The 115,343-nt window shown below is 39.0% G+C and carries 97 protein-coding genes, 2 tRNA genes and 1 riboswitch (1 of these 100 running past the window's edge); of the genes, 63 read left to right on the top strand and 36 right to left on the bottom strand.

Going from position 1 to position 115,343, the window contains the following annotated elements:
- A partial coding sequence (locus AACQ49_RS16390) for an RNA-guided endonuclease InsQ/TnpB family protein (RefSeq protein ID WP_161779176.1) occupies nt 1-356 on the top strand: 356 nt, incomplete at its 5' end.
- Nucleotides 357-451: 95 nt separating this feature from the next.
- A complete protein-coding gene (locus tag AACQ49_RS16395; protein ID WP_004247540.1) occupies nt 452-1,195 on the top strand; it encodes a type 2 GTP cyclohydrolase I in 744 nt (247 codons plus the stop codon).
- An 80-nt stretch (nt 1,196-1,275) separates the two neighbouring features.
- Here AACQ49_RS16395 and AACQ49_RS16400 read toward each other — a convergent pair whose 3' ends face one another.
- The 6 genes from AACQ49_RS16400 to AACQ49_RS16425 all read right to left on the bottom strand — a co-directional run bounded on the left by AACQ49_RS16400 (nt 1,276) and on the right by AACQ49_RS16425 (nt 13,553).
- Nucleotides 1,276-3,351, bottom strand: a complete 2,076-nt coding sequence (locus AACQ49_RS16400; protein ID WP_161779177.1) for an SWIM zinc finger family protein — start codon at nt 3,349-3,351, stop codon at nt 1,276-1,278.
- Entirely contained in the window at nt 3,348-4,502 is a 1,155-nt protein-coding gene (locus AACQ49_RS16405; RefSeq protein ID WP_017628479.1) for a VWA domain-containing protein, read from the bottom strand. The genes AACQ49_RS16400 and AACQ49_RS16405 overlap by 4 nt, the downstream gene beginning before the upstream one ends.
- Nucleotides 4,489-7,071 carry a DUF5682 family protein gene (locus AACQ49_RS16410; protein WP_161779178.1) on the bottom strand — a complete coding sequence of 861 codons (2,583 nt, stop codon included), beginning with the start codon at nt 7,069-7,071 and terminating at the stop codon, nt 4,489-4,491. The genes AACQ49_RS16405 and AACQ49_RS16410 overlap by 14 nt, the downstream gene beginning before the upstream one ends.
- Nucleotides 7,072-7,171: 100 nt before the next feature.
- Entirely contained in the window at nt 7,172-8,281 is a 1,110-nt protein-coding gene (locus AACQ49_RS16415) for an ATP-binding protein (RefSeq protein ID WP_017827815.1), read from the bottom strand.
- Between the two features lie 25 nt (nt 8,282-8,306).
- On the bottom strand, nt 8,307-12,035 hold the full coding sequence (locus AACQ49_RS16420; protein WP_017827814.1) for a DUF4132 domain-containing protein: 3,729 nt from the start codon (nt 12,033-12,035) through the stop codon (nt 8,307-8,309).
- Between the two features lie 387 nt (nt 12,036-12,422).
- Nucleotides 12,423-13,553: a multidrug effflux MFS transporter gene (locus AACQ49_RS16425; protein WP_004244407.1), complete on the bottom strand. Its 1,131-nt coding sequence runs from the start codon at nt 13,551-13,553 to the stop codon at nt 12,423-12,425.
- A gap of 102 nt (nt 13,554-13,655) precedes the next feature.
- Between AACQ49_RS16425 and AACQ49_RS16430 the strand changes: the two genes are divergently transcribed.
- On the top strand, nt 13,656-14,417 hold the full coding sequence (locus tag AACQ49_RS16430) for an AraC family transcriptional regulator (protein WP_004244408.1): 762 nt from the start codon (nt 13,656-13,658) through the stop codon (nt 14,415-14,417).
- Between the two features lie 69 nt (nt 14,418-14,486).
- Here the strand turns inward: AACQ49_RS16430 and AACQ49_RS16435 are convergent, their stop codons facing one another.
- Nucleotides 14,487-15,770: a citrate synthase gene (locus tag AACQ49_RS16435; RefSeq protein WP_004244410.1), complete on the bottom strand. Its 1,284-nt coding sequence runs from the start codon at nt 15,768-15,770 to the stop codon at nt 14,487-14,489.
- A gap of 631 nt (nt 15,771-16,401) precedes the next feature.
- On the opposite strand from AACQ49_RS16435, the gene sdhC reads away from it, so the two are divergent.
- The 12 genes from sdhC to ybgE all read left to right on the top strand — a co-directional run bounded on the left by sdhC (nt 16,402) and on the right by ybgE (nt 30,783).
- Nucleotides 16,402-16,782, top strand: a complete 381-nt coding sequence (gene sdhC / locus AACQ49_RS16440) for a succinate dehydrogenase cytochrome b556 subunit (RefSeq protein WP_123059542.1) — start codon at nt 16,402-16,404, stop codon at nt 16,780-16,782.
- Nucleotides 16,776-17,120, top strand: coding sequence for a succinate dehydrogenase membrane anchor subunit (sdhD, locus tag AACQ49_RS16445; protein ID WP_004244415.1), 345 nt, complete (start codon nt 16,776-16,778; stop codon nt 17,118-17,120). Before sdhC ends, sdhD begins: the two co-directional genes overlap by 7 nt.
- Nucleotides 17,120-18,886: a succinate dehydrogenase flavoprotein subunit gene (sdhA, locus tag AACQ49_RS16450; RefSeq protein ID WP_004244416.1), complete on the top strand. Its 1,767-nt coding sequence runs from the start codon at nt 17,120-17,122 to the stop codon at nt 18,884-18,886. The genes sdhD and sdhA overlap by 1 nt, the downstream gene beginning before the upstream one ends.
- 34 nt (nt 18,887-18,920) lie before the next feature.
- Complete coding sequence (locus AACQ49_RS16455) at nt 18,921-19,637, top strand: succinate dehydrogenase iron-sulfur subunit (protein ID WP_004244417.1); 717 nt, start codon at nt 18,921-18,923, stop codon at nt 19,635-19,637.
- 284 nt (nt 19,638-19,921) lie between these two features.
- Complete coding sequence (gene sucA, locus AACQ49_RS16460; protein WP_004244418.1) at nt 19,922-22,726, top strand: 2-oxoglutarate dehydrogenase E1 component; 2,805 nt, start codon at nt 19,922-19,924, stop codon at nt 22,724-22,726.
- Nucleotides 22,727-22,739: 13 nt separating this feature from the next.
- Nucleotides 22,740-23,948, top strand: a complete 1,209-nt coding sequence (gene odhB, locus AACQ49_RS16465) for a 2-oxoglutarate dehydrogenase complex dihydrolipoyllysine-residue succinyltransferase (protein ID WP_036908252.1) — start codon at nt 22,740-22,742, stop codon at nt 23,946-23,948.
- 161 nt (nt 23,949-24,109) lie between these two features.
- Nucleotides 24,110-25,276, top strand: coding sequence for an ADP-forming succinate--CoA ligase subunit beta (sucC, locus tag AACQ49_RS16470; protein ID WP_004244420.1), 1,167 nt, complete (start codon nt 24,110-24,112; stop codon nt 25,274-25,276).
- The gene (gene sucD, locus AACQ49_RS16475; protein WP_004244421.1) at nt 25,276-26,148 is read left to right on the top strand and encodes a succinate--CoA ligase subunit alpha; all 873 of its coding nucleotides are present in this window, start codon (nt 25,276-25,278) and stop codon (nt 26,146-26,148) included. Before sucC ends, sucD begins: the two co-directional genes overlap by 1 nt.
- A 1,484-nt stretch (nt 26,149-27,632) precedes the next feature.
- A complete protein-coding gene (gene cydA / locus AACQ49_RS16480; RefSeq protein ID WP_004252190.1) occupies nt 27,633-29,201 on the top strand; it encodes a cytochrome ubiquinol oxidase subunit I in 1,569 nt (522 codons plus the stop codon).
- Between the two features lie 14 nt (nt 29,202-29,215).
- Nucleotides 29,216-30,373: a cytochrome d ubiquinol oxidase subunit II gene (gene cydB / locus AACQ49_RS16485; RefSeq protein WP_004244423.1), complete on the top strand. Its 1,158-nt coding sequence runs from the start codon at nt 29,216-29,218 to the stop codon at nt 30,371-30,373.
- A 12-nt stretch (nt 30,374-30,385) separates the two neighbouring features.
- On the top strand, nt 30,386-30,499 hold the full coding sequence (gene cydX / locus AACQ49_RS16490) for a cytochrome bd-I oxidase subunit CydX (RefSeq protein ID WP_004244425.1): 114 nt from the start codon (nt 30,386-30,388) through the stop codon (nt 30,497-30,499).
- Entirely contained in the window at nt 30,499-30,783 is a 285-nt protein-coding gene (gene ybgE, locus AACQ49_RS16495) for a cyd operon protein YbgE (RefSeq protein WP_004244426.1), read from the top strand. Before cydX ends, ybgE begins: the two co-directional genes overlap by 1 nt.
- A 90-nt stretch (nt 30,784-30,873) precedes the next feature.
- On the opposite strand, the gene AACQ49_RS16500 is transcribed toward ybgE, so the two are convergent.
- Nucleotides 30,874-31,767 carry a LysR family transcriptional regulator gene (locus AACQ49_RS16500; RefSeq protein ID WP_012367668.1) on the bottom strand — a complete coding sequence of 298 codons (894 nt, stop codon included), beginning with the start codon at nt 31,765-31,767 and terminating at the stop codon, nt 30,874-30,876.
- 90 nt (nt 31,768-31,857) lie between these two features.
- Between AACQ49_RS16500 and AACQ49_RS16505 the strand changes: the two genes are divergently transcribed.
- The 11 genes from AACQ49_RS16505 to AACQ49_RS16555 all read left to right on the top strand — a co-directional run bounded on the left by AACQ49_RS16505 (nt 31,858) and on the right by AACQ49_RS16555 (nt 39,658).
- A complete protein-coding gene (locus tag AACQ49_RS16505; RefSeq protein ID WP_161779179.1) occupies nt 31,858-33,228 on the top strand; it encodes an MFS transporter in 1,371 nt (456 codons plus the stop codon).
- On the top strand, nt 33,218-33,625 hold the full coding sequence (locus AACQ49_RS16510) for a hypothetical protein (RefSeq protein ID WP_020945357.1): 408 nt from the start codon (nt 33,218-33,220) through the stop codon (nt 33,623-33,625). The genes AACQ49_RS16505 and AACQ49_RS16510 overlap by 11 nt, the downstream gene beginning before the upstream one ends.
- Nucleotides 33,626-33,935: 310 nt before the next feature.
- Nucleotides 33,936-34,331: a tol-pal system-associated acyl-CoA thioesterase gene (gene ybgC, locus AACQ49_RS16515; protein ID WP_004247549.1), complete on the top strand. Its 396-nt coding sequence runs from the start codon at nt 33,936-33,938 to the stop codon at nt 34,329-34,331.
- Nucleotides 34,331-35,017, top strand: coding sequence for a Tol-Pal system protein TolQ (tolQ, locus tag AACQ49_RS16520; protein WP_004244434.1), 687 nt, complete (start codon nt 34,331-34,333; stop codon nt 35,015-35,017). The genes ybgC and tolQ overlap by 1 nt, the downstream gene beginning before the upstream one ends.
- 22 nt (nt 35,018-35,039) lie before the next feature.
- Nucleotides 35,040-35,465: a colicin uptake protein TolR gene (tolR, locus tag AACQ49_RS16525; protein WP_004244435.1), complete on the top strand. Its 426-nt coding sequence runs from the start codon at nt 35,040-35,042 to the stop codon at nt 35,463-35,465.
- 27 nt (nt 35,466-35,492) lie between these two features.
- Nucleotides 35,493-36,560: a cell envelope integrity protein TolA gene (gene tolA, locus AACQ49_RS16530; RefSeq protein ID WP_004244436.1), complete on the top strand. Its 1,068-nt coding sequence runs from the start codon at nt 35,493-35,495 to the stop codon at nt 36,558-36,560.
- Nucleotides 36,561-36,702: 142 nt separating this feature from the next.
- The gene (gene tolB / locus AACQ49_RS16535) at nt 36,703-37,998 is read left to right on the top strand and encodes a Tol-Pal system beta propeller repeat protein TolB (protein WP_004244437.1); all 1,296 of its coding nucleotides are present in this window, start codon (nt 36,703-36,705) and stop codon (nt 37,996-37,998) included.
- A gap of 45 nt (nt 37,999-38,043) precedes the next feature.
- Nucleotides 38,044-38,541 carry a peptidoglycan-associated lipoprotein Pal gene (pal, locus tag AACQ49_RS16540; RefSeq protein WP_004247551.1) on the top strand — a complete coding sequence of 166 codons (498 nt, stop codon included), beginning with the start codon at nt 38,044-38,046 and terminating at the stop codon, nt 38,539-38,541.
- A gap of 9 nt (nt 38,542-38,550) precedes the next feature.
- On the top strand, nt 38,551-39,324 hold the full coding sequence (gene cpoB, locus AACQ49_RS16545; RefSeq protein ID WP_004247552.1) for a cell division protein CpoB: 774 nt from the start codon (nt 38,551-38,553) through the stop codon (nt 39,322-39,324).
- A gap of 152 nt (nt 39,325-39,476) precedes the next feature.
- Nucleotides 39,477-39,552, top strand: a tRNA-Lys gene (locus tag AACQ49_RS16550).
- 30 nt (nt 39,553-39,582) lie between these two features.
- Nucleotides 39,583-39,658 (top strand) — tRNA-Lys (locus AACQ49_RS16555).
- 155 nt (nt 39,659-39,813) lie between these two features.
- On the opposite strand, the gene AACQ49_RS16560 is transcribed toward AACQ49_RS16555, so the two are convergent.
- On the bottom strand, nt 39,814-40,704 hold the full coding sequence (locus AACQ49_RS16560; RefSeq protein ID WP_004244440.1) for an aminoglycoside 6-adenylyltransferase: 891 nt from the start codon (nt 40,702-40,704) through the stop codon (nt 39,814-39,816).
- Between the two features lie 239 nt (nt 40,705-40,943).
- Here AACQ49_RS16560 and pnuC point away from each other — a divergent pair, with 239 nt between their 5' ends.
- Together pnuC and aroG are read left to right on the top strand one after the other, a co-directional pair.
- Nucleotides 40,944-41,672 carry a nicotinamide riboside transporter PnuC gene (gene pnuC, locus AACQ49_RS16565; protein WP_161779180.1) on the top strand — a complete coding sequence of 243 codons (729 nt, stop codon included), beginning with the start codon at nt 40,944-40,946 and terminating at the stop codon, nt 41,670-41,672.
- A gap of 243 nt (nt 41,673-41,915) precedes the next feature.
- Nucleotides 41,916-42,974 carry a 3-deoxy-7-phosphoheptulonate synthase AroG gene (gene aroG, locus AACQ49_RS16570; RefSeq protein WP_004244442.1) on the top strand — a complete coding sequence of 353 codons (1,059 nt, stop codon included), beginning with the start codon at nt 41,916-41,918 and terminating at the stop codon, nt 42,972-42,974.
- 67 nt (nt 42,975-43,041) lie between these two features.
- Here the strand turns inward: aroG and gpmA are convergent, their stop codons facing one another.
- Both gpmA and modF read right to left on the bottom strand, forming a co-directional pair.
- The gene (gpmA, locus tag AACQ49_RS16575) at nt 43,042-43,794 is read right to left on the bottom strand and encodes a 2,3-diphosphoglycerate-dependent phosphoglycerate mutase (protein ID WP_004244443.1); all 753 of its coding nucleotides are present in this window, start codon (nt 43,792-43,794) and stop codon (nt 43,042-43,044) included.
- Nucleotides 43,795-44,144: 350 nt separating this feature from the next.
- A complete protein-coding gene (modF, locus tag AACQ49_RS16580; RefSeq protein WP_004247554.1) occupies nt 44,145-45,611 on the bottom strand; it encodes a molybdate ABC transporter ATP-binding protein ModF in 1,467 nt (488 codons plus the stop codon).
- Nucleotides 45,612-45,786: 175 nt separating this feature from the next.
- On the opposite strand from modF, the gene AACQ49_RS16585 reads away from it, so the two are divergent.
- From AACQ49_RS16585 to AACQ49_RS16595, 3 genes are read left to right on the top strand one after another with little or no spacing between them, the layout of a single operon-like run.
- Nucleotides 45,787-47,313, top strand: coding sequence for a ShlB/FhaC/HecB family hemolysin secretion/activation protein (locus tag AACQ49_RS16585; protein WP_161779181.1), 1,527 nt, complete (start codon nt 45,787-45,789; stop codon nt 47,311-47,313).
- A gap of 47 nt (nt 47,314-47,360) precedes the next feature.
- On the top strand, nt 47,361-52,769 hold the full coding sequence (locus AACQ49_RS16590; protein WP_161779182.1) for a two-partner secretion domain-containing protein: 5,409 nt from the start codon (nt 47,361-47,363) through the stop codon (nt 52,767-52,769).
- A complete protein-coding gene (locus AACQ49_RS16595) occupies nt 52,769-53,080 on the top strand; it encodes a hypothetical protein (RefSeq protein WP_004244448.1) in 312 nt (103 codons plus the stop codon). The genes AACQ49_RS16590 and AACQ49_RS16595 overlap by 1 nt, the downstream gene beginning before the upstream one ends.
- 209 nt (nt 53,081-53,289) lie before the next feature.
- Here AACQ49_RS16595 and modE read toward each other — a convergent pair whose 3' ends face one another.
- The gene (modE, locus tag AACQ49_RS16600) at nt 53,290-54,081 is read right to left on the bottom strand and encodes a molybdenum-dependent transcriptional regulator (protein ID WP_004244449.1); all 792 of its coding nucleotides are present in this window, start codon (nt 54,079-54,081) and stop codon (nt 53,290-53,292) included.
- A 158-nt stretch (nt 54,082-54,239) separates the two neighbouring features.
- Between modE and AACQ49_RS16605 the strand changes: the two genes are divergently transcribed.
- The 4 genes from AACQ49_RS16605 (at nt 54,240) to modC (ending at nt 57,446) form a co-directional block, all read left to right on the top strand.
- Nucleotides 54,240-54,383 (top strand): AcrZ family multidrug efflux pump-associated protein, encoded by a 144-nt coding sequence (locus tag AACQ49_RS16605; RefSeq protein ID WP_004247559.1) that lies wholly within the window; start codon nt 54,240-54,242, stop codon nt 54,381-54,383.
- A gap of 524 nt (nt 54,384-54,907) precedes the next feature.
- Complete coding sequence (modA, locus tag AACQ49_RS16610) at nt 54,908-55,678, top strand: molybdate ABC transporter substrate-binding protein (RefSeq protein ID WP_004244452.1); 771 nt, start codon at nt 54,908-54,910, stop codon at nt 55,676-55,678.
- Between the two features lie 17 nt (nt 55,679-55,695).
- Nucleotides 55,696-56,388, top strand: coding sequence for a molybdate ABC transporter permease subunit (modB, locus tag AACQ49_RS16615; RefSeq protein WP_004244453.1), 693 nt, complete (start codon nt 55,696-55,698; stop codon nt 56,386-56,388).
- Nucleotides 56,382-57,446: a molybdenum ABC transporter ATP-binding protein ModC gene (modC, locus tag AACQ49_RS16620; protein WP_004244454.1), complete on the top strand. Its 1,065-nt coding sequence runs from the start codon at nt 56,382-56,384 to the stop codon at nt 57,444-57,446. Before modB ends, modC begins: the two co-directional genes overlap by 7 nt.
- Nucleotides 57,447-57,510: 64 nt before the next feature.
- Here modC and AACQ49_RS16625 read toward each other — a convergent pair whose 3' ends face one another.
- The gene (locus tag AACQ49_RS16625) at nt 57,511-58,332 is read right to left on the bottom strand and encodes a pyridoxal phosphatase (RefSeq protein WP_012367674.1); all 822 of its coding nucleotides are present in this window, start codon (nt 58,330-58,332) and stop codon (nt 57,511-57,513) included.
- Between the two features lie 148 nt (nt 58,333-58,480).
- Here AACQ49_RS16625 and pgl point away from each other — a divergent pair, with 148 nt between their 5' ends.
- Nucleotides 58,481-59,470, top strand: a complete 990-nt coding sequence (pgl, locus tag AACQ49_RS16630; protein WP_036919993.1) for a 6-phosphogluconolactonase — start codon at nt 58,481-58,483, stop codon at nt 59,468-59,470.
- Between the two features lie 56 nt (nt 59,471-59,526).
- On the opposite strand, the gene bioA is transcribed toward pgl, so the two are convergent.
- Complete coding sequence (gene bioA / locus AACQ49_RS16635) at nt 59,527-60,804, bottom strand: adenosylmethionine--8-amino-7-oxononanoate transaminase (protein ID WP_049198756.1); 1,278 nt, start codon at nt 60,802-60,804, stop codon at nt 59,527-59,529.
- 103 nt (nt 60,805-60,907) lie between these two features.
- Between bioA and bioB the strand changes: the two genes are divergently transcribed.
- The 6 genes from bioB to AACQ49_RS16665 all read left to right on the top strand — a co-directional run bounded on the left by bioB (nt 60,908) and on the right by AACQ49_RS16665 (nt 68,156).
- On the top strand, nt 60,908-61,945 hold the full coding sequence (bioB, locus tag AACQ49_RS16640) for a biotin synthase BioB (RefSeq protein WP_004244460.1): 1,038 nt from the start codon (nt 60,908-60,910) through the stop codon (nt 61,943-61,945).
- Entirely contained in the window at nt 61,945-63,108 is a 1,164-nt protein-coding gene (gene bioF, locus AACQ49_RS16645; protein WP_036971806.1) for an 8-amino-7-oxononanoate synthase, read from the top strand. The genes bioB and bioF overlap by 1 nt, the downstream gene beginning before the upstream one ends.
- Entirely contained in the window at nt 63,083-63,850 is a 768-nt protein-coding gene (gene bioC, locus AACQ49_RS16650) for a malonyl-ACP O-methyltransferase BioC (RefSeq protein WP_017628466.1), read from the top strand. Before bioF ends, bioC begins: the two co-directional genes overlap by 26 nt.
- On the top strand, nt 63,843-64,529 hold the full coding sequence (gene bioD / locus AACQ49_RS16655) for a dethiobiotin synthase (protein ID WP_004247565.1): 687 nt from the start codon (nt 63,843-63,845) through the stop codon (nt 64,527-64,529). The genes bioC and bioD overlap by 8 nt, the downstream gene beginning before the upstream one ends.
- Nucleotides 64,530-64,999: 470 nt before the next feature.
- Complete coding sequence (uvrB, locus tag AACQ49_RS16660) at nt 65,000-67,009, top strand: excinuclease ABC subunit UvrB (protein WP_004247566.1); 2,010 nt, start codon at nt 65,000-65,002, stop codon at nt 67,007-67,009.
- Nucleotides 67,010-67,193: 184 nt separating this feature from the next.
- Nucleotides 67,194-68,156: a DUF1266 domain-containing protein gene (locus tag AACQ49_RS16665; protein WP_004244470.1), complete on the top strand. Its 963-nt coding sequence runs from the start codon at nt 67,194-67,196 to the stop codon at nt 68,154-68,156.
- Between the two features lie 117 nt (nt 68,157-68,273).
- Here the strand turns inward: AACQ49_RS16665 and AACQ49_RS16670 are convergent, their stop codons facing one another.
- Entirely contained in the window at nt 68,274-69,209 is a 936-nt protein-coding gene (locus tag AACQ49_RS16670) for a gluconeogenesis factor YvcK family protein (RefSeq protein WP_004244471.1), read from the bottom strand.
- Between the two features lie 290 nt (nt 69,210-69,499).
- Nucleotides 69,500-69,649: riboswitch (molybdenum cofactor riboswitch) on the top strand.
- Here AACQ49_RS16670 and moaA point away from each other — a divergent pair.
- The 5 genes from moaA to AACQ49_RS16695 all read left to right on the top strand — a co-directional run bounded on the left by moaA (nt 69,639) and on the right by AACQ49_RS16695 (nt 72,750).
- Nucleotides 69,639-70,619, top strand: a complete 981-nt coding sequence (gene moaA, locus AACQ49_RS16675) for a GTP 3',8-cyclase MoaA (protein ID WP_004244473.1) — start codon at nt 69,639-69,641, stop codon at nt 70,617-70,619. Its footprint overlaps the riboswitch before it by 11 nt.
- A 41-nt stretch (nt 70,620-70,660) precedes the next feature.
- Entirely contained in the window at nt 70,661-71,140 is a 480-nt protein-coding gene (moaC, locus tag AACQ49_RS16680) for a cyclic pyranopterin monophosphate synthase MoaC (RefSeq protein ID WP_004247569.1), read from the top strand.
- Nucleotides 71,137-71,382, top strand: a complete 246-nt coding sequence (moaD, locus tag AACQ49_RS16685; protein WP_004252141.1) for a molybdopterin synthase sulfur carrier subunit — start codon at nt 71,137-71,139, stop codon at nt 71,380-71,382. The genes moaC and moaD overlap by 4 nt, the downstream gene beginning before the upstream one ends.
- A gap of 1 nt (nt 71,383) precedes the next feature.
- Nucleotides 71,384-71,845 (top strand): molybdopterin synthase catalytic subunit MoaE, encoded by a 462-nt coding sequence (moaE, locus tag AACQ49_RS16690; RefSeq protein ID WP_004244476.1) that lies wholly within the window; start codon nt 71,384-71,386, stop codon nt 71,843-71,845.
- A 194-nt stretch (nt 71,846-72,039) separates the two neighbouring features.
- A complete protein-coding gene (locus tag AACQ49_RS16695; protein ID WP_004244477.1) occupies nt 72,040-72,750 on the top strand; it encodes a Bax inhibitor-1/YccA family protein in 711 nt (236 codons plus the stop codon).
- Between the two features lie 142 nt (nt 72,751-72,892).
- Here the strand turns inward: AACQ49_RS16695 and AACQ49_RS16700 are convergent, their stop codons facing one another.
- From AACQ49_RS16700 to cecR, 5 genes are read right to left on the bottom strand one after another with little or no spacing between them, the layout of a single operon-like run.
- Complete coding sequence (locus AACQ49_RS16700) at nt 72,893-74,002, bottom strand: ABC transporter permease (RefSeq protein WP_004244478.1); 1,110 nt, start codon at nt 74,000-74,002, stop codon at nt 72,893-72,895.
- 15 nt (nt 74,003-74,017) lie between these two features.
- Nucleotides 74,018-75,169, bottom strand: coding sequence for an ABC transporter permease (locus AACQ49_RS16705; RefSeq protein ID WP_004244479.1), 1,152 nt, complete (start codon nt 75,167-75,169; stop codon nt 74,018-74,020).
- The gene (locus AACQ49_RS16710) at nt 75,162-76,931 is read right to left on the bottom strand and encodes an ATP-binding cassette domain-containing protein (protein ID WP_004247572.1); all 1,770 of its coding nucleotides are present in this window, start codon (nt 76,929-76,931) and stop codon (nt 75,162-75,164) included. The genes AACQ49_RS16705 and AACQ49_RS16710 overlap by 8 nt, the downstream gene beginning before the upstream one ends.
- 20 nt (nt 76,932-76,951) lie before the next feature.
- Entirely contained in the window at nt 76,952-77,938 is a 987-nt protein-coding gene (gene hlyD / locus AACQ49_RS16715) for a secretion protein HlyD (protein WP_004247573.1), read from the bottom strand.
- A 17-nt stretch (nt 77,939-77,955) separates the two neighbouring features.
- Nucleotides 77,956-78,654, bottom strand: a complete 699-nt coding sequence (cecR, locus tag AACQ49_RS16720; RefSeq protein WP_004247574.1) for a transcriptional regulator CecR — start codon at nt 78,652-78,654, stop codon at nt 77,956-77,958.
- Nucleotides 78,655-78,964: 310 nt separating this feature from the next.
- On the opposite strand from cecR, the gene rhlE reads away from it, so the two are divergent.
- The 3 genes from rhlE to AACQ49_RS16735 all read left to right on the top strand — a co-directional run bounded on the left by rhlE (nt 78,965) and on the right by AACQ49_RS16735 (nt 81,758).
- Nucleotides 78,965-80,362: an ATP-dependent RNA helicase RhlE gene (gene rhlE / locus AACQ49_RS16725; RefSeq protein ID WP_004244484.1), complete on the top strand. Its 1,398-nt coding sequence runs from the start codon at nt 78,965-78,967 to the stop codon at nt 80,360-80,362.
- Between the two features lie 9 nt (nt 80,363-80,371).
- A complete protein-coding gene (gene dusC / locus AACQ49_RS16730) occupies nt 80,372-81,304 on the top strand; it encodes a tRNA dihydrouridine(16) synthase DusC (RefSeq protein WP_017628460.1) in 933 nt (310 codons plus the stop codon).
- Nucleotides 81,305-81,509: 205 nt separating this feature from the next.
- Entirely contained in the window at nt 81,510-81,758 is a 249-nt protein-coding gene (locus AACQ49_RS16735; protein WP_004244486.1) for a GlsB/YeaQ/YmgE family stress response membrane protein, read from the top strand.
- 83 nt (nt 81,759-81,841) lie between these two features.
- On the opposite strand, the gene sseA is transcribed toward AACQ49_RS16735, so the two are convergent.
- The 4 genes from sseA to metC form a co-directional block, all read right to left on the bottom strand.
- The gene (sseA, locus tag AACQ49_RS16740) at nt 81,842-82,687 is read right to left on the bottom strand and encodes a 3-mercaptopyruvate sulfurtransferase (protein WP_088206723.1); all 846 of its coding nucleotides are present in this window, start codon (nt 82,685-82,687) and stop codon (nt 81,842-81,844) included.
- A 12-nt stretch (nt 82,688-82,699) separates the two neighbouring features.
- Entirely contained in the window at nt 82,700-82,885 is a 186-nt protein-coding gene (locus AACQ49_RS16745) for a hypothetical protein (protein WP_012367682.1), read from the bottom strand.
- 285 nt (nt 82,886-83,170) lie between these two features.
- Nucleotides 83,171-84,538, bottom strand: a complete 1,368-nt coding sequence (gene dcuC / locus AACQ49_RS16750) for a C4-dicarboxylate transporter DcuC (protein WP_004244490.1) — start codon at nt 84,536-84,538, stop codon at nt 83,171-83,173.
- A gap of 35 nt (nt 84,539-84,573) precedes the next feature.
- Nucleotides 84,574-85,749 (bottom strand): cystathionine beta-lyase, encoded by a 1,176-nt coding sequence (gene metC / locus AACQ49_RS16755; protein WP_017628459.1) that lies wholly within the window; start codon nt 85,747-85,749, stop codon nt 84,574-84,576.
- Nucleotides 85,750-86,157: 408 nt separating this feature from the next.
- On the opposite strand from metC, the gene purB reads away from it, so the two are divergent.
- Complete coding sequence (gene purB / locus AACQ49_RS16760) at nt 86,158-87,525, top strand: adenylosuccinate lyase (protein WP_049203659.1); 1,368 nt, start codon at nt 86,158-86,160, stop codon at nt 87,523-87,525.
- 70 nt (nt 87,526-87,595) lie between these two features.
- Complete coding sequence (locus AACQ49_RS16765; protein WP_004252118.1) at nt 87,596-88,975, top strand: MmgE/PrpD family protein; 1,380 nt, start codon at nt 87,596-87,598, stop codon at nt 88,973-88,975.
- Between the two features lie 120 nt (nt 88,976-89,095).
- Here the strand turns inward: AACQ49_RS16765 and AACQ49_RS16770 are convergent, their stop codons facing one another.
- Nucleotides 89,096-90,004 carry a LysR family transcriptional regulator gene (locus AACQ49_RS16770; protein WP_004244494.1) on the bottom strand — a complete coding sequence of 303 codons (909 nt, stop codon included), beginning with the start codon at nt 90,002-90,004 and terminating at the stop codon, nt 89,096-89,098.
- Nucleotides 90,005-90,267: 263 nt separating this feature from the next.
- Between AACQ49_RS16770 and dinG the strand changes: the two genes are divergently transcribed.
- Entirely contained in the window at nt 90,268-92,376 is a 2,109-nt protein-coding gene (gene dinG, locus AACQ49_RS16775; RefSeq protein ID WP_049218436.1) for an ATP-dependent DNA helicase DinG, read from the top strand.
- A 60-nt stretch (nt 92,377-92,436) separates the two neighbouring features.
- Here the strand turns inward: dinG and dps are convergent, their stop codons facing one another.
- Both dps and rhtA read right to left on the bottom strand, forming a co-directional pair.
- A complete protein-coding gene (dps, locus tag AACQ49_RS16780; protein WP_004244496.1) occupies nt 92,437-92,943 on the bottom strand; it encodes a DNA starvation/stationary phase protection protein Dps in 507 nt (168 codons plus the stop codon).
- 277 nt (nt 92,944-93,220) lie between these two features.
- Complete coding sequence (rhtA, locus tag AACQ49_RS16785) at nt 93,221-94,111, bottom strand: threonine/homoserine exporter RhtA (protein WP_004244497.1); 891 nt, start codon at nt 94,109-94,111, stop codon at nt 93,221-93,223.
- A 348-nt stretch (nt 94,112-94,459) separates the two neighbouring features.
- Here rhtA and AACQ49_RS16790 point away from each other — a divergent pair, with 348 nt between their 5' ends.
- Together AACQ49_RS16790 and AACQ49_RS16795 are read left to right on the top strand one after the other, a co-directional pair.
- Nucleotides 94,460-95,038, top strand: a complete 579-nt coding sequence (locus AACQ49_RS16790; protein ID WP_004244498.1) for an LOG family protein — start codon at nt 94,460-94,462, stop codon at nt 95,036-95,038.
- 9 nt (nt 95,039-95,047) lie between these two features.
- Nucleotides 95,048-95,512, top strand: a complete 465-nt coding sequence (locus tag AACQ49_RS16795; protein WP_004244499.1) for a GNAT family N-acetyltransferase — start codon at nt 95,048-95,050, stop codon at nt 95,510-95,512.
- Between the two features lie 63 nt (nt 95,513-95,575).
- Here the strand turns inward: AACQ49_RS16795 and AACQ49_RS16800 are convergent, their stop codons facing one another.
- The 3 genes from AACQ49_RS16800 to moeA form a co-directional block, all read right to left on the bottom strand.
- A complete protein-coding gene (locus AACQ49_RS16800) occupies nt 95,576-97,276 on the bottom strand; it encodes an amidohydrolase (RefSeq protein ID WP_004247580.1) in 1,701 nt (566 codons plus the stop codon).
- Nucleotides 97,277-97,532: 256 nt separating this feature from the next.
- Nucleotides 97,533-98,300: a molybdopterin-synthase adenylyltransferase MoeB gene (gene moeB / locus AACQ49_RS16805; protein WP_004247582.1), complete on the bottom strand. Its 768-nt coding sequence runs from the start codon at nt 98,298-98,300 to the stop codon at nt 97,533-97,535.
- 5 nt (nt 98,301-98,305) lie between these two features.
- Nucleotides 98,306-99,547, bottom strand: coding sequence for a molybdopterin molybdotransferase MoeA (moeA, locus tag AACQ49_RS16810; RefSeq protein ID WP_020945386.1), 1,242 nt, complete (start codon nt 99,545-99,547; stop codon nt 98,306-98,308).
- 215 nt (nt 99,548-99,762) lie between these two features.
- Here moeA and AACQ49_RS16815 point away from each other — a divergent pair, with 215 nt between their 5' ends.
- From AACQ49_RS16815 to yeiB, 3 genes are all read left to right on the top strand, one after another.
- Nucleotides 99,763-100,932: a YbfB/YjiJ family MFS transporter gene (locus tag AACQ49_RS16815; protein WP_004244503.1), complete on the top strand. Its 1,170-nt coding sequence runs from the start codon at nt 99,763-99,765 to the stop codon at nt 100,930-100,932.
- Between the two features lie 145 nt (nt 100,933-101,077).
- Nucleotides 101,078-101,740, top strand: coding sequence for a GTP cyclohydrolase I FolE (folE, locus tag AACQ49_RS16820; RefSeq protein ID WP_004244504.1), 663 nt, complete (start codon nt 101,078-101,080; stop codon nt 101,738-101,740).
- Between the two features lie 9 nt (nt 101,741-101,749).
- Nucleotides 101,750-102,901, top strand: coding sequence for a DUF418 domain-containing protein YeiB (gene yeiB, locus AACQ49_RS16825; protein WP_088206720.1), 1,152 nt, complete (start codon nt 101,750-101,752; stop codon nt 102,899-102,901).
- Here the strand turns inward: yeiB and sanA are convergent.
- The 6 genes from sanA to metG all read right to left on the bottom strand — a co-directional run bounded on the left by sanA (nt 102,898) and on the right by metG (nt 110,095).
- Entirely contained in the window at nt 102,898-103,623 is a 726-nt protein-coding gene (gene sanA, locus AACQ49_RS16830; protein ID WP_004252099.1) for an outer membrane permeability protein SanA, read from the bottom strand. The genes yeiB and sanA overlap by 4 nt on opposite strands.
- Before the next feature lie 134 nt (nt 103,624-103,757).
- Nucleotides 103,758-105,455 (bottom strand): NAD-dependent malic enzyme, encoded by a 1,698-nt coding sequence (locus AACQ49_RS16835; protein WP_004244507.1) that lies wholly within the window; start codon nt 105,453-105,455, stop codon nt 103,758-103,760.
- Between the two features lie 214 nt (nt 105,456-105,669).
- Nucleotides 105,670-106,554, bottom strand: coding sequence for a cytidine deaminase (gene cdd, locus AACQ49_RS16840; protein ID WP_004247586.1), 885 nt, complete (start codon nt 106,552-106,554; stop codon nt 105,670-105,672).
- A gap of 215 nt (nt 106,555-106,769) precedes the next feature.
- On the bottom strand, nt 106,770-107,471 hold the full coding sequence (locus AACQ49_RS16845; RefSeq protein WP_004247587.1) for a CidB/LrgB family autolysis modulator: 702 nt from the start codon (nt 107,469-107,471) through the stop codon (nt 106,770-106,772).
- Entirely contained in the window at nt 107,465-107,932 is a 468-nt protein-coding gene (locus AACQ49_RS16850) for a CidA/LrgA family protein (RefSeq protein WP_004247588.1), read from the bottom strand. Before AACQ49_RS16850 ends, AACQ49_RS16845 begins: the two co-directional genes overlap by 7 nt.
- 135 nt (nt 107,933-108,067) lie before the next feature.
- The gene (gene metG / locus AACQ49_RS16855) at nt 108,068-110,095 is read right to left on the bottom strand and encodes a methionine--tRNA ligase (RefSeq protein ID WP_161779183.1); all 2,028 of its coding nucleotides are present in this window, start codon (nt 110,093-110,095) and stop codon (nt 108,068-108,070) included.
- 204 nt (nt 110,096-110,299) lie between these two features.
- On the opposite strand from metG, the gene apbC reads away from it, so the two are divergent.
- The 5 genes from apbC to dcuC (AACQ49_RS16880) form a co-directional block, all read left to right on the top strand.
- The gene (gene apbC / locus AACQ49_RS16860; RefSeq protein WP_004247590.1) at nt 110,300-111,412 is read left to right on the top strand and encodes an iron-sulfur cluster carrier protein ApbC; all 1,113 of its coding nucleotides are present in this window, start codon (nt 110,300-110,302) and stop codon (nt 111,410-111,412) included.
- A gap of 212 nt (nt 111,413-111,624) precedes the next feature.
- Complete coding sequence (gene udk / locus AACQ49_RS16865; protein ID WP_004247591.1) at nt 111,625-112,266, top strand: uridine kinase; 642 nt, start codon at nt 111,625-111,627, stop codon at nt 112,264-112,266.
- A 76-nt stretch (nt 112,267-112,342) separates the two neighbouring features.
- Nucleotides 112,343-112,924: a dCTP deaminase gene (dcd, locus tag AACQ49_RS16870; RefSeq protein ID WP_049218428.1), complete on the top strand. Its 582-nt coding sequence runs from the start codon at nt 112,343-112,345 to the stop codon at nt 112,922-112,924.
- A 44-nt stretch (nt 112,925-112,968) separates the two neighbouring features.
- Nucleotides 112,969-114,900: an outer membrane assembly protein AsmA gene (gene asmA / locus AACQ49_RS16875; protein WP_049218427.1), complete on the top strand. Its 1,932-nt coding sequence runs from the start codon at nt 112,969-112,971 to the stop codon at nt 114,898-114,900.
- A 427-nt stretch (nt 114,901-115,327) separates the two neighbouring features.
- Nucleotides 115,328-115,343, top strand: partial view of an anaerobic C4-dicarboxylate transporter DcuC gene (gene dcuC, locus AACQ49_RS16880; RefSeq protein ID WP_004247593.1) — the 5' end (the start) only. The gene runs 1,346 nt beyond the window's last position; only the first 16 of its 1,362 coding nucleotides appear in the window; the start codon lies at nt 115,328-115,330; its stop codon lies beyond the right edge, outside the window.

The raw sequence follows: 115,343 nt of genomic DNA on the forward strand, positions 1-115,343 counted from the left end.
ATGGACGGAACGTAAAAGCTAAATCTGGTTTAAACCGCTCAATACTGGAGCAGGGCTGGTATGAAATGCGCCGTCAGCTTGAGTACAAGCAGCTCTGGCGAGGAGGTCAGGTACTGGCAATACCCCCTGCCTACACCAGTCAGAAGTGCGCTTGCTGTGGTCATACAGCAAAGGAAAACCGCCAGTCACAAAGTCAATTCGAGTGCCTTGAATGTGGATATACAGCGAATGCTGATATCAACGGGGCACGTAACATTTTAGCGGCAGGACATGCCGTGCTTGCCTGTGGAGGGAGGGTGCAGTCAGACCGCCCGTCGAATCAGGAACCCACCGAGGTGATTCAGACATCAGTCTGAACGCAGTAGGGATCCACGTCCTTTAGGGCGTGGAGGATGTCAACACATATGTACACTATGCACTGTGGCGCCGTGATAACAAGGAGAAACAGGATATGAAAAATACTGATCTAGAATTAATTATTAATGAAAAGCTAAGTATTGAGAATTTTCACGACTACGCACCTAATGGTCTTCAAGTAGAAGGGCGCCCTCATATTCAAAAAATAGTGACAGGAGTAACGGCTTGCCAAGCTTTACTTGATGAAGCGGTACGTTTAAATGCAGATGCTGTATTAGTTCACCATGGTTATTTTTGGAAGAATGAGCCAGTTGTTATCCGTTCAATGAAACGCAATCGCTTAAAAACCCTACTATGTAATGATCTCAATCTATATGGTTATCACTTACCTTTAGATGCCCATCCTATTTTAGGTAACAACGCTCAATTAGCGTTAAAAATGGGCGTAAAAGTTGAGGGTGAGATCGAGCCTTTAGTGCCGAAAGGGATTTTTGATCTACCTGTCACAGCCAATGAATTAAAAACACGACTCGAAAAAGCCTTACAGCGTAATGTGCTTCACTGTGGTGACAATGCACCAGATGTTATTCGCCATATTGCTTGGTGTACTGGTGGAGGACAAGGATTTATTCAACAGGCGGCAGAGCAAGGTGTTGATGCATTTGTAACAGGAGAAGTCTCAGAGCAGACGATTCATATAGCAAGAGAAATGGGCGTGCATTTTTTCGCTGCTGGGCATCATGCTACCGAGCGTTATGGTATTAAAGCATTAGGTGAATGGTTAGCACAAACTCACCATTTAGATGTTACTTTTGTCGATATTGATAATCCTGCCTAAACCCAGTTATTGCTATTCTATAAGCTATCTCTCTTATTAACTAAGTGAGATAGCTTTTTATTTAACAACAACCTTGAAATTTATTCATTAAGTTGAATGGGTAGCGGGCTTTGTAATTGTTGCAGATTATCACATAGCCAAATTAACTGTAATAAAGCTTGAGAGTCACGAGCAGTTAAAGCGAGATAACGAGTTAATTGGTTAGCTATTAATGTCATACCTAAATCGTCAGCAATTTGTTTGCTTCTCTCTAATTGCTCTTTTTGCATTGCAGAAAGTTGTTCTCGCCCTGTACATGCTTGGGCTTCCAATACGGATAAAATGGGGCGACAAAATTTTTGTGCAAGGGTAGGTTCACTGTGATGCATTGCCGTTTGTCGCTTACGTTTAGCCATATATTCTTGAATATGACTAATAAAACCAGACTGTTTTTTCTTACGTGGAAATTGGTCAAAATCGAGATAAAACATTTCAATGCCTTGCTCTGTTTTGATCCAAATGGTGGTGGGTAATAAATCGATATTGAAATCACGTCGAACAGGTTGCACGGTGATCGCAACGATTTCTAATTCTCGTTTAGTGAGAAAACGTAATTCTTCTAAATTATTTTGCGTTTCGCCTTCCCAATAAAGGCGCAAAAAGGCCGAATTTCCATTATTATCTACCACTTCCCAAATAACACACTGCTCTACTTCATGCCAAATTAAGGGATTATAGCTTTTGATATGTAAAACCAGAGGGGAAAGAAATCCTTCTGGTTGATCCGTAAAATAATTGGGTAAATCTTGCCAGTTATGAATACCTAATTCTGTTTGTAGTTGATGATAATCTGTGACATCAAGAAAATCGGTTTGATTTTGCGCAAAGCTATCGCCAATAGTAGCTAGTTTCCCTTCATCAGAAATACGAGGCGCTTGTAATAAGAAAGGTCGGCGCATGAGCTTATCTGCAGTTTGTTTCCATAACGATAAACTATGCCAAACACTATAGCGATTAAATAGGGTATCAAGTTGATTAGGGCGAGCTTGTGTCGCTTGTAAAAATTGTTTTGCTTCTTTATCCCAGAAAATAAAAGTTGTGCCTAATGCGCCACTTTGTGCTGTCCACCAATGTGCATCAATAGGAATAAGCGCGAGACTGGTTTTTTTATCATCATATTGACGGCGAAGTTGTCCTCGTAATGTTTTTAATTGTTCAGGTGTCGCATAAGATAGCTGGAAAAGATAGGCTGAGATATGAGCTAATAGACGTAAGACATTGCTTTCATCCATAGTGAAATGTCTTTCTGCTAACCGCTTGACTTGAGTACTTAATGTTCGTAAATAAGAGGCTAAACGAGGTAAACCCTCGGCACGAGCAGACATATTAAGTAAATGTAATTGCGTTGCGCTACTTAAACTAATGTGTGATAGCCCTTGACGTAATAGATCATCAATAAATTGTTCAATAGTATTAATAAGGGCAATTTCTTCATCATTTAGTGGGCGTTTTGAAGATTTTAAGGGAATTAAATCTTCAGGCCACGTCCAAGGCTGTGTATTTTGCTCAAATATTTTCGCGACAATAGCAAGATGAAAAGCTTTTTTCTGAGAGCTAGAAAAAGGGGATAACATGCCATCGTAACCACTTGCTTGTAAGAAAATGACCGGTTCATCAACATCAGGGAGTTGGATTTTTAGCTGGGTTCCTGTGTCTTCTAGAACTAAAGTTTTATCTTCCCATTGTTCAATTAAGTTAATCGCAGTCCGACAGGCGGGTTTACCTGCTTTTTTGATGAGTAACTCGGGATCAAGCGTAAATAAAGAGGGTAATAAAGGCGGTGTTTCAACAGGCGCTATAATTTTTTCTGCTGATGTTTCAATGGGATTATCAGTATTAATATCATCAGTCGAATTGTTGTTGGCTTGTAACCATAAAATAGCGGCTAAAATATGTTTGCAACAACCTGCTGCGGAACAATCACAACTGGCTTGCTGAATGCCTGCTTCATGTAAAACGACTTTTTGCCCATCACTGCTAAATTGCCCTGTATTTGCATCAGTAACAGAGACTTTTTCGTTATCAACATCTTTTCTTGCGCGTCTTAATAATCCGGCATTAGCAAAGACGGTAAGCGCATCTTCATCATAATGAAAATAAACGGTCTGCCAACTCATTGCATTACCTCTGCTAGCCACTGTGCGAAATGTTCTGGGGTTAAAGCTGCAACTTGCATACCTCTATCGGCGAGTTTTTGTGCGATAGTTGAGTCATAAACCGGTTGAGCCTCATCATCTAGTGCTGCCAGTCCTAATAATTTAACTTGTTGGCTATTGAGACGTTGTGTGCAATCTAATAATCGGGTTAATGATCCCCCTTCTTCAAAGTCACTGATAAGCGAAATAACAGTACGCTTAGGGTTGTTAACTAAGCTTTCGCAATATTGCATGGCACTAGCAATATCCGTACCTCCTCCCAATTGGACTGTCATTAACACTTCAACGGGATCGTCGGCTAAGTGTGATAAATCGACAACTTGAGTATCAAACACGATTAAGGAGACATTAACAGCAGGTAATGAAGCTAAAATACTCGCACACACAGCTGCATACATAATGGAACTAGACATTGATGCACTTTGGTCAACACAGAGAATGACATCCCATGGAAAATGCTGTTGCATTCGTGAATTAAAGTAAGGAGTTTCAATCAATAAACGACGATTTTGGGTATCGTAATGTTTTAAATTGGCGGCAATAGTGGCACGCCAATCAAAGTTACGACTATTTGGTACTAACGAGCGTCTAAAGCGATTACGACGACCGGTTAATGATTGGCGAAAGTTATTACGAATTTGACGCAAAATATCTTCAACCACTTTACGAATAATGGTTTTTACTGCATCTCGCGTTTCTTCGCTCATTCGTCCGCGTAAGCTTAATAGTGTTTTAGCTAACGCTTTAGTCGGCTCCATGGCTTTTAGCGTATTGGGATCTTTAAGAAAGCTACTGATTTGATAACGTTCAATCGCTTGTGATTGCATACGTTCAAATGTGCTATTGGGAAAAAGTTTGCGAGCTTGATTTAGCCAGTTTACGGCAGTAAGTTGCGATGCATCGAGAGAGCCATGGCGACCGCGCTCTTGACGTAATCCTCGGCGCTGATATTCACGGCGATAAAGAAAATCGAGTGTACGTTCAATTTTAAGATCATCAGCATTAAACGTGGCTTGCCCTAAAGCATCATCAGCGTATTGGCCTAAAATCAAGCGCCAACGTTTGGCTTGTTGTATTTTATCTTTAGGCATATCATCATCATGCTTCTCCATGAGTATGGTCTCCTTTCTCTGTTTTCTTCGCCTCAAACCAAGAAATCATGCCTTGTGTCTTAATGCGCTGTTGCAATTTTTGATTGAGTTTAGTGGCTTCAAGCATTTGCTTGGCACTAAATTCTGATTGCCATAGTGATAAGGCTTGCGTATCTAAACCAATATCATTAGCAATATATTGTGCAAGCTCTGCATTTTGTTTGGGATTAAGTTGGCTAAAGGCAAAACGCAGATCAGGTAAAATCTGAATAAAGCGTTCTTCATCCCATTGCTGTAATAAGCTATTTAAGTGATTGACTAACAACGGCAGGCGAATGACTAGCTCTGGTGCAGTGCGCATTATACCGACAAAATAACCAATGGCATGTTCGGGAGCGCTGCCTGTACTAAAGGTCGCATTTAGCACGGCCGCTAAGGTCTTTTCGTCAATATACGAACCTAGATAACGTAATGCATCTACCGCACCTTTTAATAAAGGAACGGTATCTAATTGTCCATCAAGGCGATTAAGTTGCTGATAAAAATCACTTTTATAATCATATTGATGATCCAGTGATGGCATAAACTCAATGAGTTCACGTAAAGAGAGTAGGGCTTGCAGATTGCTTTCTTGTTGTTGCTCATCACCTTGAGCCAATTGCTCTAAGCAAAAGAAGGCTTGAGGGATCACTTGATGTAGCCTATTTTCCAATGTCAGCTCATCGGTAATATCAAGATATTGACGACCTCGCCATAAATGGATCAATTTATGTCCACATTGTGTTAATGACTCAAGGCGAAAATCTTGCTGAATATAGCTATCTAGCAGTTTAAATAGCGTAGGGATACGCTGGTGGAGCCCAATTAATGCCGCTTGAATTAACAAAGTGACCGCACTTTGGCTTGAACGGCTTTGTCCTTGTTCTGCAAGCTGTTTTTCCATTGCTAACAGTTTATTTAAGGCGATAGTTTCAAGTTGAGAGCCTTTTTCTGATAATGAGATCAGTTCACCTTCAACATTGGGGGTCCATGCATATTGCCATTCTTCAAATAATAGATCTAACTGGTGACCAGAAAGAAAATCAGGTCCATTGACACGGTGGGCAAAATGGATTTCTAAAAATGCCAATAAATGTAAAAAACGACTTCTTAAGCGATGTTGGGGGTTGCGATAAACATCACATTTTGTAGTTTTTGCTAATGTATCATCAAGTTTAAAGTGAAATGCTTTGGCGCGTTCATAGGTTTCATTGACTAAAGGGGGCGTTGCTGTACCTAATGGAATTTGTCCTAATAGATAACCTGAAAAACAGGTTTTGATTTCGTCCCATAATTCGTTTTGACTGTCATCTAAACTGCCTTTAATAAAGGCGCTTTGTAACCCATCAAGCAAATCATAACGCCCCATACCAGTGTGCTCTCTTAGTAAAGCGAGGCGTAAACTCTGCTCGGCTGCTAGTTTTACGGTTAAATAACTGGGTGGATTATCAAATTGTTGTTCTCTGATAGTCTGAGCCACTGAGCTTAAAAAGGCGATGCCCATTTTATTGCGATAAACTTGCGTTGGCTGTTTTGCCGCCTCATTGTTTTCTAATTTATCATGATGTTGTTGCATTAAGCTTTGCCAAGCTTGTTGGTAAAAAGCCGGAGATGGCATACCAGATGCATAGCCATTAAGTGCATCTAATCTGTCAAAGCTATAGCGAATAAGCCAAGCTTGCTCTTTTTCGCCCATTTTTTGCATTTTAGTAAAGTGCTTGTGTTCTGAGCTAGAAATAGCGAAAGAGTGGGGTTGTGAAGAAGCTAAGCCTTCGATTAGCGCAAGGGTGTGGGCTCCCCCTGTGACGATTAATATTTTGGCATTAGGCTCGTGCTGTTTGATGGTTTTAATATGAGTGAGCATATGTGCTTCACGTTGTGAAGAGCCTTCAGATGCAAGTACTTCAGGTTCATAGTCAAGGCGTGCAAGTGCACACCAAATAAAAATGTCATAAAACAGAGTTTGCCAATCTGCTAATGCCTCAATACTGCGTAACTCAAAAAGATGCTCCCAAACATCATCATGATCACGGCAATGACATTGTTTAGCTAATTGTGCAATAAATTGGCTATGGGCTAAATAACGTTCTTTTTGTAAGCTACGGCTTTGTAGATCGCTATACTCTTCGTTATTGACTTGAGCAGCCCAGGGTAAATCGATAAAACGTGTTGTTGCATTGATGCGTAAACCACCTCGCAAAGCTTGCCACTCAGGGGAATATTCACAAAATGGGAAATAGGCAGAGTGTAGCGATTTTTCACGCTCTTCTAGGCCACTATCATGATGACAATATTCGGCTTGCCCCATAATAGCAACAGGAGGGAGAGTATCTTTATCCGTTAGGCTAGGAATAAGCGAATTAAAGGTATCCGGACCTTCAATTAAGATATAATCAGGTTTTACAGAATCAATTAATGATAAAACTGCATAAGCACAAGCTGGGCTATGGTGGCGTACAGGGGCAAAATAGAGATGTTGTTGCTGTAACGACGTCCATTTCAGTCGGGCTTGGTCAATTCTTGTTGGTAAAGATATTGAAGGTAGCGTCACCGTGTTGATCCCTTTTTTGGGTGAAAAAGCAGAGTAAGTTAACTCTGCCTTTAATAGATAAATAAATAGACTTTAATGCCTCGCTGTGGCTCTTTACGTTTTATTGCCAAAAGTCTTTTGATGCATCAAAGAACGCTTTCCACTCTTTACTATTTCTGGCCCTTTCTCTGGCGACGTTGTCCATGTAATAACGAATACGCTTAATATCATCAGGATTATCTTTTAATACAACGCCGATTAATTGACGTGCAATCGCACCGGCATTCATCACGCCATCACCTAAATAATGCGCTTCTAACGCACAAGCATAAGCGATATTTACGGCTTCTGCTGTTGACATAACCGCATCAGGTGTTTTGATATTGCCACCATCTTGCGTATTACCTGAACGTAATTCTTGGAATGTGGTAACCAGTAATTCCACCACATCCATAGGGACGGTGATTTCTGTCGCTAAAGCACCTAACTCATTTTCAAGCTGTGATTGGATCAAACTGATTTCAAAAGCTGGATCACGAATAGGTTTTACTGTTTCAAAATTAAAACGTCGCTTTAATGCGGCAGACATCTCATGTACACCTCGGTCACGCAAGTTTGCGGTACCAATCAAGTTAAATCCGGGTTTTGCACTAATACGCGCACCGTCGCCCATTTCAGGGATCATTAACTGTTTTTCGGACATTAAAGAAACCAGCACATCTTGAATTTCAGGAGGGCAGCGAGTTATCTCTTCAAAACGAACAATTTTACCTTGTAACATGCCTTGATAAATCGGTGAGCCGACTAATGCTCGTTCTGTTGGGCCTTCTGCTAATAGTAACGCATAGTTCCATGAGTATTTGATATGATCTTCTGTCGTCCCTGCAGTACCTTGGATGGTTAATCCTGAATCACCACTGATAGCAGCCGCAAAAAGTTCTGAGAGCATTGATTTTGCTGTACCTGGCTCACCAACCAGCATTAAGCCCTGTTTGCCTAATAATGTAACAATTGCACGATCAACTAAGGCATCATCACCGAAAAACTTAGGTGTGATACCTAAAGTATCATCACCTAAAATAAATTGGCGCACAGCTCGAGGAGAGCGAAGCCATCCTTGGGGCTTCGGATTATTAGCATCCGCTTTTGTTAAGCGTTCTAATTCTTCAGCAAATCGAACCTCGGCACTTTCCCTAATTGCTTGTTGTTCTTTGGGTGCTTTTTTAGCCATATTCTTTCCTAATTATCCCTAAATTTTACCAAGGTGTTTTCTTTTCCCATTCAGGATCAAATCCTGCACAAGCTTCAGCGACTTTTAGATAATCCGCGTAGCTTTCTGCTAATAAAATCGGTGGTACTTGCTTTAACTCAATATTATTGCGATCCCAGTAATTTTGCTGATCCTTCTCAAAACTTAAATCGAATAAAACCGCTGGAATATTTTCTTCTGGTACATAGCTACCACTAAAACCGATATTGACGTAGTAGTTTAAGCTAGAGAAGAATTTGTAATAGTGAGAGAACGAGCCTCCATCTTCAGCAGGGCCTCGCTGATAGCCCATTTTGGTTAAAATACCCCGTAAGGTGAAGGTGTCTGTGATCCAACCTTTTCGGTCTTCAACTTCTGTTTGTGTCAGATCTAAATCAGGGATCTTATGTTCCATTTGTGAAAATAAGAATTTCACTTTGTAATCTTTGAAGTGTGCAATCCAGGCTTTACGCTCATCTTCATTAACTAGGGCGGCGTGAGCTAATTGAATCAAAGAATCATTTTGTAAGGTGACTTCGTCATCTTCAAGGTTAAGTAAAGCACCATCATCAGAAGGGCGGAAGGTATTGATAACTTCACCCTCTTTTACTTCTTGCCAAACTAATTGTTCAATCAATTTATGCATAATAGGGTGAGCTAAAATATACTCTTGCCAATCAGCGCTTAGCCATTGGCGTTGCGCGCACATCGCTTCATATAAACGCACACTTTGTAATTCAATAACTTGTTTAAGTTCTTTTTTACTTGAAGTGAAAAGTTTTTTCGCTTCTTTAATCAGCTCTGGATCGTCATTTTTGCGTGCTGCAGGTAATGACTTAACTTCCTTACCTTCAGGATTAAACAGGACAATTTTTTGTTTTGCATCCATTTTGGCGGTGAAAGTACGCTCACCATATTCCAGTACTAATGTTCCTGAATCATCAAAGCCGGCGGTTGGAATGGTTCTATCGGCTAATTCATCAGCACTCCAACCATTGCGTTCAGCTATTTGCGTAACTAAATTACGCGCTTTTTCCTGCACAGATGCTGTGCGATAACGACGTGATAATGAAAGCAGAAGTTGAATGATAATAGGATCATTACTTGAAGCTACCGCATCAATCATCGCTTCGATTTGCGCACGACGCTGATAGTGATCACGCATATAGTTACGTAATACTGATACTGCAATATGCCCCTCAATTCCACAAATAAGCGCGAGCATTCCTTTATCGCTGATTGCCGAACCTAAATAACGACGTAATACCTCGTTTTTAATTTCTTCGACGACTTGCTCTAAAGTATAGGTTTCATATTTAGCATAATATTCAGGATAACGTTTGGCCCAATCTTTGTATTGTGTTAATCGAGAAGGGGCATTTTGTTGCGCTTCAGCCATCGCTTCTTCAAGTGTTGGTCCTTTAATATCTTGAGCGACAAAAGTGTGCAGGATAAAGCTTGAAAGCTTATGTTGGCTATCAACGCAAAGTAGGCTGATATAACGTTGTAATAACGCATTACCCCCTGGCATTTTTAATTTGACGGCTAGAATAATCCACCAACGAATAATCGCGGGATCAACCGCTTTTTTGTTTTCCCATGTTAATGTAGGGATCGCTTCGAAGTTAAACCAAGCAAGGCTTGCGGGTGGTTTGGCTTTGAGACCTTTTTCAGCTTCTGCTAATAATGTCTTTGGCGATAAATAGCTTGAAATATCCTCACCTAATTGTTCTAACGCAGTGAGCAGAGCGGCTCGTACTACTTCGCGTTTCTCTTTTTTCAGTAAGGCATTAAGGGCAGGTAATGAGTCAGGGTTATTTAAACGTGCTAACCATTCAATCGCGGTGACTCGAATTTCTTGTTTACTTGAAGTTAAGCCTTCTTGTGCACTTAAGTGAATATTCGGTAAGGTTTCTAATAATTTCTGAGCTGAAACTCGGTGTGTTTTATTTTCACCTAGAGCCAATTCCATGATACGCGGAACGAATTGTGCAGGAATGGTTGGAAAACGGCTTAATACTTCAATACCTTGTGAAGTTTCAAATTGGCGATAGCGGTGTTCACTTTGATTTGGCATTAAGTTTAGCGCTTCTGCAATATAATCAGTATGTTGAGAGAAGAAAGGCCAAACTTGTTCTGGTTTACGGAAACGACGTAAGCCATCTTGATAAGATTCTAAGCACAGCGCCGCTGTGATACGCGTTGCACGTTTGAAATGACATCGTTCTAATACATTTTCAACGTGTCGTAATTCAATATCACTCAATAAACGTTCAGGAATATCACTATTAAAATAGTGAGAGGAAAAGTGATCCGCATGTTGGCGGTTATTGGTGATCACGCGCACGGCATGGAAAAAGGTGTATTCAGGTAAATTAGGAATACGGTTTTTGTGTTTAATTATTTGGATCTCATTGACTTGAATAGTGCCTTGTCCGCTATTGAGTTTATCCACTAATGCGCGACACTGTTTTTCATCAATTTTAGAGAGATCTTTATAATGGCGTTGTGCCCAATTATAAGAGTGTTTAGACGTTTTATTTTCTTCAATTTCACGTTCAGCATTTTCTTTTGCTTTTACTAACATTTCATTGAAGTTATTGACCAGAATATCGCGGGCACTATCGGGTAATGGTGTGTCTTCTAAGGGAGTAAAATCAGGCGCTTTAATGGCTTCAACGGTATTTGCATTATCAGCAACACAAAAACGTTGTAGCGCACTTTCAATGCTCTTGATAACTGCTTTTGAGGTTTCATGTTTTAATGCTTCTGCCAGCACATCACGGTTTTCACCTTGGCGCGCGAATAAATCAGCGGCTTGTGTACGTTGTTTGGGAGTACCATTCATTAAAACATGGGTTAAATTTTCTTTTACGATTTCAGCAGGTAAGGTATTTAAAATAGGTTCAGCCGTTTTTTTGACGGTTCTTAAACTGCTAGTGGCAAGTAAAACAATAATATCTGCAAAAGTATTGCGTAATATCGTATTTTTATTTAGATAATTTATTAGCTCGACTAAGCCATTCGCTGAAAGTTTTTCAACTAATTCTTTTCTAACAAATTCTTGATGTGAAAGTAGATAGTCTTTTAAATCACACAGTTCATAAATACGCTTAAGATTAGCGGCATAATATTCAGAGACATCTTTTCTATCAAAAATTGCAAATAACGCGTTTTCACCGGCAATATTGGCCTCTGCTTCGACCATATTGGCGATAAACTCCATACTCCAATGTTTACGATGTTCTAAATTAAGGTTACGTGCATTATCGTAAGTGGTATAAAACGCATCAACTAACAGGTAGATAACCCAAGTGGGGACTTGCGTTGTTGTTACTTTAATATTGATATCTTGACATGCGGCAGCGATGACTTTGGCAAAACGGGCCACTTGCTCTAAGGAAAAACTTTCACCAACCTTTGAGTAGAGTTTATGGCGGGCATTAAGGCCTTGGGTGATAACCTTACCGTACTTTCCTGTATCAACATTACTGGCATACCACCACTCTAATGTTCCCGCACGATGAAAATAAACGGCGGCTTTCGCTGCATCTAGTTTATTTAATTCAAATAGAATTTCAGGGTTTGTACCTGTAAGTACATAATCTAATGCACGCTTAGGTAAACTTTCATCAAATATAGCCAGTAGGACAAGAGAGCCTTGAAGATATTGTTCAGTAATATCGACGTCTTTTTTCCCAAAAATAGGGAGAATATCTAATATTTTTTTTATCACGCCAGTTCCTTAAGCCATGTATGGATAAACAGTTTTTTTTACCATGAAACAGTAAAACGAACAATTTTATTATTACTGGCGAAAATAAAGTCAAGGCATAACATTTGTTAAATATATGGATATAAACACTGAAAAAGCCAATCTAACTTTATTAATATTCAATTCATCATTATATAAAATGCAATCTCAGGAAAAAGTACTAAAAGTTAAGAAGTGATAATAAAGGCGTTTTTTGTGGATTTTAAAAAGATTAAGAATTGTCTGTTTAATTTGCTAAGTATTAACACTTAGTCCTGTAGACAAGTTAATCTTTCTATTCTTGATTTTTTCGAAATGTTACAAAATAAAAAGAGCTTCTTATAAATATAACAAGCTCTTTTAAATATATTATTTTGCTGTTTGGCGAGAGAAAGAGAGTAACAAAGCACCTATACTACAAATCAGCAAGGTAATCGCTAAACTTTGTCCCCATCCAGCCAGTGCTAAACCACCACCAATAAGTAAATAGTAGAATAAACCTAATAGTGCACCCGCTGTGCCTAAGCGATCTTTATATTGCGCTAAAGCCGTTGCTAAGATATTTGGAATAGCAATGCCATAGGCAACGACACTTGTCATCATTGGAATAATAAAACTAATGTGATTGCGCAATAAATAAACACCTACAGCACTAATTACTGCAATAATACTCGCAAGTAATACTAATTTCTCACATTGCCAATGATGGCTTAATAATGCTTTATTAATGTAAGAACCAATACCGACACCTATTGCTAATACAATACCACTATAGCCAAAAGTACTTGCACTATAACCTTGATTATCAAACATAAAAGGTGCTAGTTGGTAATAAGCAAATAGACTGATATTAAAAAAAGCAATTAAAAGTATAGTCTTGGCAATTTGCTTATCTTTCAGCATTTTTATCGCTGTTTCCGCTAGTGGTGCGGTTTTTATTGTTGCAGGGCGACTTTCTGGTAATGCAATAGTACTCCACAGCAATAAAACGACGGCGAGAAGAGCAAGACCACTAAATACCCCTTGATAACCTGCATAGCTCACCAGTAAAGAACCACTTAACATACCAATAGCCGGACTTAATGCGATTGCCGCTCCCATAACGGAAAATACTTTGGCTAATTCTTCACCACTATAAACATCACGCATAATAGTTTGTGTTCCTACAGAGCCAACTGCGGCACCAAAAGCAGAAAGCATACGTAATATCAGTAATACAGAAAAATTATCGGTCATAAAGACACCAATACAAGCAATGGCATAAATAAATAACCCTGCTAACATTGTTGGGCGCCGGCCAATGACATCACATAAACGACCCCATATAATGACACCGAGTGCAAAAGCAAAAAAGTAGAGCGAAAGTGTTTGCCCTGCTTCATTGGCACTGACTCTAAAACCATTTGAAATATCAGTAAGTGCTGGGCTATAAATGGTTTCTGCAATTTGTGGAAACATCATTAACGCAATTGCTAACCATAGAGAGAGTTTTCTGTTCATTCTTTGTTTTCCTAAAGCTTGATACTTTGATGACAGAATACAGTGATAATAATTGTCTTGTTATATATATAAAGACATAATATTTACCAAATAGGACAAGTGATGGCTTGGCTTAATCAATACGACCACTTTGTGCCAGAAGAACACCTTGCATCAGTTGTGGGTATTGCTGCAGAGATGGGAAAACATGATTCAGGTTTTCACTCACATGATAGGGGGCAGTTACTGTTTACTCAATCGGGTTGTATGAGAATTACTTTAGCCTCTCGTGTATCTGTTTTACCACCCATGAGAATTGCCTGGATCCCGCCAAAACTGGAACACCGAGTCGAGATGTATGCGGCTGTAGGTTATCGTTCAGTTTATATTGCCGATAAATTTCATCATCGTTTCCCAACTGAAAGCGAAATACTGACTATTTCACCTTTACTTAGAGAGATATTAGAGCGTATTGCTATTGCTGATTTTGACACCCAGTGGGAAGTAGGGCGGTATGCAAATTTATTAGCTGTTTTTTTAGATGAAATTCAGCAAGCTAAACGTCAACCTAATCATTTATCAATGCCCAGTGATAGACGGTTAAGAAAATTATCTTTCGATGAATTACCTCCGCCACTACAAGAATTAGCGCAATATATTGGTGCTAGTGAAAAAACCATTACTCGATTATTTTATAAAGAAACAGGATTAAGCTATCAACAATGGCGTCAGCAATGGCGATTAATGAAAGCGATAGAGTTATTAGCCACACATCATCGTTATTTAGAAATTAGTCAATTATTAGGGTTTGCCAGCGATAGTGCCTTTATCACTTTTTTTAAGAAAATGACCGGGCAAACACCACAAGAGTATTTAAGAAATTGATCCATACTAATAGCATTAAGCCCCGCAAAAACGGGGCTTAGCCAGTCAATAAATCGTGTTTAAATCGATTTATTTATTTTTAAGTTCACTATGGAATTTACGCTCGTTATAGCCAGTATATAACTGACGAGGACGTGCAATTTTCAGTCCATCTTCATGCATTTCATTCCAGTGAGCAATCCAACCGATAGTACGTGCAATAGCGAAAATGACCGTAAACATATTTGATGGAATACCTAGCGCTTTTAGAATAATGCCTGAGTAGAAATCGACGTTAGGATAGAGTTTTTTCTCAATAAAATACGGGTCATTTAAGGCGATGCGTTCTAATTCCATTGCCACTTCAAGTAAACTGTCATTGAGATTCAGTTCTTTTAATACTTCGTGACAAGTTTCGCGCATGACTGTTGCACGCGGATCGTAGTTTTTATATACACGGTGACCAAAGCCCATTAAACGGAAAGAGTCATTCTTGTCTTTTGCGCGTTTAATAAATTCAGGAATATGTTCAACGGTTTTGATCTCTTCCAACATACGTAAACAAGCTTCGTTAGCACCACCATGAGCAGGTCCCCATAGTGAAGCAATACCCGCAGCAATACAGGCAAATGGATTTGCACCTGAAGAGCCTGCAGTACGTACAGTAGATGTTGAAGCATTTTGTTCATGGTCGGCATGAAGAATAAAGATCCTATCCATCGCACGTTCAAGAACTGGGTTAACCACATACTCTTCACAAGGTGTGGCAAACATCATATGTAGGAAGTTACCTGCATAAGACAGATCGTTTCTTGGATAAACAAAAGGTTGTCCTATGGAGTACTTGTAACACATTGCGGCTACAGTAGGCATCTTAGACAGTAAACGATATGCTGTGATATCACGGTGAACTGGATTAGAGACATCAAGCGCATCATGGTAAAAGGCAGCTAAAGCTCCTGTCACACCACAAAGTACAGCCATCGGGTGTGAGTCACGACGGAAACCATGGAACAGGCGGGTGATTTGCTCATGGATCATGGTATGGCGAGTGACGGTTGTTTTAAATTTATCGTATTGCTCTTGGGTCGGTGCTTCGCCATAAAGCAGGATATAACATACTTCTAAGTAGGTTGACTCAGTAGCCAATTGCCCAATTGGGAAACCGCGGTGCAGTAAAATCCCGTTATTACCGTCGATATAGGTAATTTTCGATTCACAAGATGCCGTTGAGGTAAAGCCTGGATCATAGGTGTAATAACCTTTGGAGCCGAGAGTACGAATATCAATGACTTTGGAACCGAGTGTAGGGGAGAGAACGTCCAAGTCCACAGAAGTTTCACCAATCGTTAACTTAGCTTTGTTATCAGCCATTTATAATCTCCTTAGCGCTTATTATGTCTCCTAACAAAGTCGAGGGTATCTTCATAAAGATGCACTTCGATAGTGAAACTATAGTTGATAAAAAGTACCTAGCGAGTTTTATTTTATGGCTTAACACGAGTAAAACCGTAGGTCTATAGTGTGTCACTTTTGTTAAGGAGCTTTTGATGTTATGTTTTTTAGGTGCTTTTTTATGCAAGGCACTTAGAATGTGTTCTGCTTACACTTTTACATAAGTTTTCGATTTCTGGAAGCGTGTTTGCGCACAAAAAAAACATAAACATTAAAAATATGCACCAAATGTAAGAAAAATGTTGTACATGTGTCAAAAATGATAACGATTATTACATTGGATGTTTGAAAAAGTGATCCCTCTCACTGTTCGAACCAAATGTCTAGCACACAAGTTGTGTGGTAATTGTAATAAGTTTGTGAAGCACTTATACTGCGCCCAGGTCTCCGGAACCTTTGTTGTATGGAGAACCAGCGTAACGAATCCACAATTTTTGTAAAATAGACGGATTTAACATTTTACTTAAAGTGTGCCTTTGTACCCCATTCGCTGCTTAATTTCCATCCAGGTCCGGAGGAAGGAAAAATTATAAAAGCTGTGTGGGCATAAATTGTGAAAAAACAAAGACCTGTCAATCTGGATTTACAGACGATACAGTTTCCACTCCCTGCTATCGCATCGATCTTGCATCGTGTCTCAGGGGTTATCATGTTAGTCGCAGTTGGTATTTTACTGTGGTTACTTGGCACCTCTCTCTCATCTCCCGAAGGTTTTCAGCAAGCCGCTGATATCATGACTGGCTTCTTCGCGAAGTTTATTTTATGGGGCATCCTAACAGCATTGGCATACCACATTTGTGGTGGTATTCGTCATATGTTAATGGACTTCGGCTTTATTGATGAAACATTGGTTGTTGGTCGTCGTTCTGCGGCAATTTCAATGATTATTACCGTTATTTTATCAATATTGGCGGGGGTATTAGTATGGTAAGTAATTCTTCTACTTTAGGCCGTACAGGCATACAGGATTGGTTATTCCTACGTGCAACTGCCATCATTATTTTCTTATATGTTTTATATTTTGTCGGTTTTGTTGCAACAACTGATATTACCTATGAAGTTTGGCGTGGATTCTTTAGCTCCTCTCTAACCAAAGTTTTTACCCTATTAACGCTACTTTCTATTCTAATTCATGCATGGATTGGAATGTGGCAAGTGTTAACGGACTATATTAAGCCAATAGCATTACGCTTGACGTTACAACTTATTATTGTCGTTGCGCTGTTGGTTTATCTTATTTATGGAACAATTGTGGTGTGGGGTGTGTAATGAATCTGCCAGTTAGAGAATTTGACGCAGTTGTAATTGGTGCTGGTGGTGCAGGTATGCGCGCCGCTTTACAGATTTCTCAAATGGGTCTGTCATGTGCACTAATCTCAAAAGTTTTTCCTACTCGTTCTCATACTGTTTCCGCTCAAGGTGGTATTACAGTTGCTTTAGGCAATACCCATGAGGATAACTGGGAATGGCATATGTACGATACTGTTAAAGGTTCCGACTATATCGGTGACCAAGATGCTATCGAATATATGTGTAAAACCGGTCCAGAAGCTATTTTAGAGCTGGAACATATGGGACTTCCTTTCTCTCGTCTTGATGATGGACGGATATACCAACGCCCATTTGGTGGTCAGTCGAAAAATTTTGGTGGTGAACAAGCTGCCCGTACTGCTGCCGCTGCTGACCGTACAGGCCATGCACTATTACATACTTTGTATCAACAAAATTTAAAAAATCATACCACTATCTTTTCTGAATGGTATTCGCTGGATTTAGTTAAAAACCAAGACGGTGATGTTGTTGGTTGTACCGCTATTTGCATTGAAACAGGTGAAGTTGTTTATTTTAAAGCCAATGCCACCATTTTAGCGACAGGTGGTGCGGGGCGTATTTACCAATCAACAACTAATGCGCATATCAATACGGGTGATGGTGTTGGTATGGCAGTTCGTGCGGGTGTGCCTTTACAAGATATGGAAATGTGGCAATTCCACCCAACAGGTATCGCAGGGGCTGGGGTGTTAGTGACGGAAGGTTGCCGTGGTGAAGGTGGCTATCTACTGAATAAAGACGGTGAACGCTTTATGGAACGTTATGCACCAAATGCTAAAGACTTAGCAGGTCGTGACGTAGTTGCACGTTCTATTATGATTGAAATCCGTGAAGGCCGTGGTTGCGATGGACCATGGGGACCTCATGCCAAACTGAAACTCGACCACTTAGGTAAAGAAGTTCTGGAATCTCGTCTACCGGGTATCCTTGATCTCTCTCGTACCTTTGCTCATGTTGACCCAGTTAAAGAACCTATTCCGGTTATTCCTACTTGTCACTATATGATGGGGGGGATCCCAACTAAAGTTACCGGACAAGCTATTCGCATGAATGAGAAAGGCGAAGATGAAGTGATCCCAGGATTATTTGCTGTGGGTGAAATTGCTTGTGTATCTGTCCATGGTGCTAACCGATTAGGTGGTAACTCACTGCTTGACCTTGTGGTATTTGGTCGTTCTGCGGGTGTTCACTTAAAAGAGTCTTTGATGGAGCAGGGCACGATGCGTGATGCCAGCGATTCTGATGTTGAAGCTGCATTAACACGCTTACATCGTTGGGAAAATAATCGTTCAGGCGAAGATCCGGTTGAGATCCGTAAAGCATTACAATCTTGTATGCAACATAACTTCTCGGTCTTCCGTGAAGGGGATGCAATGGCGAAGGGCTTAGAAGAGCTGAAAGTGATCCGTGAACGCCTGCAAAATGCCCGACTCGATGATAATTCAAGTGAATTTAATACACAGCGTATTGAGTGCTTAGAGTTAGATAACTTGATGGAAACAGCTTATGCCACAGCGGTATCTGCTAATTTCCGTACGGAAAGTCGTGGTGCACATAGCCGTTTCGATTTCCCTGATCGTGATGATGAAAACTGGTTATGCCATACATTATATCAACCGCAAACCGAAACAATGACACGACGTAAAGTCAATATGCAGCCGAAACTGCGTGAGGCTTTCCCTCCAAAAGTGCGTACATATTAATTAGCGGTGTTATTGAAGTTGCGGAGACTGAATTATGAAACTTGAATTTTCAATTTATCGTTATAATCCCGACGTTGATAATGCGCCGCGTATGCAAGATTACACGCTTGAAGTACCCGAAGGGCGTGACATGATGTTGCTAGATGCATTAATTCAATTAAAGGAAAAAGATCCTACATTATCATTCCGTCGTTCTTGCCGTGAAGGTGTATGTGGCTCCGATGGAGTGAACATGAATGGTAAAAATGGTTTGGCATGTATCACACCTATTTCATCTTTACAGAAAGGAAGTAAGAAAATTGTGATCAGACCGTTACCAGGTCTACCGGTTATTCGTGATTTAATAGTGGATATGACTCAATTCTATACGCAGTACGAGAAGATCCGTCCATATGTGATTAACGACGACAAAAATCCTCCGGCTCGTGAGAATCTACAGTCACCAGAACAACGTGAAAAACTTGACGGACTTTATGAGTGTATTCTTTGTGCTTGTTGTTCAACATCTTGCCCGTCATTCTGGTGGAATCCAGATAAGTTTATCGGACCTGCTGGACTGTTAGCAGCGTATCGTTTCTTGATTGATAGTCGTGATACTGAAACAGAATCTCGTCTTGATGATTTAAGTGATGCGTTTAGTGTATTCCGTTGTCACGGTATTATGAACTGTGTCAGCGTATGTCCAAAAGGGTTAAATCCGACTAAAGCAATTGGTCATATTAAATCAATGTTGCTAAAACATAGTGCATAAATTAATAACCGCCCTAAAATAGTTAGGGCGGTTAATGAAAAAATTAAGTTAGACGTTTGCAATAAGTAGTCTGTGTATTTGTATAAGTTTGTCTTGATAGCGGTTTTTGGAGGCACCTTTAAACACTGTTAGACAGTTTTTAAAGGTTCCTTGAGAGTGAAAAACTCCAATATTTTAAGAACCTGCGAGATAGCGGGTCATAAGAGAACCTTGCAATCGACACCGTTTAATAACGGTACTAGTTATCCACGGCGAACTAAAGCTGTATAGCTTAAGGGATCATAATGCAGAACGGCGCAATGAAGGACTGGCTAGATTCCACATTTCTAGCAGGAGAGAATCAGTCTTACATAGAAGAAATCTATGAAGATTACCTAACTGACCCAAACTCTGTTGACGAAAGTTGGAGAGAAATCTTTCAACAACTACCCGTAAGTCAAGGCGCAGAACAGTCGCATTCTCAAACCCGCGACTACTTCAGACGCCTCGCAAAAGAATCCACTCGATATCATACCTCGGTAAGCGATCCTGCAATGGACTCAAAACAAGTTAAAGTTTTGCAGCTCATTAATGCGTTTCGTTTTCGTGGTCACCAAAATGCTAATCTCGATCCGCTTGGTTTATGGAAAAGAGAATCTGTTCCAGATTTAGATCCTGCTTTCCATAATCTCACCAAAGAAGATTTTGAAGAAACCTTTAATGTTGGTTCTTTTGCTATCGGCAAAGAAACCATGAAACTCGGTGATATCTATGAAGCACTGAAACGTATTTACTGCGGTTCTATCGGTGCTGAATATATGCATATTACCAATACAGAAGAAAAACGTTGGATCCAACAACGTTTAGAATCTGTCAATGTTGCAGACCAATTTACTAAAGAAGAAAAAATTCGCTTTTTAGCAGAACTGACTGCAGCTGAAGGGTTAGAACGTTACTTAGGGGCTAAATTCCCAGGAGCAAAACGTTTCTCTTTAGAAGGTGGGGATGCTCTGATCCCAATGTTAAAAGACTTAATTCGTCATGCAGGGAAACAAGATACCCGTGAAGTGGTACTTGGCATGGCTCACCGCGGACGTTTAAACGTTCTGGTTAATATTTTAGGGAAAAAACCGGCAGATTTATTTGATGAATTTGCGGGTATACACAAAGAGCATTTGGGAACTGGTGACGTTAAATATCACCAAGGCTTTTCATCTGATTTTGCAACAGAAGGTGCTCAAGTTCACCTTGCTTTAGCCTTTAACCCATCTCACTTAGAAATTGTGAGTCCGGTTGTTATCGGTTCAGTCCGTGCTCGTCGTGACCGCTTAGATGAAGCGCGCAGTAATATGGTTCTTCCGATCACCATTCATGGTGACGCAGCAGTGACAGGGCAAGGTGTTGTTCAAGAAACACTGAACATGTCACAAGCTCGCGGTTATGAAGTTGGTGGTACGGTTCGTATCGTTATTAATAACCAAGTTGGTTTTACCACATCAAATCCTAAAGATGCCCGTTCAACAGAATACTGCACTGATATTGTGAAAATGGTTCAAGCACCTATTTTCCACGTAAATGCAGATGATCCTGAAGCGGTAGCTTTCGTCACCCGTTTAGCGTTGGATTTCCGTAATACCTTTAAGCGTGATGTGATGATTGACCTTGTTTGTTATCGTCGTCATGGACATAACGAGGCGGATGAGCCAAATGCAACTCAGCCATTGATGTATCAAAAAATCAAAAAACATCCAACACCTCGTAAGATCTATGCTGATAAGTTAGTAGAGCAAGGTTTAATCGAAGCTAATGATGTTACTGAGTTAGTTAATCTCTATCGTGATGCTCTCGATCGTGGTGATTGTGTCGTTGAAGAGTATCGTCCTATGGGGCTACATTCTTATACATGGGAACCTTACTTAAACCATGAATGGAATGAAGAGTATCCGCATAAAGTCGAAAAATCACGCTTACAAGATTTAGCGCGTCGTGTCAGCACAGTACCTTCTGAAATCGCAATGCAATCTCGCGTCGAGAAAATTTATGCCGATCGTGCTGTTATGGCTGAAGGCGAAAAATTACTCGATTGGGGGGCGGCTGAAACCTTAGCGTATGCCACTTTAGTGGATCAAGGTATTACTATTCGCCTCTCTGGTGAAGATGCAGGCCGTGGCACATTCTTCCATCGTCACGCGGTTATTCACAATCAAACCAATGGTTCAGTTTATGTACCATTAGCCAATATTCATAACGCCCAAGGTCAATTTAATGTTTGGGATTCTGTCTTAACAGAAGAAGCGGTATTAGCATTTGAATATGGTTATGCTACTACTGAGCCTCGCGGGCTGACTATTTGGGAAGCGCAATTTGGTGACTTTGCTAACGTAGCACAAGTGGTTATCGACCAATTTATTAGCTCTGGTGAGCAAAAATGGGGTCGTATGTGTGGCTTAGTCATGCTGTTACCTCATGGTTATGAAGGCCAAGGTCCAGAGCACTCATCTGCACGTTTGGAACGCTATCTGCAATTATGTGCAGAGCAAAACATGCAAGTTTGTGTGCCTTCCACACCGGCGCAGGTTTACCATATGTTACGTCGCCAAGCGTTACGTGGTATGCGTCGCCCATTAATCGTTATGTCACCTAAATCACTGTTACGTCATCCATTAGCGGTATCGAGCTTAGATGAATTAGCGGATGGTAAATTCTTACCTGTAATTGGTGAGTTAGATGAATTAAATCCAGCGGATGTGAAACGTGTCGTGATGTGTTCAGGGAAAGTTTACTACGATTTATTAGAACAACGTCGTGCTAATGGGCAAACAGATGTTGCGATTATTCGTATTGAACAGCTATATCCATTCCCTCATGATGATATGGCACAGATTTTGGCACCTTATGCTCATGTGAAAGATTTTATTTGGTGTCAAGAAGAACCGCTAAATCAGGGCGCTTGGTATTGTAGTCAGCATAACTTCCGTGATGCTATTCCTACTGGCGCAACATTACGTTATGCAGGTCGTCCTGCATCAGCTTCTCCAGCTGTTGGTTATACCTCTGTTCATCAGGAGCAACAAAAAGCTCTGGTTGAAGATGCACTGAAAGTTGAATAAATAAGGATAGAAAATGAGTAGTGTAGATATTCTAGTACCGGATCTCCCTGAATCAGTTGCTGACGCGACAGTCGCAACTTGGCATAAAAAACCTGGTGATAGCATTCAACGCGATGAAGTGCTGGTTGAAATTGAAACAGATAAAGTTGTGTTAGAAGTACCGGCGAGTGAAGCTGGGGTGCTGGATAGCATTCTTGAAGAAGAAGGCGCTACGGTAGGTTCACGTCAATTATTAGGACGTATTCGTCTTGGTGATAGCACTGGTATTCCTGCGGATGTGAAACCTGCACAAGATACGACGCCTGCGCAACGTCAAAGTGCAGATATTGTTGCGAAAGAAAGCAATGATGCTCTTAGCCCGACAGCACGTCGTTTAGTCGCTGAACACGATATTAATCCAGCAGATGTAAAAGGCAGTGGTGTTGGTGGACGCTTAACTCGTCAAGATATTGAAAGCCATGTTGCTAATAATAAATCAGCAACAGCGGCCACCGCTGAAGTTTCTCAAGCTCCATTACCGCATCGTAGTGAGAAACGTGTACCAATGACACGTTTACGCAAACGTGTTGCAGAGCGTTTATTAGAAGCGAAAAATACTACCGCCATGTTGACAACGTTTAACGAAATCAACATGCAGCCTATTAAAAATTTACGTGCTCAATATGGTGAAGCATTCGAAAAACGCCACGGTGTACGTTTAGGCTTTATGTCTTTCTACATTAAAGCGGTAGTGGAAGCGTTAAAACGTTATCCAGAAGTCAATGCGTCTATTGATGGTACTGATGTGGTTTACCACAACTATTTTGATATCAGTATTGCCGTATCAACACCTCGTGGTCTGGTAACACCGGTATTACGTGATGCAGATGCGATGAGCATGGCGGATATTGAGAAAAATATCAAAGCATTAGCAGTGAAAGGTCGTGATGGTAAATTAACCGTTGAAGATTTAACGGGCGGTAATTTTACTATTACTAACGGTGGTGTTTTTGGCTCATTAATGTCAACACCGATTATCAACCCACCACAAAGTGCTATTTTGGGTATGCATGCGATTAAAGATCGCCCAATGGCAGTTGATGGTCAGGTTGTTATTCTACCTATGATGTATCTAGCACTTTCTTATGACCATCGTTTAATTGATGGCCGTGAGTCTGTCGGTTTCTTAGTGACCGTTAAAGAAATGCTAGAAGATCCTGCCCGTTTATTACTGGATGTGTAGGTAATAAATATCGCTTTTAGGCAGGAGATGCTCCTCCTGCCTCTACAGCAACATACACAAGCATCAAAGAAGTACAGTGTGTTCGTGAAGCCAGATTTTTCTGGCTTATAGTCAAAAAAATAAGAAAGTCCGACTTTCAACAAGATTATGGATAGAACATCATGAATTTACACGAGTATCAGGCAAAACAGCTTTTCTCACGGTATGGATTACCAGCACCTGCTGGTTTCGCCTGCTCCACGCCGCGCGAGGCAGAAGAAGCTGCATCAAAAATTGGCCAAGGCCCTTGGGTTGTTAAATGTCAAGTTCACGCGGGTGGACGTGGTAAAGCGGGTGGCGTAAAAGTCGTCAACTCAAAAGAAGAGATCCGCGCATTTGCTGAACAATGGTTAGGCAAACGTTTAGTAACTTATCAAACAGATGCTAATGGCCAACCAGTAACACAAATCTTGGTTGAAGCGGCAACAGATATTGCTAAAGAACTTTATCTTGGTGCTGTTGTTGACCGTGGTACCCGTCGTGTTGTCTTTATGGCTTCTACTGAAGGTGGCGTTGAAATTGAAAAAGTGGCGGAAGAAACGCCAGAGCTTATTCATCGTGCCATTATTGATCCGCTGACAGGACCTATGCCTTATCAGGGACGAGAATTAGCCTTCAAACTCGGTTTAAAAGGCAAACAAGTTAGTCAATTTGCTAAAATATTTATGGGATTAGCGACGATCTTCTTAGAGCGTGATTTAGCGCTTATTGAGATCAACCCATTAGTGATCACCAAAGATGATGATTTGATTTGTCTTGATGGTAAATTAGGTGTGGACAGTAATGCGTTATTCCGTCAACCGGAAATGCGTGAAATGCATGATCCATCACAAGAAGATCCACGTGAAGCGCAAGCGGCACAATGGGAATTAAATTATGTAGCACTCGATGGCAATATCGGTTGTATGGTTAATGGCGCTGGTTTAGCTATGGGAACCATGGATATCGTTAAACTGCATGGCGGTGAACCTGCTAACTTCCTTGATGTTGGGGGAGGGGCAACCAAAGAGCGTGTTACAGAAGCATTTAAGATTATTTTGTCAGATGAAAATGTCAGTGCTGTATTAGTCAACATTTTCGGTGGCATTGTACGTTGTGACCTTATTGCAGACGGTATTATTGGTGCAGTTGAAGAAGTCGGTGTTAACGTACCAGTTGTTGTTCGTCTTGAAGGAAACAATGCAGAGTTAGGCACTAAAAAATTAGCAGATAGCGGTTTAAATATTATTGCTGCTAAGAGCTTAACGGATGCCGCTAAACAAGTTGTTGCAGCAGCGGAGGCAAAATAATGTCTATTTTAATCGATAAAAACACTAAAGTTATTTGCCAAGGTTTCACTGGAAGCCAAGGAACTTTCCACTCCGAACAAGCTATTGCTTACGGTACTCAAATGGTGGGTGGTGTTACACCGGGTAAAGGTGGTACAACACATTTAGGCTTACCAGTATTTAATACTGTACGTGAAGCAGTGGAAGCAACGGGGGCGACGGCGACGGTTATTTATGTACCAGCACCATTTTGCAAAGACTCTATTTTAGAAGCTATTGATGCAGGTATTAAACTAATTATTACAATTACAGAAGGTATTCCTACGCTGGATATGCTGACTGTAAAAGTAAAATTAGATGAAGCTGGTGTTCGCATGATTGGCCCTAACTGTCCGGGTGTTATTACTCCAGGTGAGTGCAAAATTGGTATTATGCCTGGTCACATTCACTTACCTGGCAAAGTAGGTATTGTCTCTCGTTCAGGTACTTTAACTTATGAAGCAGTAAAACAAACTACTGACGTTGGTTTAGGTCAATCAACCTGTGTTGGTATCGGTGGTGACCCAATTCCGGGATCGAACTTTATTGATATTCTGAAGCTATTCCAAGAAGATCCGCAAACAGAAGCAATTGTTATGATTGGTGAAATTGGTGGTACAGCAGAAGAAGAAGCAGCTGCTTATATCAAAGATCACGTTACCAAACCTGTTGTAGGCTATATTGCTGGTGTTACAGCACCTAAAGGTAAGCGTATGGGGCATGCTGGCGCCATTATTGCGGGTGGTAAAGGTACTGCTGACGAGAAATTTGCCGCATTAGAAGCCGCTGGCGTTAAAACAGTACGTAGTTTAGCTGATATCGGTGATGCTGTTAAATCGCTATTAAATAAGTAACATTTTTGTTAATTACCTCTAGTTAAAACTACATATCATGCCAATCTCTGATCAAACTGGAGATTGGCATTTTTTATTGTTCTATTTTATGGCGCTTTTAGGTGCTGTCAGCAAGTAGTCACGTGTATTTTTGTTCGATTTTATCTCATCTTATTGTTTTTAAATATATTTTTATTTCATTTTTTGTGTGTTAAATAGTGATTTAAACACAGCAATAACGAAAATATGGCGCTAAACAAGAATACCTGAGCCCTGGTTTGCTAAAAAATGCGGAATTTGTTTTGCTCAGCCTAACTGATATGAAGAGTAGGGGAAGGCAAAAAAAGGGATACTTTTAGTATAATTTTTATTCATTAATACTATGTGTATAAGATTTACTATAGTTAATTTATATTGTTTAACGATACCTTATTAGCAGATAACCCCCCTCAATTATTATCATTTGTTAGTATTATTGGAAGGGCACAATCTTGCCCTATTGCAGTATGGTGAAGGTTTCATAGTGAAAAATGTATTATAGATACAATAATGCTCGAAAGAGAAGTTTAATGAGTAGCAGAGTAACCATGCTAAAAAACCGACCTTCTAAAATAACATTAAACTATCAACTATCAGCTAAACTTTAGAGATAAAGCTTACAAATAATCATTCTTCAATACAGTTATGCCATTTTGCTATCCATATTTTAAAAATGAAATGATTGTATATTGTTGTTTTACAAAGGAATATTATTTATTTTTATGGCTTAAGGTATGATTGCTATAGAGTGTATAAGTTATTTCTATTCAACGGATAGATACATTATTTATCCTAAATTAAACTTTGTATTAAAAAAAGATTATCATTATAAGAGTTTATTTATATTTTAGGTTCGCTCGATAAAACTAAATTTAAAAAGATAAAAAATTAAAAATTTATTTTCAACTTATTAATTAATAGATTATTTTTTTTAAATATCCCTTTTTTACCTGAAAAAAAATGTTTTTAATATTAGAATTAATGAAATACAGCTAAATATGACTATTTAAATGTATTTATGAAAATAAAAAGTTAATTTTATTATGGAAATTAATGGGAGGTAAATTATACTTAAAAATAAAACCAACAGTAAATTAACATTACGGTAACTATTGGGTAATTTATTCGCAACTAGTTAACATTAAAGTGTTTTTTTGATGTGGGTCAAGTTATTAATTGTGGAAAAATTTTCTAAATATGCTTAAATTGGCACACGATCAAATATGCTGTTACTAACCTAAAAGTCGTATTGTTGACCTAAGCTCAGAATTCAAATCTGGGTCACGCAAAATATATTTATTATATGTAAATATAGGCGTACTATTTGTAAGGTATTGTGTTTTTGGTCTTTAATATTCGTTGTTGTTTTTAGAGGCATTTATTGCTGGTAGTTATGAGGCTTTATTTATTAATTAAAGTCGGGTTGCCGCAAGTCGGTGTCTTCCTGCTAGGAGCAAGGAGTCAAGATGTTTGATATTGTCGAACTGTCACGGTTACAGTTTGCCTTAACAGCGATGTATCACTTCCTGTTTGTCCCATTAACGCTCGGTATGGCGTTTATGTTGGCAATCATGGAAACGATATATGTCCTGTCAGGTAAACAAGTTTACAAAGATATGACAAAGTTCTGGGGTAAGTTATTCGGTATTAACTTTGCTCTGGGTGTCGCAACTGGTTTGACCATGGAGTTCCAATTTGGTACTAACTGGTCATATTTCTCTCATTACGTTGGTGATATCTTCGGTGCGCCTTTAGCAATCGAAGGTCTGATGGCATTCTTCTTAGAATCAACTTTCGTCGGATTATTCTTCTTCGGTTGGGATCGTTTAGGCAAGAAGCAACACTTAATGGTAACTTGGTTAGTTGCCTTTGGTTCTAACTTCTCTGCGCTGTGGATCTTAGTCGCAAATGGTTGGATGCAAAACCCTGTTGCTGCAGACTTCAACTTTGAAACCATGCGAATGGAAATGTTGAGTTTTGCTGATCTGGTCTTAAACCCAGTCGCTCAGGTGAAATTTGTTCACACCGTTGCTGCAGGTTACTGTACTGGTGCATTCTTTGTTTTAGGTATCAGCTCTTACTACCTACTCAAAGGTCGTGATATCGGTTTTGCAAAACGTTCTTTCGCTGTTGCGGCAACCTTTGGTATCGCAGCGGTATTATCTGTTATCGTACTGGGTGATGAATCTGGTTATGAAATGGGGGACGTACAAAAAACCAAATTGGCTGCTATTGAAGGTGAGTGGCACACACAGCCTGCGCCAGCTTCCTTTAACTTGATTGCATTCCCTAATCAAGAAAAAATGGAAAACTCATTTGCTATTGAAATTCCATATGTAATGGGGATCATCACAACGCGCTCTTTTGATACGCCGGTATTAGGTCTGCATGATCTGATGAGCCAGCATGAAGTGCGTATTCGTAATGGTATGAAGGCGTATGACCTATTAACTGAACTACGTTCAGGTAATACTGATCCTGCCGTACGAGCTGCATTCAATGAGTCTAAAAAAGACTTAGGCTACGGTCTATTATTGAAGCGTTATACTGAAAATGTTTCTGATGCAACTGAAGAACAAATTAAGTCAGCTGCAAAAGACTCTATTCCTAACGTCGCACCACTTTTCTGGTCATTCCGTATCATGGTTGCTGCCGGCTTCCTGATGTTATTGGTTGTTGCGATCTCTTTCTGGACTGTTCTGTCTAATCGTATCGGTAACTACAAATGGTTACTGCGTGCTGCGCTGTTTAGTATTCCATTACCATGGATTGCTGTTGAAGCGGGCTGGTTTGTTGCAGAATATGGACGTCAACCATGGGCGATTGGTGAAATCTTGCCTACGGCTGTAGCAACTTCTTCACTGACACAGGCTGATATTCTCGTTTCTATGGGACTTATCTGCGGTCTGTATACTCTGTTCCTCGTTGCCGAAATGTTCCTGATGTTCAAATTTGGTCGCCTTGGCCCAAGTAGTCTGAAAACGGGTCGCTATCACTTTGAACAGAAGACAGCTTCTTCTGCACAAAGTAAGTAACACAGGAGTCCACTATGTTTGATTATGAAGTATTGCGGTTTGTTTGGTGGCTACTGATTGGTATCTTACTGATCGGCTTTGCGGTCACCGATGGTTTTGATATGGGTGTTGGTGTGTTATTGCGCGTCATTGCAAAAGATGACACAGAACGCCGTATTTTAATTAACTCTGTTGCACCTCACTGGGATGGTAACCAAGTTTGGTTAATCACTGCCGGTGGTGCATTATTCGCTGCATGGCCAATGGTATATGCTGCGGCATTCTCTGGTTTCTATTTTGGTATGATCTTCGTACTGGCGGCATTATTCTTCCGTCCAGTAGGTTTTGACTACCGTTCTAAATTAGAATCACCAAAATGGCGTGGTATGTGGGATTGGGGTATCTTTATTGGTAGCTTTGTTCCACCATTAGTTATCGGTGTTGCTTTTGGTAACCTATTACAAGGTGTTCCATTAGAAGTCGATAGCATGCAACGTGTATCTTATAATGGTACAACTAACGCACTAATTAACCTGTTAAGCCTATTAAACCCATATGGTTTATTAGCTGGTGTTATTAGCTTAATGATGATTGTGGCACAGGGTGCTAGCTATCTTCAAATGCGTACTACCGGTGAGCTGCATGAGCGTACTCGTAAAGCAACTTACATTACCTCTTTAATCACTTTTATTGCTTTTGCATTAGCAGGCGTGTGGTTAATCTACGGTATTGATGGCTTTATTATCACTAGTGCGGTTGATACTGCGGGTCCTTCTTCTCCGTTGTTGAAAACAGTTTCTCACGAAGCTGGCGCTTGGATGACGAACTACAACAACTATCCTATTTTATGGATCTTACCGGCATTAGGTCTGTTAAGTCCTTTATTAGCGGTTGTTGCAACTAAAGCAAACAAAGGAGCTTGGGCATTCCTGTTCACTTCACTGACTATTGCTTGTGTTATCCTAACGTTTGGTGTAACCCTGTTCCCATTCATTATGCCATCAAGCACATTCCCTGATGTAAGCTTGACAATTTGGGATGCAACTTCAAGCCTGTTCACTTTACAAGTGATGACAGTAGTCGCGATTATCTTTGTACCTATCGTTCTCCTCTACACTATCTGGTGTTACTGGAAAATGCATGGTCGCCTCGATAAGAAATTTATCGAAGGCAATAATCATACTCTTTACTAAGGAGCATAGAGAATGTGGTATTTTGCATGGCTTCTCGGCACACTCTTCGCTTGTAGTATTGCGGTGATCGCAGGACTGGCTTATGAGCACGCTGAAGCGAAAAAAACTTCAGAAAGTGAAGAATAATGTTGGATAAAAGTTACCAACTACTTAACAAGGGCCCAATTAGGGCTCTTGTTTTAATCATGGCTCTAGCAATGGCATTTTGTGTTATGTGGGATCCGAGTCGATTCGCGGCTAATACAAGCTCATTAGCGATTTGGCAAGGAATATTACTGATTTGGGCTGTATGTGCAGGGGCAGTTTTTGGCTTAGCCTATCGTCCTAAACATGTTGTAGCGCAATATCTATTACATCCCATTCCCGCCATTATTATTTTAGTTGTAGGGCTATATTATTTCTTCTTCTAATCAAAATGCCTTATTTTAACCTCTAGTAAGTGGCGTAAAATAAGGCATTCACTTCTTGTATATGGGTTATGCAATATTCCCCCTCACCTTTTAGGGCATAGAATTAATTCTCTCTTTTAAAAAATCAATAAATAGACGGGTTTTTCTTGGCATATGTTCACCATGTGGAAAAATGACATTAATAGATTGATTTAATAAGGTAAGTTCAGGAATAGGGCTAACAAGTTCACCCTGTGTTATTTCTTGTTGAATGTACCACTCTGGTAATATAGTCATTCCCATTTGTTTGAGTGCCATCTGTTTTAATGCACTAATAGTATTCGTTTCGAAAAGTGCCATTGAGTGCAATTGTGAAAATAGTTGATTTATTTTATCTTGTTGGCTGAGTTTGCTATGGCGTAAATTGCTGTTTGCAAGATAGGGAACTGCCGCTAAATCTGCAATTTCTTGGATAGGATATTTTTTCAATAAATGTGGTGATACCACTAATTTGATTGTGTAATCTGCTAATTTGCGATAGCGATAATTACTGTCTTTTAATGCGCCAAGGCGTATCGCCAAATCTAACTTATGATTGATAAGATCATCAATAGAAGAATTGAATATATATTGCACTTTTAGTTGAGGGTGTAAACACATAAATTGATGTAAAAGTGGCAATATATAATGTTCACCAAATTCAGCCGTTGAAGTTAATCGTAAAGTTCCCTGTAAGTTTTGTTGTCCTAACCGTGCCTTATCTAATGTTTGTTCGAGTTGAACTAAAACTTGACGAAAATCTTGATAAAGGATTTCTCCCGTTTCAGTTAATGTGAAGCGCCGAGTATTCCGATTAAGAAGAGATACATTTAATTCCGTTTCTAATGCTTTAATATGAATACTCACCATTGATTTACTTAAGCGTAAATACTTTGCTGCTTGTGTAAAAGAGCCTGTATCTACTACGGCGATAAAAGAACGAATTCGGTCTATTTGATTTTGCATGATTGTTTACTCTGATTAAACAATAAGTTCTATTTTGTCAGATAGACGATATTCGTCAATCTTTCGTACCCTATAGGGCGGAGGATTGCTATGTCTTATCGTTATCAAATAGCCATTATTTTTTTACTGAGTTTTTTTATTGATTGTATAAATATTTTTATGTCGGCAATTGCATTACCAGCAATTGCAGCGGATATGAAGGTATCTATCGTCTCCATTACATGGGTATCAAATAGTTATATTTTAGGTTTAACACTGATTATTCCATTGAGTCACTGGTTATCTCAACGTTTTGGCGTGAGAGCATTAATGGTCAGCTCGATGTTGATATTTAGTGCTTCTGTGGCGTTAGTAGGCTATTCACACTCATTTTTTGAGCTGATTTTATGGCGTTTTATTCAAGGTCTTAGTGGTGGATTATTAATTCCCATCGGCCAAGCTCTAACATTTCAGTATTTTCAAGGGCATGAAAGAAGCAAAGTCTCAACTTTAATTATGGCTGTTGCTCTTATTGCACCTGCAATTTCTCCCACAATAGGTGGGTTTATCGTTGATGCTGTATCTTGGCGTTGGGTTTTTTATAGTAATGTGCCTTTTTCATTACTTACTGCGTTTTTGGCTTTTATTTGGGTAAAAGAGTCTAAATCACAAGAAAATATAATACCAGATCTTAAAGGGATCTTATTAATCAGTATTATTATCGTATCAGGGTTATGTGCATTATCTGCTTACGGTGAGTATCACTCTACACAATTAGCATTAGTCATCAGTTTTTTTGCTGCATTATTTTCTCTTCTTTATTATCGTCATTATAAACAGAGTTTATCACCGGTAATTAATCTAAATTTATTAAAAAATAGAAACTTATCACTTTCCATTTTTCTCTATTACTGTATTCCAGGTGTTTTTACTGGTGTAAATATTCTGGCGATTTTTTATTTACAACAATATCTCCATTTTTCGGGGCAGGGTACAGGCAGTTTTATGCTGCTATATGCTATAGGTGCATTTATTTCCATTATTGTTGGTGGTGCACTTTATAATAAATTGGGTATGAAGCGCTTAGCTATATTCGCTTTAATTCTGCACAGTATTGGTATTGTATTATTAGCATTAGTAAATAAAGAGAGCGATCTGCCTTTATTAATACTGGCTTATTTAATGATGGGAATTGGTGGAGGGATCGGTGCAAATACAGCACAAACAACGGCCCTTTATGACTTTGATAAACAAAGGCTTATTCAAGCTAGTGTTATTTGGAATATAAATCGTCAAGTTGTATTTAGTGTTGGCGCGACACTTGTTGCAATGATCTTCAACACATTATCTCTTTTTGTATCGTCACAAATGGCTTATAGCACGACATTTTTTATCTGTGCAACCATAGGATTATTTCCGCTATTTCTTTTCATATTGTTAAAGCAAAAAACAAACTTACAGGAAACAAATCATGAGTATTAAAATAGACCCATTAATAGAAAGTGTGCAAGTGTTGCATAATGAGATTGAAACTGTTTTTACTCAAACCCCTATTGCTACACAGGCATTAAAAAATATAGAAATGTTACTTGCCAACACGTTTTCTATGATTGGTATAACAGGAAAGAAAATAAATTATGATGATGTAATGGCAATGTTTTCTCGTAATGCAGGGAAAAGGCCAGAATTGAGGATTGAAACAGATAGCTATAACATTATTTACCAATCTGAACATTGGGCAACGGTGAGCTATCGTGAAACGCATTATGAAAATAAGAAGATTCTCACCCGTCAATCTGTGGTAGTTTTGAGACGCGCGTCTCTAGATTGTCAATGGCAGTGGTATTACTTGCATGAAACACCTGTATTAGATAATTGATTGATTTTAATAAAAAAACCAGTAATAAGACTGGTTTTTTTATTGGTTGGGAAAAAGTTTGAATCAGAGTGCTAAACTATTAATTGTTAATTAGCAAGCATTTTAATGCTGAACTAATAAAAATATTTTTTCTATTCAGGCGCTAAAGCATATTGCGTGTTGCAAAGAAGAGTTTATGATTGGCGTCTGAAAACGGTGTTTTCTATTCTTTACGTTACTATGATTCCCTTAGAGGCACCTCTTAAGTATAGTTAACAAATCTATAGCTTAATTATTTATGGGATTACTCAAGGAATGTAAGGATGGAATTATGCGGTTTCTTTGGCCAGTTCGTGTCTATTACGAAGATACTGATGCCGGTGGTGTGGTCTATCATGCCAGTTATTTAAAATATTTTGAACGTGCAAGAACAGAATTACTCAGAGAAAAAGGTTTTTATCAGCATGATTTACGGGAGTATGATCATGTTGCGTTTGTTGTGCGTAAATTAACCATTGACTATATTGCGCCAGCACGGCTTGATGAGCTTCTGAAAGTAGAAAGTGAAATTACTACATTACGTGGTGCATCAATGACATTTTCTCAAAAGCTTATCAATCAAGATGGTGTGGTACTGTGTAGGGCAGATGTATTAGTTGTCTGCGTTGATTCATTAAAAATGAAGCCTGTAGGGCTTCCTAAGTCCATTATCGCGGAGTTTAAGTAGTGGCTGACATGAATGTTATCGATCTCTTTCTAAAAGCGGGGCTTTTAGTTAAGTTGATCATGTTGTTATTAATCGGATTTTCTATTGCCTCATGGGCGATCATTATTCAACGTACGAAAGTATTGAATGCAGCAGATCGTGAAGCGGCAGATTTTGAAGATAAATTCTGGTCAGGCACTGATTTGGCTCGTCTATATAAAGAAAGCCAAGCTCGTCGTGACGAGTTATCAGGGGCAGAACAAATTTTTCATTCTGGTTTTAAAGAGTTTGCACGACTACATCAAGCGAATGTTCATGCACCCGATGCCGTTGTTAATGGGGCTTCCCGTGCAATGCGTGTTTCATTTAATCGTGAATTAGAGTCCTTAGAAACGCATATTCCTTTTTTAGGTACGGTGGGGTCAATTAGTCCTTATATTGGCTTATTCGGTACGGTATGGGGGATTATGCATGCATTTATCGCTTTAGGTAGCGTTAAACAGGCAACTTTACAGATGGTGGCACCCGGTATTGCTGAAGCGTTGATTGCAACAGCCATTGGTTTATTTGCGGCCATCCCCGCAGTTATGGCTTATAACCGCTTTACGCAACGTGTAAATAAGTTGGAACAAAGTTACGATAACTTTATGGAAGAGTTCCTGACGATTTTACATCGCCAAGCTTTTGTCTCCGCAGAAAAGAAATAGTTAACGCAAAAGGAGAGAGCTGATGGCACGAGGTCGCAGTAGCCGCCGAGGCGTAAAATCAGAAATTAATATAGTACCTTTGCTTGATGTGTTATTGGTGCTTTTGCTGATTTTTATGGCAACAGCGCCAATTATTTCACAAAGTGTTGAGGTTGATCTTCCACAAGCAACAGAAACACAGACTGTTTCAACCAGTGATAACCCGCCTGTAATTGTCGAAGTTGCTGGAGTGGGGCAATATAATATCCGTGTTGAACAAGAGGTTTTAGAGCTTTTACCTCAAGAACAGATTATGGCTGAAGCAAAACGACAATTAGAAAAAAACCCGAAAGCGGTCTTTCTTATTGGTGGCGCTAAAGATGTTCCTTATGATGAGATAATTAAAGCACTCAACATGTTACGTCAAGCGGGTGTTAAGTCTGTCGGTTTAATGACTCAGCCTCTTTAGTAGGCTGAAATAAGTTTGGATAATAGCGTGGGAAAGAAGACGAAACCAATCCGAAGTAAATTGAGCGGTTCAGTTATCTTGTCTACTGTCTTGCATTTACTGATCATCGCTTTGCTTATCTGGGGATCGTTAACTCAGAAATGGAATTTAGGCGGTGGCGGTGGATCTGATGGGCAAGTTATTGATGCTATTATGGTTGACCCTAATGCGGTAGTACAAGAGTATAATCAGCAAAAGGCGCAACAAGCTAATGTCCAAAAAGCAGAACAAGAACGTAAAGCGCGGGCGCAGCAACAAGAAGAAGAGCTACGCCAACAACAAATTAAAGAACAAGAACGTTTAAAAGCGTTAGAAGTGGAACGTTTGCAAGCAAAAGAGGCTGCAGAAGCTCAACGTCGTGAAGCGGCCACCGCCGCTGCTAAAGCGAAAGAAGAGCAAAAGCAGGCTGAAGAAGCTGCCGCACAAGCTAAAGCTGAACGCGATCGTATTTTAAAAGAGCAAGCTGATGCGAAAGCCAAAGCAGAGGCAGAAGCGAAGAAACAAGCAGAATTAGCAGCAAAACAGAAAGCAGAAGAAGCGAAGGCAAAAGCAGAAGCTGAGGCAAAAGCGAAGGCTGAAGCCGATGCTAAAGCGAAAGCAGAGGCTGATGCAAAAGCGAAGGCAGCCGCAGAAGCTAAAGCCAAAGCAGCAGCGGAAGCTAAAGCGAAAGCCGCTGCACAGCAACAAAGTAAAGCGGTTGATAGTCTACTCGATGGATTAGTTGCTCAAGGCGATAAACAATCGGGGGCTTCTGCAGCAGGTCAAGGTGGTGGTAATCGCTCTGGGGCAAATGCTGCGGGCATTGATCGCTATACTGGGCAAGTAAAAGTTGCCATCGAACAGAAGTTTTTTGATTCTGATTTATATAAAGGTCGTAAATGTGACCTTAAAATAAGTATTGCACCAGACGGTATGTTAGTAAGTGCAAAAGCGGTAGGTGGTGATCCGGCTTTATGCCAAGTTGCATTACAAGCGGCTAAAATGGCAACATTGCCTAAGCCACCGAAAGATATTTACGAACAAGTAAAATCACCAACAATTGAGTTTAAGCCATAAAACTGTCTGATAGTAGGAAAACATACATTAATTTATCTCTATTTTAGAATGTTATTGATGTGTTGTATGGTGTTGTTTAAAAGCGTTTGTTACTATTCTGTGCGTTATTGCGCAATAACCGCAATAATAAAAGGGAGACATGATGAAGCAGGCATTAAATGTTATTTTCGGACTTTTGATATTATGCGTTACAACGCTCGCTAATGCAGAAGTTCGCATTGAAATTACACAAGGGGTGAATACTGCACGCCCTATTGGTGTTGTTCCTTTTAAATGGGAAGGCACAGGTCAAATGCCAGAAGATATTGCTGGAGTGATTGCGGCTGATTTACGAAATAGTGGTAAATTTAACCCTATTGATATGAATCGTTTGCCTCAACAACCCGTTACCGCTTCTGAGGTTCAACCTGCACTCTGGACAGCATTAGGTATTGATTCAGTGGTTGTAGGGCGTGTTCAGCCCTCGGCAGATGGTCAATATGTTGTTAGCTATCAATTAGTTGATGTTGCTGGCTCTCCGGGAGCGGTTTTAGCGCAAAGTGAGTATAAAATCAGCAATAAATGGTTACGATATGCTGCTCATACCGCCAGTGATGAAATCTTTGAAAAATTAACTGGCATTCGTGGTGCGTTCCGTACCCGTATTGCTTATGTCGTTGTGACTAATGGTGGCGCTTATCCATATGAATTACGTGTATCTGACTATGATGGATTTAATCAAGATCGCGTTTATCGTTCATCACAGCCATTAATGTCACCCGCTTGGTCTCCTGATGGTGCTAAACTAGCATATGTTACATTTGAAAGTGGTCAATCTGCTTTAGTTGTACAGACATTAGCAACGGGGGAAGTGCGTCAAATCGCTTCTTTCCCTCGACATAATGGTGCACCTGCTTTTTCTCCAGATGGCTCTAAATTAGCCTTTGCACTGTCAAAAAGCGGTAGTCTAAATCTTTATGTAATGGATTTAGCCAGTGGCAATATGACACAGGTAACCAATGGTAGAAGTAATAATACAGAACCGACTTGGATGCCTGATGGACAGACTTTGGTCTATACTTCGGATCAAGGCGGACGTCCTCAAATTTATAAAATTAATATTAACGGAGGAACGCCAGAACGTATTACTTGGGAAGGAAAACAAAACCAAAATCCTGCAGTAAGTCCTGATGGTAGTTTCTTAGTTATGGTGAGTTCTGAAAGCGGTAGGCAACATATCGCTAAGCAGGATCTAGAAACGAATGCTGTTCAATATTTAACAGATACGTTTCTGGATGAAACGCCAAGCATCGCGCCTAACGGCACTATGGTTATTTATAGCTCCACTCAAGGCTTAGGAACCATTTTGCGACTAGTATCGACTGATGGACGTTTCAAAGCGCGTCTTCCGGCGACTGATGGTCAGGTTAAATCACCTGCCTGGTCTCCGTTTATGTGATGCATAAGAATTATGTATGGCAAACAAATAAAGGAACAATTAGAGATGCAATTAAACAAAGTGTTTAAAGGGTTGATGTTAGCATTACCACTCGTTGCTGTTGCAGCATGTAGCTCAAACAAAAACGATGATCAAACAGATACAAGCAACAATGTACCTGTTACTGAGCAAGGCCCTACTGCTGAAGAATTAGCACGTCAGCAATTAGAACAACTGAAACAAACTAACATTGTTTACTTCGGTTTTGATAAATATGACGTTACTTCAGAATATGCTCAACTGTTAGATGCTCACGCTGCATTCCTGCGTGCTAACCCTTCAGTACGCATTACTATCGAAGGTCATGCTGACGAACGTGGTACTCCAGAATACAACATCGCGTTAGGCGAACGTCGTGCAAACGCAGTTAAAATGTATCTGCAAGGTAAAGGCGTATCAGCTGATCAATTATCAATCGTATCTTACGGTAAAGAAAAACCTGCTGTACTGGGTCATGACGAAGCCGCTTATGCGAAAAACCGTCGTGCAGTACTGGTTTACTAAGAGAACGGCATGAACAACAGTAACTTCAGACCTTTATTGATGAGTCTGTTGTTACTGGTTGGCGTAGCGGCTCCTGTAGCCGCTATTGCCCAAGCGCCAATCAGTAATATCGGTTCAGGCTCTACTGATGAACGACTCGCCCAACTTGAGCGTATCTCTAATGCTCATAGTCAGCTTTTGACCCAATTACAGCAACAACTCGCAGATTCTCAACGCGATATTGATATGTTGCGTGGTCAAATTCAGGAAAATCAATACCAGTTAAACCAAGTTGTAGAGCGTCAACGTAATATCTATCAACAATTAGATAGCCTAAATGGTGGCAACTCAGCACCAACAACGGATGAGGCTTCAACGGGTGGCAATGTACCTTCAACATCTGATACAAGTACGAGTTCGTCGTCAACAGGTGATGAAAAAGCCGATTATAACGCGGCAATTGATATTGTATTGAATTCAAAAGATTACGATAAGGCAATTGTTGCATTAAACAACTTTATTAAAAGTTATCCGAAGTCTAGCTATCAATCAAATGCTCAATTTTGGTTGGGGCAAATGTATTATCTAAAAGGTAATAAAGATCAGGCTGCGAGTACTTTTGCTATTGTTGTGAAAAATTATCCAAAATCTCAAAAAGCAAGTGAGGCCTTTTATAAGATAGGGCTTATTATGCAAGAGAAAGGGCAAAAGGATAATGCGAAAGCTATTTATCAACAAGTGGTTAAGCAATATCCAAACAGTGCTGGTGCAAAATTAGCACAAAAGCAGTTAGCAGCACTATAATTATTGGCCCCGTAATGTGAATGTTACATTTTCGGGGTTAACTGATTGTTTTTTCAGCGTTTGAATGTTTTTTTGAAAAAAAACGTTGCACAATAACATTAAATCAGTATTATTACCCGCCGTTGCCACAGAGAATGTGGCGAGTTCGAAAAGGGTCGTTAGCTCAGTCGGTAGAGCAGTTGACTTTTAATCAATTGGTCGGGCGTTCGAGTCGCCCACGACCCACCATTTTCGAATTTACATACCATTTTATGAAATGGGTCGTTAGCTCAGTCGGTAGAGCAGTTGACTTTTAATCAATTGGTCGGGCGTTCGAGTCGCCCACGACCCACCATTTCAATATGCTTTTCTAGTCTTTTATCACACGCCATTCTCATTCTATCTAAAAATGCTCTCTATAACTCGTTTTTGTATTTATTACTCGAGTTACTCAAATAGAGGATGTAAATAGATAGCTTCTCCATTGCTGAAAAAACTATCTGATCTCACTTAAGTTGGATAATGACAAATAATGGAAGTGGTTATTTGGTAATATTCATTTTCAGTTAATAGTTCATTATCAATAAACCAATCGCTAATAAGTGTTTGAGCTTGTGTTGCCTTTTCTATCGACAAACCAAAACGCTTTGATGCATCAATAAAAAAAGCCATGATAATACTTAATGCAGCCGCTGCTTCATAAGGGGTACTCATAGCCAGTGTGCTTTCTAATGAACGTAATGAGTAAAACTTAGGTAACCACTCCCGTAAGTTTTTGCCTTGATACCAGACATCTTGTGTTGATGTTTGCAGAGCAACTTGCTCTAGTAAACGGATCAACCATTCCCTTATATCACTCATACGATATTCAGCGAACCAAAATTCATTACGTAAGATAGCTATAGCGATTTGTGTGGCTTCAAACCAAAACTCTTGAGCCAAGGCATCAGCTTGCTCTATGGAAAGGGCTGGGGGAGTCACAGTGCTAATTTCTGGAAGTTGGTCACATAAACCTGTTTTATCAAGTAAAACACGATAGCCTCGTTGATAAACTGGACTTAGACCATTTTGTTTCATATTGATAATTCTTTCAGGCTCTGCCATCAAAATATCCATTTTTCGGCCTTGAGCTAATACGTGCAAATAGATTGGCCAGCGAATGCCGTTCGGATCTTCACATTCTGTTGCTAAAGAGACGAGGTGTTTACCAAATTGTGATAGCCAATGTTGGTTTTTTGCTAGCTCAGTCGCACCGTGACCAATAAGCTCTATATCAATATCAGAATAGCTGTCTATCTTCTTATTACGACCCACTGAGCCTGTTAATACCACAGCCTCAATTCGAGGATCAAGTAATGCAAAAGATAACATGCGATCGATTAAGCGGGTGATTGGCTCCATATTTCTCTCTAGTTGTTATAGTAGATAAAGTTATTTGTTGTAAGTATGAATAAAAAAATAGCATATTTATTATATAAAACACTTTTTGTTTTTTATGGTAAATAAATGGCATTTTGTTTAATATTTTAAACTAAGTGCTATCATTGATAGGAATGTATATATATCTTTATCACTTTGCAACAATGTCGCAATAACCCATATTTTATTTGTTTTTTCTATGATTAAGTCGGGGTTGTCAAATGGATGTCATTAGTTGGTTTAGTATCAATAATATTTTAGTCAATATTCCATTAGGAAAAGAAGGCTATCCACTCTCATGGATTGAAGCTATAGGGACTATTGCTGGATTATTATGTATATGGCTTGCGAGCCAGGAAAAGATCATTAACTATTTATTTGGGTTAATTAATGTCACTTTATTCGCCATTATTTTTTTCCAGATCCAGTTATATGCCAGTCTACTGCTACAAATTTTCTTCTTTGCTGCCAATATTTATGGTTGGTATGCATGGAGTAGAGTGAATGATTTTGAACAAGCAGAATTGAAAATACGTTGGTTAAAGCCGGGCCAACAAATCGTATTAATCATTGTCTCCATTGCTGCCATTATTGCGCTAACGTTTAATATTGATACCGTTTTTGGCTATTTAGCAGTTATTGCTGTTGATATCTTAAATGTCTTCGGGGCAAATTTAGCCACACCTGCTATCGAGCCAGATGCTTACCCATTCTGGGATTCAACAATGACGGTACTCTCCATTGTGGCTATGATCTTAATGACACGCAAATTGGTAGAAAACTGGTTAATTTGGTCTGTTATTAATGTCATTAGTATTGTTATATTTTATAAACAGGGTGTTTATGCCATGTCTATTGAATATATCATCTTATTGGCTATCGCTATTAATGGCTCTCGTTTGTGGATCAAATCAGCAAGGCATTCAAATAAAAATAATTATCTCTCATAATAAAAAAGGCTGGTAGAGTTATATTTCTCTCCAGCCTTGCTATTCGTTGTGTTTATTCTTCTATTCTAGGCAATTTCAAATCATTATTTTACTTAATGGTGCTATTACTTGTTTTCGATGTTTTTGTTATCTATCGTCATGGGCTGTTTAGGCTCTTAAGGGTGTTTACAGAGAGAAAACGAATGGTTAGATTGAAGAAACAGAAATCATATTGACTAGATAATAATAGAGTGGAACACGGGAATGAATTACCAGAATGATGATCTTAAAATAACACAAATCAATGAACTTTTACCGCCAGTGGCATTATTGGAAAAGTTTCCAGCCACTGACAATGCGGCGTTTACAGTTCGTCATGCCCGTGAAGCTATTCATCAAATCCTTGCTGGAAAAGATGATCGCCTATTAGTGGTGATTGGGCCTTGCTCTATTCATGATCCTAACGCGGCACTGGAATATGCTCAGCGTTTAAATTTATTAAGAGAAGAGCTGAAAGATAAACTTGAAATTGTGATGCGAGTTTATTTTGAAAAACCACGTACCACAGTCGGTTGGAAAGGGCTGATAAATGATCCACATATGGACTGTACCTTTGATATTAATGAAGGATTACGCATTGCTCGTCGTTTGCTATTAACCATCAATGATAGTGGATTACCAACGGCTGGCGAGTTTTTAGATATGATAACCCCACAATATGTCGCTGATTTGATGAGTTGGGGAGCTATTGGTGCTCGAACAACAGAATCTCAAGTGCATAGAGAATTATCCTCCGGACTATCTTGTCCTGTTGGTTTTAAAAATGGCACAGATGGCACAATTAAAGTGGCGATTGATGCCATCAATGCTGCAGGCTCTCCACACTGTTTCTTATCAGTAACTAAATGGGGTCACTCAGCGATAGTTCGTACTGCAGGGAATAAAGATTGCCATATTATTTTACGGGGCGGTAAAGAGCCTAATTACAGTGCAGAACATGTTGCTGCCGTAAAAGAAGGTCTGAAAAAAGCAGGATTACCCCAAAATGTTATGGTTGATTTTAGCCACGCCAATAGCTGTAAACAATTTAAGAAACAAATGGAGGTTGGTGCCGATATTTGCCAACAAATTAGCGCAGGAGAAAAAGCTTTAATTGGTGTAATGGTTGAAAGTCATTTAGAAGAGGGCAATCAATCATTAGAAAGTGGTGAACCTTTGGTATACGGTAAAAGTGTCACAGATGCTTGTATTGGGTGGGATGATACAGAAACGTTATTACGCCAATTAGCCGATGCAGTCGCTACTCGTCGTAATAAATCATAATAGTCTGTTTTTATTAATAAAAATGCCACTCAAAAGTGGCATTTTTTTTATCTAATTCAAAGTAAAATTATTTTGCTTTACCTTGGTTAGCAACAGCCGCGGCTTTTGCTGCGATTTCTTCTGCATTACCTAAGTAGTAACGTTTGATTGGTTTCATATTTTCATCAAATTCGTAAACTAAAGGTACTGCTGTTGGGATATTCAGTTCAAGAATTTCTTCTTCACTCATATTGTCTAGGTATTTAACCAGAGCGCGCAGTGAGTTACCGTGAGCGGCAATAATCACTTTATCACCTGAAGCAACGCGAGGTTTAATGACTTCTTCCCAATATGGTGTTACACGGTCGATAGTTAACGCTAAGCTTTCTGTTAATGGCAGTTCAGCTTCAGTTAAAGATGCATAACGTGGATCTTTACCTGGGAAGCGATCATCATCTTTAGTTAACTCTGGTGGGGTAACCGCAAAACCACGACGCCATTGTTTAACTTGCTCGTCACCGTATTTTTCAGCTGTTTCAGCTTTGTTTAAGCCTTGTAATGCACCGTAGTGACGTTCGTTTAGTTTCCAGCTTTTCTCTACTGGCAGCCATTGTTGATCAACTTCATCAAGAATGTTCCACAGAGTGTGGATTGCACGTTTTAGTACAGAAGTATATGCGTAGTCAAAAGTAAAACCTTCAGCCTTCAGCAGTTTACCTGCTTCTTGCGCTTCATTACGGCCTTTATCTGACAATTCAACGTCAGTCCAGCCTGTAAAACGGTTTTCTTTGTTCCATACACTTTCACCGTGTCGAACTAGCACAAGCTTAGTTACTGCCATAGTTTAGACTCCTATAATTACTTTCTTAATATAAGTTTAAAATCAGGACTGCAATCATTATATGGATCATCAACAAGAACGCCAAACATAACTAACAAAACTAGGGGGATTATGTCAAAAATGACGATTGTTTGATGAAATATTACACAGTTATTACACCTTTTGCTTAATCGATCAAGCTATTAATTTAACGGGATCGGTGAAAAGAAACGAAAAGCCGATTCTGGATAATTATCAGTAAAAAATATGCTCTCTAAATCTATCGTTAAAATCATCGCCATCTATCGATAACAAATACCCTTTTCTTCAGTGTGATGATGTATCTTACCTTAAAAATAGCCTATATCTAGTTAACAGGGTTGTTGTTGGTAACGATAGATATCTCCTTCTTTAATAAAAATCAGTCGATGGGTAATACAGTGAGGTGCATCTTCTTGATGATGACTGACAAACAGTAGTTGAGTATTGCTATGGCTTATCATGATATCAATAAAGCGCTGTACTAATAGTCTATTGGTTGTATCTAATCCTTGTAGTGGTTCATCGAGGATCAATAATGTCGGGTGTTTAACCAATGCTCTTACAATTAATACTAGACGCTGTTGTCCCCATGAAAGTGAGTGAAAAGGATGGTTAGCGAGTGCAGTTAAACCAATTAGTGTTAGCCATTCATCCGCTAATTTTTGCTGTTTATCGGTAACGGCTTGATAAATACCAATAGAGTCATGAAAACCAGAAATAATCACATTTTTCACACTTGAAGAGACGCGATAGCTTTGATGTAAGGCATTACTAACATAACCAATATGGCGTTTGATCTCCCAAATGGTTTCACCACTGCCTCTTTTACGACCAAATAGTGTTAAATCATTGCTATAGCCCTGAGGATGATCTCCTGTGATTAAGCTTAATAAGGTCGATTTTCCTGCGCCATTAGGACCTAATATTTGCCAATGTTGTTGTGGTTTAACTTCCCAGGTTAAGTGATGGAGCACAGGTTTATCATTATAACTGACCACGCCATCCTTAAGTATAATAGGGGAAAGCGTTGGTGGTAAGGTAGGAACTGCATCAACGGAGTCTGAGGCGGGTAAGATCAGATTTTCAAGTGTTTCACTGTGAGATAATTGCGCAATTACTGAGTCTGATAAAATATCACTTTTTTTACCTTGTGCCACGAGTTTACAGTCAATCAATAAGCCAGCATTTTGCACAAAATCAGGAATATCATTAAAGCGATTTAAAATAAGAACAATCGTTAGCTTTTGTTGATGTAGTGATGAAAGTAACTCACTTAATGTACGACGAGAGTCAATATCTAAACCATCAAAAGGCTCATCTAAAATTAATAGATCAGGTTTATTCATCAATAACTGAATAAGCAGTACCTTACGAGACTCTCCCGTTGAAAGATATTTAAAACGCCTTGATAAAAGTGCATCAATACCAAATTGTTTTGCTAATAACAGGCAGCGATCATTATCTTTTACCTGCATTTGGATCACCTGAGCCACGGTTAATCCCGTATCATCCTCATCTTCACTTAATAAGTCTGTATTGTTACGCAGCCACTCTTCCTCTATCATTTTTTGTAATTTTTCAAAAGAGAGATTAATCGGACGAGTAAACCTATTAATAAGCTCACCCGATAATAAAATCCCCTCTTGGCATAATGTATTAGCGAGCGCCGTTTTACCACTACCATTGCTACCAACGAATGCCCAACTTTCTCCTTCATTGATAGTTAAATCATCGATATGCAAGCAGAGTGTATCACTTAAGCGAAACTGTGTTTTTGTGAGTTGCAAGTACTTCATTATTATTATCCTTGTTTTTATTACAAGTAGAATACTTACCAATATCGGTTTAATTAAAACTTGTCAATATTTGTTGCTGATCGCTTAAGTAAAAATAGTTCAGAGAGAATAAAAAAGATAAAAGATGGGCAAGATTATTTATGTTATTTTAATAAAAACATAAGGACTCGTTTATATGAATAACATTAAAAGGGAATGTGTTAACTATTTATTAGGATTAATGGCGCTATTTTTATTAACGATAAGTAAGATAACTTTTGCAGAAATAAATAATAATGTAAATAATTGCTTCTTAATTAATGAAATAAAAATAGAAAGGAATGGTTTATTAACTAATAAGGCACAAAAAGAATTAATATCTAAATATATAAATAAATGTTTAACATTAAGTGATATGCAACATATCATTAAATCAATGACTAATGCGTATATTGAAAAAGGCTATATTACTTCACAAGCTTTTATTGCCGATCAAGATCTCTCAAATCATCAATTAACCATTAACGTAATTGAAGGAAAGATAAAATCAATCTTTATTGATAATATGACTTCCCCCATGGTTGATATTCTATTTCCTTCATATCAAGATAAACGACTTAATTTACGTGAGTTAGAGCATGGGCTTGAACAACTAAATCGATTAACAACATCACAATATAGATTAGATATTCAACCTAGTGACAGGATAGGATACTCGACTATTTTTATTTATAAGAAAAACAAAACGCATCCTTTCAGAAATCAACTTACTATTGATAATTCAGGTTCAAAAGCAACAGGTGAAATTTTACTGACGAATACCACAACAATAGATTCGTTATTTGGATTTGGAGAGCAGTGGGATCTCTCCTTAAACAGTAATACAGATTTATTACATTCACATTATTATAGAGGCTATACAGCGAGTATAAATATTCCCTATGGCTATTGGTTTTATCAATATCAGTTATTTTATAACCGTTCTTCTCATTTTATTAAAAGTTATAGTAATAAATATATCTATAAAAATATAAATACTAATCAGCAAGTTGATATTAGTCGTTTACTTTATCGGGATAGTAAGAAGAAGATAATATTAAAAGGCATATTAAAGCATAAAAAAGTAAAAACGGAATTAGCCAAACAGCCGATATTAATCAATAGCCCAACATTAACATCACTATCATTAGCCCCCCAATATCATTTTAATCTGACATCAGGTTATTTATCTATTAATCCATCAGCAGAAATTGGGTTGTCTTTTTTTGGGGCATCACCTGATTATATTGCTGAAAACTCACCCCGAAGCCACTATAGAAAATTGAGTCTAAATATACATTATCAATATTTATTTCCTTACTCTGTCTCCTATATTACGTCTTTTTATGGTCAATATACATCTGATAATCTTTATAGTGTGGAAAAAATAACCATAGATGGATTAAATGCAGTTCGTGGTGCTAAACAAAATAAGCTTAGTGCCAATAGAGGACTTTATTGGCGTAATGAAATTAATACACCATGGATAAATTCATTTTTAGGTCAATGGCGTTTTATTACAGCTGTTGATTATGGCGTTATCTATTCTGATCAATATGAAACAAAGCAGCAGTCTTTATTAGCTGGCGCTATGGGGCTTTCATTTTATCGTTCCCCTTTTTCTTCACAACTATTGATAAACAAACCATTCATTTATCCAAAGTGGTCAAATGCTAACCAATGATCTTTATCTTGGTCAATTTCTTTTGCTCTTTAAATAAGGAATTTTTTATGCATAAAAAGGATATTTCGCGAAAACAGCGTTTAATAAGCTATTGTGTTATTTATTTAACCGCTATTTACCCATTGCATCCTGCTTGGGGCTCTGTCATTACTTCATCTGATAAAACGATAACAATAAATCAGCAAAATAATATTCCTATTATTAATATAGCAACACCTAATGACAGTGGTGTTTCTCATAATAGGTTTAATGTCTTTAATGTTAATAAACAGGGGGCAGTACTTAATAATTCGCAAGTTGATGCCAATAGTCAATTGGCAAAAAAAATATCTGCTAATAAAAATTTAAAAGGTAATACGGCTAATTTAATTATTAATGAAGTTGTCGGTAATAGTCGTTCACAGTTATTAGGTAAATTAGAAGTTGCAGGACAACAAGCGGATGTTTTAATTGCTAATCCTAATGGAATTAGTTGTGATGGTTGCTCATTTATTAATACTCCATCAATTACTCTCACGACGGGAAAGCCTCAATTTAGCCCTCAAGGTACCTATTCGGCACTAGAAGTAAAAAAAGGCAGTATTGTTATTGGTAAGCAAGGTATGAATGCCGATTTACAAAATTATGCCGATATTATTAGTCGTAGTATTGAAATAAATGGAAAGATAAATGCTAAAAATCTCTCTTTAATGCAAGGGAATAACCATATTGATTTCGGCAAAGGGACAGTAAATAGCATTAATGGAGAAGGTGTAAAACCGACCGTCGCTATTGATACAAAAGCATTGGGTGGAATGTATGCCAATCAAATACGCTTAGTTAGCACAGAAAAAGGGGTCGGTGTTAATTTAACTGATATTCAAACAAAGCAAAACAGTATCAATTTAACAGTTGATGGCAAAATTACCTTTAATGGCAATATTCAATCTGAGCAAGATATTAATGTTAGTAGCAAAGCGCTACAAATGAATAGTAATGCCAGCTTAAAAGCGCAAAGAGATATTACATTAGCAACTAATACGCTAACGAATCATAGTGATATTATCGCAGAAAAGGATATGCGTTTATTCGTAGATAAATTCACTAATAAAGGTGAAAAAGCGCTTATTCAAGCAAAAGATAATTTATGGATACAAAAAAATGCACAGGGTGAACCAAGTAGTTTAATTGAAAATCAATCAGCCACCATAAAAACAGAAAAGGGTGATTTGATTATTAGAACCAAGAAATTGGTTAATGAATCTATTACTCCTTTATTTAAAGAAATAAAGCAAGAGCCTGATTCTACATCGTCTATAAATATAGGTACTCATTTTCTTCATCCTTACAATAGTCCTACGAATAATTTCCTTATAATTATTTTACTTGCTGAATTAAAAGAACTCTCTGATAAAAAGTGGTTTGATATATTAGATTTAAAAAATAATGGAGGTGTTAATGTAGAACGCTCATTATTTGAAAAGAATAAAAAGTATGTTCCTAGTGTTATTTATTCTGGTAAAAATTTATATATACAATCTAACGAGTTTTTTAATACCCAATCTGATATTTTTGCAACTAATGATCTTATCGCAACGGGAAACAATGCAAAAGTATACTATTATCGGTTTGGACACCTTAATAAATGGGATCTTTATTCTCATGATAATGCTCATATTTTTTATCGAGATGATGTAAATAAATATAATATTGATGAAACTAAATTTCAAAAAATAGTTCATTTTATTCCCTTTACTAAAACTGGAAGTCATTATGAATTTATTGTAGATAGTGCTTCTGAATATATGATAAAAGCAGGTAATAATTTAGTTTTAGATTTTAAAGATAGTATAGCGTTAGAACGTAAATTTCCATTTTTAGAAAAAGAAATTAAAAAGTATAGAAGAATATCTGATTTTGAAAGTACTATATTAGCTAAAAATATACTATTAAATGCTAATAATTTAAATATCTCATTAAGTTTAAAATCAAGTAACTCTTTATCTGTTATTGCTAATAAAAATATAAATATAAGTAATTCAAATTTATTATCTGGTGATATTATAAATTTAACAGCAATTGATAATGTTAATTCTGAAAATATAGATTTAACGGCAAAGCATTTTTCCATCATAACTAAGAATGGAGATATTAATTATTCATTTAGCCCTATAGCCTCTTATACTCTGAATAGCATTAAGGCACCATTTATTGATGTGTCTGAAAAAATAGACTTTTATTCAGGTAAAAACATTTACATTTCAAATGTAATAATTAATGAATCAAATGAAAAAAGTTTATCAGCATTAGAGAATATTAAAATAAAACGCGATGAGTCTTTATTTTTCAACCTAATGCCAAATTTTAGAGATGAACAATATATTTCAGCGTTTTTATTTAATATGGGGCTTTGGAAAAGTAAGAATAATATAAGCTTGATGGCTGGTAAAGATATTGTTAGTCAGGGAATAAAATATTATAGTAACAAAGAAATAACTTTTAATGCAGGACAAGATATTTTTCTTGCCTCCAAATTAATAAAAGAAGCCGCTCCTTTTTTCAGTGATATTTATTACCCCCAACTACAATCTAAATTATTTTCAGATAATAACCTTATTTTAAATGCCGCGCGTGATATTGATTTAAGTTCAACAGTATTAAATTCAAAAGATAAAATCATTGTATTAGCGGGTAGAAATATAAAACTGGGTGCAAATGCTTATTCCGCCATCAAAGATCCCCACGAAGATGCGCAAGACATTCAATATGCCACCACATCCATTATGGGAAATAAAGGTATTTCTATTGCATCATCAGGCTCACTCACAACAGAAGGAAGTTCACTTAAATCAGAGGGGGATATTGCTATTTCCAGTGGTGGCAATATCCAATTGGGATCAGTAAGAACACATTTTCGTAAAGAGTCGGACTCAGAGTTAGAAGAACTTCGTAAACAAGTCAGTACTGAAATTAATAGCGGTAATCATCTAACACTATTATCTGAGGGCAGTATTTTATTTCAGGCCTCTCAATTGGCTGCTAATAAAAAGATGGATATTGCTGCTAAAGGTGGATTTCTTTATGCACAGGCAATGGAAGAATCCAGTTACTATGAAGAAGAAAAGAAAAAATGTAATTGGTGGACACTGTGTGCGACTAAAAAGAAATATACCAAAACATTTAATAACACAACGAATAAAGTTACCGAGTTTATTGCTAATGACGATATTAATTTAATTGCTAAAGATGATATCACTTTAGAAGCAAGCAAATTAGAGACAGCAAAGAATGCCAAATTAACCAGTAAAACAGGAGGCATTAATTTTAAAGCGGTGAAAGATACTGCTTTTAAACAAGTTATTACTCGTTCAAAAGATATATATATCACTCAACGTAATCAGGGATACACCAAGGGAACATGGCTATTACCTGAACTCTATATTGGCGGAAAGCTGACTATCGATGCGCCAAAAGGCATATCTGCAGATATTAAAGCCAAAAAAGAGCAATCTTTAGAGCAGGCATTAACTGCCTTAAGTAACACACCAGAATATGCTTGGCTTAATGCGCTCCAAGGTCAAGAAAATATTAATTGGAATTTAGTGAAAGACACTTATTCCAGTTGGGATGATAAAACCCAGCAGTTAAATCCAGTTGTTGGTGCGGTTATTGCCATCGCGGTAGGGGTTGCAACTTATGGTACGGCAACAGCTGCCTCAATAGGAGGAATGGCAAGTAATGCCACTATTGCTGCAGGAGCCTCTGCGGGGGTTGCGTCAACGGCATCAGTTGCGGCACAAGCCGGTTTTGCTTCTTTAGTTTCGCAAGCTGCGGTCTCTTTAGCCGAAAATCAAGGCAATATTTCTAAAACATTTGGCGCCTTAAGTCGCAGTGATACGGTGAAATCCATTGTCACCAGTATGACCGTTGCAGGCGCCTTGCAAGGTCTTGACCAATTTATGGGTTGGGATCAAGCAATACAGGGGGGAACATTACCGACAACAGGCAAGTTGCTTGCGACGGATAATGCCACATGGACTCAAGTTGCTCAACGCGTTGCCTCACAGTCAGTAGTGAGTTCTACACTGGGCACAGCCATTCAAGGTGGCAGTTTTATTGATAATTTTAAAACTGCGCTATTAAGCCATATCGGCAGTCAATTTCACGCTGAAGGTGCCAATCTCATTGGTGATAACGGTGCGATATTAGGGCATGCAGGAAAGGTTTTAAGCCATTCTGTTGTTGCAGGAGTGAGTGCTGAAATTGCAGGAGGCAGTGTAACAGGTGCAGTAGCCGGCGCCTTGGCAGCAGAAATAGCGGCAATATCGCTACAAAGTAAATTATTTGAGCCTAGTTATTTAAATGAAACTGACAGACAAGTTGCATTAATTCAAGAGGCACTACATGGCAATGAAGGAAAAACACAGCTCACTAAATTAATTGGTGCACTGACAGGCGCTATTGTGACTCGTAAGCCTGAGGGCGTATTTTCTGCGGCTAATTCTGCGGAGTTAGTTTATCGACATAATTACAGCGAACATATGCTTTCAAAGCTAGCACTAGAAAATAATAAGGACATAATTGCAGCGTCAAAAGGTGATGTTGCAGCAGCAGAAAGAGTTGTAAATCGACAAAATGCAGGGATGATTGCGATTGCTCTTGGTTTAGGAGGAAGTGCGAGCATTATTGGTGGTCACACTGTTATTGCAGCAACACCAGAACTTATTGCTATTACGCAAGCTGCATTTAGTACATGTAAAGCTAATTGGGTTTATTGTGCTAATCAGCTAGGTATTAATATCGCTGGGATATCAGCTCCAGAAGCTGCAATCGCTGGTGTCACCGTTGGTACTGGTTATAAAGTATTAGCTAGTTCAGAAGAAAGTGCTAAAGCTTTCTCTAGCATGTTAGCTAATAGTTCAAAGTCTTTAATGACTTCAGGAAAATTAAATATAACTGCTATAAAACCGATAGTAGAACAAGAAAAATTATTAATAACTACCAACAAAAAAGCTATTGAAATAATCAATAACGGGGAGTTTATAATATATTCAGGAGTAACTACGAATGGATATAAAGTATCTAATGGAGCCAAAACCGTAGTTTTTAAAAATGAATTAGAACATCCTATTGTTCAATCTAGGATTAATATTAAAGTGGGAGATGTTGAATCAGGTTGGTTGCATGTACAAAAACGTCATTTTTCAGGAGCGCAAAATGCTAGCCAATTTACGCTTAGTGAACAGGAAATTAAAGATATATTATTAAGTCCTGCTGTCATTAAGATTCCTATTAATAAAACGAGAGAATCATATAATAAAAACACCAATAGTATTGATATTTTGTATGAAAGAGTGATTCAGCTTGATAAAAATATAGGAATTGATAAATTTAGTAAACAGCCAACTAACATAATTACTATGCTCACAGATAAAAATGGAAATTTAATAACTACTACCCCTGGGGAAATAAAGTGATGACAAATGAAGCTTTTTTAAAATTTAAGGATTCAGAAAATAAAATTATCATTCCGTACCTCAAAAAAGTATTTCCATCATTGAAATCAGCATGTTGTTTATATCATATGATAGAACAATTAGAGGATGTTTATACTTACTTAATTAATAGCAAGGATGTTATTTTTATTGAAGTGTCGAGGTTAAATAATTCTATTAACCATACGGATATTTTATCAATTAAAGATTATGCTATTATGAAAAAGGGGAAACAATATCATCGTTATATGAAAGAGATTATTGCTTTATCAAATAGTGAGATAATTAAATGATAGTTTATGGATGGAATATTAGATTAATAAATTATATATAACAATACAATTATAACGTTAAAAATCCATTGTATTGGCAAAGTATTAATTGCATCAATAAAAAAAGCTTTTACACGTTGTATTAGTCGAAAAACCATCACTTAATATAATTTTTAAAATATCAATTAAGTGATGGTGTTATTTTTACTCAAAAGCCATCATGCTAATAATTAACATAATGTGGCGATAATCACCTGATCGGCATTAAATAACGCTGTTACGGTATCATTAATATGTAGCTTTTGTTGTGTAACATGCTGGTTAGAACAAGTCGCACACACTTCTAATCCACCTTCTAACGTTACCACTAATTCGCTATTTTCATTACCCGTTTCAATTTGGGTTAGGGTGCCTGATAGCGCATTGTCATATTGTTGTGCTACAGAGGCGCCTTTTTCTATATTGACCCATGGCGCTTTAATTAAAACGAGTACTTCTTTGCCTTCTTTAAGATTTAGACGATCGGCGCTTTTTTCAGTTAACGCCGCGCGAATAACCGTTTTTTGATCAGCAAGCTGAACATTAACATGTTGTTGTACTTGTAAGTGATCGCGTTCAATAATGGTGCCAAAAAATTGGTTTCTGGCACTGGTCTGTAACGAAAACCGTGAAATAGCCGCTAAAAGGCTGTCTAAAGGTAATGAATCGTCTTTTAATACATCAAAGGCTTTTTGTTGAATTTGTCCTAATAGATCATAAAGTTGTAGTAAGCGTTCACAATAATGAGTCAGTGTGGCGCCTCCACCCCCTTTACCGCCAGTTGCTCTATCAACAAGGAGTTCGTCAGCCAGTTGATTCATTTCATTGATAGCGTCCCAAGCACTTTTATAACTAATGCCCGCCATTTTCGCCCCTTGGCTAATTGAGCCTGTTGCTTTAATTTGTTTTAACAGCGCAACACGGCGTGGATCAGCAAAGAGCTTATCTTGAAGTTTCAGTGTCAGTAATATTTCTGCTTGCATAATGATAGGCTTCTTCTGGTTTGTCTGTTTATCGCATTTTTTGTGCCGACACAAAACGATAATTCTCTAGAATAGATACAACTATAGCGTTATTATTCGTTATTCGTGAAGAAATGCCAACTCTGGCTTTCCGAATATACCATGATAAAGAGGTTATCATGTTTGAATTATTGAAAAGTTTAGGGTTCGCTCTCTTGATGGTACCTGTTGTGATGGTACTTATCATGGGCATTATTTATGGTTTAGGCGAGATTTTTAACTTAATTTCACCTAGTCAGTCAAAGGCTGATAAAAAAGCATAATTACCCCTCTATTTAGAACAGCCCTTTATTGTGAAGGGCTGTTTTTTAATATTCCTCAAATACTCCTCAAATACTCGTCATACTTCAAGTTGTAGCGTTGTTGACTGCGTTCATTCGCACTAGTCACATACTGATGTATGCTCCTAGCGACTCATTCACTTGTCGCCTAGCTACACCTTGAATTATTTAGAGTATTTAGTATTTAGCTATTTAACTTCAAGTTGTCGCGTTGTTGACTGCGTTTATTCGCACTAGTCATATACTGATGTATGCTCCTAGCGACTCATTCACTTGTCGCCTAGCTACACCTTGAATTATTTAGAGTATTTAGCTGTTAGCTATTTAACTTCAAGTTGTCCCGTTGTTGACTGCGTTTCTATCTCCATTGCTATCGCCATTTTTGTCTCCCTATTTATCGCTATATTTATTGATATATAACCAATTTTAATCAACTTATCCTTTCATTTTACGTTATATCTTGATATATGCAGCGTGGTTATTGTCCTATTTAAGTGGAACTCAACATGAAAAAATTATCAGGTAAGTTACTGGCTGGTGCGATTATCTCTTTTGCTTTAGTGAGCCAAAGCATGGCATCGGAAAAAATAACGGTATTTGCGGCGGCTTCTCTCACTAATGCGCTTAATGAAATTTCGGCACAATATAAACAGGAAAAACAAGCGGATGTCGTTGCTTCTTATGCATCCTCTTCAACACTTGCTCGCCAAATTGAGCAAGGAGCACCTGCAAATCTATTTATTTCTGCCGATCAGCAGTGGATGGATTATGTTATTAATAAGAATTTAATGGTGACTGATTCACGACATACATTATTAGGTAACGACTTAGTGTTAATTGCTCCTAAAGATAGCAAATTAAACAATGTTGTTATTAATAAGGATACTAAATGGAAATCCTTACTTAATGGTGGAAAATTAGCTGTGGGTGATCCAGATCATGTACCTGTTGGTATCTATGCTAAAGAGTCATTAGAATATTTAGGTGCATGGGATGTGGTGAGTCCGGAAATGGCACGCACTAATAATGTTCGCAGCGGCATGGCATTAGTTGAACGAGATGAAGCACCATTAGGTATTGTCTATGGCTCTGATGCTGTTGCCAGTGACAAAGTGAAAGTGGTTGGGGTATTCCCAACTGATAGTCACAAACCTGTTGAGTATCCAATGGCAGTTGTAAAAGGACAGGATAATAAAGCTGTTCGTGATTTTTATGACTATCTAAAAACACCTCAAGCCGCAGAAATATTTAAGAAATACGGCTTTAGCCCACTTTAGGAATTATACTTTTGGAGATGTTAAGTGAATACGAATGGCAAGCGATTCTTTTAAGCCTTAAGGTATCGACAATTGCAGTAATAATTAGTCTTCCTTTTGGTATATTGATGGCTTGGCTATTAGTTAGGGTTCGTTTTCCCGGTAAATCATTGCTTGATAGCATTATTCATTTACCTTTAGTTTTACCTCCCGTTGTTGTTGGTTATCTATTATTAATTAGCATGGGGAGACGCGGATTTATTGGTGAATGGCTATATAATTGGTTTGGATTTAGTTTTACCTTCAGTTGGCGAGGGGCGGCACTTGCCTCAGCTGTTGTGGCATTTCCACTGATGGTAAGAGCAATTAGACTAGCACTAGAAGCTGTCGACCAACGTATGGAACAAGCGGCAAGAACATTAGGCGCATCACCATTACGTGTCTTTTTTACTATAACGTTACCATTATCTATGCCCGGCATTATTGCGGGGATCGTATTGGCCTTTGCTCGCTCATTAGGTGAATTTGGCGCCACAATCACTTTCGTCTCCAATATTCCAGGGGAAACCAGAACGATCCCTTTGGCTATGTATACGTTAATTGAAACACCGGGGGCAGAAATGGATGCCGCCCGTTTATGTGTCATTGCAATTATTTTGGCGCTCGTCTCTTTAATGGCTTCAGAGTGGCTAACTCGTTGGGGGCGTAAAAGATTGGGGGGCGTATGCTAGAGATGAATTTTAAACAGACACTGGGCTCTTTGTGTCTGGAAGTGAATACTCAATTACCAACAGAAAGTATCACGGCGGTATTTGGCTTATCTGGCGCAGGTAAAACGTCGCTCATTAATGTGATTGGTGGTTTAACCAAACCTGATTCAGGACATATTGTGTTAAATAATCACACATTGGTGGATATTGAGAAGAAAATTTATCTGCCACCCGAAAAGCGCAAAGTAGGCTATGTATTTCAAGATGCACGGCTATTTCCTCATTATACCGTAAAAGGAAATTTACTTTACGGTATGTCACCAACAATGAAAGTACAGTTTGATAGAATTATTTATCTATTAGGTATCGAACATCTACTTTCGCGTTTTCCTATTACGCTATCTGGTGGTGAAAAACAACGTGTGGCTATTGGACGTGCATTATTAACTGCACCCGATATTATGCTAATGGATGAACCATTGGCCTCTCTTGATTTACCCCGCAAGCGTGAATTATTACCCTATTTAGAAAAACTTTCACAAGATGTACAAATACCTATTTTGTATGTGAGTCATAGTCTAGATGAGATTATTCGACTTGCTGATAATGTGATTGTTATGGATGCCGGAAAAATTAAGGCAATGGGTAAGTTAGAAGATGTTTGGGCCAGTAGCGCATTACGCCCTTGGTTACAAAAAGAGACGTTAAGCAGTGTTGCAAATGTTATGGTCGTTGAACATCATAGCCATTATGCGATGACGGCGACCGCCTTTGGTAATCAAGTACTGTGGTTGCCACAAATCGAGGCAAAAATAGGTCGCGATGTGCGCGTTCGTATTGATGCTTCAGATGTATCGTTAACTACCACTCGCCCATCAAATAGTAGTATCCGTAATATATTACATATGAAAGTGGTCGAAATGATCAAACATGATGATCAGGTAGATGTGAAACTGGTTAATGATGGCAATTATTTATGGGCGCGGATCACCCCTTGGGCGAGAGATGAACTCAATATTCAAGAAGGGCAGTGGCTCTATGCGCAAATAAAAAGCATTTCACTAAGTCGCCATCTTTAATTTATTGATTTATAAAAATAAAGCCTCGTCATAGATGAGGCTTTGTTGTTTGAATAACAAGTATTTAAGACAAAATATATTTATGAATAGTCTCTGCAATACCGGGCTGATTATTATTTTTAGTCACCAGTTTAGCGCGTGCTTTGACCTCATCTGATGCGTTGCCCATAGCAACACCTAAACCAACATGCTCTAACATACTTAAGTCATTGAAGTTATCACCAAACGCCATAACATCACTCATCTTCATGCCATTAGCTTCAACCCAACGCTGTAAACGGCGACCTTTGCTATTACCTTTCTTGGCGATATCAACTTGATCGACCCAAGACCATTCACACTCTAAGCCGACTTGTTGTTCTACTTGTTCGATTAAAGCACGTAACTCATCGTGATTGGGGGTTGTGGTCGCTATTTTCCAGATAGAATCAACATGATGCATTGCTTGGTAAAAATCATCTACTTTGACTAAATTAGGGCGTTGTGCCAGAGGAAGAGTATCAGCCCAATTAAGTGTACGTTGTACGGCAGCGGTAAGTTGATCATACATCATTGCATCATCTGCATAGACTAAATGATGCACATCGGTTTGTTTAACCAAGTCGAGTACCGCGCGTGTTTCTTCGGGGGTTAAAGGATCAGATTCAAGCACTTTTTTACCGAGGTAGTCGTAAAGATAAGTACCATTACAACAGATAGCGGGTGTATCAAGATCTAGCGCTTGATAGAATGGATGAATAGCAACATGGTGACGACCTGTTACAATGAGTACTTTAACGCCCGCTTTTCTGGCAAGATTAAGAGCAGTTAAAGATCCCGGTAGGATACGTTTTTGGTCATCAAGCAATGTGCCATCAAGATCCAGTGCAATAACGCGGTACGACATAATAAGCCCCTTGATAGTATAAAGATGCAATGATGCTGATGTTACACGTTAACCTAGCAAAGATAAACTAGCTTAATCGTGACAGGTATCAGTTGGTTAAGTTATTATTCTTTATAAATCAATAGGTAATCGATTTTAAGGAGAAAGGATGAAACAGGTAGTCTATGTAGCAAGTCCAGAGAGTCATCAAATCCATGCGTATACATTAAATAGCGCGGGAGAGATGCATCTACTGCAGGTTGTTGAGGTTGCAGGACAAGTTCAACCTATGGTGGCTAGTGCAGATGGAAAACATCTTTATGTTGGCATTCGTCCTCATTTTAGTGTGGTGACCTTTGAAATCGCACCTGATGGCCAGTTAGAACAAAAAGCAATAACGGCAATTCCAAGTGCACCAGTTCATCTGTGCTTGGATAAAACAGAACGTTTTTTGTTTGTTCCTTCTTATCACCAAGGTAACTTAGCGGTATTGCCGATTAATCAACAAGGTATTGCTCAAGCACCAATACAACTTATTGAAGGATTAAATAAACCACACTCTTCTAATATTGATTGGCATAACAAGCAGCTTATTGTTCCCTGTTTAGGTGAAGATCATATTCGTCTATTTAATCTTTCAGAAGAGGGACATTTAAGTGAAGCGCGTAGCGAAGAGTTAACCACAGCAATAAATGCAGGGCCGCGTCATTTAGCGTTCAATCCTAATGGCGAAGTGTTTTATTGCCTTAATGAGTTAGATGCAACAATCAATGTTTATCGCCGTATGGGTGATCTTTATCGTTTAATGCAAACCATCGATATTGTGCCAGAAACTTTCAATAGCACACGTTGGGCCGCTGATATCCATATTACCCCAGACGGTCGTTTCCTCTATGCCAGTGAACGTTCGGAAAGCTTGATGAGTGTAATGGCAGTTTCAGAAGCAGGAGATCATCTACAACCTGTAGGTCATTATACAACACAGACACAACCACGCGGTTTTAATCTTGATAATACAGGAAATTATCTCATTTCTTGCGGTCAGAAATCTGATTTTGTCTCTGTTTCTCGTATTGATAGGCAAACCGGCGCATTAACGGAATTAGCTTGTTACCCAGTCGGAAAAGGGGCGATGTGGGTCACTGTAGTCACCAAATAAGTATTGCTTGCTCTCTAGCGGTAGATGATGCCGCTAGAGATATTAAAACAAAATAATTAATTGGTAAGATTAACCGCTTTCTCAATTGCTTGAGTGAGTTTAGTGAGCTTTTCAGGTGATATAATATAAGGAGGCATAATATAAATCAGTTGACCAAAAGGTCGTATCCAAACCCCTTCATCGACAAAGTATTTCTGTAGTTTAGCCATATTGACTGGCTCAACCATTTCTACGACACCAATAGCACCAAGTACCCGCACATCTTTAACGCTTTTTGCTTGCTTTAAGGGTAACAATTCGGTTTTAAGTTGATCTTCAATTTGGGCGACTTGATTAACCCAGTGACCTTGCTCTAATAGTGATAAACTAGCATTCGCTACCGCACAGGCAAGAGGATTCCCCATATAGGTAGGGCCATGCATAAAGCAACCTGCATCACCTTGGCTGATAGTATCGGCAATATGGCGTGTAGTTAACGTGGCGGATAGCGTCATATAGCCACCTGTTAATGCTTTACCTACACACATAATATCGGGGGAGATCCCCGCGTGTTCACAAGCAAATAATTTACCGGTTCTGCCAAATCCAGTGGCGATTTCATCGGCAATTAATAACACATTAAATTCATCACATAACGCTCGAGCTTGTGTTAAATACTCTGGGTGGTATATGCGCATACCACCAGCCCCTTGGACGATTGGCTCTAGCATCACAGCGGCAATATGTTGATGATGTTGCGCTAATGTGGTGCGTAAAGCGTCTATATCAGTAACGTCCCACGGTTGATAAAATCCGGTTTTTGGCGCTTCGACAAACAGATGATTCGGCAGGTAGCCTTTGTAGAGACTATGCATCGAATTGTCAGGATCACACACCGACATCGCGCCAAAAGTATCACCATGATAACCGCGTTTTAATGCCACAATGCGCTGGCGTTTTTCACCTTTTGCCTGCCAATATTGCAATGCCATTTTTATCGCCACTTCAACCGCTACAGAGCCTGAATCAGCGAGGAAAATACACTCTAGTGGTGCGGGAGTGATAGCCAATAGTTTTCGACATAGAGCAACCGCTGGGGGATGGGTGATACCGCCAAACATCACATGGGACATTGCTGCTAGTTGTTCTGTTACCGCCGTATTGAGTTCAGGGTGGTTATAGCCGTGGATCGCAGCCCACCATGAAGACATACCATCAATTAATTGTTTGCCATTCGCTAAAGTGAGTTCAACCCCTTTTGCACTTACGATTGGATAAGCCGGTAATGGGTTACTCATCGAGGTATAAGGGTGCCAAATATGGCGTAAATCAAAAGCAATATCATCGGGTGTCATTTTACTTTCCAGTTAATCATGTAAACCTAGTGTGATCAATTTTAGTTGACATGATAACCCTATTATTTAAACTGGCAATCACTTTTGAACAGGAGAATGTATTGTGAGTACGTTAAAACGTTGGACATTAAAAGAAGCTAGGGCACTGTTTGATATGCCATTTTTAGATTTGGTTTTTCAAGCGCAACAAGTGCATCGTCAACATTTTGATCCTTCACAAATTCAAGTCAGCACCTTACTGTCGATAAAAACAGGCGCTTGTCCTGAAGATTGTAAATATTGTGCCCAAAGTGCGCGCTATAAAACAGGGTTAGAAAAAGAGCGCTTAATGGAAGTACAACAAGTGATTGAATCAGCCAAAAAAGCAAAAGCAGCAGGTTCAACCCGTTTTTGTATGGGCGCGGCTTGGCGTAATCCACATGAGCGTGATATGCCTTATCTTGAGCAGATGGTCAAAGAAGTGAAAGCGCTAGGTATGGAAACCTGTATGACATTGGGTAAGCTTGATGATTCACAAGCCTCACGCTTAGCACAAGCCGGACTGGATTTTTATAACCATAATCTTGATACATCACCTGAGTTTTACGGCAGCATTATTACCACCCGGACATATCAAGACCGTTTAGATACCTTAGATAAAGTACGTAATGCTGGCATTAAAGTGTGCTCTGGAGGCATTTTAGGTTTAGGGGAAGAGGTCAAAGATAGAGCCGCTATGTTAGTGCAATTAGCTAACTTACCGCAACCGCCGGAAAGTGTACCTATCAATATGTTAGCCAAAATTAAAGGTACGCCACTGGCTGATAATGAAGATGTCGATCCCTTTGATTTTATTCGGACTATTGCTGTTGCTCGTATTATGATGCCTCGCTCTTATGTGCGACTTTCAGCAGGGCGTGAACAAATGAGTGAACAAACGCAAGCATTCTGTTTTATGGCTGGCGCAAACTCCATTTTTTATGGTTGCAAATTATTAACGACCACGAATCCCACTGAAGATAAAGATCACCAATTATTCCGTAAGCTTGGTTTAAATCCTGAAAGATTATCTGTCTCAATGGGCGATCAGCAACAAGAAGACGTGTTGCTACAAGCTGTTGCTGAAAAAGACACCGAACAATTTTATAACGCGGCACTGTAATGAGTTGGCAAAACTATCTAGATAAGCGACTTAATGAGCGTAGAAATACGCCATTATGGCGAAAAAGACAGGTGATCCAGCATAGTAATGGACGCTATTTAACCACACTGTCTGGTGATAAATATGTTAATTTTTCTGGTAACGATTATTTAGGGATAAGCCAACATCCTGATGTTATTCAAGCATGGCAACGTGGTGCGAATGAATATGGTATAGGGAGTGGGGGATCGGGTCATATTACCGGTTTTACACAGGCCCATCAGCAGTTAGAGCAACAACTCGCTGACTGGTTAGGGTACGATCATGCGCTATTATTTTCTTCAGGTTATAGTGCTAATCAAGGTGTTATTGCGACATTACTTGAAAAAGAAGATGCCATCATTGCCGATAAACTTTGTCATGCTTCATTAATGGAAGCGGCTATCTTATCACCGGCGAGTTTATGGCGCTTTTTGCATAATTCTGCGCCATCTCTATCTCAGCGACTTCATAAAACCTCTGCGAATAAAAGCTTAGTCGTGACAGAAGGGGTTTTTAGCATGGATGGTGATAAAGCGCCATTAGCGGCTATGGCAGAAATAAGTCAACAGCATCAGGCGTGGTTAATGGTTGATGATGCGCATGGTATTGGCGTGTTAGGTAAAGAAGGTAAAGGGAGTTGCCATGAAGCAGGGATTAAACCTGAGTTATTAATAGCGACTTTTGGTAAAGCCTTTGGCATTAGTGGTGCGGCTGTACTGTGTAATAAGGCGACTGCTGAGTTTTTCGAACAATATTCACGTCACTTAATTTACAGTACCTCAATGCCCCCCGCACAAGCCGTTGCTTTACATGCAGCGTTAAAAGTTATTAAACAAGATGATGAAGGACGAGAATATCTTCAACAACTTATTAGCTTTTTCCGTCAAGGTGTCTCATCACTTCCAGTCACATTATTACCTTCACAAACAGCCATTCAACCGTTAATTATTGGTGATGAACTACGCTGTCAACAACTTTCAGACTATTTACAACGTGAAGGTTTCTGGGTAAAAGCGATCTTTCCACCGACTGTACCCCCTCACAGCGCACGTTTACGCATTACTTTAACGACTCGTCACCAAATTTCCGACATTGCGATGTTAATCGAGCTTCTTCATGGTTTCTTCAATCAAAACAGATAAACAGCAGATAGCCCAGTGTTTTAGTAAAGCGGCTAGCCATTATGATCATCATGCCTCTATTCAACGTTATAGTGGTGATAAATTGATGTATTTAGCTCGCCACCAAGCTGGGGATAGGGTGCTAGATGCGGGGTGTGGCACTGGGTATTTCAGTCAAAAATGGCGACAACAAGGGCGGTTTGTTATCGCACTTGATTTATCTCATGCCATGTTACAAGTGGCGAGACAACAACAACGGGCTAATTGTTATTTACAAAGTGATATTGAGCACTGTGCGCTCACCCCCCACAGCATAGATATCGTTTTTAGCAATTTAGCTATGCAGTGGTGTGATGATCTTGCCATTGCGGTAAATAGCTTAATGAGTGTCGTCAATCCACAAGGGGCGCTCTATTTTTCTACGTTAGCAACATCAACGTTACAAGAGGTACGAGACGCTTGGCAGTTTCTTGATAACCACCAACATGTTAACCCGTTCCTCTCTTACCAACAGATTGAACAAGCCTGTAGTGGTTTTCAATATCAATTTGTGACTGAAAAGGTGACAGAACAATATGCATCATTGCCTGAGCTTTTTACCTCATTAAAAGGGGTAGGCGCGAATTTTGTGCAAGGAGAACGGCCAAAAGGATTAATGACACGCCAAAAACTGCGTCAATTAGAGCAAGTTTGGCGCAAAACAGACTCTGGTAAATATTTACTTACTTATGAACTCGTTATAGGAAAGATTTCTCATGGCTAAAACATGGTTTTTAACAGGAACAGATACCGAAGTCGGTAAAACCGTCGTAAGTAGTGCATTATTACAATGCGCTACACAACAAGGATATCAAACGGCGGGTTATAAACCTGTTGCATCTGGCAGCGAATGGTTACCTGAAGGTTTACGTAATAGTGATGCATTAACGTTACAACAGTTTAGTAGCGTCCCTTTGGCTTATCAGCAAGTGAATCCCTATTGCTTTGAAACCCCCACATCACCTCATATTGTGAGCGAAGAGACAAAACAACCTATTGATTTTCAGGTTATGTCCAAGGGGTTATCTTATCTGCAACAACGCGCAGATTGGGTATTAGTTGAAGGTGCTGGGGGATGGTTTACGCCACTATCAGCAAACCAATTCTTTGCAGATTGGGTGATTGAAGAAAAATTACCGGTTATTTTAACGGTGGGTATTAAATTAGGTTGTATTAATCATGCATTATTAACGCAACAAGCTATTTGGCAATCAGGGTTGACTTTAGCGGGCTGGGTAGCAAATGAAGTAGAGCCTGCCGGACGGTATCAACAGCAGTATTTAGCTACTTTAATGACGCATATTAAAGCACCACTTTTAGGTAAAATTCCTTATTTAACACAAGACGTTAAACAACATAATTTTACCTCTTATCTTGATCTCTCTTATCTCAAATCACATTGATACATCATCATTGAGTCAATTTTAACAGCTTATTTTCATGTATAAAAAAATAAAAAAATTATTTTTTTGCTAAATATTAGGGTTATTTTTAATAAGAAAAAAAGCTGTAACCTACCGTGGTATAAGCACTTTGTTCAGTTATCCACTATTCCTGTGGATAACCTTGTGTATTACCATAATAAAAATACGCCAAATATAGAGAATACAAGGCATTGCTAAAGATTGGTGTTATTCTCAACTTTTATTTTTTATTGTTTATTATTAATAAGTTAAATAAAATCAATAGTGCGAAAGCGTCAACTTACTCTCAGTGATTTATCCCTAAAATAAGGGGTTGATTTTTTAAAAAACTTTTTGATTAAAATCTGGGGATAACTTAAATCCGTTATTCAGATTATTTTTTGTAAGATAGAGATTGAAGCTGGATTTTTATCCAGTATCATAAGGAGTGTCTGCGAGGAGATAAGAATATGAGCAAAGTTTTTAAACTGCATTCAGAATTTAAACCCGGTGGTGATCAACCTACTGCTATCGCTTCATTATGTGAAGGGTTAGAAGATGGGCTTGCTCACCAAACCTTATTAGGGGTAACCGGATCAGGTAAAACCTTCACTATTGCCAATGTGATAGCTAACCTAAATCGTCCTACTATGGTATTAGCGCCAAACAAAACGCTAGCTGCACAGCTTTATAGTGAAATGAAAGAGTTTTTCCCTGAAAATGCGGTGGAATACTTTGTCTCTTATTATGACTACTATCAACCTGAAGCCTATGTGCCAAGCTCCGATACCTTTATTGAAAAAGACGCCTCTGTTAACGAACATATCGAACAAATGCGTCTATCGGCTACAAAGGCACTCTTAGAGCGTAAAGACGTTATTGTGGTCTCTTCAGTTTCAGCTATTTATGGTTTGGGTGATCCTGATAGCTATTTAAAAATGATGCTACATTTAAGCAATGGCATGATTATTGACCAACGTGCGATTTTACGCCGACTTGCTGATTTGCAATATACCCGCAATGATCAGGCTTTTCAGCGCGGTACTTTCCGAGTCCGTGGTGAAGTGATCGATATCTTTCCTGCTGAATCTGATGACTACGCTTTACGTGTTGAATTATTTGATGAAGAGGTTGAGCGTTTATCGCTATTTGATCCTCTCACAGGACAAATTCATTACAATGTGCCACGTTTCACCGTCTATCCTAAAACCCACTATGTTACGCCGCGCGAGCGTATTCTGGATGCGATGGAAAAAATCAAACAGGAGCTAGCTGAAAGACGTAAGGTGCTATTAGCCAATGATAAATTGGTTGAAGAGCAGCGAGTTACCCAGCGCACTCAATTTGATTTAGAAATGATGAATGAATTGGGGTATTGCTCAGGTATTGAAAACTACTCTCGCTATCTTTCTGGTCGTGGGCCTGGTGAGCCACCACCAACGCTATTTGATTATTTGCCTGCTGATGGGTTATTAGTGATTGACGAATCACACGTTACTATTCCGCAAATTGGCGGCATGTATAAAGGCGACCGCTCACGTAAAGAGACGTTAGTGGAATATGGCTTCCGGTTGCCTTCTGCATTGGATAACCGTCCATTGCGTTTTGAAGAGTTTGAAGCATTAGCACCACAAACCATTTATGTCTCAGCAACACCGGGAAAATATGAGCTAGAAAAATCAGGTAATGACATTGTAGAACAGGTGGTTAGACCTACAGGCTTACTTGATCCGGTGGTTGAAGTTCGCCCTGTTGCCACACAGGTTGATGATTTATTATCAGAAATACGTATACGAGCAGCTAAAAATGAACGTGTATTAGTGACAACATTAACAAAACGTATGGCGGAGGATTTGACCGAATATCTTGAAGAGCATGGTGAACGGGTACGTTATTTGCACTCAGATATTGATACCGTCGAGCGGGTTGAAATTATCCGAGATTTACGTCTAGGTGAATTTGATGTGCTGGTGGGGATAAACTTACTTCGTGAAGGGTTAGATATGCCCGAAGTCTCTCTTGTGGCGATTTTAGATGCAGATAAAGAGGGATTCTTACGTTCAGAACGTTCGCTTATTCAGACGATTGGTCGTGCTGCTCGTAACCTTGAAGGTAAAGCTATTTTATATGGCGATAAAATAACAGATTCTATGGCGAAAGCCATTGGTGAGACAGAACGTCGTCGGGAAAAACAGCAACAATTTAACCTTGAACATGGCATTGTGCCAAAAGGCTTGAATAAGAAAATTGGTGATATTCTTAAGATTGGTCAACCGACTCAAGGCCGTAATAAGAAAGGACATAAAGCGGTTGATACTCATGAAGATTATCCATTACTTTCTACGGCTGAATTAGAAAAAGAAATTCAGCGCTTAGAAACGGAAATGTATCAACATGCTAAAGATCTTGAATTTGAAAAAGCGGCTCAAACACGGGATAAATTACAAACTTTGCGTGCGCAATTTATTGCTAATTCTTAATAAGAAAATGTAAGTAGATAGGCTTACAAAGGGCGTTATAGCTTTTATAGCGCTCTTTTTTTGTTCTCTCTTTGTCAATTATTATCTATTTTGTTATTCCCTTCCTGGCAATCAACTGTTTAAATATTACAACTAACAAACAGTCAATGATTTACAAAGATAAAAAAGACATTAAGGATAGTGAATGAGTGGTTATGTGTATGCAGGGTTTCCAAGCTCTGTAGGAGTCATTATTGGTGGTTTTTTCCTCGTGATACTTTTTAAGTGGTTACGATTTGCATTGCAAGACAATAAATTACCCACTGCTACAATGCCAGCAACAACAGAGCCTGAGCCCGTTTTATCGTCTCCAGCAACAGAAAGCCCAGTAAATCAGTTATTACCCAAAGAATGGGGATTATATGTCGCAGCCCCTTATGCGGTAATGAATGAGTGGGCATATAACGAATATAATCAAGGTAAAGATGATGGTGGGCTATCAGCGGCTTGGGGAGTTAATGATCGGTGGGATTTAATCTACCAATTATTTTGGTTGCTGACTCAAGGTCATACCAATGACTTTTACCAGTTACGTGACCAGATTTTGAATGGCAAAGAAGAAGATATTCAATCATTAAAAAACGATATTTTATTATCTGATTTAACTGAAAATGATAAAAATGAACGTTTATGGCAAATCGATATGATGAACACCAATCGAATGAATATCCAAAATGTAAAATATCTTATTTGGGATCTTTGTCGTTTTAACAAGCTTTGCTTAGAAGGCTGCCAACAAGGTTATATTACCCAGCAAGAAGCACAAACATGGTCATTAATGAGTGCATCAATGCTACGTCGTATTTATGATGGTTGGGAAGATATGTGGCAAAACTTTATTGCTACTCGTTGGTTATGGGCAAGTGGTGATCAAAATTGGGCATCATCACATCAAACATTTTCCGATGTCGTACAAAATATACTCAAAGCAGAAAATACCTTAGCGACAGAAGAAAACTGGGTGATGGAGCTACCGCCATTAGATTTAATGTCTTTTACACGAGCCGTAGCTGGATTAGGTTTTATGAAAAATGATGTGCCTATGACACTGGCTGAAATAGAAGAAATGATCAGCGAACGCATTACTTTAAAAACACTTAATAGCTAATTGTCTATTTGTAAAACAAAATTACACAGTTAAAGTAAAAAAATAATCTAATAAAGACTAATTAACCGCACTGAGATAGATAATGATTTTAGTGCGGTTTTTTGATTGGTATAACGATTAACTCGCTGTACAAGCGGTATTACGTTGACCTAATTGCTGAAGTGTTAATTCAATAGCTTTACTTAATAGGTGCCTATCATGACGGTAAGGAATATCTTTCGCCTCTAATTGCGCTTGAACAATCAATCGTCCTTTCATTGATTCATATTGTGTTTCTGGACTAATAATCACGGCATCAATAGTTTGTAAGCCAATATAGGTTTCCATCATGGCGATTTTATCTGACATCGTCATACTTGCAGCCGCAGGGCTAAGCTCTTTACCTAAATTACCAATATAAATAGTAGTGGCACTGCTACGACGTAATGCTTTAGCTAAATCAGGTAGCAACAATAAAGGCATCAAACTGGTAAAAAAACTGCCCGGGCCAATTAAAATTAAATCAGCTTGCTCAATGGCTTCAATGGCTTCTCGTGTGGTGGTGACGTCTGGATAGAGTTTTAATTGACGAGGCATCCTCGGTAAATTATCTACATTGACCTCGCCATATATTTCATTTCCTTCATCATCAATGGCCATTAAATCAACCGCTTGTTCTGACATAGGAATAAGATGAGCATTGACTCTAAGTAGACCGCGGATAAGATTAATTGCTTCTAATGGGCGAACGCTTAAGTTATCTAAGGCCTTTAGCATAAGATTACCTAAGTTGTGTCCAGCAAGCTCTCCTGTGCCTGAGAAACGGTATTCAAACATCGCAGAAGCAACGGAAGGCTCTGTGATTAATTGATTAATACAATTGCGCATATCTCCCCACGCGATACCGCCTTCGTCTTTACGAATACGTCCCGTGGAGCCACCATTATCTGTTGTCGTGACAATCCCCGTAAGGCGAGTTCCTAAATAGGAGAGTGCTGAAAGCACACGTCCAAGGCCATGACCTCCACCAAGGGCTACAACACGATCTAAATCACTTAGCGTGCGATTTCGCATAATTGTCTTACTCACTTTTAAAAATTTGCCGCTAATTTATCACAATTATAATTTAAGCCTATGATCACGGCGTGATTTCATCACATTCTTAATCTTGAATGAGTATCGATTGCTGGTTATTTAGACAAATAAAAGGGAAGAGTAAGGGGGAGTGTAAATAGAATAAAAATAAAAAAAGTGTTGTAAGTCGTTGTATTGTAAATTATATAACGAAAACAATATTCGCTTTTTATTAAATAAACAGGTAAAATCCACACATAAAATATTGGTATAAGAACCTGTTAAAAACAGGTAAAGATTAACTCCTAGCCTTAACATCTAAGTCAACAAGCTTTATCCAAAGGATATGATGTTCTGGCCGTGACTAACTAAGTCACCAGGGTGCACGGTAGAAATGCCCGCATCTCCCGAATTTGGAAAGGTGTTATTATGCAACAACTTGTTGATGCGTTTTCCCGCAAATTTTTCTATTTACGTCTATCAATCACAGACGTGTGTAATTTCCGTTGCACTTACTGCTTACCTAATGGCTACAAGCCAAATGGTCATAAGTCCTTTCTATCACTGGATGAAATCCGCCGACTGACTCACTCTTTTGCTGAATTAGGCACAGAAAAAATCCGTTTAACGGGTGGTGAGCCTACGATGCGTCGAGATTTTACTGATATTATCGCGACCATTAATGAAAACCCAGCCATTAAAAAGATTGCCGTGACAACGAACGGCTATCGTTTAGCCCGTGATGTTGCACAATGGCGTGATGCGGGGCTAAGTGCGATAAATGTCAGTGTTGATAGCTTAGATCCCCGCCAATTTCATGCCATTACCGGGCAAGATAAATTCCATCAAGTGATGGAAGGAATAGACGCTGCTTTTACGGCAGGTTATGACAAAGTGAAAGTCAATGTTGTGCTAATGCGCAACGTAAATGATAAAAACTTGCCTGATTTTCTCCATTGGATCAAAGACAGACCGATACAACTACGCTTTATTGAACTAATGGAAACTGGTGATGGTAGTGATGTTTTTAATCGCTTTCATTTATCTGGTGAAGTGATCCGCCAACGTTTACTTAACGAAGGTTGGCTACAAATTCCTCGCGCCCGTAGTGATGGGCCAGCTCAAGTCTTTACTCATCCTGATTATCAAGGTGAAATTGGTCTTATCATGCCTTATGAAAAAGACTTTTGTGTCACCTGTAACCGTTTACGCGTTTCTGCGATTGGTAATCTTCATCTTTGCTTATTTGGCGAAAATGGTATTCCTTTACGCGATTTATTGGCTGATGATGCACAACAACAAGCTCTACAACAGCGTATTCAGGGTGGACTTCTTCATAAAAGAGAAACACATTTTCTTCATCAGGGCGATAGTGGTATTACCCCTAATCTTTCTGTGATTGGTGGATAAGTTTTTTCGCTCTGTTATTTAGTTAATTTCAGGAGTTGTGCATGTCTCAACTAACTCATATTAATGCTGCCGGTGAAGCGCATATGGTGGATGTTAGCGCCAAAGCTGAAACCGTACGTGAAGCGCGAGCAGAAGCCTTTGTTGAAATGTCAGCAGAAACCTTAGCAATGATAACCGAAGGTCGACACCATAAGGGAGATGTCTTTGCTACCGCACGTATTGCGGGTATTCAAGCAGCCAAAAGAACATGGGAATTAATTCCTTTATGTCATCCATTGCTGTTAACCAAAGTTGAAGTCCATTTAGAAGCCCTTACAGACTCAAATCGTGTGCGTATTGAATCAGTGTGTCGCTTAACAGGTAAAACGGGGGTTGAAATGGAAGCTCTCACTGCCGCATCAGTGGCCGCATTGACTATCTATGATATGTGCAAAGCAGTACAAAAAGATATGGTCATAGGATCTGTGCGTTTATTAGAAAAAACCGGTGGTAAATCGGGACACTTTAAGGTGGATGCATGATTAAGGTTCTTTTTTTCGCCCAAGTGCGTGAATTAGTGGGTGTTGATTCACTGGAATTACAAAATGATTATCCAACAGTGGATGATTTACGCCGTGCTTTAATTAACAAAGGCGAGCGTTGGGCATTAGCACTTGAAGATGGCAAATTGTTATCCGCGGTAAATCAATCCTTTGTTCAAGGCACTTATGCCATTAAAGACGGTGATGAAGTGGCTTTTTTCCCACCTGTAACAGGGGGCTAAGATGAGTACATTGACCCGTATATCAGTCCAAAACGAACATTTTAATGTTGGTGATGAATATCAATGGTTGTCAGAGTGTGAAAGTGATGGTGCGGTCGTCACTTTTACAGGAAAAGTGCGTAATCATAATTTAGGTGATGAAGTTAATACGCTAACTCTAGAGCATTATCCTGGTATGACAGAAAAGGCGTTAAATGACATTGTTGAGCAAGCACGCGCGCGTTGGCCTTTACAAAGAGTCAGCGTTATCCACCGTGTTGGCCAATTAAATATTGGTGAAGAGATCGTGTTTGTTGGTGTGACCAGCGCACATCGCCATAGTGCTTTTGAATCCGCAGAATTTATTATGGATTTTTTAAAAACGCGCGCACCTTTTTGGAAAAAAGAGGGGCTATCAGCTAACCAAGATAGATGGGTTGATGCTCGCCAAAGTGACTATGATTCAGCTAAGCGTTGGGAATAATTCATCAAGTGAAATCAAAGACAACATCACTTTACTTAAATTTATTTTACGGTGACATTCTATACAGTTTATTTCGTGGAAATGTAACATTAGTGTGATAAAATTAATCACTAATGAGTCCATAATGGGCTCTTTACTGAAATAAACGTTATCGTTAAATTCAACGTTATCACTATGATTAAAGGGTAATCATCATGGATCGATTTTCACGTTCAAATGATTCAATCGTACAGCGCACTGGTACAGGTCTACAAACCTTTATGGCGCAAGTGTATGGCTGGATGACAGTAGGTCTGTTACTTACTGCATTTGTTGCTCTGTATGTTGCATCCAGCGCGACTTTAATTGAGATGATCTTCACTAATAAGATCTTTTTCTTCGGTTTGATTATCGCTCAATTAGCATTAGTTTTTATATTATCCGGTATGGTACATAAAATGAGTGGTGCGCTTGCCACAACCCTCTTTATGCTCTATTCCGCATTAACAGGTGTCACTATTTCGAGTGTGTTAATTGTTTATACTTACTCCTCTGTTGCTAGCACTTTCTTTATCTGTGCGGCAATGTTTGGTGCATTAAGTGTTTATGGTTACACCACTAAACGTAGTTTAACTGGGATGGGTAGCTTCCTGTTTATGGGGCTTATCGGTATTATCATTGCTTCTATTGTTAATATCTTTATGCAAAGCAGCATGATGAGCATGGTTATCTCTTACGCAGGTGTACTGATTTTCGCTGGTTTAACCGCATATGACACACAAAAATTAAAGGATATGGGTAGCGAAATTAATCAAGAAGATAAAGAAAATATGCGCCGTTACTCAATTATGGGTGCATTAACGCTTTATTTAGATTTTATCAACCTGTTCTTAATGTTACTGCGTATTTTAGGCGATCGTCGTTAATCATAAACTGCGTCGTTTAATAACCGCATAGTTAAATCCCATAACCTCTTCAGTTATGGGATTTTTTGTATTTATAAAATACGGGCAGCAAGTCGTTATTTATAGCGTGAGATGTTTATTCTTATCTATCAAGGTACAGATTTTATACTATCTTCCTGCGGAAAAGATAATAGGCAATAGAGCCTGTCCCAATAGCAATAACAATCAGTGCCCATAAACTATGCCATATTACGGTAATATCGGCATTTTTGAGGTAGATTTGTTTGGTAATATCGGTGAAATGACGGATTGGGTTTATCCATGTGGCTTGCTGTAACCAAACTGGCATATTTTCCACTGGAGAAATATAGCCTGATAATAATACTGCGGGCATCATAAATACGAACACACCAATAAATGCTTGTTGTTGTGTTGAACTTAACGCGGAAATCAAAAGCCCAAAACCTACCAGCGATAAACCGTAAATAAGCATGGTAAAGTAAAATAATAGCAGTGAGCCTGAAAAAGGTATTTGATAGCCGAAAATACCGATAATTAATACAATGGTTCCCTGTACTGCCGCAACAACCATGGCAGGAACCGCTTTTCCCACAAAGATTTGCCAAGTTGATAACGGTGAAACTAATAGCTGATCTAATGTCCCTTGCTCTCGCTCTCTAGCAACAGACAGTGATGTTACTATCATTACCCCGATGGTGATAATTAAGGCTACTAAAGAAGGCACAATAAACCATTTATAGTTTAAATTGGGGTTATACCAATTGCGTACTACTAATTCGCTTTTATTCAGTAAAGATGGGGTATCGCCGGCTAATTCTGTTTGATAATTTTGCACAATTTGTTGTACATAATTTGCCGCAATTTGTGCACTATTAGAATTACGTCCATCAAGAATTAATTGTAATTTTACCGGAGTATGACTGGCTAAATTAGCACTAAAATTTTGTGGAAAACGCACTAATAGCAAGGCTTTACGATTATTAATCGTCTCTTTAATTTCATGTTCACTTTTTAATAATAGGGTTTCAGAAAAAGCACTGGCTTTGGCTATGCGTTGGGTTAATTCAATAGATTGTTTACCATTGTCTTCATCAAAAATAGCAACAGAGGCATTGGTAACATCAAGGGTGGCAGCAAAAGGGAATAAGATCATCTGAAAGATAACCGGTAATATTAAGATAATCCGTGTTTGCGGCTCTTGTAATAATGACTGTAGCTCTTTCATTATCAGGGTGAGAAGACGATGAAACATAAAAACTCTCCCTTATTAATCTAAGCGACGACGTGTTGCTAACGCCGTTAAGCCAATAAAAAAGATGGCTGAAACAATTAATAGCCACATATCTAGCATTAAGATCATCGGAATATCTCCCGCTAAGAAGAGTGTCTGTAAGCTACTAACAAAATAACGTGCGGGAATAAAATAGGTCACTACTTGAATAAAAAATGGCATGCTATCAATTTCAAACACAAAGCCTGATAACATCACCGCAGGTAAAAAAGCCGCATTAAGTGAGATCATTGCCGCGTTAAATTGATTGCGAGTTAGGGTGGAGATCAATAGCCCCATACCTAGTGCAGTGGCTAAAAATAGTGAAGTAATACCCGCTAAAATCCATAATGAGCCACGGTAAGGCACGCCTAATATATAGACAGTGACCAACATACATAGCACCATAACAAAACTGCCTAATACTTGATAAGGAATAAGCTTGGAAAGCAGTAATTCTGTGCGTGTAATTTGGGTTGAGAGTAAGGCTTCCATGGTGCCACGCTCCCATTCTCGAGCGATAACCAAAGAGGTTAGAATAGCCCCAACCACGGTGATGATAATAGTGACGGCACCGGGAATAATATAGTGTTGGCTGATGGCGGCAGGGTTAAACCAATACCTTGGCTCAATTTCAATTAATGGTTGCTGCTGAATGCCTTGACTTAAAGCTTGTTGCTGTAACCAGATTTGCCAAACCCCTTTGGTATAGGCTTGTACAAAGTTTGCGGTATTTGGCTCACTACCATCGGTGATCACTTGAATGGGAGCTTTGCTATCTTGTCGGGCTAATAATTGCGCAAAGTCGACAGGAATAACCACAATGCCACGAATTTCTCCGGCTTGCATTTTATCGATAAGCAATTGGCGATTATCGCTAATGGTGGCGTTAATATAGGGAGAGTTGGTAAAAGTATACACTAACTCTTGTGCCGGTTGGCTTTGTTGGTTAGTTAGTATACCAATATTTAATTTGCTTGAATCTAAGTTGATACCGTAACCAAAAATAAACAGTAAGGTGAGGGGGATAACAATAGCAATAAGCGCGCTACTGGGATCACGGGTGATTTGTTTAGTCTCTTTTAAACAAAGAGCATATAAACGTCGCCAAGAAAAATGTGCAGGTGATGATTGAGACGAATTACTCATGTTTTTCGCTCCCTTGGTGATTTTCTTGTTCAAGTTTTTTATCGTAATCCAGTACTAAGCCAATAAAAGCATCTTCCATAGAGGGGGTCGGATTTTCTTCTGTTGCTACCATCTGTTTTAATGAATCCGGCTCGCCTGCTGCAATAATTTTTCCGCGATAAACCAAACCGATACGATCACAATATTCAGCTTCATCCATAAAGTGAGTCGTTACCATCACTGTTACACCTTTATCCACCATTCCATTGATATGAAGCCAGAATTCACGGCGTGTTAAAGGATCAACCCCTGAGGTAGGTTCATCAAGAAAAAGAATATCTGGCTCATGCATCAAAGAGCATGCAAGAGCAAGACGCTGTTTATAGCCAAGAGGTAAGGTATCGGTGATTTGGTTAATCATTGGCTGTAAGCCAAATGCGGTTATCATATCATTGATTTTATTGCGCTGTTGCTTACCATATAATCCATAAACCCCAGAAAAAAATTTCAGGTTTTGCCCCACTTTTAAGTTGCTATATAGCGAGAATTTTTGTGCCATATAACCTAAATGTTGGCGAGCTTTACCTGAGCTGACTTTCAGATCCATACCTAACACTAATGCTTTACCACTCGTTGGTACTAATAGCCCGCACATCATCTTAAAGGTTGTCGATTTTCCCGCACCGTTAGGGCCTAATAACCCGAAAATCTCCCCACGTTTAACTTGGAAATCAACATGATCAGTGGCGGCAAATTGACCGAACATTTTCGTTAATTGTTGAGCTTCAATAACGGTTTCATCGGGTGCTGGGGGGATTTGTGGCATGATCTCCGCCAGTTCAGATTTATGAGAAGGGCCACCACCTAATAAATCAATAAAGGCATCTTCAAAGCGCGGTGTCGCCGGAATAAGTTTTGCATCTGGTTTTCCTAAGGCGTTTAACAATGCCGTTTGGTCACTGTGTTTTTTTAAGATCAATCGTACAGATTGCCCTTGGATCACGCCATCGGTCACTTGAGGTTGTATAATGGCTTGTTGCAATACTTTTCGACGCTGATGACCTTCAACATTGAGTAAAAAAGAGCGTCCCGCCATTTTAGCCGTTAAGGTCTGAGGTACACCGCTATAAAGTAATTCACCTTTATTCAGTAGCAGAATGTTTTTACATTGTTCTGCTTCATCAAGATAAGAGGTACTCCATAAGATAAGCATGCCATCACCGGCTAAGGTATGAACCATTTGCCAAAGCTCTCGACGGGCAATGGGATCAACACCAACCCCCGGCTCATCTAATAACAGTACTTTGGGACTACCTAATAGAGTACAAGCTAACCCTAATTTTTGTTTCATCCCACCAGAAAGATTACCCGCTAGACGAGAGGTAAAACGTGTTAAGTCAGTAAAAGAGAGTAGCTGTTGATAAACTCTTTTTCTCTCTTCACCGATAACATTTTTTAAATCTGCATAAAGGTTGAGATTCTCTAGCACAGTGAGATCTTCATATAAGCCAAATTTTTGTGGCATATAACCGAGGATAGCCCTAACATCAACACTCTGTTTTTGCGGATCCATTCCTAAAATTTTGATCTCACCAGCATCAGGTTTTAGTAATCCTGCTAGCATGCGGATTAGGGTTGTTTTTCCCGCACCATCAGGGCCGACAAGACCTGTGACTGAACCACCGGTAATGGTGGCGGTGAGTGAAGCAACCGCCGGTTTTTCAAGCCCAATAAAGCGTTTTTCAACACCGCTTAAATTGATGGTGTAATTTGTGTTATCCATATTGATTGCCTCTCCTCAACTTAATGAGTCGGTGCAAATTTCAAGGTCACTGGCATTCCTTGGCGTAATGCATCATCAGCATCGGTGACAACCACTCTTATACGATAAACTAGATCAGTGCGTAGTTCCGGTGTTTCAACGCTTTTAGGGGTAAATTCAGCGGTTGGCGAAACAAAACCTATAGTGCCGTGATAAGGCTTATCTTTGCGACTGTCGGTATAAAGATACACTTCGCGATTAGGTATCGCTTCACCTAAATGATTTTCACTAATATAAGCTCTAACCCACACAGGGTTAGTTAAAGAAACAGTAAAAACAGGGCTTCCTGCTGATAAAATAGTGCCAGGCTCCACAGCACGAGTCAGTATAGTTCCTTCTGCAGGTGAGGTTAATTTGGTGTCTTGAAGATTAAGCTCTGCTTGGGCAACTGCCGCTTTGGCTTGAAGTACTTGACCTCTTGCCATATCAATATCTTCTTGGCGATAACCATTTTGATATTGATTGAGTTTGTCTTGTGCTGCTTTTAATGCCGCAGCCGCTTGGTTACGATTATTGCGGGCACTGTCTAAGTCATTGGCTGAAATAACTTTGCGATTAGCAAGATCTTGTTGTCGCTTATAAAAGTTTTCAGCATATTGCCATGCGGCACGTTTTAATGACACATCTGACTGGGCTTGTGCAATTTCTTCACTGCGGTAACCAGCCTCCATTAAGGCTAATGAAGCGATGGCACTATCACGTTCACCATAAGCTTTATTTAATGCATTAATGTAAGGTGCATCATCGAGTTGGCCTAATAATTGACCTTTGGTGACCGGCGCACCTTCATCAACTTGTAGTTCCGCTAACTTGCCTGCAACACGAAAACTTAAGTTAACCGTCCGAATATCAACATTTCCATAGAGTACTAACTCAGGATCTTTGTTCTCTTCATAATAATAGATACCTGCGATAATACCGATAATAATCATTAAGATAATAAAGACACTGATTTTTTTCGTTTTCATAATAACTCTATTTATATTTATGCATGGTTGTTATGAGTATAGATCTCTCTTAGTCCATCAAGTAGTAAAGTAATATGTACTTTTAAGGTATTAGAAATAATTTCATATTCCTGTTTACCAATTCTATCCCATCCAGTTTGGCGTAAAATGGTTTCTCGTACTAATCGAAATGATAGCACCTCTCCCAAAATAGCGTGAGTATGTAGCATGGTTTTTGGTAAAGTTGGATCTAAGCCAATATAAAGTGCTAATAAACGATTTACACGAGTTAATAGCGGAGATAACGCTTGCTGGTGGATAAGGGAATAGGCTTCTGTGGGAACAAGTTGTTCTCTTGCCATAATACGACTGATATGTACATTGCTTTTATCAAGTACGAGTCGGGCATATTGCAAAAAACTGTCAATGATCAGTTTTTGTAATAGGGGTAAGTGCTCTGTTGGATTAGGTTTTTCAAGAAAATCATCAAGTTGTGCAACAGTGGGTTCAAAATCAATTCGAATTAAATCGGCAATATACTGTGCAACAGCGAGATATAACCCTTCTTTAGAGCCAAAATAGTAAGCAATAGCCGCGATATTTTGCTTCGCAGCTTGCGCAATCTGGCGAGTTGTGGCGCCATCAGGCCCATTTTTACCAAAGATTTCACAGGCAGCTTCTAATAACTGTCGTTTTGCAAGTTCCCCTCGAGTTTTCTTTTGGTGTGTGTCTGGCATAAGGATACCTTACTTAAGTAAAATGTAACAAAGAAATAACATTAAAATAGTCGTTATTGAAAGTAGTATATTCGATGATATTGAGTAACAGGATAAATTTGTAGTAAATAATGAAATAAAGATGACATGTAATAAAAAAAACATGATTTATTTAAAAATTATTTTTATATTCGCAAGATAGCAAAACTGTTAAAATGACCGCTATTAGGTTAACCTGATAAGGTTCATTCTCTTTCACCTTGAGGTGAAAGCCCGTCATTTTTAATTTCAATCACCGTGTTATACGTTCTGGTTGTAGGAGATTTCTGTTTTGACCGATTTTACATCGCTTGGTTTAAGTGAGGCGCTTCTCCGCGCTATTGATGAACAAGGGTATAAAACCCCAACCCCTATTCAACAACAGGCGATTGAGCCGATTTTGGCGGGTAAGGACGTATTAGCAAGTGCACAAACGGGTACGGGAAAAACGGCCGCATTTACATTACCGATACTGGAAAAACTCGCTACATCAGCAGAGAAAACGAAAGGGCGTAAGCCAGTTAAAGCGCTTATTTTAACCCCTACACGTGAATTAGCTGCACAAATTGCCGATAACGTAAAAGCTTATAGTCGTTATTTACCTATTCGTTCATTGGTGGTTTTTGGTGGCGTTAGTATCAATCCTCAAATGATGAAACTACGAGGTGGCGTCGATGTTTTGATTGCAACACCGGGCCGCTTACTTGATCTTGAACATCAAAATGCTGTCGACTTATCTCGCGTTGAAGTATTGGTGTTAGATGAAGCTGATCGTATGTTAGATATGGGATTTATTCATGATATTCGTCGAGTCATCAATAAGTTACCGAAAAAACGACAAAATTTACTCTTTTCAGCGACTTTTTCAAAAGAGATAACAGGGCTTGCTAACTCACTACTCAACAATCCTATAAGTATTGCTGTTGCCCCCAAAAACTCAGCGGCTGAATCTGTTGATCAATATGTCCATTTAGTGGATAAAAAGCGTAAGACAGAGCTGTTATCACACTTAATTGGTCTAGAAAATTGGCCTCAAGTTCTTATTTTTACTCGAACTAAACATGGTGCGAATAAATTAGCTGAACATCTTAATTTAGATGGCATCAAATCAGCGGCGATCCATGGTAATAAAAGCCAAGGAGCTAGAACACGTGCTTTAGCTGATTTTAAAGACGGTAAATTAAAAGCGTTAGTTGCCACTGATATTGCAGCGCGGGGACTTGATATTGACCAACTTCCTTATGTGGTCAACTTTGAATTACCGCAGGTAGCAGAAGATTACGTTCATCGTATTGGTCGAACAGGGCGTGCGGCGGCAACAGGTAAAGCGATATCTTTAGTTTGTGTTGATGAACATGGCTTATTAGCCGATATTGAACGCTTATTAAAACGTGAAATTCCTCGTTTAGCATTAGAAGGTTATGATCCTGATCCCTCAATAAAAGCGGCACCTTTGCATAAAAAGCCAAAGAATAAAGCACGTAATAATAAAGAAGGCGGACATGGTCGTGCTGATATGCGTGGCAAAGATAATCGCCATACACCACGTAATAAAAATAGTCGTAATCAAAAAGAGAGTGAAACGGGTGAGATAAAACAGAATAAATCTAAACCAGCTAGACGTTCACGCAAACACGATGATGATCGTGATAATCAAAATCCTTGGTCAAAAGCTAGAAAAGAATTTTGAGGCTAAACTGTGCGAGTCCTATTAGCGCCAATGGAGGGGGTGTTAGACCCCCTTGTGAGAGATCTACTGACGGCGATTAATCATTACGATCTCTGTATCACGGAATTTATTCGCGTTGTTGATTCATTATTACCGCCAAAAGCATTTTATCGTTTATGCCCTGAATTACACACCCAAAGTCGCACGCAAAGTGGCACCTTGGTGCGAGTACAATTATTAGGGCAAAATCCACAATGGTTGGCAGAAAACGCTTTTCGAGCCGTCTCTTTAGGTTCATGGGGGGTTGATCTCAATTGTGGTTGTCCTTCTAAAACCGTCAATGGTAATGGCGGTGGTGCCTCGTTATTAAAACAACCAGAAACGATTTATCAAGCAACTAAAGCGATGCGTCATGCTGTACCTGCGGATTTACCTGTTTCTGTAAAGGTCCGATTAGGGTGGGATTGTTCATCTTATTGTCATGAAATTGCCGATGCCGTAGAACAAGGTGGCGCGACAGAAATTACTATCCACGGTAGAACAAAAGAAGATGGTTATCGTGCTGATAAGATAAACTGGCAAGCGATTGGTGAAATTCGCCAAAAATTGACTATTCCCGTTATCGCTAACGGTGAGATTTGGTGTCGAGAAGATGCTATCTCTTGTTTAAAGATAACCGGCTGTGATGCGATTATGATAGGTCGCGGGGCGATGCATACGCCCAATTTAAGTAATGTGATAAAAGGTATTGAAGAAAAAATGCCTTGGTCACAAGTGATCCAATTACTTAAACGCTATATTCGTCTAGAAAAGCAAGGGGATACCACTTATTACCATGCTTCCCGTATAAAACAGTGGTTGGGATATTTAAGAAAAGAGTATCAAGATGCTGATGCACTTTTTAGTCAAATTAGAACGCTAAAAACCTCACCTGAAATAGCCAAAATAATAGAAGCGTTATAATAACCACAATAGGTTATTAATAGCCAAAACCAGCATTAATAATAAGGTGCTGGTTTTTTCTATAAAAAGGTAAAAATATCTGAATATGAAAAAAATAATTGCTGTTTAAGTACAATTATTGGAAAAAATCACTATTTCGTCTTACACTCTTAAAGTGACCATTTTTAATATACTATCTATATTATCACTACATTTAGGGGGAACTATGGGATTTCTTTCTTGGATTGTGTTCGGTCTTATTGCGGGTATCTTAGCCAAATTCTTAATGCCTGGCTCGTATGATATCGGCCTTATCTGGACCTGTATTCTAGGTATTGTGGGTGCTGTAGTTGGTGGTGTAATTAGTAATTTCTTTGGTAAAGGCAAAGTAGATGGTTTCAATTTTGGTAGTTTTGTCGTTGCCGTAATAGGGGCAATCGTTGTGCTTTATTTAGCAAAAATATTTGCCAGTTAATTGGAAATAAAGAGTCTATTAATACTATTAAACCCGCATCTGCGGGTTTACTTTTTTGCGTTAACTTCACTATCGCTTTTATTTTATTCGCATTCACAAGGTAATGCGTTTTCTGCTCCCCACTGCGCCCAAGAGCCATCATACAGTGCGATATTCTGGCAGCCCAATAGAGTTAAAGCCAAAAATAGAATAGCTGCTGTCATACCTGAGCCACAACTGACAATAATTGGTTGAGATAAATCGACACCTGCTTGTTCAAAAATGTGCTGTAATTGCGCTTTATCTTTTAATTGTCCATTAATAACTAAGTTATCCCAAGGAACATTTTTACTATTGGGAATATGGCCCCTACGTAAACCGGGACGAGGCTCTGGTGCTCTACCATAAAATCTATCCGCCGAACGAGCATCAATGATTTGATTTTGTTGCGTAGTCAGATTATCCAGTATTTGTTGTTTATCGACACGGCGTTGAGTGTGGCGTGTAACGATAAAAGGGTGAGTGGCTGGGACTTTGGGCGTTTCTCCTTGTTCAAGGGGGAAACCCGCTTCTTGCCAAGCTTGTAAACCACCGGCCAGAATACGCACCTTGTGACAACCTAAGGTAGTAAAAGTCCACCAGCCACGAGGTGCTGAAAAGAGATTGCCGATATCATAGAGGATCACTGTTGTATTATTTGAAATACCTAACTGAGTTAAGGTTTCAGAAAACAGTGTGTCAGATGGCAACATATGTGGTAATGATGTTGTTTTATCGGCGGTTTCATCCAGATCAAAAAAATGGGCACCAGGGATATGACGTTCAAGATAGCGTTGATGATAGTCAATATCTTGCGTAGGCATGGGCGCACTGACATCAACTATCACGAGATCTTGAGCGTCGTGATGTTCAAAAAGCCATTGTGGAGTAACAAAATAATCAAATTCCATGGTGCAACCTCTTTATTTCGTCGATGGTGAGCTATCTGGTAGAGCTGGAAATTGCTGTGCTGGTGAGCGATTAGGTTGAGTTTGCTCTGTGTCTACCGGTGTGGTTGAGCGCGTATAAATATTTAGTCCGGCAAGAAAAACGCCCCCAAGGGAGCCAAAAGCCAGTAGTGCGATAACAACAAGAAGTAATTTTTTCATAAGATTTATGTGCAGATGAATGTTACTAAAAAGTATATCTAGATATGCCATTGAAACAAGTGCTGTACCACATAAAGCAGTAAATTGGTTAGTATTAAAATAGGATATCGCTGTTCAAAAAACAAACAAATTTGGAATATAATAATACCTAGCTTTAATTATGGTGATAGTTATTGTTTAGGGTGATGGATAATAACAAAAAGCCCTTAAACTCAGGAGTCACCGAGTTTAAGGGGAAGGGAATACAACTTATTATTTTATTTGATACACAATCGGTGCTGTAAATTATGTGTATAAAAACCAGAATGTCATCGCTAAGTTAACGGTAGCGGCGACAGCCATTGGAATTGCGGTTCTTTTCACTATTTGGAAAGGTGAGACATTGGCAATTCCTGCAATAGCAACAATAGCTGCCGTAATAGGTGAAACTGTGCGACCAAAGCTGGTCATAATTTGCATAGGTAAAATTAAAGTGATGACATCGACTTTTAAGAATGCAGCAATTTTGGGTGTTAATGCGGCAAATGAAAAGAATGCAGCATTACCCGATCCCATTAAAAAGGCTGCTAATGCTAAGATGGCACTCATCACAATAATCATAGCAGCAATACCAAAGCCAGCATCTTGAGCAGAACTAATTAAGGTATCTACCGCGCCACTTTTTAGTAATCCATTAGCAAAAAATTCCCCAGATACAATCAACGATACAACTAAAACAAACTGTTTTCCCATGCCTTCAAAGAACAACATAAAACTGTTCATTACCGCTTTAGCATCGCGCAATCGCACATATTCAAAGACTAGTGCAATAACCGTACTAATAATCATTGCGGTAGTCACTTCTAATTTAATGTAATTATGAAATAACGGACTAAAACCAATAATGAGAATTAAAGGGATCACGGGTAATAAGGCATATGATAATGGCACCTGACTTCCTTCTTCTTTTACATTATCAATGGCTGTTGGGTCGAAAACAAAACCCTCACGTTTATCCCACCAACGTTGAATAAAGAAATGGGTAATAGCAACCGCAATGATAATAGGAATAGTGATAGGCAGTTGGTGTTGAACAAAATAGACTGCAGGTTCAATATCCGCTGTTTTAGCCGCCATAATAACATTTCCAGAGCCGGGTCCATGATCAATAAATTGACAACAACCGATAACAGCTAAAGCAGATAGAGGACTAATACCTGAGCGAATTAAAATAGGGTACATCGTTACCATGAGTAACATTCCTAAACCTGCATGGCTAGGAATAAAAATAACTAAAATTTGTGTGACTAAAAATGAAATAACTAGTAATAAGTAGGGGGATTTAATCGTTTTTAATGGTTTTTCAAAAATAGCAAATAAAGCTCGGCTGGCGCCCACGTGTTCCATATAACGTGAGAAACCAGCAATTGCCATTAAGGTTAAACCTAAACCCGCTAAACGCGAGCTCATAATATCGGTAAAAATTTGGAAAATATCAAAATACTTAAATTGTGTAGATTTATTTTCCGGTAATAAAGGGTTGAGATCGAGAGAAGCTGTAAGGAGCAATAACAGCATGCCTCCGAGTAATAACACAGGTTGAGGTTTATAACCTCGAGCCAGCAAATAAACTACCAACGCAGTAACTAGCGCGGCAATAATTAAACCAGTCATAATTAATTCCCCAGTGTCGTGATGCAGTATTGTTGTTATTGATTTAATGCACTAAATGCTTGGGTGAGATCTGCAATTAAGTCATCAATAGACTCAAGACCAATATGTAAACGTACAAAAGGACCGTGGCCTTCACGCCAATCTGTTGCTGTTCTGGCACCCATAACATTGGCGGGTAATGCAAGACTTTCAAATCCTCCCCAAGATGCACCAATACCAAATAAGGTTAATGCATCAATAAATTGTTCAGATTGTTTAATGGTATATTTTTGTTTAAATTCAATGGTTAATAATCCATTACTACCTTTACAATCACGTTTCCATAAGTCATGGCGAGGATGTGTGGGTAACTCTGGAAACCAAACTTTGGCCACTTCAGGGCGTGTTTCTAACCACTGAGCGATAGCCAGTGCTGATTTACCATGATTTGTAAGACGTTGAGCAAGAGTCCTCATTCCTCTCAGGACTAAGGCGGCATCATCAGGGCTACTTGCTTGACCAAGAGCTTCTGGTAATGCCCCAATTTGTTTCCATGCGGTTTCATTTGCGATCATAATGCCCATCATGACATCTGAGTGACCGCATAAATATTTAGTTGCAGCAATTACAGAAACATCAGCACCTAATTCCAAAGGGTTATAAAGCCATGCCGAGCCCCAAGTATTATCCACCCCAACAGGAATATTTTTTTCATGAGCGATACGGCAAATTTCTGGTAGATCCAGCATTTCATAAAGTAATGAACCCGGTGATTCAACGAAAATAAGTTGAGTGTTTTCTTGAATTTTTTGCTCGAAATCTGAACCGTCAGTTTTAAAAAAGCTATAAGTGATATTATTAGGCTCTAAAAAAGCAGAGGCTATTTTACGTACGGGTTCATAGACAGAATCAGCAAATAAAACATGCCCACCACTTCGGGCGTAGCCCATAATAGTAAATGCAATTGCGGCTAGCCCTGTAGGAAAGAGCTGTGCTCGATAACCACCTTCTAATTCAGTTACTAATGCTTCAAGTGCAAACGCTGTTTCTGTACCACGAGCACCATAGCTTAATACTCGTTCAGTAATACGACGATCGCGTATTTCACGCCAACTTTTTATTGAATCAAAAACAATAGTACTGGCTCTCATAACAGGAGGGTTAATTGGGCCAGATGTTTTAATTGCTTGACGCCCACTATGTATCAATGTTGTTTGTTTATTCTGTTTCATTATTTATATCTCCGAATATAGAAAATAAGATCTCCCAGTAATTAATTTAGAATTTAATTACTATTTTGAGCTGGAAATTTGTAGTTGCTATTATTTATAACAAAGATATTTATTTTTAAAATATCTATTTTTAAAAAATGATGATCTTGCTCTAATTTTTTATCATTAATTATTCTAATTAAATCTTAAAGATTGTTTAAGATTTAAAAGGTATAAATAATAAATTAATTTTATTTTGTAACTTATTGAATTTTAATCAATTTTCAATTGATTAGAAATTCTTTAAATTAGATTAAAATTATCAAAGTGTTTTTATTAAAATTCTATTGCATAAATAAAGTAACAAGCTAACAACTCGTTTTATTTTAAAAACGATTTTTTATTATTCTTTTAACAGGGGAAATAATTATGGGAACTAGTGTGTTTGATTCTGTTTTATTAAAAAACTTATGGTCAACAGAAGAAATGAGAACTATTTTTTCTGACAAAACTAGAATGCAAAATTGGCTTGATTATGAAGCAGCATTAGCAATAGAACAAGCTGAGCTTGGTTTAATTCCTCAAAAGGCGGCTGAGGTTATTGTACAGAGTGCAAAACTTGAAAAATTAGATATGGATTATGTATTAGAACAAGTTCGTCTTACTCGACATCCATTAGTACCTACTATTCGAGGCTTAGAACATGCTTGTTCTGAACATTATGGAGAATATGTTCATTTTGGGCCGACAACACAAGATGTTATTGATACAGGCTTAGTGCTACAACTTAAAGCTGCTCATCAAACTTTTTTACGTGATATTAAAATATTAGGTCGTTCATTACTTTCTTTAAGTGAAAAACACCGCAATACACCTATGGTTGGACGCACTTTAGCGTTACAAGCGTTACCAATCACATTTGGGCATAAAACAGCAATTTGGTTGACAGAGTTAGCGCGTCATTATCAACGACTTAAAGAGGTGGAACCTCGTCTATTTGTTGGCAGTGTAGTCGGTGCTGTCGGGACTAAAGCTTCTTTAAGCGATAAAGCTGATGAATTAGAAAAACGCGTATTAAAACGCTTAGGATTAGGTATACCGGAAATCTCATGGCAACCAGCACGTGATAGATTTAGTGAATATGGTATGTTAATTGGATTAATTAGTGGAACGTTAGGGAAAATAGCTAACGAGATCTTAATATTAGCACACAATGAAATTGATGAGCTTTCAGAACCTTTTGGTAAAGGGCAAGTTGGCTCTTCAACTATGCCACATAAACGCAATCCAGCTATTGTTGAAAATGCCGCCTGTGTAAGTAATACCTTAAAAGCTAATCTTTCTGTATTAACGGATATGATGAAACATCAACATGAACGTGATGGTGCTATCTGGAAGATGGAGTGGAAGATTATGCCAGAAATGTGTCTGATGTTATCTGTTATCTTGGATAATATGAAAACAGTACTAGGTGGGCTAAATGTTCATGTTGAAAAAATGCGTCACAACATGGATATCTTAGGTGGGTTTATGTTAGCAGAACGTGTGATGTTTGCTCTGTCCGATAAAGCAGGCAAACAAACTGCTCACGAAATTGTGTATGAAGCGTCAATGTCTGGACAAGAAGAGGGGATTACTTTCGTAGAAGCTATTAATCGTGATACTCGTATTCGTGACCATATTTCACAAGAAGAGTTAAATGCTTTGCTAGATCCAACTACCTATGTTGGTAATGCTCCTGAGCAAGTTGATCGTGTAGTCGCTCAAACAAAAGCTTCCGGCTGGTTAAATGATTAATTGATGGAATGAAATCTCATAAAAAGCCAGTGATAACTGGCTTTGTTATTATCAGCATTGAGGTATTTATATGACATTGAGTCAGCATGTAGCTAATTTTATTACTACAACGACATTTTCACAGCTTCCAACGCAACTGATAGCTCGAGCCAAATTACATTTATTAGATACATTAGGTGTAGCACTTGCAGGGAGTACACAATCTAGCTCGAAACAAGGACGTCATGGGATTACTCTTTTACCCGATAGCCAAGGTAAGATCCCCATTTGGGGAAGTATGCAGACAGCTAATACCACTGCAGCAGCCTTAGCCAATGGTATTGCTGCACATGCATTAGATTTCGATGATACACATACTGATTCTATTACTCACGGTAGTGCTGTATTAACACCGATAGCTTTTGCGTTAGGGGAAACATTAAACGCCTCAAATGAAGAAATATTAACGGCTTGGGTTATTGGTTGGGAAGTTGCTGCACGGGTTGGTTTAGCGAGTCACAGTGGTTTCCATCAACGTGGATTTCATGCAACGGCGATTGCTGGGATCTTCGGTGCAACAGCATGTGCGGCTTCATTATTAAAACTTACGTCACAGCAGGCGGTAAATGCGTTAGGACTAACGGCAAGTCAAGCAGCGGGTATCGCTGAATATCTGACTAATAGCTCATCGGCAAAATGTTTTCATGCCGGATGGGCCGCTCAATCCGGTATTATTGCAGCCTCGTTAGCTAAAGGGGGAATGACTGGGCCTGAGACAATATTTGAAGGGCGATACAGTATTTATCATACTCATGGGATCAGCGAGCAAGCGATCCCTGAACAAGTTGCACAAGGATTAGGTGAACAATGGGAGTTTTTAAATGTTTCAATAAAACCTTATCCGGTTTGCCATTTTGCTCATGCTACTGTTGATTGTGGACGTCGTTTACTTAAAAGAGGGATCAGTGCGGAAGAAATTGAACAAGTAGAATGTGTGATTGATCCAGTTGCTGCTGCATTAATTTGTGAGCCACTCGAAACAAAATGGGCGCCAAAAACAGCTTATGGGGCAAAATTTAGCTTACCTTGGTTATTTGCTATTGGTTTTTTAGATAATGCGTTAACTTTATCATCGCTTTCAGCGGAAAACTTACAGCGTAACGATATCCAACTATTGGCGAAAAAAGTGAGCTATCGTTATCCATCAGAAAATGAAATTCCCTTTCCGAGCTATTTTCCTGGATTAATCTTTGTTAGATTGAAAAATGGGCAACAATTAACTGAAAGGATCGATATTCAGTATGGTAACCCTGAAAATCCGATGGTTGATACGGATGTAATAGCGAAGTTTTATGATAATGCCAAGTGTGTAATGAAAAAGACACAAGCTGATCAACTGATTGAAAATATAATGAATTTTGAAAATATACCTATTTCATTACTTACACAATTATTACGGGTAGAGGCATAACTCTTTTATCTGCATCCACAGGGACAAGATAATGAATCTGATACCTTTTGTTTAAATGAGTTGCACCTGATAAATGGCACTGACAATTTATTGTAGTGCCATTTTTGTTTCCTTAATGAGTTAGTGGTTTTGAAGGGTAATATCTGCGTGATTAATGACTTCATTCTGCTCATTTTTTAATGAATCAAATAGTATCTGAGCTGCTTTACTCGGGCTATTGGCATTAAGATAAAGGTTATAACGAATAGCAGGTAATGGCGGTAATCCCTCTTTTTCACCCAAAATACGTAAATCATCACCAGAAAGCTCGATAGAGCGTGCCATTATACCTAAACCAGCACGAACGGCCGCTCTGGCACCAGATAAGGTGGTGGCAATATAGGCAATGCGCCAGCGAATATTTTGTTGATCAAGGTGATTTATCATCATATCACGGTAAGTACTTGGTTCATCAAGAACCACTAAAGGTAACGGTTCGTCAAGATCAAATCTAAAATGTTTACCGCAATACCATAACGAAGGCGATACGCGTAAGACAATTTTAGGGTAACCGACATGCTCTTCTGTAGAAATGGCTAAATCGACCTCATTATTTTCCAACATTGACATTAAAAAAGGGCTACGTTTAACAATAATCTCCATAATTAAACGAGGATAAGCACCTGAAAAACGAGCAAGTAGATCGGGTAAGATTGTGTTTGCTGTATCATCGGGAGAGCCAATCTTTAATATTCCATCAATTTCTTCATGCAATAAAGATAAACATGCTTCATCATTAATGCGCAAAATCCGCCGAGCATAATTAAGCAGTTGAGTGCCTGCTTCGGTTAATGTTTTATTTCTCCCTTGTCGAGCAAAAAGCTCTTTACCTATTAATGACTCAAGGCGTTGCATTTGTTGGCTGACTGCAGATTGTGTTCGGCAAACTGATTCAGCGGCTGCGGCAAAGGTGGAACCATCGGCAACAGCAACAAAAGTTCTGAGTAGGTCTAACTCTAAATTAAAAATAGGGCGCTTTGCAGAAGTCATTTTATTATCTCTTAATTGGTGTTGTGGTGCGAAATAAAACGCAAGAGGTATTATTTTTATAAAGGTTAATAAAGTTCTTTTTAATTGGCATACCGCTCTCTTTCATACTATGAAGAGTTGGATCAATAATCTATAACACCGCTCAATAAATTCGTAGGGTTACGCAGTATTTGATGAAAAAGGCGAGTAAGTGCAGCTGACTACTGATTTTTATACAGTGTTATGCGACAATAACGCTTATTTTAATGACAAATAGAGTAGTTATGTCCCTTTCTCAATCTGTAAAAATGCAAATCAGCCAATGGTATAAAGCATTACCTGAGCATATTGAAGGCTTTATTCCACGAGCGCCTCAGCGCGAAATGATTGCTGAAGTTGCGAAGACATTTTCTGATGAAACGGGGCGACATCTAATTATTGAAGCGCCTACCGGAGTAGGTAAAACACTCTCTTATCTTATTCCTGGTATTGCTATCAGTCGGGAAGAGAAAAAACCACTGATTATCAGTACGGCGAATGTGGCGCTACAAGATCAAATTTACAGCAAAGATCTGCCTTTACTAAAAAAAATTATTCCAGACCTGACTTTTACTGGGGCTTTTGGGCGAGGTCGTTATTTATGTCCCCGTAATTTAGAGGCAATTTGTGCAACAGAAGGTGAGCAAATTGATTTAATGTTCTTGCTGGAAGATAAAGTTGATGTCGCAACCAGTGCGGAAAGGGAGATTTGCCAAGAGTTAAAACACGATTTTACCAGCTTTGGTTGGGATGGTTTGCGTGATCACCATAAACGAGCATTAACGGATAGTTTATGGCGCAAGATTAGCACAGATAAAATGAATTGCTTAGGTCGTAATTGCCAATACTATCATCGCTGTCCTTTTTTTCTGGCCCGTCGAGAAATAGACGAAGTTGATGTGGTTATCACCAATCATGCTCTTGTGATGGCTGCGATGGAAAGTGAATCGGTGTTACCTGATGCAAAAAATATCTTATTAGTGTTGGATGAAGGGCATCATATTCCTGATGTTGCTAGAGATGCGCTTGAAGTTGAAGGGGAAATAACCTTATCGGCATTAAATATGCAACTTGATAATATGACTCGTCATGTCAGCCAATATTTAGCACAATTTATCCCAGTCAAACCACCCAAATTAGCCGATCCCATTCGTTTTGATGCTCATATTGCAAAAATGCGCGAAGCCTATCAATACGTTGAACATTTTACCCGCGCGTTATTGCCTGAGCGCAGTGAAAATGATGAATATTTATTTCCATTAGGTCAATTACCTGAACAATTACTGTTATGTTGCCAAGACTTATTTAAGCTAACCGATGGTTTAAAAATGTTAGGTGAGTCGATTCTTAACGACTTAACTGAGCGAACAGCAAAAGAAGATGTTGTACGTTTACATCGCGCGATTTTAACCACCAGCAGAATGGTTGGTTATCTGGAAAATATGGCAAAACTATGGCGACTTGCGACATTAGAGCAGACATCAAAAGCACCCGTTTCGAAATGGCTTACTCGTCGTTATGATAAAAAGCAGTCACATCTCTATTTACATTGTGCTGGTATTCGCGTTAGTGAACAGTTAACACAATTATTATGGAAAAATATTCCTCATGTGGTGATCACTTCTGCCACACTACGTTCATTAAACAGTTTTTCGCGTATTCAAGAGCTTACAGGACTAAGCGAACACTTTGATGATCGTTTTATTACCTTGTCATCGCCTTTTACACATGAAAGGCAAGGGAAACTCGTTATCCCTAAAATGCGTTATGAACCGACAATGGCGAATGAAAAAGCGCATTTAAAAGAGATGGCACGCTATTTTCGTCAAGGAATGGTAGAAAACCACCATCGAGGGCAATTAGTATTATTTAGTAGTCAACGGGCGATGGAAGGTTTTTTAGAGGAAGTTAAAGATCTACGTTTGAGTCTCTTAGTCCAAGGAGATCAACCGCGCTATCGTTTAGTGGAGACACATTGTAAGCGTATTGATGCGGGCGATAATAGTGTGTTAATTGGGTTACAATCTTTTGCTGAAGGATTAGATTTAAAAGGTGACTATTTAACGCAAGTACATATTCATAAAATTGCTTTTCCACCTGTTACTGATCCGGTTATTGTGACGGAAGGGGAATGGCTAAAATCACTGAAACGTTATCCTTTTGAAGTGCAAAGTTTACCAAGTGCATCATTTAATTTGATCCAGCAAGTTGGGCGTCTTATTCGTAGTCATCATTGTCATGGTGAAGTTGTTATTTATGATAGACGTTTATTAACGAAAAACTACGGCTCACGGCTATTAACCGCGCTACCTGTCTTTCCTATTTATCAGCCAGATATACCTAAAACAGAATAATAAAAAGGCTACCTATATTGGTAGCCCTTTTCAGTAAGAAGCATGTGATTAAGTAAGCAATTAGTTTTCAATATTTGCTTCAATAAACCATAAGAATTTATCTAGATCACGGGATGCTGCGGTAAACATATCAGCAGTATCTTCATCTTCAACTTCATCAATCGCTTTACGAATATCATTAGCGACTACCGCATAGCGATCAGCCAATGCTTTAAGGTGATCTTGCACATCATGAATATCGAGTGGATAGGCTTTTAAAGGTGTTTTTTTACTGACAGTTTGTGGTGTACCAAGGACTGTGCCACCTAATTGTACTAAACGCTCAGCAAACTCATCAGTATGTTCATTGATGGTATCACGGAAACCATCTACCATTTCGTGTACGGCAATAAAGTTTCTACCGCGCATATTCCAGTGTGCTTGTTTGGTAATGAGAGACAAATCGATAAACTGAGTCACCATTTGCTGCAGTAGTTCGATAGTATGCAGTTTAACACTGTCATCAACATTATTACGGGTATAAAGCAGGGCTGAAGGTGTGGATTTGACTAATTTAGCAGTACTCATAATCGTTCTCCCTAAATAATTAATAACTCAATATCTTAATTTCTGTTAATTATGATAGTGGATTATTAATGGTTAGTCTTATCGCTTGCTACTATTAAATTGATAGGGCATTACTAATAAAAATGTCATCTATCGAAATAGCCTATTTAGAATAAGACAATATGCTTAAAATAGCAATGTTAGGGAAGTAAAGTTATTATTTAATAAGTAAAAAGAGATCAACTGATCTCTTTTCATTTAATATTTTATTTATTAATAAGTTAAACTGTATAAATATTTATTCTACTTTTTCAATTTTGGTTTTTCTTTTCATGGTTGCAGTGGAACCAATTGACGCTAACACAATAAATGCCAACGCAACCCATTGTATTAACGTTAAATGTTCATGTAAGAAAATAATACCAATAAAAGCCCCCATACAAGGCTCTAAACTCATCAATGTCCCAAAGGTTTTTGCCGGTAAACGGGTAAGTGCAATCATTTCCAAAGTATAAGGAAAAGCGGTAGATAAAATCGCAATAGCTAATCCAATAGGTAATATAGACCAACTAAAAACTAGCTCAGGGCTACTTTGTAGCATACCAATAGGGAAAAAGATAAAGGCGGCGATAAGTGAGCCAATAGAAACTGTCGCTGCGCCATAGCCTTTTCCTGCACGTTGTCCGAAAACAATATATAATGCCCAACCGACACCCGCACCTAATGCATATAAAATGCCTAGGGGATCGAGTCCGTGAATATTATCCCCAATCGGCAGTAATAACCCTAATCCAGCAATCACTAAGATTATCCATAAAAAATCGATTGCTCTGCGTGAAGAAAACATCGCTACCGCAAGCGGTCCCGTAAACTCAAGTGCTACTGCAATACCTAATGGAATAGTTTCAAGAGCCAAGTAGAATAAGTAGTTCATTGCCCCTAATGATAAACCATATAAAAATAGTGGCATTATGGCACTACGAGAAAAGCTTAGACGCCATGGTTTAAAAATAAAAAACAGGATCAGAGTACCTAGAAAAAGGCGTAATGCTGTGACTGCGGGGGCGCCAATAACAGGAAACAGGCTTTTTGCCAATGATGCGCCACTTTGTATTGATAGCATAGAAAGAAGCAAAAGAAGCACAGGGTAGAACACCTGTAATTTAGCTGAGTGTCTGGCTGACAACATCCTGAAAAACCTCGTCAAAAGTAAAGCGTTGAGTACTCTGTTATCCTATATAACAAAGGATCACATAATATAAAGTAAATTTGTGATTTTTAATATAGTTATTTATTAATTATTTATTAATAACACAACTTAAATTATTTTAGTTTAGGGATAGTTTAATAATATTAAAATATATTTGGAAAATACAGTAAGGATGAATAAAAACAATCAAATTAAATGTGTATTATTAATAAAACAAACAGAGAGATATATTATAAAAGCGATAAAATAATTTTTTTTGACCTTTTTTATAACTGAGGGGTTCAGTATAATTTTTCACTCGTTTTAACTAGCTAAAGAGAATTAAAAATGAATAAAATAAAGTCTATTGCCGTGTATTGTGGTTCAAGTTTAGGCGCTTCACCAATTTATAAACAACAAGCGATTCTTTTTGCTAAAGAGCTGGTTAAACGTAATATCACTTTAGTTTATGGTGGTGCCAGTGTAGGAATTATGGGCACGCTCGCGGATACCGTTTTACAGGAAGGGGGTAAAGTTATTGGTGTGATCCCAACGCTATTAGAAGGGCGTGAAATTTCACATAAAAATCTGACAGAGCTCCATGTCGTTGAAACTATGCACCAACGTAAAAGTAAAATGATTGAACTCGCGGACGGCTTTGTGGCACTGCCGGGGGGTTTTGGCACATTAGAAGAGTTCAGTGAAGTGTTTACTTGGAGCCAAATTGGCCTTCATCAAAAGCCATTAGGTATATTTAATATTAATGATTTTTATCAGCCATTACTGGCTATGATAGATAAAATGGTAGATGAAAAATTCTTACATGAAAAATATCGTCATATGGCGATTGTTGAGCAATCACCTATCCAGTTATTAGATAAATTTGAAAGTTATATTGCCCCTTCGATTAAAACCTACGATAAATAAAGGTAGAGCATGATAACCATAAGAAAAGCTGTACTTTCTGATGTTGAGCAGATTAATACCCTGTATGGCTATTTATTTGCTGAGATGGCGAAATTACAGCCAGAAAGATTAAAACCGGGTAAACAAGATGAAGCATTTATTATTAATGGCATTAAAAATGATAAATTTCATCTGTTAGTGGCTGAGTTAGAACAGAAAATTGTCGGTTTTACTATTGCCCAAATACAAGAGACACCGCTATTTAACTGTTTAGTACAGCGTAAATATGCCTATATTTTTGATATTGTTGTTGACCCTTCTGTTCGTGGACAAGGGGCAGGGGCATTGTTGCTAAATGCCATGAAGGCGTGGGCAAAACAACAAAAAATGACCCACCTAGAGCTTTCAGTATTGGCTGAAAATGCCGATGCTAAACGTTTTTATCAGCGAGAAGGGTTAAAAGAAGTCAGTACCGTGATGGGTATTGCTTTGTAAGTTTCGCTTAATCATGGCAAAAATAAACCCGCTGAGTGCGGGTTTATTAATTATGTTATTCAGCTAAATTGTGGGTTTCCCCGCAATTATCGTACACAATACCCTGACATTTTCAATATCTTCTGCCGATATTTCAAACAAGTTTCTATCTAAGACAATAAAATCGGCGAATTTTCCTACTTCTAATGAACCAATCTGTTTATCCATATCTAGTGCATAAGCGGCATTGATGGTGGCAGCTCGTAATACTTCGATTAAGGTGAGATTGCGATCATTATCTAAACGTGGCTGAGAGGGATCTTTTTGTCGAGTCATGGCAACTTTAAAGTCATACCACTCATTTAATGGATCAATCGGCCAATCACTGCCAAATGCGACAGTCACTCCCGCATCAATAAATTTACCGGCGGTTTCTAGATATTGGCAACGTGCTTTGCCTAACATTTCAAGATCTTTATCAATATTATGTTGCTCTACGCCAGCCCATTGAAAGGAGAGAAAAGGGTAGGTATTTAATTGGGCAAAGCGCGCATAATCTTTTTCACACATTAATTCGTTATGCGCAAGGCCGGGGCGAATATCTTTTTCTGGCAAGGCTTTGCGCATTTCACTAATGGCGTCAAGTGCGACACTAATAGCCCCTTCAGCTACGGTATGAATATGAGGATGATAACCTGCACGGCTAATCTCAGTGACTAATGGCGTCAAGATTTCAGGTGAAAAATAGAGATCGCCAACATGCTCTGAATCTTGCCAATGAGGCGTTTCATCCGTACCGACATTAATACGATAAGGGGCGTGTAAACGTGCTGTCATAATCGGCGCTTGTAATACACCATCAAGAAAAAGCTTAATATGGCGAATAGCGACACTGGGTTGCGCGCCTTGGCTGATTTGATGCCAGTGAGAGAATCGTGTTATTGCTTGTTGTACAGCATGAGGAATAGCTGCAATATCAGCCACATCATCAGGGGTAATTTCAACCGCATTCTCAACACGAACCGTTAATTCACCCGCTTCTCGCAAGGTATTAAAGGCACGTAATTGTGGCTCACCAACACGTGCATCCATGATAGTCGTTACCCCTTGTTGATTGAGCAACTTTTGTACATGGCGTGCGATTTGTAGATTTTGCTCTGCCGTTAAAGGCGGTAGGCTATCAATAGCCTGCATAGCTGGCGCATCTTCAAGAATACCAATAGGTGTTCTATCACCATCACGTTCAATATTGCCATCAGGGGGATCGGGGGTTTCAGCCGTAATATTTAATAATTCTAGTGCGCGGGAATTTGCTAATACGCTATGACAATCACTAGAAAAAAGTAAAATAGGGCGAGACGTATTTAAGCTATCAAGGTGATAACGCGTCATTTGTATCCCTTCCGGTTGCATCCCTTCACGATACCATGCTGACACTTTCAACCAAGCTGTATCACTATCGATGGGATCAGCATCAAGATAGCGTTGGATACGCGATAGAATTTCATCGATTGTTAAGGAGAGGTAATCAAGGTGACAACCTGCTAATGTGGCTCCCCCCCAAAATGGATGCATATGAGCATCAATAATGCCGGGCATCACCATTTTCTTCTGTAAATCGATATGCTGTGTTTTTTCATTACAGTAAGCAAGTAAATTCGATTTTGTGCCTGTTGCAATAATAATGCCTTGGGAAACAGCGATAGCTTCGACGAAATTGTTACTATTATCAGCGGTATAGATTAGGCCGTTATAATAGAGTGTGTCTGCAATTTGAAATGTCATTCTTCTACCTTGTATAGCTTTTTTGGCGATGATGGCTAATTTTCGGTACTGATTGGGCATCCTATGAAGTTTTGATGCGGGCGGTCATATTAGAATTAAATGACGCTCAATACTACCTGCGTGTTACATTGATTTAACTAACTGTTTTATCAACGGGCGAAAATAATAGGATAAACCGCATAGAATACCACTATATGGAAGAGAATAAGGTAAGCAGAACCGATAGCTACTTACCCTATTAAAATATTAGAAGGGGTCAATTATCGGGCAAATTAGCCGCACATACATCACAGTGTGGATTTTTAGGTAGCTTAAATTCACGAAATTGCATCCGCATAGCGTCAAAAATTAATACTTTGCCATGTAAAGTTTCGCCATAACCAGTGAGTAATTTGATGGCTTCAATGGCCTGTAAAGTGCCAATAGTACCCACAACAGGGGCCATAATACCCGCTTCAACACAAGTTAGTGCATTATCACCAAAAAGATGACTTAAACAGCGATAGCAAGGTTCATCATCTTGATAGGTAAAGACGCTAATTTGGCCTTCCATACGAATTGCTGCACCAGATACTAAGGGTTTTTTCTGCACAAAACACAGTCGATTTAGTTGCTCACGGATAGTGACATTATCTGTGCAATCCATTATCAGATGATGTTGGCTGATTAATTCAGCCAGTGCTTTATCTTCAAGTAGTGCATCAACCGTATCTATCTGTACATGGGGATTAATCGCGTTTAATGTTGTTTTAGCTGATAAAACTTTCGGCTGACCAATGGTGCTATCGCGATGCAGGATCTGGCGTTGAAGATTGGACAGTGAAACGGTATCAAAATCTAATAGTGTCAGTTTGCCAACACCTGCGGCAGTGAGATATTGCGATACACTACAGCCTAATCCCCCAACACCGACAATTAATACAGAAGCACTTTTCAGTGCTTCTTGACCGTCAAAATCAAAGCCCCTTAACACAATTTGGCGATTATAACGCAGCGTTTCTTCATCGGTTAATTCTATACTCATAAACACTATTCGCTTTTTAGCAGAGGATTAAATAGCTCAATAGTGACGGTTTCACCCGCTGCAACTTTACCACGCTCTCGCTCTAAGACGATAAAACAGTTTGCCACACTAAAGGAGCTATATACGTGAGAGCCTTGATGTCCCGATGTGGTTACTTGCCATTCACCATTTTCATTAATACTGGCGATACCGCGTTGGAAATCCAGACGACCGGCAGATTTTTTTAATGGTGAACAGGTTTTAGCATGGAAACGCTGTGGTGCTCGCCACTGACTAAAACCAGATAAACGGGCAATTAAAGGCTGTACTAATTGGTAGAATGTCACTGTTGCTGAGACAGGATTACCCGGTAATCCGCAGAACCAAGCATTATGTAGGCGACCAAAAGCAAAAGGTTTACCCGGCTTAATGGCTAATTTCCAAAAACCAATTTCGCCTATTTCATCTAAAATTTGTTTAGTATAGTCCGCTTCACCCACAGAAACTCCGCCACTGCTAATCACTAAATCCGCTTGTGCATCAGCGGTTTTAAAGGTTTCTCGCAGTTTTTCTGGCGAATCTGGAATAACGCCTAAATCAAGCACATCACAATCTAATTTTTCCAACATTAAGCGTACGGCAAAGCGGTTAGTATCATAGATTTGCCCCGCTTTTAATGGTTGGCCAATAGTTTGCAACTCATCACCCGTTGAAAATACGGCCACTTTTAATTTGCGGTAAACATTAATATTGGCAATACCGAGTGAAGCAATAAGAGGTAACTGTGCTGTAGAAAGTTTTGTTCCTGCGGCTAAGACGATATCGTTTTGTTTTATATCCTCACCAATACGACGAATATTTTGTCCAAGTTTGGCCGGATGTGGAAAAAGAATACCGTTGTCAGTCACTTGTGTTTCTTCTTGCATAATAACGGTATCGACACCTGCGGGTATCATGGCTCCAGTCATGATACGAACACATTGTCCTTGTGGTAATTCACCTTCAAAAGGGACTCCAGCAAACGCTTTGCCTGCAATAGGTAAAGGAGATTGAGTGTTTAGATCCGTATAACGTACACCGTAACCATCCATGGCAGAATTATCGAAAGGAGGTACATTGAGTGGTGAAGTGATGTGCTCACTTAAGATATAACCTGCTGCCTTATGCAAAGGGATACTAAGGGTATCTGTGATTGCCACCGGTTTTTCAAGTAATTTTTCTAGCGCCTCATCAAGGGATAACAAACCGCTAACCTGACATTGACTCATTGTATACTCCAAAATCTATCGAAATGTGCTGTTTTATTTCATGATACTAATCTATCACGATGAAGCACATCATGTTAGCGATCATCTCATCAGCAAAAAAAGAAAATATTACTCAACATAAAATGTTAACTATTTAAAACAAAACTGTTAGTTAATGTGTTAATAATATTGTTGTATTTTAAATGTAATAAATAACATCAATACAATGGAGCCTTATGAATACCTCAACCCATCCAAGCCATTCAGCACAAGCCTTTCATATCGCTTTTAGTGGTTTCCTTGCTTTAGTTGTTGCTATGGGGATAGGGCGTTTTACTTTTACGCCTCAAGTACCGCTAATGATTGCGGACACACAACTGACATTAACCAGTGCCAGTATTGTTGCAGCATTTAATTATCTAGGGTATTTAGCTGGTTCATATGATGCGATGAAAGCAACTAAAGGTGTGGGCTATCGGCTTTGGGGGGGATTATGGGGAGCGGTGATCATTACACTGCTTAGTGCGGTACTTAATGATGCTTTAACTCATAGTATTGCTCGTTTTTTTATTGGTTGGGCAAGCGGTTGGACATTAGTGCTTGTTGCTTCGTGGGCAAATGAAGTATTAGCCCGTTTAAATCGCCCGGCATTAAGTGTGGCAGTCTATGCAGGAACAGGGGCGGGGATCTTTATTAGTGGCCTTCTTGCGGTATTCATTCTCAAGTGGCAGATGAGTGCGACAACAGGTTGGTTGATTTACGGTGTGTTGGCATTTATTTGTGCAATTTATGTGAGCTATCATTTACCCAAACCTTGGTCAATTAATCGTGAGCAAGTCAAAGTAGAGCCACTTATCTTAACGCCGGCGATGAAAAAATTGATTTGGGGTTATACCTTTGCGGGCTTTGGTTATATTTTACCTGCGACCTTTTTATCTCAAATGGCGACAGAACGTTTTCCCGGTAGCTTAGTAGCTCAATTTGTCTGGCCTATTTTTGGTGCTTCCGCAGCTTTATGTATTGGGATCGCGATACTGACACGTAATGTCCTTAATACACAATTACGATTGGCGATAACACTATGGTTGCAAGCACTGGGGATCATCATTGCCGAATGGCTACCCACAATTACAGGTCTTGCTATTGGCGCATTTTTAGTGGGGGGAGGGTTAATGTGTGCGGTGCAATTAGCATTTTTACGTGGTAAAGAGTTGGCACCTGATCATGCTCGTTATATGGCAGGATTATTAACAACATTTTATGCTATTGGACAGCTAGTTGGGCCTCTGGTTTCCTTCCTTTCAACGGCGTTAACGGGAAGACTAGAGCCGGCATTATATGTCGCCTTTGTGATATTGATCATCGGCGGTATTTTGGTTTGTATGAAAGAAAACAATAAAGGGTAAAACAATAAAAAATGACAAAAAAGCAATAATTTCATAACCAAAAATGCAGTATTGCTGGATAATGTGATTCAGCTCATCTAAAGTGTAACGGTTATCGTTGAATTAGGTAACAGAGACTTAATTAATGTGTTTATCGGAGAGTCCAATGTCATCAACATTAAGTAAAGAGGCGCAATGGGTACATGCCGCGTTAGTGGAGCGTGGTTTGGAAACGCCTCTTCGTGAGCCAAAACTTTCACCCAGTGAGAGTAAACAACAAATTAAACATCACATGACGGAAGTGATGAAATTGTTAAACCTAGATTTGAGTGATGACAGTTTAGCGGAAACGCCACATCGCATTGCGAAAATGTATGTTGATGAAATTTTTTCAGGCTTGGATTATCACAACTTTCCTAAAATCACCCTGATTGAAAATAAAATGCAGGTTGATGAAATGGTCACTGTTCGTGACATCACATTAACCAGTACTTGTGAGCACCATTTTGTCACTATTGATGGTAAAGCAACGGTTGCTTATATTCCTAAAGATAAAGTGATTGGTTTATCAAAAATTAACCGTATTGTGCAGTTCTTCGCACAACGCCCTCAAGTGCAAGAGCGTTTAACGCAACAAATATTGATTGCCTTACAAACGCTATTGGGGACGAAAAACGTTGCTGTCTCTATTGATGCCGTTCACTATTGTGTAAAAGCAAGAGGCATTCGTGATGCAACCAGTGCAACCACCACAACCTCATTAGGTGGACTATTTAAATCTAGCCAAAATACTCGCCAAGAGTTTTTGCGTGCTGTACGCCATCTTTGAGATGAATAAATGGAACAAAATTCACGTCAACGCATCGACGCTTTAGATGCGTTGAGAGGAATAGCGATCCTTGGCATCTTATTACTCAATATCTCAGGTTTTGCCTTATTAAGAGTTGCCTCATTTAATCCTATGCATTCAGGAGAGGCGACTTTTGCGGACAAACTTACTTGGATGGGATTAAATTTATTTACCCAAGGAAAGTTTCTGTTTATTTTTGCGCTGTTATTTGGCGGAACACTTTATTTATTATCTCAACGATCTGTTGCTTGGAACGTCTCTCGCCTAATTATTCTGGCATTAATCGGTATTATTCATACCCTATTACTATGGGAAGGGGATATCTTATTTCCTTATAGTATTTGCGGATTATTTGTTCTCTTTTTTATTAAAGCATTACCTATTAAGCGGCAATTTATCCTTGGGCTGCTGCTCTATTTATTTGGCGCGATTATTTTAGCTTTTTTATTTTACTACTATCGTGATTTTGTTGAAATAGTTTGGTATAGCTCTGACTATTCCGCCATGATAGAGACTAATTGGAAAACCGGAAGCTATATAAATAGTATCTACTGGCGATTAGATGAACTGAGTGATTTTATTTTTAATTTAGTTCGTCAATATAGTTGGTTTTTAATTGGCGCCATGTTAATGGGGGCGGCGCTAATGGCATCCGGTTGGTTACAACGACGCTATTCACAGTCTCATTATGGTTTGATAGCGGTTTGTTTTTTAGTCATAAGTTTACTTTTCCAAGGGACGCTTGTTATTACCGATTATTATTTAGATTGGCATTATATGTGGTCTGCGGTAGTGGCTCAGCCTATCACCATGGTGATCCAAATTATTCAAAGCTTAGGTTATATTGCTTTACTCTATTGGGCATGGCCTTATATTCAACACAGTTTTATCGCCTATGCTTTACGTTGTGTGGGGAAAATGGCGCTTACCACCTATTTACTACAGAGTATTATTGGCACGACGCTTTTCCAGCGGATGGGGTTATTTAACCAATTTACTTTATTGCAGCTTATGCTATTTGTGATGGCTATTTGGGGGATAAATATTATCTTTGCCGTAATGTGGTTACGCTATTTTTCTCAAGGGCCAATCGAGTGGCTGTGGCGCCACTCGTCAACAGGGTTAGCTAAACGCTTTTAACTGTTTTTACCATTGTTTAATGGCAACGCTTCTACCTCTTGTGGTGAAACCGCCGGATAGCCCTTAATATCATCAGGAATATTTTGTACAGCAGGTATCGCTTCTGGTGGACCTAGAAAACGCGGTTCACGTTTTAATATATAGAGATCGACAACCGCACCTGCTCTGGCTAAAACTTCACGTAAACGCACCTTAAACATACTCTTCGGCGAAGCAACAGCAAAACACTGGGCATCAATGCCTTTTTCAAGGGCAATAAATACGGCTCGTTCGCAATGGAAACGCTGAGTGATAATAGTAAAGCCATCTGTTCCAAACACTTCTTTTGTGCGTACTACCGAATCTAAAGTTCTAAATCCAGCAAAATCCATAACGATACGCGATGCCGGTATGCCTGCTTTAATTAAATCTTTACGCATCGTATTGGGTTCATTATAGCTATGCTGTGCATTATCTCCACTGAGTAACAGATATTGCACTTTGCCGCTGTTATAGGCATTAACAGCACCTTGAATACGATATTGATAAAATTGGTTAAGATAGCCTGTGGTGTAATATTTAGCAGTACCTAATACCATGCCTACTTTTTTGGCGGGTAGTTTATCTATATCTTCAAATATATAGGGGCTAGTTTTTACACCTATCCAGCGATCACAAGCAATTAATGCCACCGCAACTAAGATAAAAAGGGTCAAAAAGAGATAAATGAGGCGCTTTAGCATATCCTTGCCTTAATGACTCAGGGTTTTCTAATAGGTTAAAGGCTACTTGAGCACTAATTGGGAAGCAAGAAAAAAGCGCGCTATTAGTGATAATAGTGCGCTTTTCAGAATGAAACCTAATGATTTTAACTCAATTAGAATGACGTTCTCTTGTAAATACGGTATTCAGGCTCCCAATAGTTACGTTCAATCGCTTCTTCTAAAGCAGAATCAGACGTGACCGTTGCAACTCCTTGCACCTGTGCTTCTTTGGCAACTTGTTTAGCAATATAACGTGAAACTTGTTGAATATCGGCTAATAAAGGTAATAGTGGGCCATCGCCTTCTTTTGCCATAGGCGAGCAATCGGCTAACGCACGGCTTGCAACCATTAACATGGCATCAGTAACACGCTTTGCACCACTTGCAATAACGCCAAGGCCAATACCTGGGAAGATGTATGAGTTATTGCATTGTGCAATAGGATACACTTTCTCTTTATAGGTGACTGGGGCAAATGGACTTCCTGTAGCAACAAGAGCTTGTCCATCAGTCCAATTGATAATATCTTCAGGACGCGCTTCAACACGAGACGTTGGGTTCGAAAGAGGCATCACGGTAGGACGTTCACAATGCTTATGCATTTCACGAATAATCTCTTCAGTGAAAAGTCCTGCTTGACCAGAAACGCCAATCAGAATGGTTGGCTTAGCATTTTTAACCACTTCTAACAGTGAAATTGCATCCGTTTCTGTTTGCCAATCGGCCAGCGTTTCGCTTTTTTGAATAAGCTTACTTTGGAAATCGAGTAAGTTTGGCAGTTTATCCGTTAACAAACCAAAACGGTCAACCATAAAGATACGTGCACGAGCTTGTTCGTCGCTTAGTCCTTCAGACTTCATTTGTGCAATAATTTGCTCTGCAATACCACAGCCGGCTGAGCCTGCACCTAAGAAAGCGACAGTTTGATCTTTTAATTGACGCCCCGCAGCACGGCTTGCCGCAATTAGACTACCTAATGTCACAGCGGCAGTACCTTGAATATCATCATTAAAGCAACATAATTCATCACGATAACGATTTAATAACGGCATGGCATTTTTTTGTGCAAAATCTTCAAATTGCAGCAGTACATTTGGCCAACGACGTTTAACGGCTTGAATAAATTCATCGACAAATTCGTTATATTCATCTCCGGTAATACGTGGGTGGCGCCAGCCCATATAAAGTGGGTCATTTAAACGTTGTGGGTTATTGGTGCCAACATCCAGTACAACGGGTAAGGTATAAGCGGGGCTTATTCCACCACAAGCGGTATATAAAGAGAGTTTACCAATAGGAATACCCATACCACCGATACCTTGGTCACCTAAACCAAGGATACGCTCACCATCTGTGACCACAATCACTTTTACGTTTTGTTTGGTGGCGTTTTGTAGCATATCATCAATATTGGCGCGGTTAGGGTAAGAGATAAAAAGTCCACGCGCACGACGGTAAATATCAGAGAAGTGCTCACAAGCTTCACCTACTGTGGGGGTATAAATGATGGGCATCATTTCAGTAAGGTGAGATTCCAACAGACGATAAAATAGCGTTTCATTGGTATCTTGGATATTTCTTAAATAGATGTGTTTATCGTTATCATTTTTAAAATCAAGATATTGACGGTAAGCGCGTTCCACCTGCTCTTCAATGGTTTCTACTGCCTCAGGCAGTAAACCATGAAGGTTAAAGGTGCTGCGCTCTTCTTCGCTAAAAGCACTACCTTTATTTAACAGGGGAAATTCAAGCAGGATTGGGCCTGCATACGGGATATAGAGAGGACGTTTACTTTCGTGTTCCAGTTCCATGAAAAATACTCTTGTAAGGCAGTTAGTCACATGACAAGTGTAGATCCTACAAAATAATAAAAATATGTACAGCTTATGTTATTTTTTTATGATTTTTCTGCTTAGAAATGAGAGATAGATACAATTGTTATGACTTTTTCTGATAAGCATCAGCAAAAATTTACATGCTGATGCTTTTTTATGAGGACAATTTAACGGTATAAGTTAAAAAATGTTACAAAGTGACACGCTGTATTTGGCGGCAACCTAAAGCTGTTAATGTTGCTTGTGTGGCATCCCACTGAGTTAATAGGCTGTCTGCTTTTTCAATTAATATTGCAGACTCAATATCCATAACATTTTCACCCGCCATATTTAATGCGATAAGTGCCGCTTGTAATGGTGGCATACTGGGATTGAATGCGGCATTTTCAGCATAACTGCCTTGAAAGATCTTACCGCTTTTCATCTGTACAGCAATACCACTGTGAGAATGGCTGTAAGGGGCATGACTACGATTTATTGCTTGTAGTGCCTGTTGTGCTAGTTGGCTAGTGTTATCTATTTGATAACCGTGATTAACTTTATCCATCAGTAGGGTAGTGATATTGAGATCTTTAGGGCCAAAGCTATCAGGTAAGTAGTCACCTAAGGTTGCCACTTTTCGGCCTGGGAGATGGATTGCAATATGAGTGCCGCTATTTAGTTCGTTCATAAACTGACGACAATGACCACAAGGGGTATAGTTAACTGTGATGGCAACTAAACGAGACTCACCGCGTAACCAAGCATGTGTAACCGCACTTTGCTCTGCGTGTACTGTTTGTTGTAATGGGGCGCCAGCAAACTCCATATTTGCCCCAAAATAGAAGTGACCGCTTTCACCACGAGCAATGGCACCCACATTAAAATGAGAGATAGGTGTCACAGCACAAGCGGCTGCAACAGGCAGTAATGCGAGGGCTAACTCATCATCATTACATTGTAACTGTGTTTTTAACGCATTAACTTGTTCTGCAGTGAACATTGCCGGAAATTCATCCTGCTCAAGATAAGGCGTAAGTGCTTGTTGTAATTGAGGGGATAAATCTGACCAAATTGCCTGAAAACGAGTATGCATATAGGTGTCTCCCATTAATCTTCTGCTATTGTAAGATTTTAGGCATCTTTACCTACTCTTATATGTGATTAAAATCATATTTTCAATGAAACTATTGCAACTGAATGATTAATTGGGAGATGCATCTCAAATTTATAGTAAATTGATTTTAGCATTAGCATAAAAAACCTTCGCTCTGAACGAAGGTTTTTTATGTGTTCTCTTGATTTAGCTAATTAGCTAAAAAGGTGCAAAATAAAAGGAAAAATAAAGGGTGCAGTAAGTGAAGTAATAATACCGCAAGTCATTAATGCTAATGAACTATATGCCCCTTCAATATAATCGATTTCAGCTGCTCTTGCAGTACCCACTGCGTGAGAGACTGTTCCCATCGCTAAACCACGAGAAGCGTGAGTTGGAATACGTAATATTTTAAATAGCGTATGACCAAAAATGGCACCTAAAATACCTACTGCAATAACACATGCAGCACTGATTGCAGGAATACCACCTATGGAATCCGCAACAGCCATTGCGATAGGGGTTGTTACCGATTTAGGCAAAATGGAGGCGGCAATTTCAGGAGTAGCGCCAGCCCATAACGCAATCGCTGTACCACTAGCCATGGCGGCGATACTACCAATAAAGCAGATACTAATTAACGATTTCCATTGTGCGCGTATTTGGTGTAATTGTTGATATAAAGGAATAGCTAAAGCAACAACAGCTGGTTGCAACAAGTCGTTAAGGATACGACTTCCGGCAAAATAATCCTCATAAGCGGTGTGTGTCACTAATAAAATAGGAATAATAACAACAATAGCAATCAATAACGGATTTAAAATAGGCCATTTAAATCGAGCAGCCAGTTTACGTGCTAAGTAGAAAATAATAAGTGTTAGCGGTAATGACCACCAAATATTCATTAATATTAACATTTTTTCTTCTCACTTAACGCTCTGTCGTCGTCTTGTTGTTCTGCTAATTCTACATCCTCTACTTTATCGGGTTTAGCACCGATAATAGGACGTTCACGATGCACGTAATGTGAGCAGTAAGCGACTAGCGCCATCACCGCAAAGGTACTGACAACACAGGCCAGAACAATAGGAAAGAGTTGTTGGCTTAATAAATTATAATAGTTCATTACACCCACCCCGATAGGAATAAAGAGCAATGACATATTTTTCAGTAAAATATTACCACCGGGTTTTACCCAACGTAGTGGAATAAGCTGGAAGGCAAGTAAACCAAATAGAATAAGTAGTCCAACAATACTGCCTGGCACCGCGAAAGGTAATAAGGCTGAAATAAGATTACCGGCAAAAAGACAAAGATAAAGTATAAAAAATGATCGTATATAGTGCCAGATTGTGATCTGCACCCGCTTAGATTTCATAGATATGTGTCCTAAATCAACTGACGTATTTATCATACACCAATTTTCAAAGTGTGCTATGGATCACAATAAAAAAAGAGCGGGGCTCTTTATAGAACCCCGCTTTGTATTTGCATTTTGAATAAAGGTCAGTTTTTATTTCACTTGGTGACCCGGTTTAGCCCCACTATCTGGGCTAAGTAAGAAAATATCTTCACCACCAGGGCCTGCGGCCATCACCATACCTTCTGAAATTCCAAAACGCATTTTGCGAGGTGCTAGGTTTGCAACCATAACAGTTAAGCGACCTTCTAATACTTTCGGATCAGGGTATGCAGAACGAATGCCGGAGAATACTTGGCGTGTTTCTCCCCCTAAGTCCAGTATTAATTTTAGCAACTTATCTGAGCCGTCAACGAAATCAGCCTGTTTAATTTCAGCAATGCGCATATCAATTTTGGCAAAATCATCAAATTTAATGGTTTCTTGAATAGGCGCGTCTGCTAATGGGCCAGTGATTTCTTTGACTGGCGCAATGGTACTTTTTGAAGCTTCTACCATTGCATTGGCTTTATCCATTTCAATACGATTAAACAATGCTTTAAATTTAGTAATTTCATGGTTTAACAGCGGTTGCGACAGAGCATTCCAAGTTAATTCAGTTTGTAAGAAGGCTTCTGAACGTTCTGTTAAAGAAGGTAGAATTGGTTTTAAATAAGTCATCAGTACACGGAATAAGTTAATTCCCATAGTACAAATAGCTTGCAACTCAGCCTCTTTACCTTCTTGTTTAGCAACCACCCAAGGCGCTTTTTCATCAATATAGCGGTTAGCTTCGTCTGCTAATGCCATAATTTCACGAATAGCTTTACCAAATTCACGGTTTTCAAAACATTGTGCGATGCTTTCTTGCATATCGACGAAATGTTGATATAACTTCGCATCATCAAGGCTTGCCGCTAATTTGCCATCAAAGCGTTTACTGATAAAACCCGCAGTACGGGACGCGAGGTTAACCACCTTGTTGACGATATCGCTGTTTACACGCTGTACAAAGTCTTCTAAGTTTAGGTCAATATCATCAATACGTGATGAAAGTTTTGCCGCATAGTAATAGCGTAGGCAATCAGCATCAAAGTGATCAAGATAGGCACGTGCCGTAATAAAGGTACCGCGAGATTTTGACATCTTCGCACCATTGACGGTGACATAGCCATGCACAAATAGGTTGGTTGGTTTACGGTATTCACTACCTTCTAACACTGCCGGCCAGAATAAGCTGTGGAAATAAACGATATCTTTACCGATAAAATGGTATAAGTCAGTTTTGCTCTCTTTGTTCCAGAACTCATCAAAGCTTAAATCACCACGTTTTTCACATAGGTTTAAGAATGAGCCCATATAACCAATAGGGGCGTCTAACCAAACATAGAAATATTTACCCGGCGCATTAGGGATTTCAAAACCGAAATAAGGGGCGTCACGGGTGATATCCCACTGTTGCAGACCGCTGTCAAACCACTCTTGCATCTTATTGGCTACTTGCTCTTGCAATGCACCGGAGCGGATCCACTCTTGCAACATATTGCTAAAGGCTGGGAGATCAAAGAAATAGTGTTCGGTTTCACGCATTACCGGCGTTGAACCCGATACCACAGAGCGTGGATTAATTAATTCTGTCGGGCTATAAGTTGACCCACATACTTCACAGTTATCACCATATTGATCGGGCGCTTTACACTTAGGGCAAGTCCCTTTAACAAAACGATCAGGCAAGAACATGCCTTTTTCTTCATCATAAAGTTGAGAAATCGTTTTACTTTTAATATGACCATTTTTTTTCAGGGCTAGATAAATTTTCGTCGATAATTGACGATTTTCTTCACTGTGCGTGGAGTGATAATTATCGTAGCTGATATTAAAACCGGCAAAATCCTGTTGATGCTCTTTGCTCATCTCTTCAATCATGGCTTCTGGGGTAATACCCAATTGTTGAGCTTTCAGCATAATAGGCGTGCCGTGAGCATCATCAGCGCAGATGAAATGAACTTCTTTGCCGCGCATTCGTTGGTAACGGACCCAGATATCAGCCTGAATGTGTTCAAGGATATGACCGAGATGAATTGAACCGTTAGCATAAGGTAACGCGCAGGTTACCAATAATTTATTCGCGACGTGAGACATAGTAAGGATCTTACTTCCATTAAATTAAAAAAAGGGTCTTTGATGTTAACCTATCCGTCATGATGTCGCTAGGGCAATCATAGAGTTTTTGCAAGAGAAATTTCGCTTGGCAAATTGAGGTAAGGCATTATCGTAGTCATTGACTATCTGATATGATAGGTGCACTCAGATATTTAATGAATAACGAAAATGAGAGGAGCCGGGATGAGTGATAAATCCCCCGAGCAGACCACCCCTGAGATTCTGAAAGAAAAAGTTTCAGGTGTCTTGTCTACTTTTGAACACCCGACATTGAAACGTAATCTGCTTTCCCTAAAAGCATTACATCAGTGTGCGATGATTGATGATGTCCTTCATATCGAATTAGTGATGCCGTTTGTGTGGAAAAAACCTTTCCAACAACTGATTGAAGAAAAAACGGCAGAGCTGCGTAATATGACGGGAGCCAAAGCTGTTGAGTGGAAGCTAAAACACAATATTGCCACACTACGTCGTGCAAATGATCTTCCAGGTATTAATGGCGTACGTAATATTCTGGCGGTGAGTTCAGGTAAAGGCGGGGTGGGTAAATCCAGTACCGCGGTAAACCTTGCTTTAGCGCTAGCACAAGAAGGGGCTAAAGTTGGTATTCTGGATGCGGATATTTATGGCCCATCCATTCCTAATATGTTAGGTACAACCATGGAACGCCCAACTTCACCAGATGGGCAACATATGGCACCTATTATGGCGTATGGTCTAGCATCTAACTCTATCGGTTATTTAGTCACAGACGATAATGCCATGGTATGGCGTGGTCCAATGGCAAGCAAAGCGTTGATGCAAATGCTGCAAGATACGTTATGGCCTGATTTAGACTACCTTGTGATCGATATGCCACCAGGAACGGGTGATATTCAATTGACCTTATCACAAAATATTCCGGTGACTGGCGCCGTTGTTGTTACAACACCACAAGATATTGCGCTGGTGGATGCGATGAAAGGCATTGTCATGTTCAAAAAAGTCAATGTACCCGTATTAGGTATTATTGAGAATATGAGTGCGCATATTTGTAGCAATTGTGGTCATCTTGAGCCTATTTTTGGTACTGGTGGTGCTGAGAAATTAGCCGAAAAATATCATTGCCAATTATTGGGTCAAATTCCACTGCATATCTCTTTACGTGAAGATTTAGATCGCGGACAACCGACGGTGATGCGTGATCCAGAAGGTGAATTCGCTGATATCTATCGTGAAATTGCTTCAACAGTTTCTGCGCAAATGTATTGGGATGGGGATGCTATTCCAACGGAAATTTCTTTCCGCGCGGTATAAGCGGTGAAACAATAATCTATTGATTATTATGGGAAGTCTTTTAGGCTTCCTTTTTTTTATCCGCTGAAATCTGACTATTTTTGATAAAAAACAAAGAGATTTTTGGTTTTACGCTGGAACCAGAAGGATTTCAAAACTATAATCTGCGCGAGCGTAATATTTACATATTATTACGTTATTCCTCTTTTTTATTTCAAACCAGGTTTTTTATTATGGCTGACACAGCACATCAGTGCACAATTGTAGGTATCGCTGGAGCCTCTGCTTCAGGTAAAAGTCTTATTGCCAGTACACTTTACCGTGAATTAAGAGCGCAAGTAGGTGATCATAATATCGGTGTGATACCAGAAGATTGCTATTATCGTGACCAAAGTGATTTAACAATGGAAGAGCGATATAAAGTTAACTACGACCACCCCAATTCGATGGATCACGCACTTTTATACCAACACTTGTGTGAACTAAAAGCCGGAAACGCCATCGAACTCCCTCAATATGATTATGTCGCTCACACCCGTAAATCAGAAACCATTCATTTTAAACCAAAAAAAGTTATTATTATTGAAGGTATTCTGTTATTAACAGATAAGCGCTTACGTGAAGAGATGGATTTTTCTATCTTTGTCGATACGCCATTAGATATCTGTCTAATGCGTAGAATTAAACGTGATGTGAATGAACGTGGGCGTAGTCTAGATTCTGTTATTGAACAATATAATAAAACTGTTCGTCCGATGTTCTTCCAGTTTATTGAGCCTTCTAAACAATATGCCGATATTATTGTGCCTAGAGGGGGAAAAAACCGTGTTGCGATCGATATTTTGAAAGCAAAAATCGGACAGTTTTGTGAATAATTGAGTTCATTTGTAGGCAGCTTTCATGCATGATTAACCATGAAACTGCCTGTTTAACTTGAAGAAGGGAAATAAAATGCGATTATGCGACCGTGATATTATTCAGTGGCTTGATGAAGGTAAATTAGTCATTGAACCCCGCCCGCCTATCGAGCGAATTAACGGCGCAACAGCGGATGTTCGCTTGGGTAACCAGTTTCGTGTTTTCCAAGGACATACTGCGGCTTACATTGACCTCAGTGGCCCCAAAAATGAAGTTAATGAGGCCCTTGAGCGGGTGATGAGTGATGAAATTGTATTACCAGAAGGCGAAGCGTTTTATCTTCATCCCGGAGAGCTTGCCTTGGCGGTTACATTAGAGTCTGTCACATTACCGGATAATGTAGTAGGGTGGTTAGATGGACGCTCATCTTTAGCGCGATTAGGATTAATGGTACACGTCACGGCTCACCGAATTGATCCGGGTTGGCATGGACACATCGTATTAGAATTTTTTAATTCAGGTAAACTGCCATTAGCATTAAGACCGGGTATGGTGATTGGCGCATTAAGTTTTGAACCTATGTCAGGCTCTGCGGATAGGCCTTACAATCGTCGCCAAGATGCGAAATATAAAAATCAACAAGGTGCGGTAGGAAGTCGGATTAGCGAAGATTAATTTTCATTAACGACTATTATCAACTTTATTAAGCGGGTAACAATATGAAAAGGTTTTTGACAACACTCGCCATTTTGCTTGTAGTGATTTTGGCAGGCTTAACGACATTAGTTTTGCTCATTAACCCTAATGATTTTCGTGGTTATCTTGTTGAACGCGTTGAAAAACAAAGTGGCTATAAATTAACCTTACAAGATGATATGCGTTGGCATGTCTGGCCAAAACTCAGCATTATTAGTGGTAAAATGTCATTAACAGCTCCCGGTGCTGAGCAACCATTGATCACTGCTGATAATATGCGTCTTGATGTGGAATTATGGCCATTACTTTCCCACCAGTTGGAAGTAAAAGAAGTGATGCTAAAAGGCGCAGTGGTTAGACAAACGCCTGAGAGTAAAGCAATACCTAAAATAACCCCGCCTTCTGTTGCCAATGAAGACAGTACTCGTCCGATTATTGAGCCAAAAACAAATCGTTGGCAATTAAATATTGCTAAGGTGAGGATCTCCGATAGTTTGATTATTTGGCAAACCAAAGGGGGAGAGCAACTTAATTTACGCGATATCAATTTATTATTAAAAACGGACGACAAAAAACAAATTAACCTTGAGATGAGCACCAAAATTAATCGTGATCGTCGCGAGTTAATGTTAAATGTTGTTGCTAATGCTGATATGAGTGGCTACCCATATCAAATCAGTGGCAATATCGCTCAATTAGATTATGCATTATCGGGAATAGGACTTCCGGCTCAAGGGATCTCCGGAAATTTAACCTCAGATTTCAATATTAAAAATGATAGTGTAAATGTTATTGCCTTAAATAATTTAAATATGACGGCAAATGAGAGTCAGCTACAAGGTAGCATCACGGCTGAATTGGCTAAAAAGAACCGCTATCAAGTGGAATTAACTGGGGACACTTTAAATTTAAATACCCTATTACCTGAGTTAGCACAGCCTAATTCATCTGAAACGGCATCGTTAACCTTGGCAAATACCCCGTCGAGATCATTCTCATTCTTTAGCCATGCTCAGGCTGCACCATCACCCAATGCAACTATTATGGCTCGTCCGGTTATTACCTCCGCGACAATTGAAAACAAAGCGTATGATTTAACCCACTGGGGTGATATTGAATTTAGCTTAAACTTAGCGCTCAATAAGTTATTGTATAAAGAATTAGAAATAAACAATGTTAAATTAACCGCATTAAATAACCCCAAATCATTAAATATTGATAGGTTAGAAGGGCAGATCCTAAACGGAGATTTTTCACTGCCTACGGTGATTTCTACCAGCATTGTGCCAGCGCATATTAGTATGAATGTCACAATGAATAATATCCCTTTGCAACCTTTACTCCGTGTCTTTGATCAGCCAGAAAATTTCAGCGGTTTAATTTCTGCTAAAGGGCACCTAGAAGGTGCCGGATATAATCGCAACGCGTTTCTTAATAGTTGGCAGGGTACACTGGATACGTCATTAAGCGAATTTAAAATGCTAGGATTAAATATTCCACAAGTGATCCAGCAATCTATTGCACAAACAACCGATCAAGTGGTTTATCCTGAAGATATTGAGAACTATACCAAAGCCGATAGTGTGATTGCCCAGTTTAAACTAGCGCCTAAAGGCCGAGTGACGTTAAATCAGTTAGATGCTCAAGCAAGTGCTTATCAGATCAGCGGGCAAGGTCAATTAGATCTACAACGTCATAATCTAGATGTGATGCTGATGGTTAATATCAAAAAAGGTTGGGGCAAAGAGAATGAATTTATTCGCCAACTGGCCAAAATAGATATTCCATTAAGATTGTATGGTAATTGGAATGCTATCCAATATGAGTTTAACGTTGAAAAATTACTACGTGATCAATTACAGCAAAAAGCAAAACAGGCCATAGATAATTGGTTAAATAAGCAAGATGATAGCCCCGAAGTTAAAGCGCTTAATCAATTATTGAAAAAAATATAATTTTTAAAGTTGTTAACAAGGTGGAATAAAATTTATTCCACCTTGTTTTGTTTTTGGCTAATAAATTGATTTTATTAATTTATGATTAATAATCTCTTCTCTTATATTAAACAATATCTGTGGAACACAGATGCTGCATTACGTTTCTTATCCCCGTTCCCGGTTCCCTACCACCGTTAACAGAAAATGGATAAAATGATTAAATTATGCTCATAGTGCATTATGTTTATCATTTAATTCAGTTTTTGCCTAAAAAATACTCATTCGTACTGTTTACATGTAAAAAAATAGTCGTTTTTTTTGATATATGTCATACACTGCAACGTTGCCTTTGGGCAGAGTGTGTCCATTGCACTAAATGCAAAAAAATGATGATAAAAACAAAAAGCTTCATTTTATAAATAACTATCGTAGACAGGAACTATACATGATTGAAATTCTTA

The sequence above is a fragment of the Proteus sp. G2675 genome (assembly GCF_963886535.1).
Lineage (GTDB): Bacteria > Pseudomonadota > Gammaproteobacteria > Enterobacterales > Enterobacteriaceae > Proteus > Proteus mirabilis.

What these genes read in the sequence shown, in the direction of transcription:
- AACQ49_RS16505 (WP_161779179.1), top strand. Translation starts at nt 31,858, where the DNA reads ATGTCTTATCGTTATCAAATAGCCATTATTTTTTTACTGAGTTTTTTT.
- cpoB (WP_004247552.1), top strand. Translation starts at nt 38,551, where the DNA reads ATGAACAACAGTAACTTCAGACCTTTATTGATGAGTCTGTTGTTACTG.
- AACQ49_RS16790 (WP_004244498.1), top strand. Translation starts at nt 94,460, where the DNA reads ATGAATAAAATAAAGTCTATTGCCGTGTATTGTGGTTCAAGTTTAGGC.
- moaD (WP_004252141.1), top strand. Translation starts at nt 71,137, where the DNA reads ATGATTAAGGTTCTTTTTTTCGCCCAAGTGCGTGAATTAGTGGGTGTT.
- metG (WP_161779183.1), bottom strand. Translation starts at nt 110,095, where the DNA reads ATGTCTCACGTCGCGAATAAATTATTGGTAACCTGCGCGTTACCTTAT.
- AACQ49_RS16665 (WP_004244470.1), top strand. Translation starts at nt 67,194, where the DNA reads ATGAGTGGTTATGTGTATGCAGGGTTTCCAAGCTCTGTAGGAGTCATT.
- AACQ49_RS16800 (WP_004247580.1), bottom strand. Translation starts at nt 97,276, where the DNA reads ATGACATTTCAAATTGCAGACACACTCTATTATAACGGCCTAATCTAT.
- bioC (WP_017628466.1), top strand. Translation starts at nt 63,083, where the DNA reads ATGGTTTCTTCAATCAAAACAGATAAACAGCAGATAGCCCAGTGTTTT.
- AACQ49_RS16435 (WP_004244410.1), bottom strand. Translation starts at nt 15,770, where the DNA reads ATGGCTGATAACAAAGCTAAGTTAACGATTGGTGAAACTTCTGTGGAC.
- aroG (WP_004244442.1), top strand. Translation starts at nt 41,916, where the DNA reads ATGAATTACCAGAATGATGATCTTAAAATAACACAAATCAATGAACTT.
- AACQ49_RS16695 (WP_004244477.1), top strand. Translation starts at nt 72,040, where the DNA reads ATGGATCGATTTTCACGTTCAAATGATTCAATCGTACAGCGCACTGGT.
- AACQ49_RS16455 (WP_004244417.1), top strand. Translation starts at nt 18,921, where the DNA reads ATGAAACTTGAATTTTCAATTTATCGTTATAATCCCGACGTTGATAAT.
- bioF (WP_036971806.1), top strand. Translation starts at nt 61,945, where the DNA reads ATGAGTTGGCAAAACTATCTAGATAAGCGACTTAATGAGCGTAGAAAT.
- bioD (WP_004247565.1), top strand. Translation starts at nt 63,843, where the DNA reads ATGGCTAAAACATGGTTTTTAACAGGAACAGATACCGAAGTCGGTAAA.
- AACQ49_RS16705 (WP_004244479.1), bottom strand. Translation starts at nt 75,169, where the DNA reads ATGAGTAATTCGTCTCAATCATCACCTGCACATTTTTCTTGGCGACGT.
- moaE (WP_004244476.1), top strand. Translation starts at nt 71,384, where the DNA reads ATGAGTACATTGACCCGTATATCAGTCCAAAACGAACATTTTAATGTT.
- dcd (WP_049218428.1), top strand. Translation starts at nt 112,343, where the DNA reads ATGCGATTATGCGACCGTGATATTATTCAGTGGCTTGATGAAGGTAAA.
- modC (WP_004244454.1), top strand. Translation starts at nt 56,382, where the DNA reads ATGCTAGAGATGAATTTTAAACAGACACTGGGCTCTTTGTGTCTGGAA.
- cdd (WP_004247586.1), bottom strand. Translation starts at nt 106,554, where the DNA reads ATGCATACTCGTTTTCAGGCAATTTGGTCAGATTTATCCCCTCAATTA.
- AACQ49_RS16590 (WP_161779182.1), top strand. Translation starts at nt 47,361, where the DNA reads ATGCATAAAAAGGATATTTCGCGAAAACAGCGTTTAATAAGCTATTGT.
- AACQ49_RS16500 (WP_012367668.1), bottom strand. Translation starts at nt 31,767, where the DNA reads ATGCAAAATCAAATAGACCGAATTCGTTCTTTTATCGCCGTAGTAGAT.
- sdhD (WP_004244415.1), top strand. Translation starts at nt 16,776, where the DNA reads ATGGTAAGTAATTCTTCTACTTTAGGCCGTACAGGCATACAGGATTGG.
- ybgC (WP_004247549.1), top strand. Translation starts at nt 33,936, where the DNA reads ATGCGGTTTCTTTGGCCAGTTCGTGTCTATTACGAAGATACTGATGCC.
- AACQ49_RS16845 (WP_004247587.1), bottom strand. Translation starts at nt 107,471, where the DNA reads ATGTTAATATTAATGAATATTTGGTGGTCATTACCGCTAACACTTATT.
- pnuC (WP_161779180.1), top strand. Translation starts at nt 40,944, where the DNA reads ATGGATGTCATTAGTTGGTTTAGTATCAATAATATTTTAGTCAATATT.
- metC (WP_017628459.1), bottom strand. Translation starts at nt 85,749, where the DNA reads ATGAAACAGAATAAACAAACAACATTGATACATAGTGGGCGTCAAGCA.
- sucA (WP_004244418.1), top strand. Translation starts at nt 19,922, where the DNA reads ATGCAGAACGGCGCAATGAAGGACTGGCTAGATTCCACATTTCTAGCA.
- AACQ49_RS16835 (WP_004244507.1), bottom strand. Translation starts at nt 105,455, where the DNA reads ATGGAACTGGAACACGAAAGTAAACGTCCTCTCTATATCCCGTATGCA.
- odhB (WP_036908252.1), top strand. Translation starts at nt 22,740, where the DNA reads ATGAGTAGTGTAGATATTCTAGTACCGGATCTCCCTGAATCAGTTGCT.
- rhtA (WP_004244497.1), bottom strand. Translation starts at nt 94,111, where the DNA reads ATGTTGTCAGCCAGACACTCAGCTAAATTACAGGTGTTCTACCCTGTG.
- yeiB (WP_088206720.1), top strand. Translation starts at nt 101,750, where the DNA reads ATGGAACAAAATTCACGTCAACGCATCGACGCTTTAGATGCGTTGAGA.
- modB (WP_004244453.1), top strand. Translation starts at nt 55,696, where the DNA reads ATGTTAAGTGAATACGAATGGCAAGCGATTCTTTTAAGCCTTAAGGTA.
- cydB (WP_004244423.1), top strand. Translation starts at nt 29,216, where the DNA reads ATGTTTGATTATGAAGTATTGCGGTTTGTTTGGTGGCTACTGATTGGT.
- AACQ49_RS16625 (WP_012367674.1), bottom strand. Translation starts at nt 58,332, where the DNA reads ATGTCGTACCGCGTTATTGCACTGGATCTTGATGGCACATTGCTTGAT.
- AACQ49_RS16815 (WP_004244503.1), top strand. Translation starts at nt 99,763, where the DNA reads ATGAATACCTCAACCCATCCAAGCCATTCAGCACAAGCCTTTCATATC.
- moeA (WP_020945386.1), bottom strand. Translation starts at nt 99,547, where the DNA reads ATGAGTCAATGTCAGGTTAGCGGTTTGTTATCCCTTGATGAGGCGCTA.
- folE (WP_004244504.1), top strand. Translation starts at nt 101,078, where the DNA reads ATGTCATCAACATTAAGTAAAGAGGCGCAATGGGTACATGCCGCGTTA.
- AACQ49_RS16700 (WP_004244478.1), bottom strand. Translation starts at nt 74,002, where the DNA reads ATGTTTCATCGTCTTCTCACCCTGATAATGAAAGAGCTACAGTCATTA.
- AACQ49_RS16850 (WP_004247588.1), bottom strand. Translation starts at nt 107,932, where the DNA reads ATGAAATCTAAGCGGGTGCAGATCACAATCTGGCACTATATACGATCA.
- AACQ49_RS16770 (WP_004244494.1), bottom strand. Translation starts at nt 90,004, where the DNA reads ATGACTTCTGCAAAGCGCCCTATTTTTAATTTAGAGTTAGACCTACTC.
- AACQ49_RS16735 (WP_004244486.1), top strand. Translation starts at nt 81,510, where the DNA reads ATGGGATTTCTTTCTTGGATTGTGTTCGGTCTTATTGCGGGTATCTTA.
- AACQ49_RS16605 (WP_004247559.1), top strand. Translation starts at nt 54,240, where the DNA reads ATGTTTGAATTATTGAAAAGTTTAGGGTTCGCTCTCTTGATGGTACCT.
- dinG (WP_049218436.1), top strand. Translation starts at nt 90,268, where the DNA reads ATGTCCCTTTCTCAATCTGTAAAAATGCAAATCAGCCAATGGTATAAA.
- AACQ49_RS16795 (WP_004244499.1), top strand. Translation starts at nt 95,048, where the DNA reads ATGATAACCATAAGAAAAGCTGTACTTTCTGATGTTGAGCAGATTAAT.
- AACQ49_RS16710 (WP_004247572.1), bottom strand. Translation starts at nt 76,931, where the DNA reads ATGGATAACACAAATTACACCATCAATTTAAGCGGTGTTGAAAAACGC.
- apbC (WP_004247590.1), top strand. Translation starts at nt 110,300, where the DNA reads ATGAGTGATAAATCCCCCGAGCAGACCACCCCTGAGATTCTGAAAGAA.
- bioA (WP_049198756.1), bottom strand. Translation starts at nt 60,804, where the DNA reads ATGACACCCGATGATATTGCTTTTGATTTACGCCATATTTGGCACCCT.
- AACQ49_RS16595 (WP_004244448.1), top strand. Translation starts at nt 52,769, where the DNA reads ATGACAAATGAAGCTTTTTTAAAATTTAAGGATTCAGAAAATAAAATT.
- pgl (WP_036919993.1), top strand. Translation starts at nt 58,481, where the DNA reads ATGAAACAGGTAGTCTATGTAGCAAGTCCAGAGAGTCATCAAATCCAT.
- AACQ49_RS16415 (WP_017827815.1), bottom strand. Translation starts at nt 8,281, where the DNA reads ATGGCTAAAAAAGCACCCAAAGAACAACAAGCAATTAGGGAAAGTGCC.
- AACQ49_RS16670 (WP_004244471.1), bottom strand. Translation starts at nt 69,209, where the DNA reads ATGCGAAATCGCACGCTAAGTGATTTAGATCGTGTTGTAGCCCTTGGT.
- moaA (WP_004244473.1), top strand. Translation starts at nt 69,639, where the DNA reads ATGCAACAACTTGTTGATGCGTTTTCCCGCAAATTTTTCTATTTACGT.
- dps (WP_004244496.1), bottom strand. Translation starts at nt 92,943, where the DNA reads ATGAGTACTGCTAAATTAGTCAAATCCACACCTTCAGCCCTGCTTTAT.
- AACQ49_RS16405 (WP_017628479.1), bottom strand. Translation starts at nt 4,502, where the DNA reads ATGGAGAAGCATGATGATGATATGCCTAAAGATAAAATACAACAAGCC.
- ybgE (WP_004244426.1), top strand. Translation starts at nt 30,499, where the DNA reads ATGTTGGATAAAAGTTACCAACTACTTAACAAGGGCCCAATTAGGGCT.
- AACQ49_RS16765 (WP_004252118.1), top strand. Translation starts at nt 87,596, where the DNA reads ATGACATTGAGTCAGCATGTAGCTAATTTTATTACTACAACGACATTT.
- uvrB (WP_004247566.1), top strand. Translation starts at nt 65,000, where the DNA reads ATGAGCAAAGTTTTTAAACTGCATTCAGAATTTAAACCCGGTGGTGAT.
- sdhA (WP_004244416.1), top strand. Translation starts at nt 17,120, where the DNA reads ATGAATCTGCCAGTTAGAGAATTTGACGCAGTTGTAATTGGTGCTGGT.
- modF (WP_004247554.1), bottom strand. Translation starts at nt 45,611, where the DNA reads ATGAAGTACTTGCAACTCACAAAAACACAGTTTCGCTTAAGTGATACA.
- asmA (WP_049218427.1), top strand. Translation starts at nt 112,969, where the DNA reads ATGAAAAGGTTTTTGACAACACTCGCCATTTTGCTTGTAGTGATTTTG.
- udk (WP_004247591.1), top strand. Translation starts at nt 111,625, where the DNA reads ATGGCTGACACAGCACATCAGTGCACAATTGTAGGTATCGCTGGAGCC.
- cecR (WP_004247574.1), bottom strand. Translation starts at nt 78,654, where the DNA reads ATGCCAGACACACACCAAAAGAAAACTCGAGGGGAACTTGCAAAACGA.
- AACQ49_RS16400 (WP_161779177.1), bottom strand. Translation starts at nt 3,351, where the DNA reads ATGAGTTGGCAGACCGTTTATTTTCATTATGATGAAGATGCGCTTACC.
- hlyD (WP_004247573.1), bottom strand. Translation starts at nt 77,938, where the DNA reads ATGAAAACGAAAAAAATCAGTGTCTTTATTATCTTAATGATTATTATC.
- AACQ49_RS16560 (WP_004244440.1), bottom strand. Translation starts at nt 40,704, where the DNA reads ATGGAGCCAATCACCCGCTTAATCGATCGCATGTTATCTTTTGCATTA.
- purB (WP_049203659.1), top strand. Translation starts at nt 86,158, where the DNA reads ATGGGAACTAGTGTGTTTGATTCTGTTTTATTAAAAAACTTATGGTCA.
- sanA (WP_004252099.1), bottom strand. Translation starts at nt 103,623, where the DNA reads ATGCTAAAGCGCCTCATTTATCTCTTTTTGACCCTTTTTATCTTAGTT.
- dcuC (WP_004244490.1), bottom strand. Translation starts at nt 84,538, where the DNA reads ATGACTGGTTTAATTATTGCCGCGCTAGTTACTGCGTTGGTAGTTTAT.
- AACQ49_RS16395 (WP_004247540.1), top strand. Translation starts at nt 452, where the DNA reads ATGAAAAATACTGATCTAGAATTAATTATTAATGAAAAGCTAAGTATT.
- AACQ49_RS16430 (WP_004244408.1), top strand. Translation starts at nt 13,656, where the DNA reads ATGGCTTGGCTTAATCAATACGACCACTTTGTGCCAGAAGAACACCTT.
- modA (WP_004244452.1), top strand. Translation starts at nt 54,908, where the DNA reads ATGAAAAAATTATCAGGTAAGTTACTGGCTGGTGCGATTATCTCTTTT.
- tolR (WP_004244435.1), top strand. Translation starts at nt 35,040, where the DNA reads ATGGCACGAGGTCGCAGTAGCCGCCGAGGCGTAAAATCAGAAATTAAT.
- sucC (WP_004244420.1), top strand. Translation starts at nt 24,110, where the DNA reads ATGAATTTACACGAGTATCAGGCAAAACAGCTTTTCTCACGGTATGGA.
- modE (WP_004244449.1), bottom strand. Translation starts at nt 54,081, where the DNA reads ATGCAAGCAGAAATATTACTGACACTGAAACTTCAAGATAAGCTCTTT.
- moeB (WP_004247582.1), bottom strand. Translation starts at nt 98,300, where the DNA reads ATGAGTATAGAATTAACCGATGAAGAAACGCTGCGTTATAATCGCCAA.
- tolB (WP_004244437.1), top strand. Translation starts at nt 36,703, where the DNA reads ATGAAGCAGGCATTAAATGTTATTTTCGGACTTTTGATATTATGCGTT.
- AACQ49_RS16510 (WP_020945357.1), top strand. Translation starts at nt 33,218, where the DNA reads ATGAGTATTAAAATAGACCCATTAATAGAAAGTGTGCAAGTGTTGCAT.
- pal (WP_004247551.1), top strand. Translation starts at nt 38,044, where the DNA reads ATGCAATTAAACAAAGTGTTTAAAGGGTTGATGTTAGCATTACCACTC.
- moaC (WP_004247569.1), top strand. Translation starts at nt 70,661, where the DNA reads ATGTCTCAACTAACTCATATTAATGCTGCCGGTGAAGCGCATATGGTG.
- cydX (WP_004244425.1), top strand. Translation starts at nt 30,386, where the DNA reads ATGTGGTATTTTGCATGGCTTCTCGGCACACTCTTCGCTTGTAGTATT.
- gpmA (WP_004244443.1), bottom strand. Translation starts at nt 43,794, where the DNA reads ATGGCAGTAACTAAGCTTGTGCTAGTTCGACACGGTGAAAGTGTATGG.
- sucD (WP_004244421.1), top strand. Translation starts at nt 25,276, where the DNA reads ATGTCTATTTTAATCGATAAAAACACTAAAGTTATTTGCCAAGGTTTC.
- AACQ49_RS16745 (WP_012367682.1), bottom strand. Translation starts at nt 82,885, where the DNA reads ATGAAAAAATTACTTCTTGTTGTTATCGCACTACTGGCTTTTGGCTCC.
- AACQ49_RS16425 (WP_004244407.1), bottom strand. Translation starts at nt 13,553, where the DNA reads ATGAACAGAAAACTCTCTCTATGGTTAGCAATTGCGTTAATGATGTTT.
- cydA (WP_004252190.1), top strand. Translation starts at nt 27,633, where the DNA reads ATGTTTGATATTGTCGAACTGTCACGGTTACAGTTTGCCTTAACAGCG.
- sseA (WP_088206723.1), bottom strand. Translation starts at nt 82,687, where the DNA reads ATGGAATTTGATTATTTTGTTACTCCACAATGGCTTTTTGAACATCAC.
- AACQ49_RS16585 (WP_161779181.1), top strand. Translation starts at nt 45,787, where the DNA reads ATGAATAACATTAAAAGGGAATGTGTTAACTATTTATTAGGATTAATG.